The organism is Nocardia sp. NPDC041819, assembly GCF_055590505.1.
On the sequence record NZ_JBVJAP010000003.1, the window covers coordinates 115344 to 230686 of the forward strand.

Sequence of the window (115343 nt, forward strand, 5' to 3'; positions counted from 1 at the left end):
TCCTCGATCGGCGTAGTCGGAGCGCGGAATTCGCGCACCTCGAACACCGGGGCGGGCAGCGCCTTGCGGTCCAGTTTGCCGGAGGCGTTCAGCGGGAACGCCTCGAGCACCACGATCGCCGAGGGCACCATGTACGCGGGCAGGGTGCGGTGCAGGGCGTTCTTGATGCTGTCGATGTCGACCGGGCCACCCGTGCTGACCACATAGGCGACCAGCTGGTCGCCCGCGACGGTCTCCATCACCAGCACGACGGCCTGGTTGACGGCCGGGTGGTCCAGCAGCGCTGCCTCGATCTCGCCGAGCTCGATGCGCTGGCCGCGGAATTTCACCTGGAAGTCGGTGCGGCCGATGTACTCCAGCACGCCCGCACTGCCCACCTCGGGATCGCGCGGCTGCACCCAGCGCACCAGGTCGCCGGTGCGGTACAGGCGGGAGCCGGGCGCGCCGAACGGGTCGGCGACGAAGCGTTCGGCGGACAGGTCGGGGCGCCCGTGGTAGCCGCGGGCGGTCTGCACGCCGCCGAGATACAGCTCGCCGGGCACACCGACCGGAACGGGCGCGAGGCCCTCGTCCAGCACATAGGTCTGCGCGTTCCACACCGGGCGGCCGATCGGCACCGACGTGGGCGCGACCTCGTTGAGGTGCCAGGCGGTGGCGTGCACGGTGAACTCGGTGGGGCCGTACAGGTTGTGCACCGCGGCGGTGGAGAACTGCCGGAACGCGGTGACGGTCGCGGGCGGCAGCGCCTCACCGGCGACGAGAACCGCTCGCAGCGAAGCGCATTCGGCCGTGGACGCGGCACCGGCGAACACCGAGAGCATGGACGGCACGAACGAGGTCATGGTGACCCGGTGCCGTCCGATGATCTCCGAGAGGTAGATCGGATCGCGGTGGCCGTCGGGCGCGGCGATCAGCATGCGGGCGCCGACGGCCAGCGTGCCGAACAGCTCCCACACCGACACGTCGAAGGTGACCGGTGTCTTCTGCAGGATCACATCGGCGGGGCCGATCCGGTACTCGGCGGTGATCCAGGCGATCTGGTTGACCACCGACGCGTGACTGACCGCGACGCCCTTGGGGCGGCCGGTGGAGCCGGAGGTGTACAGCACGTACGCGGTGTTGGTGGCGCGCAGCGGCGCTCGGCGCTCGGCGTCGGTGACGGGTCCGTCGCCGAATTCGCTCAGGTCCAGCGTGTCCAGCGTCAGCACCGGGATGCCCGCGGCGGTGACGTTGTCGGCGGTGGTGGTGAGCACGCACACCGGAGAAGAGCTGTCGAGCACGTATTCGGTGCGCTCGGCGGGGTGGTCGGGATCGATCGGCACGTAGCCGCCGCCGGCGGTCAGCGTGGCGTAGATCGCCACCAGCATGTCCACCGACCGGCGGATACCGACGGCGACCAGCGTTTCCGGGCCCACGCCCGCGTCGATCAGCTTGCGCGCCAGGCGATTGACCCGGGTGGCGAACTCGGCGTAGGTGAGCTCGACCGGCAGGCCGAATTCGTCCGCGCCGCGCGAGCCGCCGTCGAACACGACGGCGGGGTCGTCGGGCCTGCCCCGCACCTGCTCCTCGAACAGCTCGAGCACGGTGCTGGCGGGCACGTCGTGACCGGTGTGGTTCCACTCGGTCAGCACCCGGGCGCGCTCGGCGTCGTCGAGGATCTCGATGTCGCGCACGGCGGTTCCCGGCGCGGCGACGGCCGCTTCCAGCACGCGCTGGTAGCGGCGGCCGAACTCGGCGACGGTCGGCGCGTCGAACAGGTCCGTGGCGAAGGAGATGACCGCGCCCATGCCCGCGGGCTCGCCGTCGGCGCCGCGCTCCTCGGTGACCGTCCACTGTAGGTCGAACTTGGCGATGTCGACCTCGAGCTCGTCGGCGGTGACCGAGAGGCCGGGCAGTTCCAGGGTCGCGTGCGACATCTCCTGGAACGACAGCATCACCTGGAACAGCGGGTGGCGCGCCTGCGAGCGGGTCGGGTTGAGCACCTCGACCAGGCGCTCGAAGGGCACGTCCGCGAACGCGAACGCGGCGAGGTCGGTTTCCCTGGTGCGGCCGAGGAATTCGGCGAACGGCTCGCTGCCGTCCACCTCCGAACGCAGCACGAGGGTGTTGACGAACATGCCGATCAGGTCGTCGAGGGCCTGCTCGCCACGTCCGGCGACCGGCGTGCCGATCGCGATGTCGCTGGTGCCGGACAACCGGGCCAGCAGCACGGCCAGCGAGGCGTGCATGACCATGAACAGGCTGACGCCTTGGGCGCGGGCCAGCGCGACCAGACGCCGGTGCAACTCGACGTCGATCTCGAAGCTCACCCGGCTGCCGTGGAAGCTCTGCACCGGCGGGCGCGGGCGGTCCGCGGGCAGGTCGAGCTGGTCCGGCAGGCCCGCGAGAGCCCTGCGCCAGTAGGCGATCTCGCGCGCCGCCATGGACGCGGGGTCGGACTCCGCGCCGAGCAACTCGCGCTGCCAGACGCTGAAGTCCTGGTACTGCACCGGCAGCGGCGCCCAGCTGGGGGCCTCGCCCGCGGTGCGGGACAGATAGGCGGCGGCCACGTCGCGGGCCAGCGGGCCGAACGAGAAGCCGTCGGCGGCGATGTGGTGCACGACGAACGCCACCGCGTAGTCGGCGACGCCGTTGCCGCGCCCGCCGGTGACCGCGAACACCCGCACCCGGATCGGCAGTTCCCGCGAGACATCGAAGCCGCGCGCGGCGAATTCGGCCAGCGCGCCGTGCAATTCGGTCTCGTCGATCGGCTGCACCTCGATGCCGAGATCGACCTGGTCGACCGGAAGCACCTGCTGGTAGCCGCCGTCGCCGGACTCGGGGAAGATCGTGCGCAGCGACTGCTGCCGCTCGACGACGTCCAGCAGCGCCGACTGCAACGCCGCCAGGTCCACCTGGCCGCGCAACCGCACCACGAACGGCAGGTTGTAGGTCGGCACGGTGGGGTCGAACTGGTTGATGAACCACATGCGCTGCTGCGCCAGCGACAGCGGCACCCGCTCGGGGAGCTGCTGGGCCACCAGCGGCGGACGCGATTCGCCTACGGGAGCGGCGTTCTCCGCACGCGCCGCGATACCGGCGACGGTCGGGGTCTCGAACAGCGCGCGCACCCCGATCTGGGTGCCGAACGCGGCGCCGATGCGCGCCACCACCTGGGTGGCGACCAGCGAGTTGCCGCCCAGCTCGAAGAAGTTGTCGTCGATGCCGACGCGCTCCTGGCTGAGCACGTCGGCGAAGATGCCCGCCACGATCTGCTCGGCCTGGGTGCGCGGAGCACGGAACTCACCGGCGTCGGCGCTGAACACCGGCTCCGGCAGGGCCTTGCGGTCCAGTTTGCCGCTGGTGTTGAGCGGGAAGGCGTCCAGCACCATGATCGACGCGGGCACCATGTAGCTGGGCAGCTTCTCGGCGGCGAACCTGGTCAGCTCCACCGGTTCCACGGTGTGGCCGGGAGCGGGAACCACGTAGGCCACCAGTTGCTGACCGGTGGCGGTGTCCACCACCAGCACCACGGCCTGGCTGACCGCGGGGTGGGCGAGCAGATCGGTCTCGATCTCACCCAGCTCGATGCGCTGACCGCGGAACTTCACCTGAAAGTCGGTGCGGCCGATGTATTCCAGCGTGCCCGCGTCGTTCCAGCGCACCAGGTCGCCGGTGCGGTACATCCGCGCTCCGGCTTCGACCCCGGACCCGCCCCCCGCCAGCGGGTTGGCGACGAAACGGTCCGACGTCAGGTCGGGACGGCCGCGGTAGCCGCGGGCGAGCTGACGCCCGCCGAGGTACAGCTCACCCGGCGCGCCGATCGCGGCCGGGCGCAGCCGCGAATCCAGCACGTACACCTGGACGTTCCACTCCGGGATACCGATCGGCACGGTCACCGTGTCGGCGGCCGTCGCCTCCCAGTAGGTCACCGAGACCGCGGCCTCGGTGGGGCCGTAGAGGTTGTGCAGCCCCGCGTCGGTGATCGCGCGGAAACCGGCCGCGGTCTCCGGGGGCAGCGCCTCGCCGATCACGAAAACCGCGCGCAGCGTCGCGCATTGGGCCGGGGTGGCGTGCGCGACGAACACGGTGAGCATGGACGGGACGAAGTCGGTCACGGTGACTCCGTGCCGGGAGATCATCTCCGCCACGTACAGCGGGTCGCGGTGCCCGTCCGGCGACGCGATGACCAGCTTCGCGCCCACCAGCAGCGGCAGGAAGTAGCCCCACAGCGACACGTCGAACGTGGTCGCGGTCTTCTGCAGATACACGTCTTCCGCGGTCAGCCGGTACTCGTCGAGCATCCACAGCTGCTGGTTGACGATCGCGTGATGGGTGACCGCCACGCCCTTGGGGCGCCCGGTCGAACCCGAGGTGTAGATGACGTAGGCGGTGTTGTCCGGCCGCAGCGGCGCGAGACGGTCGGCGTCGGTGACCGGGTCCGGCGCGTACGCCGAGGTGTCCAGGATGTCGATCTCCACCCGGCGCACCGCCTGCGGCAGTTCCAGCTCGTCGGCCGAGTGCGTCAGCACGCACACCGGCGCGGCGCTGTCGAGGATGTAGGCGGTGCGCTCGGCCGGGTGATCCGGATCGATCGGCACGTACGCGCCACCGGCCTTCAGCACCGCGTGCATGCCGATCACCAGCTCCAGCGAGCGGCGCATGCCCAGCGCGACCAGCGACTCCGGGCCGACGCCGTCGGCGATCAGGAAGCGGGCCAGACGGTTCACCCGGGCGTCGAACTCCGCGTACGTCAGCGTCGCGCCCTCGAAGTCGAGCGCGATGTTGTCCGGGGTCAGCGGGATCTGCGCGTCCAGTAGCGCCGCGAGCGTGGTCTCCGGGACGTCCTGCTCGGAGTCGTTCCACTCCAGCAGCGTCCGCTCGCGTTCGCCCGCGGTGGCGACCGGCAGGCTCCACACCCGCTCGTCCACGCCCGCCGTGAGGAAGCGGTCGAAGAACTCGAGGAAGCGGCCGTGGTGACGGCGCGCCTCGTCCTCGGTGTAGAGGTTGGGATTGGTCTCGAAGTCGATGTGCGAGCGGGTGCCCGCGACCGACTGGTAGAAGTTGACGCCCAGATCCTCGATGCTGCCGGTGGACAGCACGTGCATCTGACCGACGACCGACCCGAGCGCGATCTCGTCGTGGAACAGCATGATGTTGACCCACGGCCCGAAGAACTCGGTGGTCACCACGCCGTCACCGGCCGCGTCGCGACGGATGTCCTCGTGCCGGTAGCGCTGGTGGCGCAACGCGCCGGAGACCTCGACCTGGACCTGCTTGAGCAGCTCGGACACCGTGGTGTCGTGGCCGACGTGCAGCCGCAGCGGCACGATGTTCGACGACACACCGCCGGAGCGGCGCATCGCGGCGGTGGTGCGCGCGGTCACCGGCAGGCTGAGGATGACGTCCTCGACGCCGTTCCACTGCGCCAGGTACGCGGCGAAACCGGCCAGCAGCAGACCGGCGGGCGACGAATCGTGCCGCGCGACCGCCGCATCCAGCTGGACGTTCTGCTCGTCCGACAGCGCGGCGCTGGCGATCCCGTTGATCGCGGCCGGCGGCGCGGAACGGCCGGTCAGGCTGGTGCCTTCCTCCAGCCCGGCCACCCGCTGGGCCCAATACTCCTTGTCGGAGGCGAAGCGGGTGCTGTCCCGGTAGGCGATCTCCTGCTCGTAGAGCGTGGGCAGATCGGTCGCCTTGGACGGCGCGGGTTCGGCGCCGGTGGCGTAAGCGGTGTACAGCTCGGCGATCCGGTTGACGTTCGTCATGGCGCCGAAGCCGTCGAGCGCGATGTGGTGCGAGCGGGAGTACCAGTACCAGTGATCGTCGGCCAGGCGCAGCGCGGCGGCCTTGATCAGGCGGTCGGTGGTCAGGTCCAGCGGGCGGCTGTACTCGGCGCGCATCCACGCCAGCGCGGCGGCTTCCGGGTCGTCCTCGTCGCGCAGGTCGACGTACTCGACCCGGTCGTAGTCGCCGATCGAGTGGTCGACGAACTGCAACGGCTCACCGTCGCGTTCGACGATGCGCAGGAAGCCGGAACCGAGCTCATGCGAGGCATCGATGCTGGCCCGGTTGAGCAGCTCGACGTCCAGCTCGCCGCGCAGGTCGACGTACTGCGCGATGTTGACCGGCACCTGCGGGTCCACGTGCTGCGCGTACCAGATGCCCAGCTGAGCAGGTGACAACGGGAAGGCGCCGGACAGGCCGGGTTCCACCCCGGAGCCAGCGTGTGCCCGTTCGCCACCAGTTTCGCCGTTTCCGCCGAAATCCAGCCGGTCCAACCGTAACCTCGCTTCCGGAACACCACGCAAGCGCTCCCCGACCACACCCGGAGGGGACGCGCACCTTTCCGAGCGTGGCGCCTGCGTCTCCAGGTTGAGTTCTCACATCAAATCAGGCAAAAAATGTTCATTTGAACTATCTGTCCAACGGGCCGGGCTCGTTACATGGGCTCGACCGTGCCCAGAACCCACCGACCGGCTCCGCCGAGACCTTCTTTGCGAATCACCGGATCAATCTACCGTCGCCTCCGGCACCCGACCAACCATCGCTGATAGCCGTTGGACATCACCGCAGGCAAACGCGCCGCAAGGGGTTTGCCGGAAGGATGTTGTGGTTCTCACAGAGGTCACCGATGCGCCAGTCCGGCACTTTCGCGCCGGGGCGGCGGAGCATCCGCAGCCACCGAAAGGAGCGCCGGAGACCAAGATCATCGCGGCGATCACGACTGCGGACGGCGTGCTGCGAGTCGGACCCGGTGGTCAGACGGCGGTGACTGCACTGGACCCGGCTGGTCCCATCCACGCACGCAGATCCACGACGGCATCACAATAGTCATCGGAGTCGTCGAGGACCGGTTGGCGCCCGAGATCGCCATTGCGGGCCAACGGCGCCAGCTCCTGGGCGAGGTACGCATAGCCGGTCGGACGCCCGTCGGTGCCGCTGACGGCCAAATCTATGCCGTAGGTGTGGTCCGTGCGAGTGACACGTACATAGATCCGACAGGTGTCTGCCTCCACGAACATGAATCCGGCGAAGCTGTAATCATCGGCGAACCACGGCAGACCGCCACCGACCAGCAGGCTGAACAGACTGAACAGGCGCTGGTCACCGGAATCGACCGAGCCGGTGTAGTCGAACCCGGAATCGACCGCGGCGAGGACCGTATTGCCGTGACTGTCACGCGGCCGGTCCGAGTGGACTGCCAGCAACTGTGTGACAGCGGGCCCGACGGTGAACCGCGCGTGGTCGACCGCGCCGGTGACATCGAGCAGGCCGCCCACCTCCGGGGTCAGTTCGTAATCGACCGCGACACCGGAGCTCATCGCAGCGTCTGATGACAGCACGATCCGCGCGTGCCCGGAGCCAGCGCGTACTACTCCCCGCACCCGGGGACCGGCAGCGTTACCTGCCGGGGCGAGAACCAGCGGAATCGCTCGGCACAGCAGCAAATCGAACCGGCCGTCGGCGTCTGCGTCGGGCACCGAATCACCTCCCTTGATCAGCGAATCGCGTTCACCCAACCGGGACACACGTTCGTGCCTTCACAATATGCGGTGATCACCCCGATGTTCTTGCCGTCCGTAACCTTGTACACCCGATCGTCCGTGGAACTGGCGGCTTGCACGATCACCCGTACCGTCAGCCGGACACCACCTTTTCTGTCCACCGCCAAACTCGTGTACTCCACTCGCGCACCGGACTGCTTGTCCGGACGGTGAGTTTGGAAGGCAGCATGGATCGGGACACTGGAGGTCAAGTTGTGTTCGGTCGCGTAATGGGCATAGCCGAGAAAATTGTTGCCTTCCCGGACCGGGGTGCTGACTCCGCGCAGGTCTCTATCGTCCCACTTGATAGTCGCCCACCCGTCACCCTGCTGCCGGCGCATCGGGCTGCGTACCACCCTCACAGATCCTGGCATCGCCTCAGCCACGGCTTTGGCGTCGGTCGGCGCGGGCCGCCCCCAATGCGTCTGGTACTGCTCCGGCGACAGAAACATCCATTCAGGAACGGGCTGCGCCGCGGCGGCGACGCCTGCTGCAGCGACCATCAAGACCCCGGCACCGAACAGGCCCCGCAGTCCTTTGACCATCGTCCCGCAAAAACCTCTGCGCCGAAGGTCCCCCCACAGCAACGAATCTGTCACCGATGCCCCCCCTGAATTTTCAAGTATGCGCCCCGTTCGAGGCCCCCGGCGCAGATGCGCTAACGCCACTGTACGACATGCCACTACCCGGTCTGGCACCGAATTTTCTTCGCCTCGAGTTGATGCCCGCGCTCGAACGTCAACGAGCCCCGGGTCCGGAGACGTCACCCAGCAGGTCGGCGTCCGTCCCGTCGGCGCTGGATACCGCCCAGTTCCTGATTGCTCTCGCTGCGGTCGGCTGTCCGCGCCGCGGACCCACGGACCCGCGCCGGGTCGTAGAGGTGGGATCCGGCGCACGAGACCGTTGGCGTGAGCGCGCGGCCCACCAGGATCACCGCGGCCTGCCGCAGTCCGGCGGCCTCGACCTGGTCGGCGATGTCGGCCAGCGTGCCGCGTAATACCAATTGCTCGGGTTGGCTGGCGCGGTAGACGACGGCGGCCGGGCAGTCCGGTCCGTAGTCGGCGGCCAGTTCGGCGGCCAGGGCGCGCACGCGGGTGATGGCCAAGTGCAGCGCGAGCGTGGCGCCGGTCGCGGCGAAGTTCGCCAGCGCTTCGGACTCGGGCATCGCGGTGGAGCGGGCCTGGGTGCGGGTCAGCACCACGGACTGCACCAGTTCCGGCACCGTCAGCTCCGCGCCGAGCACCGCCGCCGCGGCGGCATAGGCGGGCACGCCCGGCGTGACATCCCACGGCACCCCGTGCGCGTCGAGCCTGCGGGTCTGCTCGGTCAGCGCCGAGTACAGCGACGGGTCGCCCGAGCACAAGCGGGCCACGTCCTGACCCGCGCGGTCCGCGCGCACCAAGCGCTCGACGATCTGATCGAGGTCCAGGTGCTGGGTGTCGACCAACTCCGCGTCCGGCGCGCAGTACGCCAGCACGCCGGGATCCAGATAGGTCCCCGCGTACAGGCACACCGGCGACGCGCGCAGCAACTCGACCGCGCGCACCGTCAGCAGATCGGCCGCGCCCGGCCCGGCCCCGATGAAGTGCACGGTCATGCGCGCGAGTGTATTGACCGCCGCACACCGCCCACCCGGCGACCGAGCACCCAGCACCCAGCACCCAGCACCCAGCACCCAGCACCCAGCACCCAGCACCCAGCACCCAGCACCCAGCACCCAGCACCCAGCACCCAGCACCGAAGCCTGCGGCCCGACAGCGGCAGCGTCCACAGCGAATCGGCTCGAGCACCGGGTGCGCTGGGACCGGCACGGTCGGCGAGCGGCAGCCCGCAGCCCGATCGTCATCGGGCGCACTCGGCGAAGTGGCCGCTATCCGTACTCGGAATCCGGTGTGGCGGAGGATGCAGCGGGGCGCCGGCAAGAACTGGGGTTCATCGAGACACGGGGATGTTCACTCGATACCCCTGCCCGCCGGACAGTTGTGCGAGACGTTCGGAACGGCGACGCCCGACCGGCCGCTCAGGCGGTGGCATCGAAGTGGGCGATCACCTTGTCGGGCCGGAGGCGGACGACGAGTTCGCCGGGGACGCCGTTGCGCTTGCCGAACTCCTCGGCGCGGTCCGCCCCCATATAGCGGCCGCCGATCTCGGTGGCGGTGCGCAGGAGTTCGTCCGGGTCTTCCGAGAGCATGACCGTTCCCCGCAACTGAACCGACGCGTAGGGCGGCTCCTCCAGGTCCACGCACACCGAGACGCGCCCGTCCCTGGCGAACGCCTTGCCTTTCGCGGTGGACTTGCCGGTGTTGAAGACCAGCTCGTCCCCGTCGATGACGAACCACACCGGCGTCACCATCGGACTACCGTCGGCGGCCACGAACGCCACCTTGCCGGTACGGGTGCCATGGGACAGGAAATCGCGCACTGCGGGATCGGAGAGAGAGGCCATCCGCTCACCCTAGGGCGCGACCGGGCGGCGTCACAGCATGCCGCGCTCGCGTGCCCGCGCCACGGCGGAGGTGCGCGAGCGCACGCCGAGTTTGCCGTAGATGTGCACCAGATGGGATTTGACGGTGGTCTCGCTGAGGAACAGCTGCTTGGCGATCTCGCGGTTGGACCGGCCGTCGGAGACCAGCCGCAACACCTCGATCTCGCGCCGGCTCAGCGTGGTGTCGGCGCGACGCACCCTGGTCATCAGCTTGGAAGCCACCGCGGGCGAGAGCACGCTGTCGCCCGCCGCGGCCGACCGGACGGCGGAGAGCAGTTCGGCGGGCGGCGTGTCCTTGAGGATGTAGCCGCAGGCGCCCGCTTCGATGGCGCCGAGGATGTCGGCGTCGGTGTCGTAGTTGGTGACCACGAGGACGTTCGGCGGGGTCGCCAGCTCGCGCAGCCGAGCGGTCGCGTCGGCCCCCGACCGGCCGGACCCGAAGCTGAGGTCCATCAGCACCAGGTCGACCGGAGTAGTCGCGCAGAACGCGACAGCCGCCTCCGCGGTGGCCGCCTCGCCCACAACGGTGATGTCGTCGGCGACGTCCAGCAGCGCGCGCAATCCGGCGCGGACGATCGCGTGGTCGTCGGCGAGCAACAGTCGGATCACTCGCGCCCCTCCGTACCCCTGTCCCGCCGCCCCGCGCCTCGCACGCGCGCCTCCCGGCCCTGCGGGTCGGCGGAATCCGAAGTGCCAGGGTCGAGCGGAAACGACACGGTGACCGCCGTGTGCCCGGGTTCGGACTCGACAGCCAGGACGCCGCCCTGCTCGTGTACCCGCGACCGCATCGCGGCGAGCCCGAACGATCCCGACGGGCTTCGCTCGAGCAGGTCGGGTGCGATGCCCACCCCGTCGTCGACTACGTCGAGATGGATCGAGTCGTCCGCGTAGGTGAGCGTCACGCGCATCCGGCTCGCCCCGGCGTGGCGGATCACATTCGAGACCGCGCCTTGCGCGATCCGGAGCAGCGCGGCCTCGATCGGCATCGGCAGCCGCTCCGGCGGCCCCTCCACCACGAACCGGGTATCCAGGCCGGGAGCTTCGGCGCGCACAGTGATCCGCTCCAGTGCCTGGGCCAAGGATTGTCCCTCCAGCGCGGCAGGGGCCAGCTCGGCGATGAGTTTCCTGGTTTCGGCGAGGTTCTCCGCCGCCGCTTCCCTGGCCAGCCGAACCCGATGCACCGCTGGGTGATCCGGCGCTTCCTGCTCGACGGCGTGCAGCAGCAGTTGAATGGAACTCAATCCCTGCGCCACCGTGTCGTGGATCTCGGCGGCCAGCCGCTCCCGTTCGGCGAGCTTGCCCGCCGTGCGCTCCCGGTCGGCCAATATCGCTCTGGCGCCGAGTAATTCGTCGATCAGCCGCTGCCGCTCGGCCGCCTCACGGAACAGCGCCTGATAGCCGAGCCCGATGCCGACCGCGACGGCCGCTCCGATCACCGGCCCGACGACACCGGCCACCGACCAGCCACGATGCACGCCGAAACCCACTACCGCCACGGTGGTCGCGGCGGCGACGGCGCAGAGATTCCACGGGCGCGCCAGCAGATGCAGATAGAGGAAGAACAGGCCGAACGCGAGGTAACCGGCGTCCGGCGCGAGCGCGACGAGCCCGAGCCAGAGCGCGGTCAACGCGCCGAGCCACATCCAGATCGCGTGCCGCCCTCCGGCCGCCACCGCGCCCGCGAAGTAGGTCGCCAGGAATGCGGCGGTGAGGCTCGTGATCGCGGCCGGATGCGCGGCGCCGGGTAGCAGCGCGCGCACCGCGACCACCCCCGCCAATCCCGCCATCAGCACGTGCAGACCGAGCCGCAGCGTGGTGAAAACGGGGGTGAGCGGGGACGGGTGCACGCAGCCAGCTTATGTACGGCTATTGCCGTGGCATCCATCGAAAGGTGGAAAACGACCACCGACTTTCGCCCACCCGCGTTTCCTTCCCGGGCGCGATGGACGCGGGCTCCTGCCGCGTGAGGGTGGAGACATGTTCCTCGCACTCCGAGACCTTCGCGCCGCGCGAGGCCGTTTCGTCCTGATCGCGCTCGTGGTCACGCTGGTGGCACTGCTGGTGAGCTTCCTCGGCGGACTCACCGCCGGGCTCGCGCACCGGAACGTCTCGGCCGTCGAGTCCCTGCCGGGAGACACCCTGGTCTTCGCCGACACGGGCGGTGACCCCTCGTTCGACGGATCGGTGCTGACCGAGGACCAGATCGCGACGTGGCGGTCCGCCGCGAGCGCAGTGACGCCGATCGGCATAGCCCGGAGCAAGGCCGGACGTGACGGCCGCGCTCCCGCGCAGATCGCAGTCTTCGGCACGGAAGGGGGATTCGGCAATCGTTCAGCGACCGAAGTGGGGACGGTGGGGCTCAGTACCGGCGCCGCCCACGAGCTCGATGCCGGAGCGGGCGATTCCGTGGTCATCGGCGGGCGCGCCTTCACCGTGTCGGTCGTACGCGGCGACGACTGGTACAGCCACGCGCCGGTGGTCTGGACGACGCTCGCCGATTGGCAGGCGCTCAACCCTCGTTCCGGCGCGGCCACCGTGCTCGCCGTGTCGGGGGCGACGGATCGGGCGGCGGTGAACGCCTCCGCGCACACCAGGGCCACCGACCTGTCCGGGGCGCGGTCGGCGATCGGTTCGTACCGGGCCGAGAACGGCTCGCTCACCCTGATGACCGTCCTGCTGTTCGCCATCTCGGCGTTGGTGATCGGCTCCTTCTTCACCGTCTGGACGATCCAGCGGATGCCCGACATCGCCACGCTGAAGGCATTGGGGGCGACCTCGGGTTCACTCGTCCGCGATGCCCTCGTCCAGGCCGCGATCGTGCTCGCCGCCGGTGTCGCGACCGGCCTGGGGATCACCGTCGCCGTGGCGGCACTGCTCGGCGACGCGGTGCCGTTCGTGTCGAGCCCGGCCACGACGCTGCTCCCCGCGGCCGCCCTGATCCTCCTCGGCCTGCTCGGCGCGGCGTTCGCCCTGCGCTTCCTGTTCACCGCGGACCCGCTCACCGCACTCGGGGCGGCCCGTTGAATCACCGCGCCGCCCTTCCCCTTCCGGCGGCACACGGCCTCCAGCACCGCGGATGGATCACCCGCCGACAGACCACTCGAACGCCCCCGCCGGTGCGGCTCACCCGCTAGCGGAACACCAGAACGGCCCGCTGGTCCGTCCCACCGCCCACAGCCCCGGAGATCCGAGATGACACCCACCACCACGCTCACCCTTTCGGACGTGACGCTCACCTACCCCGACGGCACCGGCCGCCTCACCGCGCTGGATCGGGTGAGCCTGCGGGTCAACGGCGGCGAGATCGTCGCCATCACCGGCCCGTCCGGCTCCGGCAAATCCAGCCTGCTGGCCGTGACCGCTACCCTGATCCGCCCGGACTTCGGGCGGATCGCACTCGAAACGCCCGAGGGCACGGTCGATCTCGCCATGGTGAGCCGTCGCGAAGCGGCAGCGCTGCGCCGTTCGTCGATCGGCATCGTCTTTCAACAGCCGAACCTCATCCCTGCGCTCACCGCCGTCGAGCAACTCGAGGCCATGGCGCATCTCGGGCAGCGAATCGTCACGTCGCGCCGCCACCGCCGCACGACCCGCGACCGGGCACTCGCGCTACTGGACTCCGTCGGACTGGCCGACCAGCGACACAAGCGCCCCGCACAGCTGTCCGGCGGGCAACGGCAGCGGGTGAACATCGCCCGCGCCTTGATGAACGCCCCATCCGTCCTGGTGATCGACGAACCCACCGGCGCACTGGACTCCGAACGCGGCGCGGCCGTGATCGACCTGATCGTCGCGGTCGCGGGCGAACACGCGGCCGCCGCCCTCCTGGTCACCCACGACCCCATCCACCTGCACCGGATGAGCGCCGTCTACCGCATGGCCGACGGACGGCTCACCGCCGAATCCGCTCCGACCGGCACGCGCCACTCGCACCCCGACCGAGCGACCCGCACCTGACATTCCCGCCGCGGATGCCCCCTGGGCCCCCATTGGCAATTTCGTACGCAAACGCATATCATCTGCAAATGCTTACTAACTCTTCCGATCATCAAACCGGCGAACAGCCGTTTTCCGCGGGGACCGTGCTGATGCCCTGGCAAGCCGGACCGCGACACGACACTCCGGGTCCGGTGTTCGTCAGCGTGACCGACTTCCTCGCCTCCACCGAGGAGGACGTTCAGGAGATCTACAAGACAGGGATGCGGCTGGGCCGGACCTGGCCCGTGATGCACGGCGCGGTCGGCCTGTGGCTGTGGGGTAGGCCGTCGGAGGCGCGCGGCGGCTCGATCTCGGTGTGGGAAACCGAGCAGGACATGCGGCGATTCGTGCGCTGGCCGGTGCACACCGACATCATGCGGAAATGGCGCGGACGGGTCCGCGTCGCCACCGACTCGTGGCAGGCCCCCGAATTCGAAGTGCGGGAGGTGTGGGCGCGGGCGCGCAACACGATCGACTTACGCCCGCACCCACAGGCAGGATGACCAGCTCCGAATGAGCGAGGAGGCAGAGCGCTCCGGAGAAATACTCCGCCGCTGGGCGCGGATCAGGGCGGCAGCACCCTGGCATCGGCCGGGATCATGCCGAGTTCTCGTATCTTCTCCAGCCGTGCCACCGCGCCATCGATGGCGTTGTCGTGGAGACCGGCGTCGCCGAGCGCCGCCCGGAAGCGGTCCATATCGACACCCTGAACCCCGCGCAGCACATCGTGCTCGAGTCGCACGCCCTTCTGCGCCATGGCGAAGTCGGAGTCGATATTCACTTCCAGCGGTCGAGTCGACAGGGGGAATGATCGACCGTGATCGATGGCGACCACTTCGAGCTGCCCGTCGCGTTCGACGGTGCGATAGTTGCCCGGATGACGATCGAGCGCACCGATCACGTAGTCGAGTACCGCGACCTGCTGTTGCTGGACTTTCGGGTAGTCGCCGACCGCCCGCGCGGGCTTGGACTCGACGAACTGCTGGATCATGCCCGGCCCGGAAGCCCTGCCGTCGGGTCCGATCACACCGTCCGTCCGAGCGGTCGGCGGCACCCTGCCGAAACCGAGTAGTTCGTCGACTCGATAGGCCGCGATCTCACGACTCGTCAACGCACCGGGCGCATGAATGAAAGGCAATCCCGCGTCGTACTGCTCACCATGGATCGGTTTGTAGATGTTCAATTCGCCGTCGTCCGAACGCATCCTCCGTACCGTGGTGGAGCTTTTCGCTACGACTGCACTCATCTCGTCGTCGAACCCGACATCAGTGGTCAGCCTGCGGGCACGCATAGCGGATTCGGCCGCACCGGGCTGGTAATCCCACGTTCGCTGCCGAGCCGCCTGCGCCGGATGCACCTGTGTCCGGGTGCGCGCTTCTTCCAGCAAGTGCGACGATCGCTCGTCGGCATCCCGGAACTCGCGAGCACCGAGGTCCAGCGTGCCACTGGTGCGCCGATAGGTGCCCGCGGCCCTCCTCGCCCCCAGATCGAGGGTTCGGGTCAGGCGTTGGGTGATGTTGCGAAGTAGAGGGGTGACACTGTTTCTCACCGCGAGGACGGCGCCGACGCGCCATCCGAACCCGATGCCGGGTTCGCGGACCACGGGGTACGACGGCCCGGCCGCGCCGCTTCCTCCGGGCTTTCGTCGACGACGCGGTAGTAACTCGTCGGCGGCGCCTCGAGCAACGCACGCAGGAAACGCGGACCTTCGGTCGGCATCACCCGCGCGGGCGGGTCGAAGATCTTGACACCGCGCTCATGCAACCTTTCGGCGAACAAGCATCCGTCGCGGTCGGTCACGGTGAGCGTCACACCGCCACCGGTGTCCAACCGGAATTCGGCTACGCGGCGTGGTCGCGCGTAACCGACGTCATAGATCGCCACCGAACTCGGCGTGTACTCGGCCATGAACCCTCATCTTCACCTGCGACGAGACGCCCGACAGCGGCACGACCTCCGACCCGAGCGGCATCTCGGGAGCGGACTTGACGTCTCATGGAAGCAACCTACTACCGGAGCGGGAGGAAGTCATTGCGAGTGGATCGCTCCGGTTCCAGATGCACCCCGGTTCCACCCGGGCGTGATGAGCGACTCCGGCGAGGGCGCCATGCGTCGAGTGCGACATGAGCGAGCTACAGCACGGCGATATCAAAGCTACTGACCCGCTATCGCCCGCCGGTCATTCGATCTTCGGTGCGTCAACGCTGCCGAGGAAGGCGGCGCGCAGCCGGGTCGCCGGGCCGGAGGAGATGTTCGTGCCTATGGCGTCGGTCCCTCCGGCCACATGTGGCCCGGGAATCCACGGTGTGGCGGCGCGGCCGGACGCCGACCGAGACCTTGCGCCGGGAGGTGCCGGGATTCGAGAATGACCAGCGCGCACACCGCCATGATCTCGTCCGCACGGAATTCCACATGGTTCAGCGCCGGAGTGAGCACCGCGACCGCGCCGACGCGACGCACCACGGTGAGCAGCGCCGCGAGCGACGCGGGCGCGGTCGGGCCGGCGACCAGCGTGCGCGCCAGATCGAAACCCGACGCCTTCGCCAGCGCCCGGATTTCCATCTCGTGCCTGCGCGCGCGCCGCCCGGAGATGTCGCGGCGCAGATACCCGACCACTTTCGGCTTCATGTTCACCTCTCGTTCGATGGAAGCGCCCGCCGCCGGGGGCTTTCGCCCCCGTTCGCGGCTCACCGCGTCCGGAGTGCCGTGCCGACACGACATCGCCCCGACGGCGCGCGCCCCTAGAGCCTCGAGGAACGCAGCACGCACCGCGACGCTGTCAAGCGCGCGAGGCCAGGTGTGCGATATCTGCCGTTGCCCCTCCCCACCTGGGAACTTGTGCTTAAAGTTCGCTCATCACAGCGGATTTCGGGAAACAGGGGGCGGGAAAGTGATCGACCACGAGATGGACGGCGTATGGACGACGCCGCGATTCCGCAAGTTGCTCGCAGAAGGGCAGCCCGGACCAGCCCTCGCCCTCGTCCGCAAAGAAATGGGACTCTCCCAAGCCGACTTCGGCGCCCTCCTGCACTGGGACCGCACCCACGCGGGGCGAGTGGAACGCGGAGAAGTGGGGACCATCTTCGACATTCGCGAATTGGTCCGCGCCGCCGACGCACTGGGGGTGCCGCGTAAGGCGTTGCTTCCAATCTTGCTGGGACCGGTTGATCCGAGGACCATCGAAGACGGGGGTAAAGGAGCCGACGACATGGACCGCAGACAATTCGGCCTGGCAGCGACGATCACTGGGATGGCCGCCAGCGCCCCGGCACCTTCCGTGTCACTCCAAGTCGGGTCGGGCCATGTGAATTACTTCCAGACGCTGACTCGACGCATGTGGAATCACGACAATCACTTCGGTGGCGGGGACATCGCCGAGTTCGCCCTCCGTCAATATGGTTTGGCTCGTCGCCTGCTCGACCACGGCGTGTATGGCCGACACACCGGCCTCCGCCTGTTGACCGAGACGAGCCGCCTTGCGCGCTGCGCTGGTTGGCTCTGCCTGGACGCTGGGCGAACCACTGTCGCGCGGCGGTGCTACATCGAAGCGGTGTTGATGGCCGAGCAGGCCGACAACGACGAACTGCTCGCCAACGCGCTGGCCAGCTTGACGTTTCTGACCACGGAGAGACCGGCCAGCCGAGAACCGGTGCGCCTGGCGCAGCGTGCCAGCCATCTGGCTCGTCGCATTCCGTCGGCTCGGCTGAACGCGGTGCGCTCCGCCCGTGAAGCCGTGGCGCACGCGGCAATCGGGGAACGACAGGATTTCGAGCAGGCGATGACTCGTGCCTGGCGTGAGGTCGATCGTGGACTCGACGATGCCGACGAGCCGGTCTGGCTGCATCACGTCACACCGACCGAAATCAGATCGATCGAGGCACGCGGCCGCGTCTATTTGGGGCAGCACGACCGGGCAGTCGGCACCTACCGCGACACGATCGGTGACGGCGGCACCCAGCGTCCGCGTGACGAAGCGTCGTACCGCACCTATTACGCCGCCGCCCTCGCCGGCCTCGGCGACACCACCTCCGCGATCACCGAAGCCCACACCGCCCTCACCCTGCTGGAAGGCCCGGTCAACTCACCACGCCTCCTGACCGAACTACGCCCCGTCCGCACAGCCGCCAACCACACACACAGCGACGACGCCGAACACTTCCGCCTTCGATTCGACACCCTCGCCCGCACCGCATGACCCGAACGCCGCGCCCCGCGCGTTCAAGCCGAAGCCATCACACCGTTCCACCCAACGGCTTCGGACGCGACAAGGTGCCGATGCGCGTGAAGGTCGGTGGCCTCAATCGACCGCCACCGTGCCCGGCCGACTCCACGGCTGCGCACGCTGCACCGACGGCAGCCGGGTCGGCTTGGTCGAGCTCCTGGCCGCACGGTCACGCCGACCTCCACGGCAGAAGCCGACGAACCGCCTTTCGTCCCGCAGTGATGTGCGGGGGTCGCGACATCAGGGAATCCTTGCCCCGAATACGCCACCCGAACGCCACCCACCGGTCGTCGTCATCGGTGATCACATACTCTTCGGCGCCCCCGAGAATGATCGCCTCGACCGCCGAGGCCGCCTGGGACGGCTTGTCCTCGAATTGGATTTCGTAGTCGGCGATGGCGCGGACACACCAGCCCGTTTCGATGCGCACCGCGGCGTCGCCCATATCCACCAGTTTGATGTGTGGATTGGCCCCGCGCACTTCGGCTTCCGTGGACGAGGATCCGCTGGAGAGCACCAGGGTGCCGGGATTCGAAAACGTCTGGATGGCGTAACGCTCGGCGATGGCAAACACCTCCGAGCAGAACATCTCCCATTCCGTCCCACTCACCCCGGCCTCCCAGCCCACTCGCGATCTTGCCCCGCCTCGGCACTGTCGTTTCACGCCGTGAGTGGCGTTGGTTTGAGCCGTTGCGACCCAGTTCCTGGGTCACGTTGTCGCGCAAGATGATCCAGACGCCTGCATTTCCCCTATGCGGGAAGATAAGGGCGTGGATCAGGAGATTTCAAGAGCCGGCGCCGACCTGCTGGCGGCCGACATCGAGTCGGCTCTCGGCTTCGAGGTACACATCGATGAAACGATCCCCGAGCATCGGCGCCGGATGTCTTTTGCACCGGCCTGGTGGATCGAGTTCAGCGTCCCGGCGCTGAACGTCTTCGTCGGCACCAGCCCCGGTGAGTTCACGCCCAGCGGTGTGGCATGCGAGCTTGCCTGGCATATACACGACGACGTCCTGTCCCGCAGCGGGAAGATCTGGCCCGCCGACCCTGCGGGTGGGGACCAGCCGTTGCTGCCCACCCTTGACGGATGGTGCGGACAGGGCGGCTTGATACCGTTCGGGCAGGTCGAGGCAGCGAAGGATCCCGATCCGGACCTCGACGGTGTGGTCCGGTGGTGGCTGCCCCGCCATTCCGACGGCCTCATTGCCAGCCACTCCGGCGACGTGTGGTTCTGCCTATGGGAGTACAAAGGCGACGAACAACTCATCACCCCGGGCATGCCGGTGACATGGTCCATCGGCGAAGGCGGACACGGAAAGTACCGCAAGGCAAGCGAAGTCCGGCCAGCTCAGCCGTAGTTTCTTCTTGCAAAGCCGCGCGGCCGAGGGTGTCTCGTGAACGTACCCGCCGCAGCCGGTCTGTGTGCGCCTTCTGCTCATCAAGGCTTGACACAGAGAAGAGCCCTTAGATCCACAGGGCCCTCGCCGCGGGCCGGGTTCAGGCCGGTCGTCGTCGCTCGGCGTCGGAGATGACCGCTGCGACGAACTTTTCGACTGCCGATGTAGTCGGTGGGCCGGGGTCGCGGTCGGTGAACAACAGGTGGGCGCCACCGACCAGGGAGAGGGTTAGCGAGTCGATGTCCGCGTCGGCTGCGATGCGGCCCTGTTCGCGCTCGTCGGTCAGGTAAGTGGAGATCGCGGTCGTCGCCTCGGCGAGGATCGCCATGCCGCCGCCGGGCCTGGCTTGCCGCAGTCGGGCGCGCAGTTCGTCACGGAAGGTGATGAGCGGGATGATCGCCAGCGGCACGGGTCCGAACAGGATGGTCAGAGCGCTGGTCAGATTTGCGGCCACCGTGCCGGAGCCCGCGGCGGCGCGGAGCGCACCGGCCTGCGCTTCGAGCCGCGCGGCCCGATCGAGCACGAGATCGGTGAGGAAGGTGTCGAAGTCGGTGAAGTGCCGGTGCAGAACGCCTTTGGCGCAGCCCGCCTCGTCGGTGACAGCCCGGCTGGTCAGCCCGTTCGGCCCGTCGCGCAGCAGCACACGCTCGGCAGCGTCGAACAGTTGCTGCCGCGCGTCGCGAAGGTGCATCCCAGTCGGCACTCACAAATCCTTTCGCGCGTCGATACAGCGGCATTATTGCCCAGTGGGCATGCGCCCACTAAGGTGGGCACATGCCCACAATGCCACAGAAACAACCAGCACCGTCCCCGGCGCAGCCGGGACAGTTCCAGCAGATGGCCGTGTCGTTCGGCGTGGACACACAGCGCTACGACCAGGCGCGGCCCGCCTACCCGGACGCATTGGTGGCGCGAATCCTCGCCGAGACTCCGGGAACGGACGTGCTCGACGTGGGCTGTGGTACCGGCATCGCCGGTCGCCAGTTCCAGGCGGCAGGGTGCGCGGTGCTCGGCGTGGAACCCGATGCGCGGATGGCCGACTTCGCGCGAGCCCGCGGGCTGCGGGTCGAGGTGGCGACCTTCGAGGCGTGGCAGCCGGGCGACCGGATGTTCGACGCGGTGGTCGCCGCTCAGTCGTGGCATTGGGTGGACCCGGTCACCGGCGCCGCGAAGGCGGCGAGCGTGCTGCGTCCAGGGGGACGGCTGTCGATCTTCGGTCACGTGTACGAGCCACCCGCCGAGGTGGCGGAACCGTTCGCCGCCGCCTACCGGCGGGTCGCGCCGGACTCCCCGCTCAGCGGCCAACCGGCTCGGCGTCCCCTCGAGCTCTACCAAGCGGGATACGCGAAATTCGCCGACCAGATCCGCGAGACCGAACAATTCGGAGATCCCGAACAGTGGCGATTCGACTGGCAGCAGTCCTATACGCGCGACCAATGGCTGGAGCTGCTCCCCACCACAGGCGGCCTCACCCGACTGCGGGCTGATCAGCTGGCCGAGATACTGGACGCGGTCGGCGCCGCCATCGACTCTCTGGGCGGATCCTTCACGATGGACTACACCACCCTGGCCGCGACCGCCGCACGCGCAGACACTCCCTGACGGCCGCGCTCGGCACCGCGCGAAGCTACTTCGCGGCTCGGGCCGCTCCAGGATTGCGGGGCCGCCACGGTGCACGGCCCCGTCCGCGAAGCCGCCAACCGCGCACGCGGGCGACGACACCGAGCACTTCCGATGACCAGCGAGTCTCAGCGCGGGCGGCCGAGCAGCGTGTCGCGCCGGTCGGCCACCATGGCGCGGATCGCCGTGACGACGGCGGCCACTTCCGGGCGGCGGAGGGTTTCGGTGCGGGCGACGAGCCAGTAGCCGAGCGTGACGGTCACCGAATCGGCGAGGACGCGAACGAGATCCGCGTGACGGTCGGCCATGAAGCAGGGCAGCAGGCCCAGACCGGCGGAGGCGCGGGTGGCTTCCACGTGCACGAAAACGTTGGTGGAGGTGACCGATTCGCGCATCGCGGGTACGAAGCTGGAGGCCAGGTCGAGATCGTCGACTTGCAGCATGGAATCGATGAAGTACACCAGCGGATACCGCGCCAGATCGTCGATGGTGGCGGGCGCGCCGTGTTCGCGCAGGTATTCGTGGGAGCCGTACAGGCCGAGGCAGTAGTCGGCCAGATGCGTGGCGGTGGCGCGGTGCACCTGCGGCTCCCCCACGACAATCTCGAGGTCCAGGCCCGAACGCTGTTGCGACGCGCGCCTTGTCGTCGCCACGATCTCGACCGAGATCTTCGGATGCCGCCGCTGCACCTCCGCGGCGGCGGGCGCGGCGATGTAGGCGCTGAAGCCGTCGGTCGCCGAGACCCGGACCACGCCCTCCAGCACCCGGTTGCCGCCGGCGTCCGCGGCCAGCGATTTCACCGCCGACTCCACCGCCTCGGCCGCGGCAAGGGCCGCCCTGCCGAGATCGGTGAGTTCCCAGCCACCGGCGACCCTGGTGAGCACTCGGCCGCCGAGCGTCTGCTCCAGCGCGGCGATGCGCCGGGAGATGGTGGTGTGGTTGATGCCGAGTTCTTCGGCGGCCGTGACGAATCGGCCCGACCGCCCCACAGCCAGGAGTACGAGGAGGTCGTCGGCACTGGGACGACCAGGCGACGCCGGGCGCATATCTGCATCTTTGCAGAGAGGCACTGCACAAATGGTCATTGCGGCGCGATTCGTCTGCACTAATACTCGGTGCAGCCAAGCATTGTGGGGGCCGTCACATCGAGAACGAAGTGTGGCCCCTGGCACGAAGGAGAAGTGCGATGAGGGAGCACAGCGCCGCGGCGACAGCGGCGGCGGATTCGGGCGCGACGACCAGCGGCTTGCGCCGCGTGGTGGCCGCGTCGATGGCGGGCACGATCGTGGAGTGGTACGAGTTCTTCCTCTACGGCACCGCCGCCACGCTGGTGTTCAGCAAGGTGTTCTTCGCCAAGGACACCAGCGACCTGGACGCCATCCTGGCCGCGTTCGTGACCTACGCGGTCGGCTTCGCGGCGCGTCCGCTCGGCGGCGTGGTCTTCGGGCACTTCGGCGACAAATACGGCCGTAAGAAGCTGCTGCAATTCAGCCTGGTGCTGGTGGGCAGCGCGACCTTCCTGATGGGCTGCCTGCCGACCTTCGGACAGATCGGCTACTGGGCGCCCGCGCTGCTGGTCACCCTGCGCTTCATTCAGGGTTTCGCGGTCGGCGGTGAGTGGGGCGGCGCGGTGCTGCTGGTCGCCGAACACAGCCCGAGCCGCAGCCGCGGATTCTGGGCGAGCTGGCCGCAGGCGGGCGTGCCCGCGGGCAACCTGCTGGCGACGGTGGTGCTGCTGGTGCTGACCTCCACGCTGTCGGACGAGGCGTTCCTCGGCTGGGGCTGGCGGGTGGCGTTCTGGCTGTCCGCGGTGGTGGTGCTGATCGGCTACTACATCCGCACGAAGATCACCGACGCGCCCATCTTCGTCGCGGCGCAGCGGGAGGCCGAGCAGATCGAGGCGACCTCGCTGAGCGTGGTCGAGGTGCTGCGCCGCTACCCGCGCGGTGTGCTCACCGCGATGGGGCTGCGGTTCGGCGAGAACGTCATGTACTACCTGGTGGTCACGTTCACGATCACCTATCTCAAGGTCGAGGTGCACGCCGACACCCAAGTGATCCTGTGGTGGCTGCTCGCCGCGCACGCCGTGCACTTCGTGACGATCCCGCTGGTGGGCAACCTGTCCGACCGCTTCGGCAGGCGACCGGTCTACCTGGTCGGCGCGCTGGCCGCGGGCACCTGGGGCTTCTTCGCCTTCCCGATGATGGACAGCGGCCACAACGCGGTCATCATGTCCGCCATCATCATCGGCCTGATCTTCCACGCCTTCATGTACGCCGGGCAGCCCGCGATCATGGCCGAGATGTTCCCCACCCGGATGCGCTATTCCGGCGTGTCCCTCGGCTATCAGGTGACCTCGATCGTGGCCGGTTCGCTCGCGCCGATCATCGCCGTCCGGCTGCTGAACACCTATCACTCCGCGGTGCCGATCGCCTGGTACCTGGCGGGCGCCGCGGCCGTGAGCGCGATCGCCGTGCTCGCCGCACGAGAGACGAAGGGGCTGACCTTGGAAAGCATCGATCACGCCGACGCCGAGACCCTCGGCGCGCGGACCGAAGTGACCGTGCGATGAGCGATTTGGCGGGGCGCAGCGCCCTGGTCACCGGCGGCGCGAGCGGCATCGGCGCGGCCTGCGCCCGCGTGCTCGCGGCGCGCGGCGCGGCGGTGACAGTGGCCGACGTCGACGATGTCGGCGCGAAGACGGTGGCCAGGGAACTGGGCGGCAAGTCGTGGGCGGTGGATCTGCTCGACGTCGCGTCGCTGGAAGAGCTGGAACTCGACACCGACATCCTGGTGAACAACGCCGGGGTGCAGCACGTCAGCCCGATCGAGGACTTCGCGCCGCAGCGATTCCGCGATCTGCTCACGCTGATGGTCGAGGCGCCGTTCCTACTGGTGCGCGCGGCGCTGCCGCACATGTACCGGCAGGGCTGGGGACGGATCGTCAACATCTCCTCGGTGCACGGCCTGCGCGCCTCCGAGTACAAGGTGGCCTACGTGACGGCCAAGCACGGCCTGGAGGGGCTGTCGAAGGTCACCGCCCTCGAGGGCGGCCCGCACGGCGTGACCAGCAACTGCGTCAACCCTGGCTATGTGCGGACACCGCTGGTGGACAAGCAGATCGCCGACCAGGCCAAGGCGCACGGCGTGCCCGAGCAGGAGGTGGTGGAGAAGATCCTGCTCACCGAGAGCGCGATCAAACGCCTCGTCGAGCCGGAGGAGGTCGCGTCGCTGGTGGGCTGGCTCGCCTCACCGGAGGCGAGCATGGTCACCGGCGCGGCCTACACGATGGACGGCGGGTGGAGCGCGCGATGAGGGCGCGCTCAGCCCAGCGCGGTCAGCGCCATCCCGCGCAGCACCGGCCGGGCGCGGGCGGCGGTCGCCTCGCCCGCGCTGTGCGGGGTGGAGTTGATCAGGCCGAAGACGGCGTGGGCCTGCACGCGCGCCGTCTCCTCGGGTAGCTCCGGATGCAATTCGCGCAGCACGCCCACCCAGATCTCCACGTACTGGCGCTGGGTGCGGCGGATCTCCCTGCGGGCCGGGGCGGGCACGTTGTCCAGGTCGCGATCCTGGATGCGGATCAGCTCCGGTTCGCCGAGCGCGAAGTCCAGGTGGTGATCGACCAGTCCGGCGAGCGCCAGCTCGGCGGAGTTCGTGCCCGCCACCACCGCCTTGCCGCCGTCGAGCAGGCGCTGACTCACCCCGACCAGCAGCTCCACCAGCAGCGCCTCTTTGTTCGGGAAGTGGCGGTAGACCGCGGGACCGCTGATGCCCACGGCGGCGCCCAGGTCGTCCAGGCGCATGCCGAGGAAGCCGCGATCGGCGATCAACCGCGCTCCGGCTTCCAGCAATTGCGCCCTGCGTTGCGCCTTCAGTTGCTCGCGACGGGTGGGCGCGACGGGTTCGGCACTGGTCACACGCGTTCCTCTCCACCGACCTGGACATCTCGGTTAATCAACACTAACCTGAATTCCAGTTATCGTCGACTAACTGGACGACAGGATGGCGTGATGACCGTTACCGAAGAGGCCGTCGGAAACCGGGCCGCGCACGCGGCGCTGGTCGACGACCTGCGCGCACGGCTGGATGCCGCGGCGCTGGGCGGGCCCGCGAAGGCGCGCGAGCGCCATATCGCGCGGGGCAAACTGCTGCCCAGGCAGCGGGTGGACCAGCTGCTGGACCCGGGAAGCCCGTTCCTCGAGCTTTCCCCGCTGGCCGCGACCGGGATGTACGGCGACGACTCCCCCGGCGCCGGGATCATCACCGGGATCGGACGGGTGTCCGGCCGGGAATGCGTGATCGTGGCCAACGACGCGACGGTCAAGGGCGGCACCTACTACCCCATGACGGTGAAGAAGCATCTGCGCGCGCAAGAGATCGCGTTGCAGAACCACTTGCCGTGTGTGTACCTGGTCGATTCCGGCGGCGCGTACCTGCCGCACCAGGACGAAGTGTTCCCCGACCGGGAGCATTTCGGGCGCATCTTCTACAACCAGGCGACCATGAGCGCCAAGGGAATTCCGCAGATCGCCGCGGTACTCGGCTCGTGCACCGCCGGTGGCGCCTACGTGCCCGCGATGAGCGACGAAGCCGTGATCGTGCGCAACCAGGGCACCATCTTCCTCGGCGGGCCGCCGCTGGTGAAGGCCGCGACCGGCGAGGTGGTCACGGCCGAGGAACTCGGCGGCGGTGAGCTGCACTCGCGCACCTCAGGCGTCACCGACCACCTGGCCGAGGACGATCAGGACGCGCTGCGCATCGTGCGCCGCATCGTGGCCACCCTCGGGCCGCGCACGCCGGTCCCGTGGAACGTCCGGCCCGTCATAGCGCCCGCCGCGCCGGAATCCGAGCTCTACGACGTGGTGCCGGTCGATCTGCGCACCCCCTACGACGTGCGCGAAGTGATCCACCGCCTGGTCGACGGGACATCCGAGGGCGAGAGCGGCTTCCACGAGTTCAAGACCGAATACGGCAAGACCCTGGTCACCGGGTTCGCGCACATCCACGGGCATCCGGTGGGCATCGTCGCCAACAACGGCGTGCTGTTCAGCGAATCCGCCATGAAGGGCGCGCATTTCATCGAGCTGTGCGACAAGCGCAGCATCCCGCTGTTGTTCTTGCAGAACATCACCGGCTTCATGGTCGGCCGCGACTACGAGGCGGGCGGCATCGCCAAGCACGGCGCGAAGATGGTCACCGCGGTGGCCTGCGCGCGCGTGCCGAAGCTCACCGTCGTCATCGGCGGTTCCTACGGCGCGGGCAACTACTCGATGTGCGGGCGCGCGTATTCGCCGCGGTTCCTGTGGATGTGGCCGAACGCCCGCATCTCGGTAATGGGCGGCGAGCAGGCCGCGGCGGTGTTGTCGACGGTGCGCGGTGACCAGCTCGACAGCAGCGGGCAGCCTCGGTCACGCCCGGGCGGGAGTAGGGAGGGATCAGACGCGGCCGAGGAGGCGTTCAAGGCCTCGATCCGGGAGCAGTACGAAAGCCAGGGCAACCCCTACTACTCGACCGCCCGGTTGTGGGACGACGGCGTCATCGATCCCGCCGACACCAGGACCGTGCTCGGGCTCGCTCTCTCGGTGTGCGCGCAAGCCCCCCTCGAACCCGTTTCCTACGGCGTATTCCGGATGTGATGGCGATGCTGAACAAATCCGTTCCCGTCGGGTTCGACACCGTGCTCGTCGCCAATCGCGGCGAGATCGCGGTCCGGGTGATCCGCACGCTGCGCGCGCTGGGCATCCGCTCGGTGGCCGTCTACAGCGACGCCGACGCCGACGCCCGCCACGTCCGCGAAGCCGACACGGCGGTGCGCCTCGGCCCGGCCCCCGCCCGGGAGAGCTACCTCGCCATCGATCGGGTGGTGGCCGCCGCCGTGCGCGCCGGCGCGCAAGCGGTTCATCCCGGCTACGGGTTCCTCTCGGAGAACGCCGCTTTCGCCGCGGCGCTGGCCGAGGCGGGCATCGTCTTCCTCGGCCCGCCCGCCCGTGCCATCGAGGTGATGGGCGACAAGATCACCGCGAAGAACACCGTGGCCGCGTTCGGCGTCCCGGTGGTGCCTGGCATCGCGACGCCCGGCCTGACCGACGACGACCTGATCGCCGCGGCCGCCGAAGTCGGCTATCCGGTCCTGGTCAAGCCGTCGGCGGGCGGTGGAGGCAAGGGCATGCGCCGGGTGGACGATCCGGCCCGGCTGCCGGAGGCGCTGCGCAGCGCCCGGCGCGAGGCGGCCGCCGCGTTCGGTGACGACACGCTGTTCCTGGAGCGTTTCGTCACCCGGCCGCGGCATATCGAGGTGCAGGTGCTCGCCGACCAGTTCGGCAACGTGCTGCACCTGGGCGAGCGCGAATGCAGCTTGCAGCGCCGCCACCAGAAGGTGATCGAGGAGGCGCCCTCGCCGCTGCTGGACGCGGCCACCAGGGCCAGGATCGGCACCGCCGCCTGCAACACCGCGCGCAGCGTGGACTACGTGGGTGCGGGCACCGTGGAGTTCATCGTCTCCGCCGACCGCCCCGACGAGTTCTTCTTCATGGAGATGAACACCCGCCTACAGGTGGAGCATCCGGTCACGGAACTGGTCACCGGCGTCGACCTGGTGGAATGCCAGGTCCGGGTGGCGGCCGGGCAGAAGCTGGCGGTGGCGCAGGACGACATCCGCATGGTCGGGCATGCGATCGAGGCCAGGGTGTACGCCGAGGATCCCGGACGCGGGTTCCTGCCGACCGGCGGCACGGTGCTCGACCTCCACGAGCCGGAGGGCCCCGGTGTCCGGGTCGATTCGGGTCTGCGGATCGGCACGCGCGTCGGCAGCGACTACGACCCGATGCTGTCGAAGGTCATCGCACATGCTGGTGATCGCACCGCCGCGCTCGCGAGACTCGATCGGGCGCTGGCCGACACCGTGCTGCTCGGGGTGACCAGCAATATCGAGTTCCTGCGCTTCCTGCTGGCCGATCCGGACGTGGCCGAGGGACGACTGGACACCGGCCTGCTGGACCGGCGGGTCGCCGACTTCCGTCCCGCTTCCGTCGGCGACGACGAGTTCGCCGCCGCCGCTGCCCGGCATTGGCTGCGTCGCTGGCCCGCCACCCCGCGCGATCCCTGGGAGGTCCCGTCCGGCTGGCGAATCGGAGCCGACGCGCCCACACCGATCCGGCTCGCGGGCGGGGAGCGGGTCGAGCACGTCCATCTCTCCGGTACACCCGGCGACGGCGCGGTTCGAGTCGGCGACAATGGTGAGACCCGCTCGCTGACAGCCGAATTCACCGGTGACCGATCCGCGGGCGTACTCACCCTCACGCTGGACGGCCTGCGCCGCACCTACCGGGTCGCCGAGCAGGACGGCCTGCTGTGGGTGGCCGGACCCTCCGGTATCGCGGCGCTGCGCGAGGTGGCCGAGGTCAACGTGCGCGGCGGCGACGAACACGTGGGCGACGCCGAGATCCGCTCCCCCATGCCGGGTTCGGTGATCGCGGCACCGGTCGCCTCGGGCGCCGCGGTCGCCGCGGGCGATCCGGTGGTCATCGTGGAGGCGATGAAGATGGAGCACTCGCTCACCGCGCCGGTCGCCGGAACCGTCGAACTACTGGTCGAGCCGGGCGCGCAGGTGCGCCTGGACCAGGTGCTCGCGCGCGTCGTCGCGCAGGCCGAAGCGAATCACGCCGAACGAGAAGGAATCCCCACATGACCGACTTCCTGTCCACCGGCACGCTGCCGGAGGAGTACCGGGATCTCGCGCTGACCGTGCGAGACTTCGCGCGGTCGGTGGTCGCTCCGGTGGCGGCCGAGCACGACGCGAACCACACCTTCCCGTACGAGGTGGTCGCGGGGATGGCCGAGATGGGCCTGTTCGGCCTGCCGTTCCCCGAGGAGTACGGCGGCATGGGCGGCGACTACTTCGCGCTGTGCCTGGCGCTGGAGGAACTCGGCAAGGTCGACCAGAGCGTGGCGATCACGCTGGAGGCGGGTGTCTCGCTCGGCGCGATGCCGATCTACCGCTTCGGCAACGACAAGCAGAAGCTGGAATGGCTGCCGCAGCTCACCAGCGGCCGCAACCTGGCCGCGTTCGGGCTCACCGAGCCGGGCGCGGGCAGCGACGCGGGCGGCACCAGGACCACCGCGGTCGCCGACGGCGGCGAGTGGATCATCAACGGCAGCAAGCAGTTCATCACCAACTCCGGCACCGACATCACCAAGCTCGTCACGGTGACCGCGGTGACCGGGCAGACCGGCGGGAAGAAGGAGATCTCCACCATCCTGGTGCCCACCGACACGCCCGGTTTCGTCGCCGAGCCGGCCTACAACAAGGTCGGCTGGAACGCCTCCGACACCCATCCGCTGAGCTTCACCGACGTGCGCGTGCCCGAGGAGAACCTGCTCGGCGAGCGCGGGCGCGGCTACGCGAACTTCCTGCGCATCCTCGACGAGGGGCGCATCGCCATCGCCGCGCTCTCGGTCGGGGCCGCGCAGGGTTGTGTGGACGAGAGTGTGCGCTACGCCAAGGAGCGCGAGGCGTTCGGCCAAGTGATCGGGCGCAACCAGGCCATCGCGTTCAAGATCGCCAGGATGGAAGCGCGGGCGCACGCCGCCCGGGCCGCCTATTACGACGCGGCGGCGCTGATGCTGGCGAACAAGCCGTTCAAGAAGCAGGCGTCCATCGCGAAGCTGGTGGCCAGCGAGGCCGCCATGGACAACGCCCGCGACGCGACGCAGATCTTCGGCGGCTACGGGTTCATGAACGAATACGCGGTGGCTCGGCACTATCGCGACAGCAAGATCCTGGAAATCGGCGAAGGGACGACGGAGGTGCAGCTGATGCTGATCGGACGGGAGCTGGGCCTGTGACCCGGCGCGCGGTCGTGCAGCGCGGCCTGTGGTTCGAGGAGTTCGACACCGAGGTGGTCTACGAGCACCGCCCCGGCCGCACCATCACCGAGGCGGACAACGTCCTGTTCACCACGCTGACCATGAATACCCAGGCGTTGCACCTGGACGCGGCGTTCAGCGACCGGCTGCCGCCGTTCAACCAGCGGCTGGTGAACTCGATGTTCACGCTGTCCACCTTGATCGGGCTGTCGGTGGCGCAGCTGACCCAGGGCACCATCGTGGCCAATCTCGGCTTCTCCGAGATCGCGTTCCCCAAGCCGGTGTTCCACGGCGACACCATGTACGCCGAGACCGTGGTCACCGACAAGCGCGAGTCCAAGAGCCGTCCGGGCGAGGGCATCGTGACCTTCGCGCACACCGGGCGCAACCAGCACGGCGACGTCATCGCCACGGCCGTCCGCAAGACGCTGGTCCGCAAAGCCCCGGTGGGCTCGGCGTGAGCGGTCAGGGCCGGAGACGGCAGCGCAGCGTGACCACGCAGGCCCCCGCTCACGCCGACAGCAGACACGGCGTGAGCGGTCAGGGCCGGAGGCGGCAGCAGGGCCTCGCGCAGGCCCGAAAGGACACGGTATGAGCTGGCAGATGGCGGGCCCGGCCTGGTTGTTCTGCCCGGCCGATCGCCCGGAACGCTTCGCGAAGGCGGCGGCCGCGGCGGATGTGGTGATCCTCGACCTCGAGGACGGCGTCGCCGCGCACGACAAGGCGGCGGCGCGCAAGGCGCTGGTGGATACCCCGCTGGATCCGGCGACCACCGTGGTGCGGATCAACGCGGCGGGCACCGAGGATCACGCGCTCGATCTCGCAGCCCTCGCAGGCACCGCCTACCGGCGGCTCATGCTGCCGAAATGCGAGTCGGCCGAACAGCTCGCGGGGCTGCCCGAGTACGAGGTGATCGCGCTGATCGAGTCTCCGCTCGGCGCGCTCACCGTCGGCCATGTGATGACGGCGCACAACGCGATCGGCGTCATGTGGGGCGCGGAGGACCTGGTGGCCGGGCTCGGCGGCACCGGGAGCAGGCACGCCGACGGCGGGTACCGCGACGTCGCCCGCCACGTGCGCTCCAGCACGCTGGTGGCCGCCAAGGCCTACGGCAAGTTCGCGCTGGACTCGGTGTATCTGAACATCCGGGATCTGGACGGGCTGCGCGCGGAGGCACAGGACGCGGTCGCGGTCGGGTTCGACGCCAAGGTCGCCATCCACCCGAGTCAGGTGGCGGTGCTGCGCGCCGCCTACGCACCTTCGGAGGACGAGGTCACCTGGGCCCGGCGGGTGCTGGAGGAAGCGCCGAAGCACCGCGGGGTCTTCGCCTTGGAGGGCAGGATGGTCGATGGCCCCGTGTTCCGGCACGCCGAGCAGATCGTGCGGCGCGCCGACCGCGCCTGAGCACCGAGTTTCCACAGTCAGGAGGACCGCGATGCAACCGCAATGGGTGCCGACCGAAGAAGACATCGCCGCCGCGAAGGTCACCGACTTCGCGCGATTCGTCGCCGAGCGCACCGGCGTGCGCACGGCCGACTATCACGCGCTGTGGCAGTGGTCGGTTCGGGATCTCGCCGGGTTCTGGCACGCGCTGTGGGACTACTTCCAACTCGGCGACGTCGCGGGCGAGGTATTGGCGAACGCCGAGATGCCCGGGGCGCAATGGTTTCCCGGCACCCGGCTGAACTACGTGGACCAGGTGATCCGGCAGCTGCGCACCGACCGGCCCGCGATCAAGGCGGTCAGCGAGGACGCGCCGATCCGGGAGGTGTCTTGGGCCGAATTGATCGATCACACCGCCGCTTTCGCGCAAACGCTGCGTTCGCTGGGTGTGCGGCCCGGTGACCGGGTGGCGGGGTATCTGCCGAACATCCCGGAGGCGGTGATCGCGTTCCTGGCCACCGCGAGCATCGGCGCGGTCTGGAGCGCCTGCGGGCAGGACTATTCCCCGAAAGCCGCGCTGGACCGGCTCGGGCAGCTCGAACCCACTGTGCTGGTCACCGCCGACGGCTACCGTTTCGGCGGCAAGGCGCACGACAAGCGCGAGGACGTCGCCGCCTTACGCGCGGGCCTGGACAGCTTGAAGGGCACGGTCGTGGTCCCCCGGCTCGGGCTAGAGGTACCGGACACGACCGCGTGGGACGACGCGATCACCAGCACCGAGTCGCTGCCGCCGGTGATCACCACCGAATCGGTGGATTTCGACCATCCGCTGTGGATCGTGTTCTCCTCCGGCACCACCGGCCTGCCCAAGGGCATCGTGCACGGCCACGGCGGCGTGCTGCTCGAACATCTCAAAGCCGTTGCCCTGCAATCCGACATCGGCCCCGAGGACACCTTCTTCTGGTACACCAGCCCGAGCTGGATGATGTGGAACTTCCAGATCGCGGGCCTGCTGGCGGGGGCCACCATCGTCACCTACGACGGCAGCCCGACCGCTCCTGCCCCCGACGCGCTGTGGCGCATCGCCGCCGAGGTCGGCGCCACCGTGCTGGGCGCCAGCCCCGGCTACGTGCTGGCGTGCATCAAGGCGGGCTCGGTACCGCGCACCGATCATGACCTGTCCGCACTGCGTGCCGTCGGCATCACGGGTTCCTCGCTGCCCACCTCCTCGGCGCTGTGGCTGGGCGAGAACGTCGGCGAGCACGTCCAGGTCTCCTCGATCAGCGGCGGCACCGACGTGGTGTCCGCGTTCATCGGCGGCGTGCCCACCGTGCCCGTGTGGCCGGGCGAGCTGTCGGCGCCCTATCTCGGCGTCGCGCTGGACGCCTTCGACCCGGCGGGGCAGCCGGTGCGCGGCGAGGTGGGCGAACTGGTCGTCACCGCGCCGATGCCGTCCATGCCGGTCGCCTTCTGGCGCGACGAGGACGGAAAGCGCTACCACGACGCGTATTTCGACATGTTCCCCGGCGTGTGGCGGCACGGCGACTGGATCACCATCACCGACCACCACAGCGTGATCGTGCACGGGCGGTCGGACTCCACGCTCAACCGGCACGGCATCCGGATGGGCAGCGCCGACATCTACCAGTCCGTCGAACGGCTCCCGGAGATCGCGGAGGCACTGGTGATCGGCGCCGAGCAACCCGACGGCGGCTACTGGATGCCCCTGTTCGTGACGCTGGCCCCCGGCGCCGAACTCACCGACGAGCTGAAAGCCCGCATCAACAGCACCATCCGCACCGAGGTCTCCCCCCGCCACGTCCCCGACGAGATCATCCTCGCCCCCGGCATCCCGCACACCCGCACCGGCAAGAAACTCGAGGTGCCGATCAAGAAACTGTTCCAAGGCGCCGACCCGGCCCGCGTCGTCGAACGCAGCGCGGTGGACAACCCGGACCTGCTCGACTGGTACGCCGCCGTGCGGCCCGGCACGCAGGGCTGAGGTCGCTCCCGAGAGCGGCCGCAGTGCCCGGATTTTCGCTTATCCACGCGAGACGGAATATCTAGTCGATGCTGCCCTGTGGCACGACCCAGACCTGGGGCTGCCTCGTCACCGCCGCGATGTGCTCGAAATCCGCGTCGTAATGGACCAGCACGGCCCCGTGGAATTCGGCAACGGCGGCAGTGAGCAGATCCACGATGCCCGCGGCCCGGTGGTGACCTTTGCGTGCCATCAACTGCTGGACTTCTCGTGCACGATCGGCGATCGTCTCATTGATCGGCAGGTTGACGTACAGAGCGCGACGGCGCTGTGAAATGTTCTGCAGATCGGCAAGATTGCGTCCCGAATAACCCGCTTCCAGATCTACCGTGACGCAGGTCGCGGCCGCACGGTCGGCGATAAGCCCTGCGATCACCGCGCGCACCGGCTCGTGCCCCAGCCTGGCGCTTGCGGAGGTGTCCACGAGGTGCAGTCGAAGAGGAGTGGTCTCGCTCAACGGCGAGCCTCGCGCATTATCTCGGCATCACCGATGTCGGGACCGACCCCGAAGCCGTACGGATCGGTCAAGACTTGCTCGATTCGGCGGCGCCGTTCAGCAACGAATTCCAGCGCCGCGTTCACCGTGTCCTTCTTGGTGGTGGTCCCCAGCTCTTTGGCAGCCAGGGCTAGGGCTTCGTCGTTCAGGTCGATCATCGTCTTCATATATACAAGAGTATATCCGTCGAAACCTTCAGAGCAATACACCAACGCCCGATGCATACCTCCGATCCAGCGCAGGGCGCGTATACGTACCCGCGAGTTCTCTCCAGCATCCCGCACTGAAAGAAAATGCCGGTCGCGAAGTTGTCCCGGCCCCTGCTCGACCGGTACGCCACCATCCGGCCCGGCGGAACTCGCCGCGAGGTCACCGCGGCGCAGTCGGCGCTATCCGCGGTAGGCGCGGCCGCCGATCGACGCAGTGAAGACCGCCGGCCGTGCGCCGCGGGCGGCGGCAGACGCAGCGGTACAGTCGAATTCGGCCGAAACGTGGTCGCGACGTATCCGGTTCCCCGAAGGTCCGCGCTCCCGGATGACCGCGGGCTCCGGGCAGCGACTCCGCCCGGGCGGTGGCCGTCGGGCATGGACCAGCGTCCGGGTTTCTCCTAGCGTGGAAGCGACAGCCAGTCCGATACCCGCGTGGAGGTGGCATCGTGGCCGCACAGGACGTCCGAGAGCGAACCGAGCACGAGGGGTTCCCGCCCGGGCCGCCGCTGCCGCCGCTCGTGCAGAGCGTGTTGTTCCAGCGGGACCGGGCCCGCTTCCTCACCGCGATGGCGCGCCGCTACGGCGACGTCTTCGCCCTGCGGGTCCCGCCGTTCGCCGACCGCGTGGTGGTGTACTCCCGCCCCGAACACATCAAGGAGATCTTCGCTGGCGACCCGCACGATCTGCACGCGGGCGAGGGCAATCAGATCCTGGGCGCGATCATGGGTCCGCATTCGCTGCTGCTGACCGATGAGGCCGAGCACGCGCGGGCGCGCAGGTTGCTCATGCCCGCCTTCAACGGTTCCGCACTGCGCGGCTACCGGGCACTGATCACCGAGATCGCGGCGGCGGAAGCGGCGAGCTGGGCGGCCGGGTCCACGGTGCGCATGCTGGACCAAATGAACGCGCTCACCCTCGAGGTGATCACGCGGGTGGTCTTCGGCGTCACCGACGAGCGGACCAAAGCCGAACTGAGCCCGCGACTGAACCGGATCGTCCACCTGAACCCGCTGATCTTCCTGGGCTTCAAGAACGACCGAATGCGCCGGATCGGGCCGTGGCGGAAGTTCGCCGAGAACCTGACGGCGGTGGACGACCTGCTCTACGCCGAGATCGCCGAACGGCGGCGCGCGACCGATCTGGCCGAGCGCGCCGATGTGCTGTCGCGCCTGCTCCAGGTCGGCGCGGGCGACGACGACGCGCCGCTCACCGATGCCGAGCTGCGCGACCAGCTCATCACCCTGCTGCTGGCCGGGCACGAGACCACCGCCTCGGCGCTGTCCTGGGCGCTCTACGAACTCGCCGCCGACCCCGAGATCCAGCGGTCGGCGGCGGAGGCCGCGCGCACGGGCGACGAGAAGTACCTCGACGCGGTGCTCAAGGAGGCCATGCGGTTGCACACCATCATCTCCGGCACCAATCGAAAACTGACCAGGGACATGACGATCGGAGGGCGGCGGCTCCCCGCGGGCACCGTTGTCGCCACTTCCATCGTCCTCGCACACCGGCGTACGGACGCCTACCCCGACGTCGCCGTGTTCCGTCCGGCCCGCTTCCTCGACGCGGTGGCGCCGAACACCTGGCTGCCGTTCGGCGGAGGCGTGCGGCGATGCATCGGCGCGGGGTTCTCGCTATTGGAAGGCGTCACCGTGCTGCGGGAAATCCTCCTCCGCCACGCCCTTTCGCTGCCGGCGGACGGCAAGCCGGAGCGCGGCAGGGTCCGCAACATCACCACCGTGCCGGGCGGCCGGGCGCGGGTGCTGATCAGCCCGCGCGGCTGACCAAATATGTGAACAATGATTCTTTGCATGATCTGCTGTTGTACTGGCTCTATCGTGGTGTAAGTTTATCTGTGTTCGACAATCTGTCCGGCCTGGCGCGCATGGTGCCCCTGCGCTCGGCCGATTCCGGTTGTCGGCTTCCGGACGCACCGGCGCGCACATCCCGCCTTATCGCATGCCGGCGCGCACCGGAGAACAGGTACAGCTCCCGGGGGCCGCTCATCCCCGGGAGCCGTATCCCGTGACGCGGCGACCCCGGCCATACGGCCAGGTCGTTACGATGTTCCTCATGAGTGTCGACAATCGCCGTACGGCGCGGAAGGCGAGCAGCGGCGACTCGGCACCTCGGGAGATCCGGCGCAGGCCGAAGAATCGCCGTGCCCAGATCGCCGCAGCGTCGGCGGCCGCGTTCGGCGCGCTCGGCTACCACGGCGTGAGCATGGACGACATCGCCTCCGGGCTCGGCATCAGCTCCGCGGCGCTGTACCGCCACTATCCGAGCAAGTACGCGCTGTTCCGGGAGGAACTGCTGCGCGTCGGCCGGGCGATGACCGAATCGGTCGAGCTGCCCGAGGAGGCGGCGGACTGGCCCGCCGAACAGCGGCTCCAGCATGTACTCGACGCGCTGATCGCGGTCACCATCGACAATCGCCCCACCGTCACGCTGGTGCGCTGGGAGGTCAGGTACCTCGAGCCGGACGACCAGATCACGCTCAACGACCAGCAGGCCACGGTGCTCGGCGCGCTGGGCAGCCAACTCGCCGCGCTGCGCCCCGAACTCGCCGAGCAGGACGTGCGCGTGCTGCGCGCCGCCCTGCTCAGCACGATCACCAGTATCGCCGACCACCACGCCGCCCTGCCGGTGAAACCCCTTGCCCGCCTTTTGCATTCGGCCTGCTGGTCGGTCGCGCACGCGAAACTGCCCGCCACGCGGCCGGTCGAGCCGGTCGCGGTGGTGGAGATCCCGGATTCCTTCAAACACGAACTGCTGCTGCGCAAGGCAGTCGAGCTGTTCCACGAGCGCGGCTACCCCAACGTCAGTGTCGAGGACATCGCCACGGCCGCAGGGCTTTCGGCCGCCTCGGCGGTGTACCGGTTCTACCGCGGCAAGAGCGATATCCTGGCCGCCGCGTTCCGGCGGGCCGCCGAACGTGTTTCCGGCGCCGTCGGCCCCGCCGTGGCCGCGGCCACCGGCTCCGAGGACGCGCTCACGGCGCTGATCACGCAGTATGTGGCCGGATCGTTCGCCGAACGCGCGCTCACCTTCGTGTACTACACAGAGTTCCAGCACGTTCCGGTCGAGGAGCGCACGGTGCTGCGCAATATCCAGCGGCTCAGCGTCGAGGAGTGGGCCCGGTTGCTGCGCGAGGTGCGCCCGGAACTCGCTCCGGCGGAGGCACGCATTCTGGTGCACGCCGCCTTCGCGGTGGTGGTCGATCTGGGCCGCGCCTTCGGCGACGAGCCGCTGGCCGCCCAGGATCGGGTGCGGCTGCTGATGCAGTTGGTGCTGTTCGGGCGGCCCGCGCGCTAGCCCGGTATGTTATCGATAATTCTCGATCAACCGGCTCCATAGTGCGACATGAAGGCCGGTTCACAGCTTCTTTGTGATCTACCATTCACTTGTTCCCCAGGTAGGGCAGCATCGGTGTACCAAACGTTGGCTTGGGCTACCATCGCGGCATGGGTGCCCAGGACCGCCACGCTGCGGACAAGGCGGCCGACGGGACACCGGCACGGGTGATCCGGCGCCGCCCACGCGACCGCCGCGCGCAGATCGCGGCCGCGTCGGCCGAGGCGTTCGGTGCGCTGGGCTACCACGGCGTCAGCATGGACGACATCGCCTCCCGGCTCGACATCAGCTCCGCGGCGCTGTATCGCCACTATCCGAGCAAGTACGCCCTGTTCCGCGAGGAAGTGCTGCGGTTGGGCACGGTCAGTCAGGAAGCGGCCCAGCTGCCGGATGCCACCGGCCTGCCCCCAGCGCAACGGCTCGAACGCGTGCTCGACGCCCTGATCGACGCGGCGATCGCCAACCGGCGCAGCGCCGCGTTGCTGCGTTGGCAGCGGCGCTACCTGGAGGACGCCGACGCGGCCACCCTGGCCGATCAACTCGCGGGGGTGAACGCGGCGCTCACCTCGCTGCTCGCGGAGACCAGGCCCGCGCTGCCCAAGGCCGACCGCTCCGTGCTCGCCGCCGCGGAGCTGAGTGTGCTCAGCAGCATCGGCGATCACCACGTGTCGATTCCGGTGCGGGCGCTCACCGCGCGGCTGACCGCGGCCTGCCGCGCACTCGCCGCGTGCGAGCTGCCGCCTGCCGGTAACGCCGAAGCCGAGAGCTTCGCCGCGACCGAGATCCCGCTGACCTTCAAACACGAATTGCTGCTGATGCGCGCGGTCGAGCTGTTCCACCAGCGTGGATACCCGAACGTCAGCGTGGAGGACATCGCGACCGCCGCCGGGCTGCCCGCCTCATCGGCGGTGTACCGGTTCTACCGTGGCAAGGGCGACATCCTCACGGCGGCGTTCCGCCGGGCGGCCGATCGAGTGTCGGCCGCCATCGGCCCGGCCGTCGCCGCCGCCGAGACGCCGGAGCAAGCGCTCGACACCCTGATCGAGTTGTACGTGGCGGGCTCGTTCGCCGAGCGCGAGCTCACCTTCGTCTACTACGCCGAGATCAGCAACGTGCCGCCGGAGGAGCGCACCGTGCTGCGCAACATCCAGCGCCTCAATGTCGAGGAGTGGGCCAAACTGCTGGTCGGCGTGCGGCCCGAGCTATCGGCCGCCGAGACGCGCCTGCTGGTGCACGCCGCGTTCGCACTGGTCGTCGACCTGGGTGAGCGTTTCGGCTCCACCGACCCGGCGTGCTCGCCGCGACGCGTGATCCGCCTGATGCAGGCGATCCTCTTCGACCGGCCTGCGGTCCCCACGCCGTAGCCCGCCGATTCGCGGACGAAACGCCCCACCAGTGGCACATGGCTGCGCCATTTCTCGAGTAGGTCCCTCGGTGGTGTGCCACTCGCTGCGGGTGGGCCGAGTACGGTGGGGCCCGTGCCATCCACCGGGGGGATGCCGGTGCGCCGGACGTGAGGCGCAGGTGTCGACGTCGGGTCGGCCGGGGACCCGGTGGGTGTTTACGCCACCGGCGAACACCGCGGTGGGAATCGACCTCGCGACAGCGCTGTTGCGGCAGGAGAGCGCGCGCCCGGACCGGCGCGACGCTCGCAGAGCATTCGCGCAGTTTCCGACTTCGGAAGGAACATCAACATGAGCACAGATCTCGACGCGCAGACCGCGGCGGCGTCCGGAACCTTCGCCGTCGGCGGCGATCTTCCGGTGCATCGACTCGGGTACGGCGCGATGCAGTTGACCGGCCCAGGGGTGTGGGGCGACCCCGAAGACCCGGACGAGGCGGTGCGCGTTCTGCGCCGCGCGGTCGAGCTCGGCGTCAACTTCATCGACACCGCCGACTCCTACGGCCCGTTCGTCAGCGAGAAGCTCATCCGTAAGGCCCTGCGTCCTTACCCGGAGGACTTGGTGATCGCCACCAAAGCCGGTCTCACGCGTCAGGGGCCCAACGAATGGCGTCCGGTCGCCCGGCCCGAATACCTGCGCCAGCAAGCCGAACTCAGCCTGCGCCACTTGGGCGTCGACCGCATCGACCTGTACCAGCTGCACCGCATCGACCCGCAGGTGCCGCTGGCCGACCAGCTCGGTGAACTCGTCGCGCTCCAGCAGGAGGGCAAGATCCGGCACATCGGCCTCTCCCAGGTCACCGTCGAACAGCTGCGCCAGGCACGCGAACTCGCCCCCATCGTCTCGGTGCAGAACCTGTACAACTTGGCCAACCGCGCCGACGAGGACGTGCTGAACTACGCCGAGCAGGAGAACATCGGCTTCATTCCGTGGTTCCCGATCGCCACGGGCCAACTCGCCGCCCCCGGCGGACCGCTCGCGGCCATCTCCGCCGACCACGGCGCGTCCCCCGCCCAACTCGCCCTGGCCTGGTTGCTGCGCCGCTCCCCCGTGATGCTGCCGATCCCCGGTACCTCCAGCGTCGCGCACGTCGAGGAGAACATCGCCGCCGCGCGAATCACGCTGACAGACGAAGAATTCGAAGCCCTCTCGGCAGCCACCGAATAGACGGGAACCGACCGCCCGCCCATCCCGGGTTCCCCACGAGTGGCATATCGGCGAGAGGCCTACTCGCGATTCGCCGCAGCCGTGTGTCACTCACGACCGGCGGCGCCGAGGTGGGTGTGGGTCGATGTTCCCCTCCGACATCGACTCGGGAGCGGGAACTCGGGGAGAGGGTGGGGGACGGTGGTACCGGTCGGGACTCCCTCGCCGAGTCCCGACCGGTGGGTGAACTGCGCTGCCGGGCGGATCACGCTGGGCGGCAACGAGTTCGGTGCGCCGACGGTCGGTCAGCGCGAGTATCCGTCGGCCCGGCTGTCGGGGATGACGCGGCCGGAGGCGACCAGGGTGCGGAAGGCCGCCCGCTTGTGGGGGCAGGCGTCGGCGCGGCAAGGGCGGTGGCCCTGCATCACCCGGTGCGCCTGTTCGATGGTCATCGGATGCTCGGGCGGGCGGTGCGCGTCCTCGGCGCTGCCGTGCGGCAGACACGATCCGACACCGATGATGGCGGCCACCAGCAGCGTGCACGCGCCGAGCATGCTCAGCAGCGGTTCCACGGCGGGTTACTGGTCGGCGTCCTGCCGGAAACAGAACGCCGACGCGGTTAGGTACTGACGGCAGCTCGCGCCGTGACCGGCGTGGACGGCGCGGAGAAACCGTGCGCGGTCGTAGGTCAGGCCGAGCGGTTCCTGCGTGCAGTCGCGGCTTTGCACCAGCCACAATTCTCTGACGTCCGAGTGCAACACGTCCATCTTTCACCTCCACTTGGGCAGTGCACCCGGCACCGAGAAGGCGCCGCCGGATCGCGCTCGACACGGATGGATCGGGCCGTGTCGGGACCGTGCGCCGGGTTCCGGACAACGGGCGCCCTCGACAGGGTTTGGGCGGACCCCCGATGCCGGGTGCGGTTCAACAGTGCGCGTTGCGATTCGGTAGATAACAGACCCGAATGCGGTAATTGCGAGTACTTTCCGTTTGTAGCGGCCTGGAGCGAGGAAGAGAGACCTATGGTGGAGGTCGACTGGACGGGCGAAGCTGTACATGCGCTTCGCACGGCGATGAAGCGAAGCCGTTACGAATTCGCGCGTCTGGTGGGCGTCACACCGCGCACCGTGGTCCTGTGGGAGAACGGCCGGACAACCCGGATGCACGCCGCTAGCCAGCGTCTCCTCGACAGAGTCCTGTCGCAGGTCGATTCCGTCGTCGCAGAACGATTCGAGCGTGCGATCGTCACGGGCCGGGCGACCGCCCCCGACTACGAAAGCGCCGATTCGGCGCCCGAAAGGCACACCAAGCTCGGTAGGGAAATCGGGCTCGACAAGGAAGTCGAGGAAGACGACGTGAGAAGGCGAGAACTGCTGGCCTGCATCGGCGCGGGCCTGGCAGGCCAGGCGGCGGACCTGGTGGCGAGCGAACCGGAACGGATGCTGGCAACCCTCGACGCGGGGTCGATCAGCGAACGGCGACTGGCGTTCCTGGAGCAGTCGGCCGAGGTCCTCGGCACGCGGGTGGTGCAGGTGCCGCCGCACGAACTGCTGCAGACCGGGCTCGAGCAATTCCGGATGGTCCGAAGCTGTCTCGGCGAACGGCAGCCCACGCATCATCAGGTCCGGCTGGTGCGCACGGCGGGCAGGCTGGCGAACGTGGTCGGCGAGATCCTGTTCAACGAGGGGCATTTCGGCCAGGCGCGGATGTGGTATGCCACCGCGATCCATGCCGCGCAGGACATCGGCGACCGCTATTCGGAGGACATCGCCCTGGCCGGGCTCGCGTATTTGCCCACCTATAGCGATAAGCCGAAGGAAGTTTTGCAGTTACTCGACGGCCGATTGCAAGAAAATCCGTCCTACGGCGCGGCCGCCGCGTGGTTGTGGGGAATGGCGGCGCGCGCGCACGCCAGTCTCGGGCACGCCGACGAATTCGCGCGCTGTATCGCGCGTTCGGCATCGGCTTTGGAAGACGTCGGCCCGGAAGACCTTTCGGTCGGTATTTTTTCTTTCCGCCCCGAGAAACTCGCCTTTTATCAGGCGATCGGATATTCCCGCCTCGGCCGCGCCGACGAGACCGCCGTGGCGGCCGCCCGCGCGATGGCGCTGTACGACCCGTCGGAGACCATGGAGCCCGCCCTGGTCCGCTTCGAGCACGCCACGGCGCTGCTGGCCTCCGGCGAGATCGAGGAAGCCTGCGCGGTGGCGACCAGCGCCATCACGAACGCGCACACCTACGTCGGTCTCACCGTCACCCAGCGCGCCAAGCAGTTCGACTCGGCGCTCGGCGGCCTGCGCACCAGAGCCGTCGGTGAATGGCGCCAGCACGCGCACGCGGTGATCGACGCGGCGCAGGTCAAGGCCTGAGGCGGAGCGCGCCGGTCGGCAGGGGGGATGGGGACCGGCGCGCCCGCGCATTCAGGTGGTCAGTTCGCCTCGGTGGACATGGCCTCGATGAGCGACTTGGGGCGCATGTCCACCCAGTGCGTCTCCACGTACTCCAGGCAGGACTTGCGATTGGCCGCGCCGTAGGCGATGGTCCAGCCACCGGGGACGGCGGCGAAGACCGGCCACAAGGAGTGTTCGCCCTCTTTGTTGATCAGGACGTAGAACTTGGCGTCGTCGTTTTCGAACGGGTTGGTCATTTCGGATTTTCCTTCTTCCTGGTCGGGTCAGGGGGATCTAGGGGCGCTCGGTGTCCGCCAGTGCCGCGGTGAGAACGTGGCCGATCCGCGCCAGCGCGGACTCCGAGGTCATCCGCCAGTGCGAGGCGTGCACCGCGTGGTTGTGCACGGTGCCGTCCACGGCGTCGGCCCAGCTCGCGGCGCCCGCGGCACCGGTGGGATCGTCCAGCGCGGCGGTGAAGTACAGCAGGTTGCCCTTGTACGGGCGGGGGCGGTAGCGCCGGATCAACTCCAGTGACCCGGCCCCCGTGCTCAGCACTCGGTCGAGTCGGTCGGCGCCGAACGAGGCGAACGGCTCGGGCAGTCGCGCGAGCCGGCGCGCGAGCCGGGGCAGGTCCACTTCGGCGTCCCCGTCATCGGCCGCTTCGCCGAGCAACCCGCCGAGCAGATCGGCGACCGGCAGGGCGGTGGCCTCCTCCGCCTCGACCCGCAGCGAGCTGTCCATCATGGCCAGGACCGCGACCCGCTGGCCCTGCTCCTGCAACTGCGTCGCCACCGCGTGCGCCAGGACGCCGCCGAGCGACCAGCCGAGCAAGTGGTACGGCCCCTCGGGCTGCACGGCGCGGATCTCCCGCACGTACCGGCGCGCCCAGTCGTCGATGGACTCCGGAAGGGTCTGGCCCGGGTTCAGCATCGGCGACTGGATGCCGTACACGTCCCGCTCCGGGTCCAGGTGCGCCGCGAGACCCGCGAAGGACCATGCCACACCACCGGCGGGATGGATGCAGAACAGCGGCTCCCGAGCGCCGCCGGTGCGCAGCGCGAGCACGACGTCGAACGCGGCGGCCGCGTCGACCCGGCCGCGACCGCAGCGGTGCTGCTCCAGCTGGGCGATCAGGCGCGCCGGCGTCGGCGCGGCGAACAGCCAGAGCACCGGGATCTGCTCGCCCAGCGACGCGCTCAGGCGGGCGGCCAAACGGGTGGCCAGCAGCGAGTTGCCGCCGCGTTCGAAGAAGTTGTCGTCCAGGCCGACCCGCTCGGCGGCGAGCACCTCGGCGAAGTCCGCGCACACGGCACGTTCCAGATCGGTGCCGGGGACGCGGGATTCCCGCGCGTGCGACTCAGGACGCGGCAAGGCCGCGCGATCGACCTTGCCATTCGCGGTGAGCGGCAAGGTCTCCAGTTGCCGCAGCTGCGTGGGCACCATGTAGCTCGGCAGGACATCGGCCAGCGCGGCGCGCAACGCGCCCGGGTCGAGCCGCTCGGCGGCGGTGAAGTAACCGGCCAGCACGGCGTTCGCGCCGTCGGTGTCGTAGGCGAGGACGATCGCCGCGCCGATCTCGGGCCGCGAGCGCAGGGCGTGCTCGATCTCGGCGAGTTCGATGCGGTAGCCGCGGATCTTCACCTGGAAATCACGCCGCTCGACGTACTCGAGGTTGCCGTCGGCGGCCCAGCGCACCATGTCGCCGGTGCGGTACAGGCGGGCGCCCGCCGGCCCGAACGGGTCGGCCACGAACCGTTCCGCGGTGAGTTCGGCTCGGCCGTGATAGCCGCGGGCCAGCTGCGCGCCGCCGAGGTACAGCTCGCCGGTCACCCCGGCGGGCACCGGGTGCAGCCGGTCGTCGAGCACGTAGACCCGATTACCGGATTGGGGCGTGCCGATGGGCACCAGCGCCTGCCGGATAGCGGTTTCCGTGCGGAACCGGGTGACCGACACCGCGGCTTCGGTGGGCCCGTAGAGGTTGTCGATTTCGGCCGCGGTGAGCGCCTCGACCCGCCGCACCGTCGCGGCGGGCAACGCCTCGCCGATGACGAGCAACCGGCGCAGCGAACGCGGCAGCCCGCGCTCGCCGGAGGCTTCGGCCAGCATCGCCAGCAGCGAGGGCACCAGGGTCAGCGTTGTCACCGAAGCGCGGCGAACCAGGTCGAGCAGGCCCGCCGGGTCGCGCTGCGCGTCCTGCGGGGCGAGCACCAGCCGGGCTCCGGTTCGCAACGCCCACCAGTACTCCCACACCGACAGGTCGAAGGCGGCCGAGGTCAGCACCAGCGCCGCGTCGTCCGAGCCGAGCGCGTATTCCGACTGCATCCAGTCCAGCTGATGCGCGACCGCCGCGTGCGGCACCGCCACACCCTTCGGCACACCGGTGGAACCGGAGGTGAAGATGACATACGCGGTGTTCGCGGGCGAGAGCGCGGCGATCCGTTCGTCGTCGCGCACCGGGTGGTCGGCGACGGTGTCGGCGACGGTCGAGATATCGAGCACCACACCGTGTTCCGATGCCGCCACGGGCAGCATCGGCTCGCGCGCCGAGGTGAGCACCAGGTGCGGTTCCGCGGCGGCGAGCACGCTCGCGGTGCGTTCCAGCGGATGCGCCGGGTCCAGCGGCACGTACGAGCCACCGGCCGTCACCACCGCGTACATCGCGACGAGCAGGTCGACGCTGCGCGGAATGGCCAGCGCCACCGGCTTCTCCGGGCCGATCCCCCGTGCGATGAGCACCCGGGCCAGGCGGTTGACCCGCGCGGCGAACTCCGCGTAGGTGAGGGTGGTGGCGTCGTCGACGATGGCGATCGCTTGTGGCGTCCTGGCCGCCTGCGCCTCGAACGCGGCGATCAGCGTCGTCGGGGCGAATGCCTGCCCGGCTCGGTTCCAGGTCACCAGCACGCGCTCGGTCTCGGCCGGGTCCAGCAGCGCGAGATCACCGACGGGCAGCCGCGGGTCCGCGCACACCGCGCTCAGCAGCCGTTGCAGGCGGGTGGCGAAACCGGCCACCGTGGACTCGTCGAACAGGGCGGTGGCGTAGGTGAGCGAAGCCGCCATGCCCGCCGGGGCTCCGCCGGGCCCGTAGCGGTCGGTGACGACCAGGTGCAGGTCGAACTGGGCGACCTCGGAGTCGAAATCAGCGGCGGTGGCGGTCAATCCGTCCAGCGAGAATTCGGCTTCCGCCTGGTTGTGGAAGGAGAAGCCGACCTGGAACAGCGGATGGCGGGCGGTGGACCGCTCCGGGTTGAGCACTTCGACCAGACGCTCGAACGGCACGTCGGCGTGCGCGAAGGCCGCGACATCGGTGGCGCGGACGCGGGCGAGCAGACCCGCGAAACCCTCGCCCGCGTCGACCTGGGCCCGCAGGACCAGCGTGTTGACGAACATGCCGACCACGTCGTCGAGTTCGGCCGCTCCGCGCCCGGCCACCGGCGTGCCCACCGCGATGTCCGCGGTGCCCGACAGGCGGGCCAGCAGCACCGCGAACGCCGCGTGCAGCACCATGAACAGCGTCGCGCCGGATTCGCGGCCGAGTTCGGTCAGCCGGGCGTGCACGTCCGGGTCGATCGCGAAATCGACGTGCCTGCCGCGCGTCGCGACGACGGCGGGGCGCGGGCGATCGGCGGGCAGGTTCAGCTGCGCGGGCAGATCGGCCAGCGTCTCGGTCCAGAACCGGATCTGACGCGCCAGCAGCGAAGTGGGATCGTCCTCCGCGCCGAGCAGTTCGCGCTGCCACACGCTGAAATCGGTGTATTGCACCGGAAGCGGCGACCAGTCCGGCGCGGCTGCGCGTCTGCGTGCCGCGTAGGCGACCATGACGTCGCGGGCCAACGGCGCCAGCGACGAGCCGTCGGCGGCGATGTGGTGCACCACGACGACGAGCACGTGCTCGGTCACCGGATCCGCCGCGGCGCCGTCGACCGGGGCGAACAGCCGGGCGCGGACGGGGACGGTGTCGGTGACGTCGAACCCGCCGCCGACGAAGTCGGCCACCGCCGCGGCGAGATCGTCGGCCGCGACGGCGATGGGCGCCAGCACCGGTGTGCCGTCGGCGACCGGCAAGACGACCTGCACCGGCCCGGACGCGTGCAGCGGGTAGACCGTGCGCAGCACGTCGTGGCGGGCGACGACGTCGCCGATCGCGGCGTTCAGCGCCGCCACGTCCAGCTCACCGGTCAGGCGCACCGCGAGCGGGATGTTGTAGGCGGTGGACTGCCGATCGAGGCGGTTGAGGAACCACATGCGCTGCTGCGCGAGCGAAAGGGCCACGGGGCCGGTCAGCGCGCGCCGGGTGAGCGCGGGGCGGGGGGCCGCACCGGAGGCGATCTCCAGCGCACGGGCCAGCGCGGCGACCGTCGGGTGCTCGAACACCGCGCGGACGCCGACGGCGACCGCCAGCCGGTCCCCGAGCCGCGCGGCCAGCCGGGTCGCGGAAAGCGAGTTGCCGCCGCGAGCGAAGAAGTCGTCGTCCGCGCCGACGCGCTCGAGTCCGAGGACCTCCGCGACCGTTCGCGCCACCGCTCGCTCGACCTCGGTGCCGGGCGCGCGGAACGGCGCCGCGCGAAGCTCGGGCCTCGGCAGCGCGGCGCGGTCCAGCTTGCCGACCGGAGTCAAAGGCAGTTCGTCGAGCACCAGCAGGCTGCTCGGCACCATGTACCCGGCGAGCGAGCGAGCGGCGTGCGCCAGCAGGTCGGCGACGACGATCGTGTGGCCGGGCGCGGCGACGACGTAGGCGACCAGCGACACCGCGCCCGAGGTGTCGGTGTGGCCCACGGTGACGGCAGTGCGCACCGTCTCGTGTGCCGCGAGCACGGCGTCGATCTCGCCGAGTTCGATGCGCAGGCCGCGCACCTTCACCTGCTGATCCGAACGGCCGACATAGCGCAGCGCGCCCGATCGGGTCCAGCGCACCAGGTCACCGGTCCGGTACAGCCGTCCGCCCGCCGGGCCGTAGGGGTCGGCGACGAACCGGGACGCCGAAAGACCGGGCCGCGCATGATATCCCCGGGCCAGGCCGGGACCGCGCAGGTACAGCTCGCCGGTGACGCCGACCGGCACGGGCCGCAGCCTGCCGTCCAGCACCAGCGCGGACATGCCGTGGATCGGCGTGCCCAGATCGAGGGGATCGCCGGGCCGCAACGCCGCGCTGATCGTCGCGATGACGGTGGTCTCGGTCGGACCGTAGGTGTTGTGGAACGACCGGCCGGGCGCCCAGTGCCGCACCGTGTCCGGGCCGTAGGCCTCGCCTCCGACGGTGAGTTGCCGCAGGCAGCTCAGCTCGGCCGGGTCGAGCGTCGGCAGCACCGCCGGGGTGAGGAACGCGTGCGTCACCCGCCGGTCGCGGATGAGCGCGGTGAGTTCCGCGCCGCCGTAGACGCCCGGGGGCGCGATCACCAGCGCCGCCCCGGCGGACAGGGCCAGCAGCAGTTCGAGCATGGACGCGTCGAAGCTGGGCGAGGCCACGTGCAGGACGCGCGCGTCGGCGGTGACCGCGTACCGGTCCCGCTGCGCGAGGGCGACTCCGGCGAGACCGCCGTGGGTGGCGACCACGCCCTTGGGCGTGCCGGTGGAGCCGGAGGTGTAGATCATCCAGGCCGGGTTCTCCACCCGCACGGGGCGGATCAGCTCGGCGGCATCGATCGGTGCTCCGCTGTTGCGGCGCATCCGCGCCGCCGTGGACGGCGCGTCCAGCACCAGCCAGTCGACGGCGCCGGGCAGTGCCGCGCGGCAGGTGGCGATCGTCAGGCCCAGCGCAGCACCGGAATCGGTGAGCATGTGCGCGATCCGCTCGGCCGGATAGGTCGGGTCGACCGGAACGAACACCGCGCCGGTCTTGGCCACCGCCCACACCGCGAGAACGGAGCTGATCGAGCGCGGCACCGCCACGGCCACCACGTCCTCGGCGCCGATTCCGTGTCCGATGAGCATGCGCGCCAAACGCGACGACTGCTCGTCCAACGTCCGGTAGGTCAGCTGCCGGTCGCTCGCGACCAGCGCGACCGCGTCCGGGTCGAACGCGACCGCGACGGCCATGAGTTCGGCCAGCGTGTGCGGCGGCACCGGCGCGTCGCCCCGGCGGCCGAGCAGGTCGGCGCGCTCGGCGGGCGCCAGCAGGTCGACCGTGCCGATCGGCGCGTCCGGTCGAGCGGTGAGCGCGCCGAGCAGCCTGCCGAAGCGGCGCAGCACGGCGCGGGCGGTGGCGCCGTCGAACAGATCGGTGGCGTAATCCAGTTCGACCGCGAGATGACCGTCGGCGTCCGGCTCGGCGGACACGGTGAACTGCCAGTCGAATCGGGCCACCGGCTCGTCGAACTCGACGGCGGTCAGCTCGAGGCCCGGCACGGTGAAGGGGCCGGTTCCGGCGTTCAGGTAACTCAGCGCCACGGTGAACAGCGGATGCCGGGCCTGGGAGCGCTCGACGCCGAGTTCGTCGACCACCCGGTCGAACGGCACGCCCGCGTGCTCGAAGGCGGCGAGATCGACGGCTCTGGTCCGGGCGAGCAGATCGGTGAAGGAGCGCTCCTGGTCCGGGCGGGTGCGCAGCACCACGGTGTTGACGAACATGCCGACCAGGTCGTCCAGGGCCGCCGCGCCGCGGCCTGCCACCGGAGTGCCGATCGGGATGTCGTCGGAGCCCGACAGGCGAGCCAGCAGGACGGCGAGGGCGGCGTGGACCACCATGAACGGCGTCGCGTCGTGTCGTGCGGCCAGGTCGGCGACGCGCGCGGCGACACCGCCGCCGATTCTGGCCCGCACGTTCGCGCCGCGCCCGGTCGCGATGGCCGGACGTGGACGGTCGGCGGGCAATTCGAGTTCGTCGGGCAGGTCGCGCAACGTCTCGGACCAATACGGAAGGTGTTGCGCGGAGGCTTTTTCCAGCTGGGCGTCCTGCCAGAGGGCGTAATCGGCGTATTGCGCGGCGAGAGCGGGCCAGACGGGGCGCGTGCCGAGGACCCGGGCGAGATAGGCCGTCAGCAGGTCGCGCAGCAGTGGGCTCATCGAGTAGCCGTCGGCCGCGATGTGGTGCACCACCGCGACCAGTACGTGACTCGTGGCGTGCTCGCGCAGCAGTGTGGCACGCACCGGGACCTCGGCGGTGACATCGAAACCGGCGGTCCGGATTTCGGCGATCCGGTCGTCGACGGCGCGGCCGTCCGGCGCTTCGACGGTCAATCGCACGGCGGCGCTGTCCGGCGGCAGGATCACCTGGTAACCCGCGCCGGTCGCGTCGGCCGGGTAGAGCGTGCGCAAGCTCTCGTGCCGCGCCACGACGTCGGCGAACGCGCCCACCAGGGCGTCGACGTTCAGTTCGCCCTCGATGCGCAGCGCGACCGGGATGTTGTGGGCGGGCGAAGCCGGGTCGAGCCGGTTGAGGAACCACATGCCGCGCTGGACGGGCGCGAGCGGAATTCGTTCCGGCCGTGGCCCGGCCACCAGCGGCACCACCCGCTCGGTCGCGGCGGCGTCCGCGGTGAGCAGTTCGGCCAGCGCGCCTACGGTCGGCGCCTCGAACAGCAGCCGCACCGGGACGCGGCGACCGAGCCGGTCGCCGATCCTGGCCAGTACCCGGGTGGCGCTGAGCGAGTTGCCGCCCAGGGCGAAGAAGTGGTCGTCGAGGCCGATCGGGCCGGAGCCAAGCACCGATTCGACGGCGTCGGCCACCACGCGTTCGGCGGGCGTCACCGGGGCGCGGTAGGCGACGCGGTCGAACACCGGTTCCGGCAGCGCCTTACGGTCCAGCTTGCCGGAGGCGTTGAGCGGGAAGGCGTCCAGCGTGACCAGCGCCGAGGGGAGCATGTACGACGGCAGCGCGGCAGCGGCGGCGCGCAGCACCTCGGCATCCGACAGCACCGTGCCCGGCTCGGTGGTGAGGTAGCCGACCAGGTGGTCGTCGCCGGTGACGGTGGTGACCACCCGGGCCGCCGCCTGCGCCACTGCGGGCGCGGCCGCGAGGGCGGCCTCGATCTCGCCGAGTTCGACGCGCTGGCCGCGGAACTTCACCTGGAAGTCGGTGCGGCCCAGATACACCAGTTCGGCGGTGTCGCCGCCGGTGTCCCAGCGCACCAGGTCGCCGGTGCGGTACATCCGCTGCCCCGGCGCGCCGAACGGGTTGGCCACGAAGCGGTCCGCGGTGAGATCCGGCCTGCCGTGGTAGCCGCGCGCGAGCTGGACGCCCGCGAGATACAGCTCGCCCGCGACGCCGGGCAGCGTCGGGCGCAGCCGCGAATCCAGCACGTAGACCCGGCTGTTCCATTCCGGGTTGCCGATCGGCAGGACGGTGCGGTCGCTCTCGCCCGTCACGTCGCGGTGGGTGATGCTCACCGCCGCTTCGGTCGGGCCGTACAGGTTGTGCACCCGTGCGGCGCTCACCGCGCCGAACGCCCGCACGGTCTCGGCGGGCAGCGCCTCGCCGATGACGAACACCGTGTGCAGCGACTCTAGTGCGGCGCTGTGTCCGGCGGCCGCGACGTGCCCGGCGAAGACGCTGAGCATCGACGGCACGAAATCGGTGATGGTGACTCGTCGTTCGGCGATCACCTGGGTGAGGTAGCCCGGGTCGCGGTGGCCGTCCGGTGCGGCCAGCACCAGTGTGGCGCCGACGCGCAGGGGCAGGAAATAGCCCCACAGCGACACGTCGAACGTGGTCGCGGTCTTTTGCAGGTACACGTCGTCGGCGGTGAGGCCGTATCGCGATTGCATCCAGGTCATCTGGTTGACGATCGCCGCGTGTGACACGCTGACGCCCTTGGGTTTTCCGGTGGAGCCGCTGGTGAAGATCACATAGGCCGGGCTGCCGGGGCGGATCGGCGCGGAACGTTCGTCCGCCGCGATGGGGTCGTCGGAGTAGCCGTCCAGCGCGATGGCGTCGACCAGGACGGTGGCGACGGACTCGCCCGCGTCGATCCGATCGGCCGTCGTGGTGAGCACGGCCACGGGCCGCGCGGTCCCGAGAATGTGCGCGATGCGCCGCGCGGGGTGGTCGGGGTCGATCGGCACGTACGCGCCGCCCGCTTTGACCACGGCGTACATCGCGATCACCAGCTCGGGTGAGCGCCGGATCGCCAGCGCCACCAGCGATTCGGGGCCGACGCCCGCCGCGATCAGGTGGCGGGCCAGCCGGTTGGCGCGCCGGTCCAGATCACCGTAGGTCACGGTGGACGCGGTCGTCGCGCTGTCGGGCACGAACACCAGCGCCGGGTCATCGGGCGTCGCGGCGGCCTGCGCCTCGAATTCGTCGAGCAGCAGTTCGTCGGCCAAGGCGGTGTGCGCGGAGTCGTTCCACTCGGTGACCACGCGGTGCAGTTCGCCCGTGCCGAACAGATCGATGTCGCCGACCACCTGTTCCGGGTCGGCGGTGACCTCGGCGAGCAGGCGGGCGAAGCGCGTGCCGAAGGTCTCGACGGTGGCGGCGTCGAACAGATCGGTGGCGTAGGTGAAGCGCAGCGCGTCGCCGGTGACGGTGAGCTGGAGGTCGAACGGCGTTGTCTCGTAGTCGAATTCGTGCTCGGCCACGGCGACGCCCGCCATGTCCAGGGTGACCGGCGCGAGGTTCTGGAAGAACAGCGCGATCTGGAACAGGGGGTGCCGGGCCTGCGAGCGCGGCGGGTCGAGCGCCTCGACCAGGCGCTCGAACGGCACGTCGGCGTGGGCGAAGGCGTCCAGGTCGTGCTCGCGCACCCGGCGCAGCACGGCGGCGAAGGTGTCCGAGCCGGGGACCCGCGCGCGCAACACCACGGTGTTGACGAACATGCCGACCAGATCGTCCAGCGCCGCGTCACCGCGGCCCGCGACGGGCGCGCCGATCGCGATGTCGTCCGTGCCGGACAGCCTGGCCAGCAGGGTGGCCAGCGCGGCGTGCACGACCATGAACGGTGTGGCCTCGTAGCGGGCGGCCACGGCGGCGACGCCGTCGCCCACCTCGCCGGGCAGCGTCGTGGTCGTGCTCGCCGCGGCGTGCGAGGCGATCGGGGGGCGCGGGCGGTCGGCGGGCAGGTCGAGCTGAGCGGGCAGCGCGCGCAGCGTCTCGCGCCAGTACGCCAGCTGCCGCGCGGCCACCGAGTGCGGGTCGTCCTCGGCGCCGAGCACCTCGCGCTGCCAGAGCGCGTAGTCGGCGTATTGCAGGCCGAGTTCGGGCCAGACCGGGGCGGTGCGCGTCGCGCGGGCCGCGTAGGCGGCGGCCAGATCGCGGGCCAGCGGCCCCATCGAGAAGCCGTCGGCCGCGATGTGGTGCACCACCAGGGCCAGCAGGTGATCGCGATCGGACCGGGTCACCAAGCCGATGCGCAGCGGCACCTCGGCGGTCAGGTCGAACGGGGCGGCGACTAAGTCCCGCAGCGCGCCCGCCGCCTCCGGCACCTGGATCGACGGAACGTGGGTGGCGTCGAGAATGCGCTGGTAGCCGATGCCTTCGTGGTCGGGGTACACGGTGCGCAGGGTTTCGTGCCTGCCGACCAGGTCGCCGACGGCGGCGGCGAGGGTGTCCGGGTCCAGATAGCCCGTGAGGCGGACCACCACCGCGATGTTGTGCACGGTCTCGGCGGGATCGAAGCGGTTGAGGAACCACATGCGCTGCTGCGCGGGCGAGAGCGGTACGCGTTCCGGACGCGGCCGCGGCGTGAGCGCGGGCTCGGCGCCCGTGCCCGCGAGCCGTTCGGCCCGTGCGGCCAGCGCGGTCACGGTCGGCGCCTCGAACAGCAGGCGCACCGGGATCTCGGCGTCCAGCTCGGCGCCCAGCCGGGCGGCGACCTGGGTGGCGATCAGCGAGTTGCCGCCGAGAGCGAAGAAGTCGTCGTCCGCGCCGACGCGTTCGACGCCGAGCAGCGCCGCGACGATCCGCGCGACGGTCGCCTCGACGCGGGTGGCCGGAGCCCGGTAGCCCGCGGTCGCGAACTCCGGCGCGGGCAGCGCGGCCCGGTCCAGCTTGCCCGAAGCGTTGAGCGGGAACCGCTCGAGGACGACGAACGCCGTGGGCACCGCATACGCGGGCAGTTCGGCGCTCAGCGCGGCACGCACAAGCTCGGTGTCGATCGTGTGGCTGCCCGAGGCGACCAGGTAGGCGACCAGTTGATCGCCCAACCGCTCGTCCGAACGGACCAGCACCACCGCCTGCGCCACCGCGTCCAGCGCCAGCAGCGCCGATTCGACCTCGCCCGGCTCGATGCGCAGACCGCGCAGTTTCACCTGGAAGTCCGTCCGACCCAGGTACTCCAGTTCACCGTCCGGCCGCCAGGCCACGAGGTCGCCAGTGCGGTACATCCGCGCCCCGGCGGGCCCGAACGGACCGGCCACGAACCGATCGGCGGTCAGTTCGGGGCGCGCCACGTAACCCTGCGCCAGCTGCGCGCCTGCCAGGTACAGTTCCCCCGGCACGCCGACGGGCACCGGCCGCAGCCGGGCGTCCAGCACCAGCAAGCGGGTGTTGGCCACCGGCCTCCCGATCGGCACGGACACCAGGTCCTCGTCGGTCACCTCGTGATAGGTGACGTCGACAGCGGCCTCGGTGGGGCCGTACAGGTTGTGCACCCGCGCTCCGATCAGCTCTCGCGCCCGCTGCGCGGTAACCGCGGGCAATGCCTCGCCCGATGCGAAGACGCTGCGAAGCGTAATGCACTCACCTGTGCGTGGCTCCGCCAGGAAAACCCCCAGCATGGAGGGTACGAAGTGCGCCGTCGTGACGCGCTGCTCGACGATCACGCGAGCCAGCTGGGCCGGGTCGCGATGACCATCTGGACGAGTGACCACCAGCCGGGCGCCGAAAGCCAAGGGCCAGAAAAACTCCCAGACGGAAACATCGAAGGTGGCCGGGGTCTTCTGCAGCACCACGTCGTCGGCGGCCAGCGGATAGGCCGACTGCATCCATGTGAGGCGATTCACGATCGCCGCGTGGGTGACCGCGACGCCCTTCGGGCGTCCGGTCGATCCCGAGGTGAAAATCACATAGGCGGTGTGCCCGGGCGCGGGTGACCCGAGCCGGTCGAAGGCGGTCAGCGCAGCGGTGGAGTAGCCGGTCAGGTCGAGCCGGTCGATCCGGACCTGTCGTGCCGCGCCCGCGTCCAGATCGAGGCCAGAGGTGAGCACGCACACCGGTCGTGCGGTCGACAGCACGTATTCCAGCCGCTCGGCCGGATGGTCGGGGTCGAGCGGGACGTACGCGCCGCCGGCGAGGGTGACCGCGTAGATGCCGAGCACCAGGTCCAGCGACCGGCGCATGCCGAGCGCGACCGGGGTGCCGGGGCCGACGCCCTGCCCGGCCAGCCAGCGCGCCAGCTGTCGCGCCCGTCCGGCGAACTCGGAGTACGTGAGCGTCGCGTAGCTACTCATGTGGGGGTGGTGGTTGGGCGACGAGTGGGCCGTGATGTGCCCCTCGACCGTGACCGCGGGCGCGTCCGGAGTCCTGGCCACCTGCGCCTCGAACAGCGAGACCAGCGTGGCCGCCGGGTCGACGGCGGCGGCGGTGTCGTTCCATCGGTCGAGCACCAGCGCCCGCTCGGCGTCGTCCAAGAGTTCGATGTCGCCGACCCGCACCGAAGGATCGGCCACCGCGGCCCGCAGCACCCGCGCGAAGCGAGCTCCGAACGTCTCGACGGTGGCCCGATCGAACAGGTCCGTGGCGTAGCGCAGCACACCGCGCAGCGCGTAACCGGTCGCCGCGCGGTGCTCGGTCAATTCCACGGCCAAGTCGAACTGGGCGACGCGATTGTCCAGCGGATAGGCCGACACGGTGAGACCGGGCAGGCGCAGCACGGTGTCGTCGTGCTGCTCGAAGGTGAGCAGCGTCTGCACGATCGGCGAATGCGCCTGCGAGCGGACCGGGTTCAGCTCCTCGACCAGGCGCTCGAAGGGAAGGTCGGCGTGGGCGAAGGCCCGCACATCGGCCTCGCGCACGCGAGCGAGCAGTTCGGCGAAGGACGCGTCCGCCGCGATCGGCGTGCGCAGCACGAGGGTGTTGACGAACATGCCGACCAGGTCGTCCAGCGCTTGTTCGCCGCGTCCCGCGACCGGGGTGCCGATGGCGACGTCGTCCACTCCGGCCAGCCGCGCGAGCAGCGCGGCGTAGGCGGCGTGCAGCACCATGAACATCGAGACCCCGCGCCGGCGAGCGAGTTCGGCGATCGAGCCGGTGAGGTCGGCGGGGATCGCGAACTCGACGGTGGCGCCGCGACCGGAGGCCACCGCCGGGCGGGGGCGGTCGGCGGGCAGCTCCAGCACCGGCGCGAGTCCGTCGAGTTCGGCCCGCCAGTAGGCGATCTGGGTCGACAGCGCCGAGTCCGGATCGTCCGCGGACCCCAGCGCGGCGCGCTGCCAGAGGGTGAAGTCGGCGTATTGCACGGGCAGCGGACGCCACGACGGCGTCTCCCCGGCGGCGCGCGCGGTGTAGGCCGTCATGAGGTCGCGGGCCAGCGGGGCGGTGGAGACGCCGTCGGCGGCGATGTGGTGGACCACGACGGCGAGCAGGTGATCGTCCGGCGCGACGCGGAACAGGCTCGCCCGCACCGGGATACGTGTGCACAGGTCGAAACCCTCGGCGGCCACCGCGAGTACCGCGCCACGCAGGTCCGGTTCGGTCACCTCGATCGGGTGCAGCGGCAGCTCGGGCACATCCGCGCCGCTGAGCACCACTTGGGTCGGGCCGTCGGCATCCGCCGGGAAGACGGTGCGCAGCGATTCGTGCCGATCGATCACGTCGCGCACGGCGGACCGCAACGCCGCCTCGTCCAGTGCACCGGTGAGCCGGATGGTGATGGGGATGTGGTAGATCGCCGAATCCGGATCGAGCCGGTGCAGCAGCCACATGCGGGTCTGTGCCAGCGACAACGGGATTCGCGCTGGACGCTCGGCGGGGGCGAGAGCGGGCCTTGCGGTGGCCGAGCGCTCCGACCGGGCGACCCGCGACGCCAGCCCCGCCACGGTCGGCGTCTCGAACACCTCGCGCACGGTCAGCGCGCACCCGAAGGCGGCGTCGACCCTGGCGACCAGCCGCATGGCCAGCAGCGAATTGCCGCCGCGGGCGAAGAAGTCGTCGTCCGCGCCGATCCGCGCCGCACCGGTCAGGTCGGCGACCAGCGTGGCGAGCACCGCCTCGGTCCCCTCCCGCGGCGCACGGAACTCCCCCGCGGAGGTGAGTTCGACGGCGGGCAGCGCCGACCGGTCGAGCTTGCCCACGGTGGTCAACGGCATCTCGTCGAGCACGACGATATGCGTGGGCACCATGTACGCGGGCAGCTGGGCGCGCGCCTCGTCGAGCACCGCCTCCGGCGTCAGGTCCGCCCCGGTGACGTAACCGATCAGGCATTCCTGTCCCGCGCTGTCGCGGGCCACGAGCACCGCCGCGTTCGTCACGCCGGTCGCGGCGGCGAGCACCGCCTCGATCTCGCCCAGCTCGATCCGCTGGCCGCGCAACTTGACCTGGAAGTCGTTGCGGCCCAGGTACACCAGATCACCGTCGCGGTTCCAGCGCACCAGGTCACCGGTCCGGTACATCGTGCGGCCGGGCACCCCGAACGGGTCGGCGACGAATCGTTCGGCGGTCAGCCCCGGGCGGGCGTGATACCCGCGCGCCAGTTGGTCGCCCGCGAGATACAGCTCTCCGGTGACGCCGATCGGCACCGGGCGCAACCGGGCGTCCAGCACGTAGGCCCTGGTGTTCCAGCACGGGCGGCCGATGGCCACGTCCCGGCCGGCTCCGGCGTCGGCGTCGGTGAACTCGTGGTAGATCGCCGAGATCGCCGCCTCGGTGGGGCCGTAGGCGTTGTGCACCGCGCCGTCGAAGCTGCCGCGCAGCGCGGCGAGCAGGTCCGGGGTGAGCGCTTCGCCGCCGCAGTGCAGGTGCCGGAACGACCGCAGCGCGTCGCCCATGCCCTCACCGAGCAGCGCGGCCAGCACCGAGGGCACGTACTCGGCGATGGTGATGCGGTGTTCGCGTAACAGGTCCGCGAAGTAGGTCAGGTCCAGGTGCCCGCCGGGGCGGGCGATCACCAGCGGCGCGCCGACGGCGATCGGCAGGAAGCATTCCCACACCGACACGTCGAAGGTCAGCGGCGCGCGTTGCAGGATGCGGTCGGAGGCGGTGACGCGGTAGCGGAATTCCAGCCACCGCAGCTGGTTCATGATCGCGCGGTGCGTGACGGCCACGCCCTTCGGCCGCCCGGTGGAGCCGGAGGTGAACAGCACGTAGGCGGTGTTGTCCGGTCGCAGCGCGGCGACGCGCTCGGCATCCGCGACCGGGCCGTCGGCGACGCCGTCGAGGTCGAGATCGGCGAGATCGAGGACGGCCATACCGTCCAGTGCGGGCAGCGTCGCGCCGCCCGCGATCAGCACCAGCCGCGGCGCGGCGCTTCCGACGATCTGCGCCAGGCGTTCGGCCGGGTGCGCCGGATCGATCGGCAGGTACGCCGCGCCCGCGCGCACGATCGCGTACATCGCCACGAGCATGTCGATCGAGCGTTCGGCGGCCAGGCCGACGATGTCCTCCGGACCCACACCCGACTCGATCAGTTTGCGAGCCAGCCGGTTCACCCGGGAGGCGAACTCGGCGTAGGTCACCGCCGCGTCCTCGAAGCGCACGCCGACGCGCTCGGGCGTGGCGACGACGCGGGCGGTGAGCAGGTCGTCCAGCGTCTCGGCGGGCAGCGCGTGCGCGGTGGCGTTGCGGTCCGACAGCAGCATGCCGCGTTCGGCCGGCGACATCAGCTCGACCGCGCCGACCGGGATGCGGGCGTCGCGCACCATCGCTCGCAGCACGCGTTCGAAGGCGGCGAGGAACCCGGCGACGGTCGGTTCGTCGAACAGGTCGAGCGCGTAGTGCAGGTGCGCGTCGATACCGTCCGGCGCGCCGTCGGCGGTGTAGCGGTCGGTGAACGTCCAGTCCAGGTCGAGCTGGATCGGCGCCGCGCCCACCTCGAGCGCGGCGATGGCCAGCCGGTGCAGCCGGAACTCCGGCGCGGCCTGGTTCTGCAAGGTCAGCGCGACCTGGTACAGCGGGGCGTGCGCCTGCGAGCGAACCGGGTTCAGCACCTCGACCAACTGCTCGAACGGCACCGCCGCGTGGTCGAAGGCGGCCAGGTCGGCCGCGCGCACGGACGCCAGCAGTTCGCCAAGGGTCGCGTCCGGGCGGACCTCGGTGCGCAGCACCAGCGTGTTGACGAACATGCCGACCAGCTCGTCCAGCGCCTCCTCGCCGCGCCCAGCGACCGGCGCGCCGATCACCACATCCGCGCCTGCGCCGTAGCGGCTCAGCAGCACGGCCAGCGCGGTGTGCAGCACCATGAACGGCGTCACCCGGTGCGCGGCGGCCAGGTCGTGGATCCGCTCGTGCAGGGCGGCGTCCAGCCGGCCGGTCAGCGCGCCGCCCCGGTTGGTGGCCACCGCCGGACGCGGCCGGTCGGACGGGAGCGTCAGCACCTCGGGCAGCCCGGCCAGCCGATCGGTCCAGTAGGCCAGCTGGCGCGACAGCACCGAGGCCGGGTCGTCGGCCGAGCCGAGCGCGGCGCGCTGCCAGATCGCGAAGTCGGCGTACTGCACCGGCAGGGAATTCGGCGCGGGCGCCATGCCCGCGCACCGTGCGACGTAAGCGTTGGCCAGGTCCCTGGTCAGTGGCGCGAAAGACCAACCGTCCGCGGCGATGTGATGCACGACGAACAGCAGGATGTGGACCTGCTGCGCGCCCGGCCGGTCGTCCTCGACGCGCAGCAGGCGGACGCGCAGCGGCACCTCGGCGGTCACATCGAAGCCGGTGCGCGCGGCGGCGGTGACGAGTTCGGGCACCTGCTGCGCGGGAACGGGCCGTGTGACCAGTTCGACCAGTCTCGTCCCGGCGGGAAGCACCAATTGGGTAGCGCCGTCGTCGTGTTCGGGATAGATCGTGCGCAGCGTCTCGTGCCGGGCGATCACGTCGGCGATCGCCGCCTCCAACGCGGGCACGTTCAGCGCACCGGTGAGGCGCAGCGCGAACGGGATGTTGTACGCGCCGCTGGCGGTGTCGAACCGATTCAGGAACCACATGCGCTGCTGGGCGATCGACAACGGGATCGGGCCGCCGCGCTCCTGCGGCGTGAGCGGCGGCAGCGCGACCGCGGCGGTCTCGACGGGACCGTCGATGGTGATCCGCCGCGCCAGCGCCCGCACCGTGGGCGCGTCGAAGATCGTGCGCACCGCCACCTCGGCGCCGGTGGCATTGCCCAGCCGCGCGGCCAGCTGGGTGGCGCTGAGGGAGTTGCCGCCGAGGGCGAAGAAGTCGTCCTCTGCACCCACCTCGGTCACCCCGAGCAGGGCTTCGAAGGTCTCGGCGACAAGCGTTTCCGCCGCGCCGGCCGGGGGCAGGAAGGTCGCGGGCGTGAGCACGGGCGCGGGCAGCGCGGATCGGTCCAGCTTCCCGGAGGCGTTCACCGGCAACCGGTCCAGCACCACGAACGCCTGCGGCACCATATAGCCGGGAAGCCGCTGGGCCACCGCGTCGCGCACCGTCGTGATCTCGACCGGTGCGTCCGTCACGAGGTAGGCGACCAGCTGCTCACCCGTGCCGCGATCGTCGCGTACCACAACGGCGGCTTGGGTCACGGCGGGCATCGCGAGCAGCGCCGACTCGATCTCCCCGAGTTCGATGCGCAGGCCGCGGAGCTTGACCTGGGAGTCGGTGCGGCCGAGGAATTCCAGCTCGCCCGCGCGGGTCCACCGCACCAGATCGCCGGTGCGGTACATCCGTTCGCCGGGCTGACCGAACGGGTCGGCGACGAACCGGTCACCGGTGCGGCCGGGACGGCCCAGATAGCCGCGCGCCAGCTGGACGCCCGCGAGATACAGTTCGCCGGGCACACCCTCCGGCACCGGCCGCAGCCGCGCGTCGAGTACGTACGTCCGGGTGTTCCAGATCGGCTTGCCCATCGGCACGGACTCGAAGTCGGTGTCGCACACCGCGTGGAAGGTCACCTCCACCGCGGCCTCGGTGGGCCCGTAGCCGTTGTGCACCCGCGCACCGGTGAGTTCGCGCATCCGGTGGGCGACACCGACCGGCAGCGCCTCACCGGAGCAGAACACCTCGCGCAGCGAAGGCGCGTCGAACTCGCCCGCGACGAAGACGGCCAGCATGGACGGCACGAAGTGCGCCGCGGTGACGCCCTCTGCACGGATGAGGCGCGCCAGGTACGCCGGGTCGCGATGCCCGTCCGGCCGCGCCAGCACCATGCGCGCGCCGACCTGCAACGGCCAGAAGAACTCCGGCACCGACACGTCGAAGGTGGCGGGCGTCTTCTGCAACAGGACATCCCCCGGCCCGAGCGCGACGTACGCCGACTGCATCCAGCGCAGCCGGTTGACGATGCCGCGATGGCTCATGGCCACGCCCTTCGGCGTTCCGGTGGAGCCGGAGGTGAACAGCACGTAGGCGGTGTTGTCCGGGCGCAGCGCAGCGCGGCGGTCGGCGTCGGTGAGCGGGGTGTCCGGGTAGCCCGACAGGTCCAGCCGATCGATCCGCGTCTCGGGCATGCCGCATTTCAGGTCCGCGTCCGCGGTCAGCACGCACACCGGCGCGGCCGTTTCGAGGATGTGCGCGGTGCGCTCGGCCGGATGGTCGGGGTCGATCGGCAGGTAGCCGCCGCCCGCCGCCACCACCGCGTACATGCCGACCACCAGGTCGACGGAACGGCGCATGCCCAGCGCCACCAGTGTTTCCGGGCCGACGCCCCGGCTGACGAGCCACCGCGCCAAGCGGTTGACCCGCCCGGCGAACTCGGCATACGTCAGTGTCGAGGAGTGGTGGTCCGACGACGAGTCGGCCGGTGTCGTCACGTCGAAGGTGATCGCCGCGGCGTCCGGTGTGCGTTCGGCTTGCGCGGCGAACAGTGCGGCGAGCGTGTCGGATTCGGGCAGCGGATGCGCGGTGGCGTTCCATTCCCGCAGCACCCGCGCTCGTTCGGCGTCCGACAACAGTTCGATGTCACCGATGCGCGCCCCTGGATCGGCCGTGGCGGCGGCGAGCATGCGCCGGAACCGATCGGCATAGGACTCGGCCGTCACGGCGTCGAACAGGTCGGTGGCGTAGCGCAGCGTGGCGGACAGGCCCGCCGATTCCGCCCGCTCCGCCACCACCAGGTGCAGATCGAACTTCGCACCGTTGTCGGGAATCTCGACCGGGCGCACCGACAGCCACGGCACCTCCATGGCCTGTCCGTCGAAGGCGGGCGCCGCGGCCTCGAAGCTGAACATCACCTGGAACAGCGGGTGCGCACCGGCGGAGCGATCCACGGCCATGGCGTCCACCAACCGCTCGAACGGCAGATCGGCATTGGCGAACGCGGCCAGGTCGGCGTCGCGAACCTCGGAGAGCAGCCCGGCGAACGACGCGTCGGCGGCGACCCGCGTGCGCAGTGCGAGGGTGTTGACGAACATGCCGACGAGGGCGTCCAGGGCCCGCTCGCCGCGCCCGCCGACGGGCGAGCCGATCACGATGTCGGCGCTGCCGCTCATCCTGGCCAAGGTGGCGGCGAAGGCCGCGTGCAGTGTCATGAACAGTGTCGCGCCGCTGCGCCGGGCGAGCGCGCGCAGGCCCGCGGCCACCTCGGGCTCGATCACGAAATCGACGGCCGCTCCCTCGTGCGACGCGACCGCGGGGCGTGGCCGATCGGCGGGGAGCGGCAGTTGCGCCGGGGCGCCGTCCAGCACGTCGCGCCAGAAGCGCAACTGCTGGTAGGCCAGGTCGCCGGGGACGTCCTCGGCGCCGAGGAGTTCCCGGTGCCAGAGGCTGTAGTCGGCGTACTGCACCGTCAGCTCGTCCCAGTCCGGCCGCAAGCCGGTCAGGCACGCGAGGTAGGCCCGGACCAGATCGGTGACCAGCGGCGCCATCGACAGGGCGTCGGCGGCGATGTGATGGACGACGAACACCAGCACGTATTCGTCGCCGGTGACGCCGCGCGCCTCGTCCACCCGGTCGACGGCCAGCAGCGCGACCCGGCACGGCAGCTCGGCGGTGACGTCGAACCCGGCGCGGACGATGCCGATCACGGCGTCGCGCACCGCGGAGCGGTCGATCGGCACCGGATGCAGGCTCAAGCCGATGTCGGCCGCGTCGAGGACAGATTGGTAGGGACCGCCGTCGGTTTCGGGGTAGGTGGTGCGCAGCGTCTCGTGCCTGGTGAGCACGTCGAGCACGGCGCGCTCCAGCGCGGCCACGTCCAGGCGGCCGGTCAGCCGCAGCACGATCGGCAGGTTGTAGACGCTGTCGACGCCGTCCTGGCTCTCGACCCGGTTGAGGAACCACAGTCGCTGCTGCGCGGGCGAGAGCGGCACCCGTTCGGGCCGCTCCCGGCGGACCAGCGCGAGCCGCTGGGCTCCCTCCGCGCCGAGCCGTCCGACGGCGGCGGCGAACCCCTCCACCGTGGGCGCGTCGAACAGCGCGCGCACCGGCACGCGCACACCCGCGGCCTCGCCCGTGCGGGCGGTGACCTGGGTGGCGTCCAGTGAGCTGCCGCCGAGGGCGAAGAAATCGTCGTCCAGCCCGACTCGCTCGACTCCCAGCACCTCCGCGAACACCGCGGCGACCAGCCGCTGCGCGGCGTCGACGGGCGGGCGGAAGCGCTCGGCGGTGAGCACCGGGGCCTGCAGTGCCGCGCGATCGAGCTTGCCGCTGGCATTCACGGGGAATTCGTCCAGCTCGACCAGGGTGGTCGGCACCATGTAAGCGGGAAGCCGCTGAGCGACAGCGGCTTTCACCGCGATGAGGTCGGCTGTCGCGCCGGGCGCCGCGATCACGTAACCCGCCAGGAAGTCACCCGCCGGTCCGGTGACCAGCCGTGCCGCGGCCTGCCCGACCTCGGGTACCGCCAGCAACGCGGTCTCGATCTCGGCGAGTTCGATGCGCTGACCGCGGAATTTCACCTGGAAGTCGGTGCGGCCCAGATAGATCAGTTCACCGTCGCCGCTCCAGCGCACCAGGTCTCCGGTGCGGTACATGCGCGCGCCCGGCACGCCGAACGGGTTCGCGACGAAACGATCGGCGGTGAGGTCGACGCGGCCGTGATAGCCGCGCGCCAGCTGCGCACCCGCCAGGTACAGCTCGCCCGGCACGCCGATCGGCGCGGGCCGCAACCGTCCGTCCAGCACGTAGACCTGCGCGTTCCACTCCGGCTCGCCGATCGGCACGTACGGTGTGTCCGCGTCGGTGACCGCGCGGTTGGTGATGGACACCGCCGCCTCGGTCGGGCCGTAGAGGTTGTGCAGGCCCGCGTCGCACACCTGCCGGAACGCCGCGACGGTGTGCGGAGGCAGCGCCTCGCCGATGACGAACACCTCGCGCAGCGAGTCCAGTTCGCCCGGTTGCGCGTGCGCGGCGAACACCGCGAGCATCGACGGCACGAAGTCGGTGAGCGTCACCTGGTGGTGGGCGATGGTTTCGGCGAGGTAGCGCGGATCGCGGTGCCCGTCCGCCGCCGCGAGCAACAAAGTGGCGCCCGCCCGCAGCGGCAGGAAGTACCCCCACAGCGAGACGTCGAAGGTGATGGCGGTCTTCTGCAAGTAGACATCGCCGGCCCGCGGACGGTACTCCGCGTGCATCCAGGCCAGCTGGTTGGCGATGGCCTGATGGCTGACCGCCACGCCTTTCGGCTTGCCGGTGGACCCGGAGGTGAAGATCACGTAGGCCGGGTGCTGCGGGTGCAGCACCGCGCGGCGTTCACGGTCGCCGATCTTGCCGGAGGGGTAGGCGGAGAGATCGAGTTCGTCCAGGTGATACACCGGCGCGGACGCGGTCTCCGCATCGAATCCGGCCGCCCGGCTGGTCAGGATCGCGTGCGGGCGCGCGGTGTCGAGGATGTGACCGATGCGTTCGGCCGGATGCGCCGGATCCACCGGGACGTACGCACCGCCCGCCCGCGCCACCGCGTACATGGCCACGACGAGCTCGATCGAGCGCGGCAGGGCCAGCACGACCAGCGCCTCCGGGCCGACGCCGATCCCGATGAGCATCCTGGCCAGCCGGTCGGCCCGGTCCGACAGCTCGGTGTAGCTCAGCCGCTCGGTACCGGCGACCAGCGCGACGGCATCCGGCGTGCGGCGTACCTGCGCGTCGAAGCCCTCGTGCAGGAAACGGTCCGGCACTCTGTGCCCGCTGGCGTTCCAGCTCGCGGTGACGTAGTCCAGTTCGCCCGCGTCGAGCAGCGGGAGATCCCCGACCGGGGCGTCCGGGTCGTCCACCGCCGCCCGCAGCAGCCGGACGAATTTCGCCGCGAACTCCCGAACGGTCGTCGCGTCGAACAAGTCGGTGGCGTAGGTGAATTCGGCGCGATATCCGTCGGCGGCGTCGGAGACCGTGAGCTGCAAATCGAATTTCGCGAAACCGGGATCGAAGTCGACCGGCTCGACGTCCAGACCGGGCATGGCCAATGCGATCGGCCCGACGTTCTGCATGAACAAGGCGACCTGGAACAGCGGGTGACGCGCGGCCGACCGCGCCGGGTTCAGCGCGTCCACCAATTGCTCGAACGGGATGTCGGCGTGCGCGAAGGCGCGCAGGTCGCGATCGGCGGTATACGCGAGGAACTCGCCGAAGCTGCGTGCGCCGTCCACTTCGGTGCGCAGCACGAGCGTGTTGACGAACATGCCGACCAGATCGTCCAGCGCGGCGTCGCCCCGGCCCGCGACCGGCGTGCCGATCGCGATGTCGGCGGTGCCCGACAGCCGGGCCAGCAGGGCCGCCAGCGCGGCGTGCAGCACCATGAACGGCGTGGCGCGAACGCGCGCCGCGACCGTCTCGACGTCGGCGCGCAGGGCGGCGTCGAGGGCGAACTCGTAGGTCGCGCCCTGATAGGAGGCCGCGGGCGGGCGCGGCCGATCCGCGGGCAGCTCCAATTGCGCGGGGAGATCTGCCAATTCGGCGCGCCAGAAGGCGAGCTGGCGCGCGGCCACGGAGTCCGGGTCGGTCTCCGCGCCGAGCACCCGCTGCTGCCAGAGCGCGTAATCGGCGTACTGCACCGGCAGGGGAGCCCATTCCGGCGCCCGACCCTCGCGCCGCGCGCCGTAGGCGGTGGTCAGGTCGCGCATCAGCGGACCGAGCGAGAAACCGTCGGCCGCGATGTGGTGGACGACGAGCACCAGCGTGTGGTCCTCGGGCCCGCAGCGCAGCAGGCGCACCCGCACCGGGATCTCCTCGGCGACGTCGAAGCCCTGCCCCGCCGCCCGGCGGATCGCCGCGACCAGCCGGTCCTCCGGCACGTCGGCGGGCGTCAGGTCGAACACCGCGTGCACCCGCCGCACCGATTGCGCCGGCCCGTCAGCGGTCTGCGGATAGACGGTGCGCAGCACTTCGTGCCTGGCCACCAGATCGGTGATCGCCGCCGACAGCGCCGAGACCTCCAGCGGGCCGCGCAGGCGCAACGCGACCGGGATGTTGTCCACGGCGGCGGCGCCCAGGTCGCGGGCCTGCTCGATGTCGGCGTCGAACCGGTTGAGGAACCACATGCGCCGCTGCGCGGGCGAGAGCGGAACGTGCTCCGGGCGCGGTCCCGCCACCAGCGGCGGGCGCGCCGGGCCGGGACGCGACAGCGCGGCCACCGCGGCCACGGTAGGGCGGTCGAAGAAGTCGCGCACGTCGACGGTGGCGCCGAGGGCCGCGGCGATCCGGGCGATGGCGCGGGTGGCGAGCAGCGAATTGCCGCCGAGCGCGAAGAAATCGTCGTCGGCGCCTACCCGTGGCAGGCCGAGCAGCTCGGCGAAGACCGCGGCCACCGCCACCTGCGCCTCGGTCTCCGGCGCCCGATAGGCCGCTGCGCCGGAACCGAATTCCGGCTCCGGCAACGCCCGGCGGTCCAGCTTCCCGTTGGCGTTCAGCGGCATAGCGTCCAGCGGGATCAACAGGGTGGGCACCATGTACTCGGGCAGCTCGCGCCGGACGTGCTCGAGCACATCGGCGGCGTCGATCGAGTCACCGACGACATAACCGACCAGATGATCACCGCTGGCCTGGCGGTGCAGCGTCACCGCCGCCTGGGCCACCGCCGGATGACGCGACAGCGCCGCCTCGACCTCGCCGAGTTCGATCCGCAGCCCGCGCAACTTCACCTGGAAGTCGCTGCGGCCCAGGTACTCCAGTTCGTCCGGGCCGCCCTCCGCGCCGGGCGCCCAGCGCACCAGGTCGCCGGTGCGGTACATCCGCTCCCCCGCCGGGCCCTCCGGGTTGGCGACGAATCGCTCGGCGGTCAGGCCCGGGCGGGCCACATAGCCGCGGGCCAGTTGCACGCCCGCCAGGTACAGCTCGCCGACGACGCCGCGTGCCACCGGGCGCAGGCTGTCGTCGAGCACCAGCAACTCCGTGTCGTCGGCCGCGACGCCGATCGGCACTCCGACCACGTCCGCGCCGGTCACCTCGTGCGCGGTCACGTCGACGGCGGCCTCGGTGGGCCCGTACAGGTTGTGCAGGGTCGCGCCGCAGATGTCGCGGAACGCCGCTGCGGTGGCGGCCGGGAGCGCCTCGCCCGAGGCGAAGACCAGCCGCAGCGAGTCCGCCGCGGCCGCGCCCGGCTCGGCGACGAAGACCGCGAGCATGGACGGCACGAAATGCGCCACCGTGACCGCGCGCTCGCCGATCACGCGCGCCAAGTAGGCCGGGTCGCGATGACCGTCCGGCTCCGCGACGACCAGCCGGGCACCGACCTGCAACGGCCAGAAGAACTCCCACACCGACACGTCGAAGGTGAACGGCGTCTTCTGCAACACCGCGTCGTCGGCGCGCAGCCGGTACATCCGCTGCCGCCAGCGCAGATTCGCCACGATCGACCGATGCGACACGGCTACGCCCTTCGGCCTGCCGGTCGAACCGGAGGTGAAGATCACGTAGGCGGTGTCGTCGGCCGACCGGGCGACCACGGGGGCGGCAGGTGCGGGCGGGCCCGCGAACTCATCGATCCGCAGCGTCTCGACCGGACGCCCGAACTCGGGTTCGTCGTGCGTAGTGGTCAGCACGAGCACCGGATCGGCGACCGCGAGCACGTAGGCGATGCGGTCGGCCGGATGATCCGGGTCGATCGGCAGGTACGCACCGCCCGCCTTCAGGATCGCGTACATGCCGACCATCAGGTCGATCGAGCGCCGGACCGCCAAGCCCACCAGCGTGTCCGGCCGGACGCCGCGTCCGATCAAGTGCTGGGCCAGCGCGTTGACCCAGCCGTCGAATTCGGCGTACGTCAGGGTGACGCCCGCGTAGTCGAGCGCGATCGCGTCCGGGGTGCGGCGTACCTGCTCCTCGAACAGGCTCACCAGCGTCTCGACCGGCGCGGCGGCGGTGGTCGTGGCATCGGGCGCGGCGGCGAGCGCGTCCTCGAGCAGTGCGTCCAGTACCGCGCCGAGCGCGCCGTCACCGGACTCCAGCAGCGCGGGCAGCCGGCCGGAGACCACCACGGGGACAAGTGCGTCCGCGCTCATGATCTCCGACAGCGCCGCGAGTTCCGCGGCCAGCGCCGCGTAGGTGACGGTGACCTCGCCGTGGCGCAGCGCCACCCGGTGCGGCTCCCGTCCGGCGACGGTCGCGATGAGGCCGGGCAGGTCGTCGATGCCGTAGGCGCGGCGGACGGCGTCTGCGTGGGTCATCAGCGGTTTCCTTCCGAATCGAGAGCCCGCGCCGAGTCGGCGAGCAGCGCCTCGGCGGTGGCGGCCAGGGTTCGCAGCAAGGCCGTCAGGCCACTGCCACCGAGTTCGGCGAGCAGGCCGGGCACCAGCCCGGCGAGCGAGACATGAATGAGGGCTTCGGGTTTGGCCGCCGCGCCCATGGCCCTGGCGACGATCGCGAGCTTCGCGTCGAGTTCGCCGAAGCGGATCCACCGATCGCCGTGCTCGAACGCTGGTGCGCCGGGCGCGGCCTGCGCCGCCCGCGCGATCAGAGCGGGCAGGTCCGTCGCGGTCGGCCTCGGCCGCCGTTCGTGCGCGGACCGGATGTCTATCGCGCGAACGGTCACCGCCGGATCCGCGGCCACCGTCTCCAGCACGCGCAGCAACCGGTCGCCGAACTCCCGCGCGGTCGGCTCGTCGAAGATGTCCGTCGCGTATCCGACGCGCAGCTCCAGACCGGCGCCGGACCGCTCCAGCACGGTGACCTGTAGATCGAATTTCGCCTCCGTCGAGGCGAGATCGACCGCCTCCACCGCGAGTCCGGGCAGCTCCACAGCGGCCTGCGGCATGTTCTGGAAGGTGAGCAGCACTTGGCACAGCGGCGCGTGCGAGCCGGAACGGGTGACGCCCAGCGCATCGACCACCTGATCGAACGGAACGTCGGCATGCGAGAGCGCCGCCAGATCGCGCCGGGTGGCCTGCCGCAGCAGTTCGCCGAAGCTCGTGCGCGGGTCGACCTCGGTGCGCAGCGCCACGGTGTTGACGAACATGCCGACCAGCTCGTCCAGTTCGCGGACGCCGCGCCCCGCCACCGGGACGCCCACCGTGAGGTCCCCCGCTCCGGACAGCTTCGCCAGCAGCACCGCGAGCGCGCTGTGCACAAGGGTGAACAGCGTGCCGCCGTGTTCGCGGGCCAATCGCTCCAGCCGGGCGGTGCGCTCGGCGTCGATCGCGCGGACGACGGTAGCGCCCCGCATGTCCCGGCGCGCCGGGCGCGGGCGGTCGGTGGGCAGGGACAGCGATTCCGGTGCCGCGGCCAATTCGGTTCGCCAGAAGGCGAGTTGGCGGGCCACCAGGCTGTCCGGATCCGCGGGATCGCCGAGCAACTCGTGCTGCCAGGCGCTGTAGTCGCGGTACCGGATCGCCGGTGGGGCCCACTCCGGCGCGTGACCATCGGATCTGGCCAGGTAGGCGCGCACCAGGTCGGCGGTCAACGGCGCGATCGAATACCCGTCCGCGCCGATGTGGTGCAGCACGACGACCAGGAGGTGTTCGTCGGCAGCGGTGGCGAACAGGGCGGCACGCACGGGCGGCGCGGCGGCGAGATCGAATCCGAGGGAGACGAATTCCGCTATGCGCGTGGTCAGTTCCGCTCGCGGCACCGGGATCGGTGTCAGGTCGACCGGCGACGCGGCCACGACCTCTTGGACCGGTCCCGCTTCGGTATCGGGGTACCTGGTGCGCAGCGTCTCGTGCCGGTCGAGCACATCGCCGACGGCCGCCGACAGCGCCGCCACGTCCAGGCCGCCGCGCAACCGCAGCGCCGCGGGGATGTGATAGGCCGAGGAGTCCGGCGTGAGCCGGTCGAGCACCCACATGCGTCGCTGCGCGGGCGCGAGCGGCACCGGCCCGGTATCGGCGCGGCGGATCAGGGCGGGCCGGGCCGCGCCGCGCTCGGTGTGCGCGAGGCGCTCGGCGAGCGCGGCCGGCGTCGGCGCGTCGAACACCGCGGCCACCGGGACGTGGCCGCCCAGTGCCGCGCCGAGCCGGGCCGCGAGCCGGGTGGCCATCAGGGAGTTGCCGCCCCTGGCGAAGAAGTCGTCGTCCACGCTCACCGTCCGCACGCCGATGACCTCGGCGAACGCGTCGGCGACCAGCCGCTCCAGCGCACCGGCCGGTGCGCGGGAAGCCGCCTCGGCGAATACCGGCTCGGGCAGCGCGGTGCGATCGATCTTGCCGTTGGCGGTGAGCGGCAGCGCCGCCAGCACGACGACGGCGGCGGGCACCATGTACCCGGGCAGCTGCGCGGCCACGGCCGTGCGCAGCGAAACGGCCGAGTCGGCGTACGACTCCGGATGCGCTTCGGGCACAGCGGCATACGCGATGAGCCGCGTACCGGCGCGTTCGTCGGCCCGCGCCACCGCGACCGCCGCGCTCACCCCGGGCTGCCGCCGCAGAGCGGCCTCCACCTCGCCGAGTTCGATGCGGAAGCCGCCGATCTGCACCTGGAAGTCGGCGCGCTCCAGGTACTCCAGCGTGCCGTCGGGACGCCTGCGCACCATGTCGCCGGTGCGGTACATCCGCTCGCCCGCCGCGGCGCCGAGTTCCACCGCGAACGGATCGGCCACGAAGCGGTCCGCGGTCAGTGCCGGACGCCGCTGGTAGCCCCGCGCCAGCTGCGCGCCCGCGAGATACAACTCGCCGGGCACGCCGATCGGCGTGGGCCGCAATCGCGCGTCCAGCACGTAGACCCGGCTGTTCCAGACGGGCGACCCGATCGGGACGGTGTGCTCCGGCGGTGTGCGCACCGGGAACGCGGTGATCGACACCGCCGCCTCGGTGGGACCGTAGAGGTTGTCCAGCGCGGTCCCGGCGCGGTGGCGGCGCAGGAAGTCCGCGGCCGTGGCGGGCGGCAGCGCCTCGCCGATGGCGAGCACACGGCGCAGGGTTTCCGGCAGCGCGGCTCCCGGCTCCACCGCCAGCAGGATGCCGATCAAGGCGGGAACGGCGTACAGCACGGTCACGCCGTGGCGACGCAGCAGCGCGCGCAGCTGGTCCGGATCGCGTTCCGCGCCGGGTGCGGTGATGATCAGGCGTCCTCCGGTGACCAGCGGAGACCAGAACTCCCACACGGACAGGTCGAAGGTCGCGGGCGTCTTCAGCAGCACGCGATCGTTTGCCCCGAGGCCGAATTCCCTGGTCATCCAGGCCAGCTGATTCACGATGGCGGCGTGCGGGATCGTCACACCTTTGGGTAGGCCCGTCGAACCGGAGGTGAAGATGACGTAGGCCGGATGCTCCGGACGCAGCGCCCGCACCCGCTCCGCGTCCATGATCGGGGTCGCGGCGAACTCGGCGAGGTCGAGCCGGTCGACTTCCATCGCCGTGCGGTTCGTTCCGGCCGGTAAGCCGTCGCGCGAGGTGGTCAGTACTACGGCGGGCGTGGCGGTGGACATGATGTGGGCGATCCGCTCGGCGGGATGGTCCGGATCGATGGGCACATACGCGGCCCCCGCGCACACCACCGCGTACATGGCGACGACCAGTTCCGGCGAACGGCGCATCGCCAGCACGACCGTCGACTCCGGACCGACACCGTGCGCGATGAGCTTGCGCGCCAATCGGTTCACCTGTTCGCCGAACTCGGCGTAGCGCAGCTCGGCTCCGGTCGTCGCGTCCACCAGCGCGACCGCCCCGGGGCTGCGCGCGATCTGCGCGGCGATCAGATCCGCCGGCGTGGCGTGCGGGACCGGCTGCCGGGTCCGGTTCCATTCGGCCAGCACCAGCGATCGGTCGGTCCCGAGCAGATCGATGTCGCCGACCGGCAGGTCCGGGCGGGCCGCGACCGTTTCCAGCACCCGGCGCAGCTGTGCGGCGAACCGGAAAGCGGTCGGCCGCTCGAACAGATCGGTGGCGTAACGGAGGGCCAGCTCGATGCCGTCGGGCGCGCCGTCGGTGTCGTAGGCGTCCACCGCGAACAGGTGCAGGTCGAATTGCGCCACGCCGCTGTCGAAGTCGAGTTCGTCGACCTCGAGGCCGGGCAGCCGCAGCTGTCCACGCTCGTGGTTCTGGAACGAGTAGCCGACCTGGAACAGCGGGTGCCGGGCGGTCGAGCGCACCGGGTTGAGCACTTCCACCAGACGCTCGAACGGCACGGTGGCGTGTTCGAGCGCCGCGAGGTCGGCGGACCGCGCCCGCGCCAGGAGTCCGGCGAACGGCTCGCCGCCGTCGACGCCGACGCGCAGCACGAGGGTGTTGACGAACATCCCGATGACGTCGTCGAGTTCGGCCGCGCCGCGTCCGGCCACCGGCGTGCCGATGGCGATGTCACCGGCACCGGACCAGCGCGCGAGCAGCACCGCGAACGCGGTGTGCACCACCATGAACAGCGTCGCGCCGTGCCGCCTGCCCAGCGCGACGAGATCCGCGTGCAGCCGCGCCCCGATCGTCAGCGGCACCTTGTCCCCGCGCAGGCTCTGCTTCGCCGGACGGGGGCGGTCGGTGGGCAGCGCCAGCTGGTCGGGCAGCCCGGCGAGGGTCTCGCTCCAGAACGCGATCTCGCGGGCCGCCACCGAATCGGGGTCGTCCTCGGCGCCGAGCAGGGCGCGTTGCCACAGCGCGTAATCGGCGTACTGCACGGCGAGTGGCGTCCACTCCGGCGCCGTGCCGTCGCGGCGCGCGGTATAGGCGAGCATCAGGTCCCGCACGAACGGCGCGATGGACGAGCCGTCGGCGGCGATGTGGTGCAGCACTCCGGCCAGCACGAATTCGCCGTGCCCAGCCGCGGGGGGCGCACCCGCCCTGACCACCCGCAGCAGCCGCATCCGCAGCGGGACCTCGGCGGTGACGTCGAAGGTCGTCTCGGCCAGCTCCCGAATGCGCAGCGGTACCGCGTCTTCCGCGACGTCGATCGGCCGTAGCACCGGGGTGGCGTCGGCGGCGTCGGCGATGAACTGCACCGGTTCGCCGTCGACCTGCGGATACCGGGTGCGCAGCGCCTCGTGCCGGGCGACCACGTCACCGAGCGCGGCCTGTAACGCGGCCACGTCCAGCCGCCCGGACAGCCGCAGGGCCACCGGAATGTTGTAGGCGGTGGAGGACGGGTCGAACCGGTTCAGGAACCACATCCGCTGCTGCGCGGGCGACAACGGCATCCGCTCCGGGCGCGGCGCCGCCAGCGGCGCGGGCCGAGTGCCGTCCATGGCCACCGTGCTCGCCACGGCGGCCAGGTCCGCGACCCGGGGAGCTTCGAACAGCGCCCGGACCCCGATCGTCCGGCCCAGCGCCGCGCCGATTCGGCTGACCGCCTTGGCGGCCAGCAGGGAGCTGCCGCCGAGCGCGAAGAAGTCGTCGTCGGCGCCCACGGGGCGTGCCGAGCCGAGCACTTCGGCGAACACCTCCGCCACGACGCGTTCGCTCGGTGTGGACGGCGGCCGGTAGACGGTCGATTCGAACCGTGGCGCGGGAAGGGCCGCGCGGTCGAGCTTCCCGTTGACGGTCAACGGGATTCGCCGCACCGGCACGATCGCGGCGGGCACCATGTGCTCCGGCAGGCGGTAGGCCACGGCTTGCCGCAGCGCGGCGGCATCGATCGAGTCGTCCGAGTCGTGCACGGCCACCACGTACGCCACGATGCGCGGTTCGTCCACCAGGTCGGCGCGCACCACCACGGCCACCTCCCGCACCGCGTCGCACGCGTCGAGCAGCGCGGCCTCGATCTCCCCCAGCTCGATACGGAAGCCGCGCAGATTCACCTGCTGGTCGGCGCGCCCGAGGTACTCCAGCTCACCGTCGGAGGTCCAGCGGGCCAGATCGCCGGAGCGGTAGGTGAGCGAGCCGTCGCCCGCGTACGGGTCCGCGACGAAACGGGCGGCGGTCAGGGCGGGACGGTGCAGGTAGCCGCGCGCCAACTGGCCGCCGGACACGTAGATCTCCCCCGGCACACCCACCGGCACGGGCCGCAACCGGTCGTCGAGCAGGCGAACGGTCAATCCGGGCAGCGCCGTACCGATCACGCTCGACGACCCGGTGTGCCGGTCGATCTCGCGATAGGACACGTGCACCGTGGTCTCGGTGATGCCGTACATGTTCACCAGGCGGGGCGCGTCCGGATAGCGGGCGAACCAACCGGCCAGGCGCTGCGGCTCCAGCGCTTCGCCGCCGAAGATCACGGTGCGCAGGGCGAATCCGGCTTCCGGTCCGGCCGCATCGGCGGCGACGAGCTGGTAGAACGCCGACGGCGTCTGGTTGAGCACGGTGACCCGCTCGGCGATCAGCAGATCCCGGAACTGCTGCGGCGAGCGCGAGGTGTAGTAGTCGACCACCACCACCGTGGCGCCGGTCGACAGCGGTCCCCACAGTTCCCACACGGAGAAGTCGAAGGCGTAGGAGTGGAACAGGGTCCACACGTCCGCGGGCCCGAAACCGAAGCGCCGCCGCGTGTTGTCCAGCAGCCGAAGCACGTTGCGGTGCGGCACCACAACACCTTTGGGCCTGCCGGTGGAGCCGGAGGTGTAGATGACGTAGGCCACGTGCGCGCGATGCAGCGGGGCGCGCCGGTCCGCGTCGGTGACCGGTGCGCCGCTGAACTCCGTGAGGTTCGGCGCGTCGACGTCGATCACCGGTCCGCCGAACCAGCCGCGCGGCAACTCGGTGGCGGCTCCGGTGATCGCGCAGATCGGGCGGGCGTCGTCGAGGACGTATTCGATCCGGTCGTCCGGGTAGGCCGGGTCGATCGGCAGGTACCCGCCGCCCGCCTTGAGCACGGCGAGCAGGGCGACCACCAGTTCCGCCGAGCGGGGCAGCGCGACGGCCACCAGCGTTTCCGGCCCGACGCCCGCGGCCGCCAGCCGCCGCGCCAACCGATTGGACCACTCGTCGAGTTCGGCGTAGGACAGCGACCGCGCACCGTCACGCACCGCGACGGCGTGCGGGTCCAGCGCGGCGGCCCACGCGAAACGCTCGGCCAGGTTGCCTGCCACATCGGCGACGTCGTCCCCGCCGACCGGCCATTCGTACAGCGCGCGGTGCTGTTCCTCGGCGCTGAGCAACTGGATGTCGCCGACGACCACCGTGGGATCGGCGGCGATGGCGGCGAGCACCTGGGTGAACCGCCTGCCGAGCACGGCGATCGCCGACGAGTCGAAAAGGTCCGTGGCGTAGCGGATCTCGACCTGCATGCCGTCGGCGCGGCCGTCCCGGTCGTTGGACTCCAGCACGGTGAACTGGAGGTCGAATTCGGCGACCGGCGCGTCGAACTCCTGCGCGCTCACCCGCAGGCCGGGCAGCTCGAACTCGGGCAGGGTGAAGTTCTGGAAGCTCAGCGCCACCTGGAACAGCGGATGACGGTTGCGCGAGCGGGTGGGCGCGAGCACTTCGACGAGGCGTTCGAACGGCACGTCGGCATGCGAGAGCGCGTCGATGTCCTGGTCGCGCACCGCGTCCAGCACGGTCTCGAAGCGGGCTCTGGAGTCGACGGCGGTCCGCAGCACCAGCGTGTTGACGAACATGCCGACGAGCCGGTCCAGCGCCGCGTCGCCGCGTCCGGCGACCGGGGTGCCGATCGCGATGTCCGAGCCGCCGGACAGGCGGGCCAGCAGCACCGCCAGCGCCGCGTGCACCGTGCTGAACAGCGTGGTCTCCCGCTTGCGCGCCAGCTCGCCCAGTTCGCTGTGCAGATCGGAGTCGATACGCAGGCGGTGTGTCGCGCCGCGATGCGACGAGACCGGCGGGCGCGGACGGTCGGTGGGCAGCTCGAGCTGTTCCGGCAAGCCGTCCAAGGCGCTGCGCCAGTAGTCGAGCTGCCGCTCGGCGTCGGCGGAATCGGCCTGCCAGAGCGTGTAGTCGGCGTACTGCACCGGCAGGGCGTCCCATGCGGGCGCGGCGGCGGCGCGACGCGCCAGGTAGGCGGTCATCAGATCCTCGGCCAGCGGTCCGAGGGAGAATCCGTCCGCGGCGATGTGGTGCAGCACCAAGGCGAGCACATACTCCCGCGCCGCGTCATCGATCGCGAACAACACTGCGCGCAAGGGTGTCTCGGTGGCCAGATCGAAAGGCGCGGCAGCCAGCTGCCGAAGCCGTTCCGGCAGTGCCGTTTCGGTCACCCACACTACCGGGACGTCAGGCGCCGCCGAAGGCAGCACCCGTTGCTCGGGCCCATCGGGGCCCTCCGGGTAGACGGTGCGCAAGGTCTCGTGCCGGGCCACCAGGTCGGCCAACGCCGTGGTCATCGCCGCGAGGTCGAGATCACCCGAGAGCCGCAGCGCGACCGGGATGTTGTCGATCGCGCCTGCTTGCCCGTCGGCGTGGAAGCGGTTGACGAACCAGATGCGCTGCTGGGCCGGGGACAGCGGAATCCGGTCCGGCCGCGGGAGCGGGCGCAGCGGTGCCCGACCGCCATCACCGCGGTGCGATTCGGCCCGCGCGGCCAGCGCGGCGACCGTCGGCGCGTCGAACAGCGCCCGCACCGGCAGTCGGGTGTCGAGCGCGGCGCCGAGCCGGGCCACCAGCCGGGCGGCGGTGAGCGAGTTGCCGCCGAGGGCGAAGAAATCGTCGTCCAGCCCTACCCGGTCGACGCCGAGCAGCTCACCGACCGTGGCGGCGACGAGTCTCTGTACCGGTGTCGCGGGCGCACGGAACCGCGCGGACTCGACCGCCGGTGCGGGCAGCGCCTTGCGGTCCAGCTTGCCGGAGGCGTTGAGCGGGAACTCGGTCAGCACGACGTATGCCGAGGGCATCATGTACGCCGGTAACCGCCGGGTGAGCGTCGCTTCGACCGCGCCGAGGTCGACTCGCGCGCAGGGCGCTTCGATCAGGTAGGCGACGAGGCGCTCACCGGTTCCGGCGTCATCGCGCACGACCACGACCGCCTGGGCGACCTCTTCCAGGCCGGTCAGCGCCTGCTCGATCTCACCCAACTCGATACGCAGACCACGCACCTTCACCTGGAAATCGGTACGACCCAGATACTCGAGTTCACCGTGCTCGGTCCACGCCACCAAGTCACCCGTGCGATACATCCGCGCACCAGGCTCCCCATACGGGTTCGCCACGAACCGATCACTCGTCAGGTCCGGTCGCGCGACATAACCGCGCGCGAGTTGAACACCCGCCAGATACAGCTCACCCGCGACACCCACCGGCACCGGACGCAACCGCGCATCCAACACGAACACCTGGGTGTTGAACACCGGCGCACCGATCGGCACCGTCTCGATGTCGGTATCGACGACCGCATGGAAAGTGACGTCGACAGCCGCTTCCGTAGGACCATACAAATTGTGCAACGCCGCACCGGTCAACTCACGCAACCGATGCGCCGGTTTCGGCGGCAACGCCTCACCCGAAGCGAACACCAACCGCAACGAATCACACCGCGCCGCAGCCACATCAGCCACGAACACCGCCAACATCGACGGCACGAAGTGAGTAACCGTCACCTTCTCGCCGCTGATGACCTCCGCGAGGTAGGCCGGATCACGGTGCCCGTCGGGCTTGGCGACGACCAAGCGCGCACCGACCTGCAACGGCCAGAAGAACTCCCACACCGACACATCGAACGTCGCAGGCGTCTTCTGCAACACCACATCAGCAGCAGTCAACCCGTACGCGGACTGCATCCACACCAAGCGGTTCACGATCGCCGCATGCGAGACCGCCACACCCTTCGGACGACCCGTCGAACCCGACGTGAAGATCACATACGCCGTATTCGACGCGGTGACCGCCCCGAGCAGGTCCGCATCGGTCAGCGGTTCATCGGCGTAGTCCTCGGTGTCGAACAGGTCGACATCAAGCACCGCCCACAGCCCACCGCCGGTGGCCGGATCGGGCAGCTCGAGCCCGTCCTCGGAGCGGGTCAGCACGCAGACCGGACGCACCGTCCGCAAGACGTCGGCGACCCGCTCGGCCGGATGCTCCGGATCGATCGGGACATAGGCTCCGCCCGCCGCGAGCACCGCGTACAGCGCCACCACGAGATCGGCCGACCGACGCATGCCCACCGCTACGGGCTTCTCCGGGCGCACGCCGACCGACACCAGCAACCTGGCCATTCGGTGCACCCGGCGCGCGAACTCGGCGTAGCTGAGCGATTCGCCATCGAACCTCAGCGCGATCGCCTCGGGCGTCCGGGCCGCCTGCGCCTCGAACAGCGACACCAGCGTCGCGGCCGGATCCACCGGGTGCCCGGTGGCGTTCCACGCGTCCAGGACGAGGGCGCGTTCGCCGGGAGTCAGCACATCGATCGTGCCGAGGCACACCCGCGGATCGGCGACCACCGCGTCGAGCACCCGGTGCAGGCGCGACGCGAACGCCTCGACGGTGGCGGAGTCGAACAGATCGGTCGCGTATTCGAACACCGCGGCGAGCCCGGAACCGTCCGCCGCTTCCGCCACGGACAGGTGCAGATCGAATTTGGCGGTGCCCGTGTCGATATCGAGTCCGGTCGCGGTTAGACCGGGCAGCTCGAGTTCGGTCCGGGCGGTGTTCTGCAAGTCGAGCATCACCTGGAACAGCGGATGCCTGGCCGCCGACCGCTCCGGCGCGAGCACCTCGACCAAGCGCTCGAACGGCGCGTCGGCGTGGGCGAAGGCGGCCAGGTCGCGATCGCGCACCGCCGCGACCAATTCGGTGAACGTCAGATCGGCCCGGACGTCGGCGCGCAGCACGACGGTGTTGACGAACATGCCGACCAGGTCGTCGAGCGCGCGGTCGCCGCGCCCGGCCACCGGGGTGCCGATCACGATGTCCCGCTGCCCGGACAGCGTGGCCAGCAGCGTGGCGAACGCGGCGTGCAGCACCATGAACAGCGAGGCGTTCGCCCCGTCCGCGATCTCGCGCAACCGGCGCTGGGTCGCGGCATCGATGGTGCAGGCGTGGCGCGCGCCACGACCCGACGCGGCGGCCGGGCGCGGTCGGTCGGTCGGCAGCGCCGACACGTCCGGCAGACCGGCCAGTTCCCGCTGCCAGAACCGGATCTGTTCGGCCAGTACCGAATCCGGGTCGTCCTCGGAGCCGAGGCTCGCCCGCTGCCACAGCGCGTAGTCGGCGTAATGGACGGGCAGTGGCGTCCAGTCGGGTGCGCCGCCCGCGCGGCGCGCATGGTAAGCGCGCATGAGATCACGGGTGAGCGGTGCGAGCGACCAGCCGTCGGCGCCGATGTGGTGCAGCGTGACGACGAGCACGTGCTCGTCGTGGCCGAGGCGCAGCAGTACCAGGCGCACCGGCGGTTCGCGATCCACCCGGAAGGGCATGGCAACCACTTCGCGAACCCGCTGCATCAGCGCCTGCTCGCCGATCGTTTCCACGACCAGCTCGACCCGCGCCTCGTCGACCGGCAGCACCAGTTGATACGGGATGCCCTCCGCCGCGGGGAAAATGGTGCGAAGCGACTCGTGCCTGGCGAGCACGTCGGCGACCGCTTCGGCCAGCGCCGTCTGCTCGAGCGCGCCGCGCAGCCGGATGGCGGCCACCAGATTGTCGGCCACCGACGCCGCGTCGAACTGGTTCAGGAACCACATGCGCTGCTGCGCGTAGGACAGTGGGACCAGCGTGGGGCGCGGCCCGGCGCCCAGCGCCCCCCGGTTACGTGCCCGGCGGCCGCCGGACAGGTGCGCGGCCAGCGCCGCGACGGTCGGATACTCGAACAGCGCGCGCACCGGCACCTCGGTGTCCAGCGCGTCCGCCAGGCGGGCCGCGATCTGCGTTGCGACCAGCGAATTCCCGCCCAGTGCGAAGAAGTCGTCGTCCGCGCCGACCGGATCGACGCTCAGCACCTGCCCGAACACCGCGGCGACGGTCCGCTCCTTCGGCGTGCCGGGCGCGCGGAAGGTCTTGGTGACCGGCGCGGGATCCGGCAGCGCCCGGCGGTCGAGCTTGCCGGAGGCGGTCAGTGGCATGGCGTCGAGCGGGACGTACGCGGTGGGCACCATGTACGAGGGCAGCACCCGGCGCAGCCGTTGCGCCAACTCCGCGGCGAGCCGTTCGGGCGCGACGGCGCCGACCACGTAGGCGGCCAGCGTCTCGCCGGACGGCTGCGCGACGATCCGCACCGCCGCGGCGCGCACGTCGTCCATGGCGAGCAGGGCGGCCTCGATCTCGCCGAGTTCGATCCGCTGGCCGCGCAGCTTCACCTGGAAGTCGCCGCGGCCCAGATACTCCAGCGCGCCGTCGCGGCGGCGACGCACCAGGTCGCCGGTCCGGTACATCCGGCTGCCCGCGGGCCCGTACGGGTCGGCGACGAAACGCTCCGCGCTCAGGTCGGCGCGGCCGTGGTAGCCGCGCGCCAGCTGTGCGCCGGACAGGTACAGCTCGCCGACCACGGCGTCCGGAACCGGTCGCAGCCGCGCGTCGAGGACCACGGCCCGGCTGCCCGGCACCGGACGCCCGATCGGCGCGGGACCGCTCGCGGCCGGGTCGACGGGGGCGTGCGTGGCGTGCACGGTGAATTCGGTGGGCCCGTAGAGGTTGTGCAGCCGCGCGGGGCTCACCGCCGCGAACGCGGCGGCGGCCTCACCGGTCATCGCCTCGCCCGCCACCAGCACGGTGCGCAGGGACGCGATCGTCTCCGGCGCCGCGGCGGCGGCGAACACCGTGAGCATGGACGGAACGAACGAGGTCATCGTGACCAGGTGCGCGGCGATGGTCGCGGCGAGGTACCGGGGGTCGCGGTGCCCGTCGTGGGCGGCGACGACCGTCCGCGCGCCACGGGTGAGCGGGGCGAACAGCTCCCACACCGAGACGTCGAAGGTGGCCGGGGTCTTGAACAGCACCACGTCGTTCGCGTCGATCCGATATTCGCCCGCGATCCACTCGATCTGGTTCACCGCCGAGTCGTGTTGCACCGCGACGCCTTTGGGACGGCCGGTCGAACCCGAGGTGAAGATGACGTACGCGACGCCGGCCGGGTGTAAGGGGGCCAGGCGGTGCGCGTCGGTGACCGGGGCGTCGGAGTAGTCCGCGAGATCCGGGGAGTCGGCGGTGATGATCGGTGTCGCCGGGCGCTCCGCGAGCGCGCACCGATCGGCGAGTTCCGCCCCCAGGCCGTCACCGGAACGCGCGAGCACGCAGACCGGGCGAGCCTCCGCGATCACCTGCGCGATCCGGGCCGCGGGCTGGTCGGGGTCCACCGGCACATACCCGCCGCCCGCGGTCAGCACCGCGTACGCGGCCACCGCGAGGTCGGCCGAACGCCGCATGCCCAGTACGACCGTCCGCTCCGGGCCGACGCCCGCGACGATCAGCCTGCGCGCCAATCGGTTGACCTCGCCCGCGAACTCCGCGTAGGTCAGCCGCCGTTCATCGTCCAGTACCGCGACCGCCTCCGGGGTGCGCCGAACCTGCGCCTCGAAGGCGGTGAGCAAGGTCGCCGCCGGATCTCGGGCGCCCGCCTCGGCCTGCCCCGCCGCGAGGGCGCGCGCTTGCTCCGCGTGGTCGAGAAGGGGCAGATCGCCTACCGCGATCCCGGGATCGGCGGTGGCCGCCCACAGGAAGCGGATCAGCGCGCGGGCGTAGCCGGCGATGGTGGCTTCGTCGAACAGATCCGTGGCGTAGCAGAATTCCGCGGGAACCCCCGCCGGTGCCGAACCTTCCCCGAGTCCGGCGCCGGCGGAGTTCTCGGTGACCGTGAGCTGGAGATCCAGCTTGGTCACTCCGGTGTCCAGGGTACTGGTGGCGACCGACAGTTCGGGCAGTTCGAAGGCGATTGGCTCGGCATTGTCGAAGGCGAGCAGCACTTGGAACAGCGGGTGGCGCGCCTGCGAGCGCGGCGGATCCAGCGCGGCGACCACCTGCTCGAACGGCAGCTCGGCATGCCCGAAGGCGGCAAGGTCCTGTTCCCTGACCCGCGCCAGCAGGGCGGAGAACGGCTCGGCGGCGTCGATCCGGGTGCGCAGTGCCAGGGTGTTGACGAACATGCCGATCAGGTCGTCGAGGGCGCGCTCGCCACGACCGGCGACCGGGGTGCCGATCACGATGTCGCCGCTGCCGGACAGTCGCGACAGCAGCGCGGCCAGCGCCGCGTGCGTCAGCATGAAGGTCGAGATGCCTTGTGCGCGAGCGAGTTCGCTCATCCGAGCGGCCAGTTCGCCGGGTAGCTCGAAGCCGAACACCGCGCCCCGGCCGGAGGCGACCGCCGGGCGGGGGCGATCGGCGGGCAGGTCGAGCTGGTCGGGCGCGCCCGTCAGCGTCCCGGTCCAGAACGACAGCTGGGTGGCCGCGAACGGATCGTCCGGAGAGCCGAGCAGTTCGTGCTGCCAGAGGCTGTAGTCGGCGTACTGGACCGGTAGCGGGGCCCAGGCGGGCGCGACGCCGCCGCGGCGCGCCGCGTACGCGCTCATCACGTCGCGGGCGAGCACGCGCAGCGACAGACCGTCGGCGGCGATGTGGTGCAGGACCAGCGCGAGCGCGTAACCGCCGTCGTCCACCGCGAAGATCCGGGCGCGGAGCGAAATCTCGCGTTCCAGGTCGAAGCCCCGCGCGGCGAACGCGCTCAGGCGCCCGTCGAGCTCGGCGGCGCCGATCGCCTCCGGCGCGCCGGCCACCTCCGCCACCGACAACACGATCTGCCGTGCGGCCGGGCCGTCGCTGTCGCCGGGCGGCAGCGCGGGGAAGATCGTGCGCAGCACCTCGTGCCGGATGACCACGTCCTCGAGCGCCTGCCGCAGGGCGGTGACGTCCACCGCGCCGCGCAAGCGCACCACGAACGGCATGTTGTAGCTCGCGCCGGATCGCTCGAACCGGTTGAGGAACCAGATGCGCTGCTGCGCCGGAGAGAGCGGAACCAGCGGCGGCCGTGGCCGTGCCCGCAGCTGCGCGACCAAGGACGCGCCGCCGGATCCACCGGCCCGCTCGACGAGTGCGGCGAGTTCGGCCACCGTGCAGGCGGCGAACACGTCGCGGACTCCGAGCGGGCAGTTCAGGTCGGCGGACAGCCGGGCGGCGACCTGTGTGGCCACCAGACTGTTTCCGCCGAGTGCGAAGAAGTCGTCGTCGCGACCGACCAGCTTGTTACCGAGCACTTCGGCGAACACCCGCGCGACCGCGAGTTCCACGGCGGTGGCGGGCGCGGTGTAGCCGGCCGAAGCCCTGCTGGGAGCGGGTAGCGCGCGGCGATCCAGCTTCCCCGAGGCGTTCACCGGCAGTGTGTCGAGCACCACGTAGGCGGCGGGCACCATATATCCGGGCAGCGCCTCGGCCGCCGCGGCGCGCAGCCGGTCCGTGCGCACCGCACCCGGCTCCGCTTCCACGACGTAGGCCACCAGCTGCTCGCCCACACCCGCGTCGTCGCGCAGTACCACCACCGCGCGGTCCACCGCGTCCACCCGGCCGAGCACGGCCTCGATCTCGCCGAGCTCGATGCGCAGGCCGCGCAGCTTCACCTGGAAGTCGGCGCGTCCGAGGTACTCCAGTTCGCCGTGGGGAGTCCACCGCACCAGGTCACCGGTGCGATACATCCGCCCGCCCGCCCGCGCGGGCCGGCCGCCGAACGGGTCGGCCACGAACCGCGCCGCGGTCAGCTCCGGTCGCGCGACGTAGCCCCGGGCGAGCTGTACCCCCGACAGATACAGCTCACCCGGCGCCCCGACCGGTACCGGCCGCAGCCGCGAATCGAGGACGTAGAGCCTGGTGTTGAACACCGGCGCGCCGATCGGCACCGAGAGGGTATCGGTGTCGGTGACTTCATGGAAGGTGACGTCTACCGCCGCTTCCGTGGGACCATACAGATTGTGCAGGCGCGCGCCGGTCAGGGCGCGCAGCCGCTGGGCGAGCGCGGCGGGCAGCGCCTCCCCGGAGGCGAACACCGTGCGCAGCGACGTTCGGTACGCGTCATGCCGGTCCGCGAGGAAGGCCGCCAGCATGGACGGCACGAAATGTGCTGTGGTGACGCCGAATTCGTCGATCGCCCGACGCAGATAAGCGGGATCGCGGTGCCCGTCCGGCTGGGCGAGCACCAGCGTCGCGCCGATCTGCAGCGGCCAGAAGAATTCCCACACCGACACGTCGAACGTTGCCGGAGTCTTCTGCAGCACAACGTCTTTCGCGGATAGTCGATAGGTCTGCTGCATCCACACCAACCGGTTCACGATCGCCCGGTGGGTGATCGCGACGCCCTTGGGCAGACCGGTCGATCCCGAGGTGAAGATCACATACGCCGGATGCTCGGGTCGCAGGGCAGCGACGCGTTCCCGGTCCCATACCGGCGCGGCGGCGACGGCTTCATCGACCCGGTCCACCCGCAGCACCGGCAGGCCGGTCGGTACGGGCGGTACGGGCGGATGAGCGTCCCCCACGGTCAACACGCAGGCCGGACGGGCCGTCGCCAGGATGTGCGCGGTGCGCTCCGGCGGGTGATCCGGGTCCAGCGGCAGGTAGGCGCCGCCCGCCGCGAGCACCGCGTACATCGCGATCACCAGTTCCGGCGAGCGCGGCAGGTGCAGCGCCACCACCGTTTCGGGTCCCACACCCAGCGCGATCAGCGCGCGCGCGAGCCGGTGGCTGCGCTCCGCGAGTTCACGGTAGGTCAGGTCCGGCGCACCGGCGGACCGCAGCGCCACCGCGCTCGGCGTGCGGGCCGCCTGCGCCTCGAACATCGACACCAGCGTCGCCACGGGAGCCGAGCCCGCCGAGCGGCCCGGCAGTCGCGCTTCCACGTCGAAACCCGTCTCGTTCCAGATCCGGGTGCTGACCTCGAGTTCCAGCTCGGTCGCGACGTCGACGGCGGCGAGCGCGACATCCGGCTCGGTGGCGACCAGGCGCTCCAGGTAGCGGAGGAACCGGGCGTGCTGCCGTGCGGTGTCGTCGGCGGTGTAGAGATGCGGGTTGGCCTCGAAGTCGACGTGCACCCGGTCCCGGTCGCCGTAGTAGACGTTCAGGCCGAGATCTTCCACCGGACCGGTGGACAGCACGTGATAGCGCCCCACGGTCGCGCCGAGGGTGAGATCGCTGCGGAACAGCATGATGTTGGCCAGCGGCCCGAACAATCCGCGGTGCGCGAGACCGGCGATGTGCTCGGCGTCGCGCTGGATGTCCTCGTGCCGGTAGCGCTGATGGCGCAGCGCGCCCGCGACCTCGACGCGGGTGGCGCGCAGCAGTTCGCCCCAGCTTCCGCCGACGGGCAACCGCAGCGGCACGATGTTCGACAGCATGCCAGCCGAGCGCCGCAGCGCCGCGGTGGTGCGCGCGGTCACCGGCAGGCTCAGCACCGCCTCGTCCCGGTCGGTCAGCCGTCCGAGGTAGGCGGCGAACGCCGCGAGCAGCACCACCGCGATCGTCGAATCCTGACTCGCGGCGAGGGAGCCGATCCGCTCGACCAGCTCAGGGGCGAGCGCTCGCCCGGCGATCCGGTTGGTCGCGCAGCGCGGCGCGCAGCGACCGGCGAGGTTGGTCGCGCCGTCCAGCCCGGCCACCCGCCCCGCCCAGTGCGCGCGATCGGACTCGAAACGGGGGCTTTCCCGGTAGGCGAGTTCGGCCTGGGTCAGCGAGGCGAGCGTCCCGGGCCGCACGGCCTCGGGTTCGGCGCCGAGCACACGGGCGGTGTACAGCTCGGCCGCGCGCATGGTGTTGGTCAGGGCGCCGTAGCCGTCCAGCACGATGTGATGGACCCGCAGATACCAGAAGTACCGGCGCTCGGCGACGCGCAGCACGGCGCCCGTGAACAGCCGGTCGGCGCGCAGGTCGACCGGCGCGCTCGCGTCCGCGCGCATCCAGTCGTGCGCCGCGGCCACCGGGTCGGCCTGGTCGCGCAGGTCGATCAACGGAATATCGACCGAGAGCCCGAAGTCGACGTACTGGTGCGGGACGCCGCCGGATTCGCCGAGCCGCACCAGCACCGACTCGTACTCGCGCGCCGCCTCGGCCGAGACCTCCTGCAACAGAGCGGCATCCAGCTCGCCGCGCACGTCCACGTACTGGGCGACGTTGATCGGCACGTCGGGCTCGAGCAGCTGCGCGTACCAGACGCCGAGCTGGGCGGGCGCCAGGGCGAACGGCTCTGCTGCGGCCTGGGACGGCTTCGGCTCGACGGAACGCTGCGGCAACGCGCTGTACCCACCCAACTCCGTATCGTGCACCAGAGCCTCCTACTCGGCGAAAGAACGGCTGTCCGAACGCTTTTGGGCAGCACGAACAAGCCGCTACACCCGGCTGCCCAGTCCGGGCGCATGGCGTGAACACCACGTGCGATTCGATGAGAAGCGCGAGCGATGCGAAGGGCATCGCGCGGAATTCGGCAGATTTACGCGAGATCGGCGACCGGGTGGTCACCGCCGCGGCGAGCGTCGCGTCCGCCGACGTGCTCGCCTAGCGTTCGATCGATCCTCCAACGTCATCGCCGTGGAGCGGACGCCACGGTTATGTCAGCTACGTCACACGGTCGTCATCCGTGCAGTGCGAACATTAGGCGCTTCTGTAATAAAAAGGAACTATTTGCACTAAAAACTTCTGGACAGGCGTCCAATGCGGCTACCAGCGGCGGAAGTCCAGGACAGACCTGGGCGCGCGACCGCGTTCGATCACGGCGAAGCGTTCACACACCGATGGCTGTGCAGATTATGAGCCGAAACGTTGCATTCGCGTTGCATCGGCGCCGAGGCGGCGATCCAGCACCCGGATCTTGGCCTCGATCTGCGCATACAGCGGCGAGTCACGATCCACCGTGGCCCGGTAGGCCGCCCATGCCGCGGCGTCGTCGCGCCCCTCCGGGCAAGCGGTCCACCGGCGCAGCGCCGCGGCGTCTCCCGATCCCAGCACCGCGGTGCGCAATCGCACCCGCAGTTCGTCGCGAATGTCGATGATTCCCGGCGCGGTCGAACGCGGCAGCACCGGCCCGGCATAGAGCCGTAATGCCGAATCGACATCACCGGAGTCGAGCGCGGCGCGCAACGCCTCCACATCGGTTGCGAGGGGAACGCAGAGACGGTACGGCCGGGAGCCGAACACGGTCGGGCCGACCACCGCCCGCAATCGGGACACGGCGGCGCGAATGGTGCCGGTGTCCAGATCGGTGTCGTCGAGCAGCAGCGCGAGATGATCGGCGCCGAGCCCCTCCGGATGTTCGGCCAGCAGCAAGAGGATCTCGGCATGCCGCTGCGACAAGGGCACCCGATCATCCGCGACGCTCAATTGCGGCTGCCCGAGGCCGAGCACGTCGAGCGCGAGCCGGCCCGCCGGATGCGGCGGCGCCGGGTCGCGTCGGCCGCGACCCGTTCCGCGCTCCCCGGACCGCATCGCGGTGAGCAGCAAGTCCATTTCCGCGGCGGTGGCGGTGGCCTTGACCAGCGCGAGGATCTCCGGTTTGGCCACGCGGACGCCGCCGGCGATCATCAGCACGCCGACCAGCCTTCCGTCCGGATCGTGCACCGGCGCCGCCGCGCCGGTGAGCTGGTGCATCCGGTGCAGGAAATGTTCCGGGCCGTGGATCCAGGCGGCGCGCCCGGTGCGCACCACCAGGCCGACCGCGTTCGTGCCGATCCGGCGCTCGCTCAGATCGTCGCCTGCGCGCAGGCCGATCTCCGCGGCGGCCGCGACCTGCTCGGCGCCGCCGTGCACCGAGAGCACCCGGCCGAACTGATCGGCGACCACGACGATCAAACCCGTTCTGGCCGTGTCCTGTACGAGCAATTTGTCGATCAGCGGCATCAGGGCGGCAATCGGATGGGCCTGGAGATAGCGCTGCAAATCGGCCCCGCGCAAGCCGCGACCGTCGACCGCGTCCATCGGATCGATCCCGCCGCGCACGCTGCGCAGCCAGGACTCCAGCACGGCAGGGCGCAACAAACCGGCGAGCCGGGCAAGTTGATCGCCGCCCGCGCTGAGATATCCGTGCGCCTGCGCGGCGTAGACTTCGAGCGCACCGAGTTGGGCGCCCGGCTCGACGCCCGGCCGTGGGGGTCGCCCACCTGCGATGTTGCTGACCATTTGCCTTTCTTTCCGCCCCAAACTGTACCGGCGCATACCGGGCGGCACCGACCGATGTTCGGGTTTGTCCGCCAGGTCACACCCGAGGCCGACCCCGGCAAATTGTGACCTAAACGTCTTTCACTTATGAGACCAGATGCGCGGCCGCCTTTTCCGCGATCATCATGGTTGTGGCCTGCGGCCCACGACCCAGTGGCACCGGCACGACGGACAGATCCACTATCGACAACCCGGTTACTCCGTGCACCCGGCACAGCTCGTCCACCACGGCCGCCGCGTCGTTTTCCCGGCCCATTCGGCAGGTGCCGGATAAATGTTGCGAAGTGGCGAGATTCGCGCGTAACCAAGCGTCGAGATCCCCGGTCCGCGGAATCGGATCGACCGGACGGGCGTTCATCCGGCGCAGCAGCTCGCCCGCGGTCGCCACCGCTTCGCACAGCCGAGCACGATCCGTCTCCGCGGCGAGGTATCGGTAATCGATGAGCGGCGCGACGCCCGGTTCGGCCGATCGCAAGCGGAGCGTGCCGGAGGACCGCGGGCGCATCAGCGTGACGCCGAGCCTGCGCACCCCGGGGGTGAAGGACACGGCGTAGGGGCGGATTTCGACGTCGCCGACCTCGAGCACGGTCTCCAGCGGGACGGTCGGCGGTTCGGCCAGGTCGAGCAGGTAGGAGATCCCCACTTCCGGATGGTCGCCGAGCCGGGCGCCGACCGGTGCGGCGTGCACGACCGGGATGCCGAGCGGTCGAAGCTGCCGCGGGTCGCCGATGCCCGAACGCAGCAGCAGCGCGGCCGACTCGATCGCCCCCGCGCAGAGCACGATGCGGTCGGCCCATTCGACGCCGCTCTCACCGTCGCGGAGCCACTCGACGCCGACCGCCCGCGTCCCGTCGAAACGGATGCGCGTGACCAACGTTTCTCCGCGCACCGTCAAATTCGGGCGGCCCAGAGCGGGCAGCAGATAGCCGATGGCCGGGCCGATCCGCCTGCCGTGGTCGCGATTGCACGGCACGACGCCGACACCCTCGCCGCTGTCGGGGGCATTGAGATCGGGCACCTCGGCGAACCCGGCGGCGAGGCAGGCGTCCGTGAACACCACGCTGACCGGGGCGGGATCCGCGGTGCGCACCACCGGAATCGGGCCCTCATCACCGTGCCAAGGCCGATCGCCGAAGTCCAGGTCGCGCTCCGTCCGGCAGTAGAACGGCAGCACCGCGTCCGACGACCAGGTGTCCGAGCCGCCGAGCACCCGGCTCCAGTCCTCGAAGTCCGCCGCCGTGGCGCGGACGAAGTAGCCGCCGTTGACCGCGCCCGACCCGCCGATCACCTTGCCGCGCACGATGGTTCCCGGCAGGGGCGGGTCCTCGGCGAGAACGACCTCGTAGCGCCACAGCCACCCCACCTCCGGACCGATCGGCAACGCCGCCGCGTCCAGCAACTCGGCGGGCATCGCGTCGAGGCCCGTCCACAGCGCACCGGCCTCGAGCAGCCGCACCGCGTGCGCCGGATCGGCGCTCAACCGCTCCGCGAGGACACACCCGGCGGTACCGCCCCCCACGATGAGTGTGTCGGCCATTCGGACTCCCGTTCAGTAGCCAAGATCCAGGGTCGTCGCGGGTCGTACGAGTCGATCAGCGCGAGGGCGTGGTGGGTTTCAGCGCTTCCACGCTGCGCGCGCGGAACGCGCCGAGCCACAGGCCGGTGCCGTAGGCGATGTCGTCGAGACGCTTGTAGGCCACGTAGCGCACGGGATCGAGGCCGCCCGCGTCCCGGTGGGTGAACCAGTCGGCCAGGCCGTCGGCGAGGGCCATGGTGATCGCGATGCGCCGGACGCGCCGCGACAGCACCATCGCCACCAGCGTGATCGGCCAGTAGTGCCTGCACATCGCCGACGCCATCCGCCAGAGCCCGGCGAAGAAGCCGCGCGCCAGATAGATCGCGGCGATCCGGGTGGGGTTGTCCAGTTCGGCGAAGACGCGCCGCAATCGGGCCAGCGCGGTGATCAGGGTGCCGATGCCGCCGAGCAGCCCCCACTTGGTCAGCGTGGCGAACAGGAACGCGGCCAGCAACGTCCAGGACGGCACCGACAGCGGTGACACCGTGCCCGCGTGCCGATCACCCAGCGGTGCGGCGCCGGTGCCGTAGAACAGCTTCCGGCCGAACCAGGCGCGGAAGCGCACCCGGTGGTCGTGCGCCACGTGCGCCGCGGGCTCATAGCGCAGCCGCCAGCCCGCCCGCTCCAGCCGCCAGCACAGGTCGACGTCCTCGGCGACGTGCATGGACTCGTCGAAACCGCCCTGTTCCAGCAGCGCCCTGCGCCGCGCCAGCAGCGCCGCGCTCGGCACGTAGGACACCAGTCCGCCCGAGTGCACGGCCGCCTCGCGCCTGCCCAGGTCGAGCGAGGAGCGGGTGTGCTCGTAGCGCGCCAGCGCGTTGGACTCGGGGTCCAGCGCGACGATCCGAGGGGCCACCAGCGCCACCCCCGGGTCGCTGAAGTGGCCGAGCATCACCTCCAGCCATCCGCTGCGCGGCACCACGTCGGAGTCCAGGAACGCGACGAAGTCGGTTGTCGCCGCGCGCAAGCCGGCGTTGCGCGCGGCCGCGGGCCCCTGCTTGCGGTCGTGCCGCAGCACGGTCACCCGGCAGCGGGTACCCCGGTTGCGCGGAATCCGGACCGGCTGGTCGGACCCGTCGTCGACCACGATGACGTTGTGCCCGCGCAACGCCGCGAGCAGGCGGGCCAGACCCTCGGCGTTGTTGTGCAGCGGCACGATGACGGTGACGTCCTCCGGCGACGGCAGCAGCCGGGGGCGGGGATTGGCCACACCGGAGTCGAGCAGCCGTCTGGCAACGACAGCGGACTTCGGGCCGGTCACCTCGAGGTACCCGTCGCCGATCATCTCGGCGGCCTCCGGGGCAAGTCGCAGCAACCTGGCCGGCGAACCGCCGATCAGTACCCGCCCGCCGGAGTATGCGCGTACCCGGGGATCGATCCGCACCCCGAATCCATCGGGCAGGCGATCATGGCGCATTCCTGGCATGCTAGGCGGAGTTTCGCGGCCAGACATCAACAGTCCGGAAAAAACGGCAGATTTCCGGGCGAAACCGGCCCGCCACCGGAAGCGGCCTGCGCCGCACCCGATGCCGAGAGTTCGCCGACAGCCGTTTCCCAGCATCCGGCAACGCGACGGCTATCGCCCGGTCGTGGACCGGACGATGGCCATGGCCGCACTGCTAGCACACTTTTGGCAAACTTCATTGCCTCAGGCCAGCGGACTCTCGTCACAAGCCCGCGACGGGCGGCGTTCCGGCGCGAAGACGACCGGGCGCGTCGCGCTCAACGTCAAGGGGACCGGTGTACTCTTGCGCCCGCCCGCGCGGGGGGTGACCCGGCGGGAATGGTCGACCGACGAACGCGGGATCATCCGCGCGGTGTCGGCCAGCGCCGCCTCGCCGTAGCCCTGGACGCACTCCGGATCCGGCCCGTCGGCGGGCAACCCGGTGAAGAACTTCGCCGCCATGCAGCCGCCCCGGCAGGCGTCGTAGTGGCTGCACGACGCGCACGCGCCGCCCCCGCTGGGCTCGCGCAGCTCCCCGAACAGGTCCGAGGACCGCCACACGGCGCCGAAACCGCCGTCGGCCACGACGTTTCCGGCACGGAATCGGTCGTGGATGGCGAACGGGCAGGCATAGACGTCACCGACCGGATCGACCAGGCAGACCACCCGGCCCGCGCCGCACATGTTCAAGCCCGGCAGCGTCTGACCGAACGCCGAGAGATGGAAGAACGAGTCGCCGGTGAGGACACCCTCCCCGTTGCGCAGCAGCCAGTCGTAGAGCACCCGCTGCTGATCGGGCGTCGGGTGCAGCTCGTCCCATACGTCCGCACCCCGCCCCGACGGCCGCAGCCTGGTCAGTCGCAGGGTGGCGCCGTACCTTTCGGCGATGGCGCGGAACTCGTCGAGCTGTCCGATGTTGTGCCTGGTCGCCACCACCGACAGTTTCGCGTCCCGGAAACCCGCCGCGGCGAGGTTCTCCAGCGCGCGAATGGCCATGGCGTAGGAGCCGGGCCCGCGCACGGCGTCGTTGACCGCGGCGTCGGCGCCGTCCAGCGACACCTGCACGTCGACGTAGTCGCTGGCCGCCAGCCGGGCCGCGACCTCGGGCGTGATCCGCACCCCGTTGGTGGAGAACTTCACGCCCACGTGGTGCGCGGTCGCGTAGTCGACCAGCTCCCAGAAGTCCGGGCGCACCGTGGGCTCGCCGCCGCCGATGTTCACGTAGAACACCTGCATGCGCTCGAACTCGTCGATCAGCGCCTTGCACTGCTCGGTGCTCAGCTCGCGCGGGTCCCGGCGGCCCGAGGAGGACAGGCAGTGCACGCAGGAGAGGTTGCAGGCGTAGGTGAGTTCCCAGGTCAGGCAGATCGGCGCGGCCAAGCCGGACTCGAAGCGATCGACCAGGCGCACCGCCCCGCCGGACGCGACGGCCCCCGCCACGGGAGCGGCGTTCGCGATCGCCGCCGGCACCGGCGCGCCTTCCGGCGCACCGATGATCATGTCCGAGTCGGCGAGCTGGGTCAGCGCGTCGACATAGACGCCCGCGCCCGCCTCCGGCACGCCTGCCGCGCGCAAGGCGGTGCGGGCCGACGCGTGCTCCGGCAGCGAGCGGACGATCTCGACGATCCGCGGACTCTTCAGGAAGGACAGCTTGCGCGTGCCGAAGTGGTACAGCAGCGCGCCGAACGGCTCCGGGCGCAGCGCCACACGCGGGTGCAGCAGCCAGCGGGTATCGAGATCGAGCATCGTGGTCCGCCGCCCGTCAGTAGACGCCGCACATGCCGTCGATGGACACCTCTTCGATGAGGCTCTCCTCCACCAGCGGCGCCTCTTCGGCCGACCGCGCGGCGGCGGTCTCCATCCGTCCGGTGTTGTCGGTGTCGGCGTGTCCGTTGGACCCGTATTCCGGCATGGCTACCTCCGCGAGGACGATCCGTGTGCGAACTGCTCGGTGCAGCTCGTGCTCACACAATAACGTCATCAACTGACAAAAGAACAGGTTTCAGTCACCGAATCCGTGCAGCCCGGGATTCCGGCTGCCGCTCGACCCGCGCGACCGGCCCGTTCGCCGCCCGCCGAGGGCAACAGGCGGCGACGGGAGCGATACCCGGCGCTCTAGACTGCGGATGGCAAGCAGCTGAACAGAATGTGACGGGCAGCACAAGCCCGCGGCGGTAGAGGTGGCATGGGAGTCGGACGAATGCAGGCGAACGGGGGCGGCGGCACACAGTGGTGTGAGCATCGGGCCTGGAGGCGGAAGCTTGCGTAACCACGGAGGGCCCGCGAGCACCACGAGTCGAACGCTGTCGGAGTCCGAGATCGTCGAGGCCGCGCTGCGGGTGGTGCGCGAAGACGGCGTGGAGAAATTGTCGATGCGGCGACTATCCCGCGAACTCGGCGTCTCCCCGATGGCGCCCTACTACTACGTCGCCGACAAACGCGAACTGCTGGACCTCGTCGCCAGCGCGGCGCTGACCGGAGTGCGCACGCCACCGGCCGAATCCGGGTCGTGGCAGCATCGGCTGCGCGACCTGGTCGACCAGATCGACGAGAAGCTGCGCAAGCATCCCGGTCTCGGCGACATCCTCATCGAGCAGATGCTCGGCAAACAGCTGGACCTGATCGCCGCGATCATGGACATCCTGGACGACGCGGGCTTCGGCGACCGCAACATCCTGGCCGCCTACGCGACCATCCACACCTATTTGTTCGGCCGCAGCCGGGTGAACCCGCGCGACCGCTCCGCCCCCGCCGACGTCACACTGCCTCCCGTGGTCGAGCGGGCCACGCGGCACATCGGCGACCTGCGCGGACGCTACTCCTACGACTTCGGCATGGAGGTGCTGATCGCCGGGCTGGAGGCCCAGCTTGTCCGCCAGGCGACGCCCGACGTACGATGAAACTGAAACACGTTCTAGTTTTTGCGTCGCGGGTAGCCCGTGCCAGGTTCGAGAGGACGACATGACGACTGTCGAGGTTCCACACGGCTCGCGCTCGGTCGTGCTGCGGGTGTCCGCGGTCATCACCGAGACGGCCGACACCCGCTCGCTGGTCTTCGACGTTCCCGACGAGCTGGCCGAGAAGTTCCGCTACCAGCCGGGGCAGTTCCTCACCCTGCGCATCCCCAGCGACCGGACCGGCTCGGTGGCGCGGTGCTACTCGCTGGCCAGCTCGCCGCATACCGACGACCGCCCGAAGGTGACCGTCAAGCGGACCGACGGCGGCTACGGGTCGAACTGGGTGTGCGACAACGTGAAAGAGGGCGACCGGATCGAGGTGCTGCCGCCCTCGGGCGTCTTCACCCCGAAGGACCTGGACGACGATCTGCTGCTGTTCGGCGCCGGCAGCGGCATCACGCCGGTGATGTCCATCCTGAAGTCGGCACTGGCCCGCGGCACCGGCCGCATCGTGCTGGTCTACGCCAACCGCGACCACGAGTCGGTGATCTTCGCCGGTGAGCTGCGCGATCTGGCGGACAAGCACCCGCAGCGGCTCACCGTGATCCACTGGCTGGAGTATCTCCAGGGCTTGCCGACGGCCGACGCGCTGGCCACCCTGGTGGCCCCCTATCGCGGCTATGACGCGTTCATGTGCGGCCCGAAGCCGTTCATGGACCGGGTACACGACGCGCTCGCGCAACTGGGCGTGCCGCGCGCCCGCACGCACGCCGAGGTGTTCAACTCGCTGGCCGGCGACCCGTTCGCCGACCAGGCGCCGGTCGAGGTCTCCGACGAGGAGGCGGCCGACGCGGCGACGGTCGAGGTCGAGTTGGACGGCGAAGTCCACCAGCTGAAATGGCCGCGCAAGCAGACGCTGGTGGACATCATGCTGGCCAAGGGATTGGACGTGCCCTATTCCTGCCAGGAAGGCGAATGCGGTTCGTGCGCGTGCACGGTGCTGGAGGGCAAGGTCGAAATGGACAACGCCGAAATCCTCGACCCGGAGGATATCGAGAACGGCTACATTCTCGGCTGCCAGGCGCATCCGGTGACCGACCACCTGAAGATCCAGTTCTGAACGATCCGCCATTTCGAACGCAATTTCGCGTTCGCCCGAAATGGCGCCGTTAGCCGATCGATTGCGCCAACTATCGCGCGCGGTAGTCGGCGCGCACTTCGGGCGGTAGATGTTCGGTCGCGTAGCTCAACGCGGTGCGTCCCATCGCCGGGGCGTGCCGGTCGAGGAATCCGGTCAGCAGGCTCCGGTCGACGCGCTTGCCGACTTCGCGCAGCATCCAGCCCACCGCCTTCTGGATCAGATCGCGCCGATCGCCGAGTAGCAGCTCGCTCAGCGCGAAGGTGGTCGAGGCGTCACCCGCCTTGATGAAGGCGAAGGTGGACAGCAGCGCCACCCGCCGCTCCCAGAGCGAGTCGGACCGCGCCAGCTGGAACAGCAGGTCACGCGGTTTGTCCAGCAGCCACGGGCCGACGATGTTCTCCGCGGACACGTCCACGAGATCCCAGTTGTTCACCCGGCCGCGCCGCACGGCCGCCAGATACAGCTCCACCATGGCGGCGCGCGCGGCGTCGTCGAAGGAGCGCGGCCGGGACGCCGCGGCGAAGCGCGCGTTCAGGATGACCAGCGCGACGAACCGATCCTCGTGCACGTCGCTGTCGAGCAGCTTGTCGATCTCGTCCAACGGAAGCGCCGCGAAGCGTTTCGCGACACCACGGCTCACCGGGACCCGCACGCCGAGGAACACGTCACCCTCGCCGTACTCACCGGGCCCGGATTTGAAGAACCGCCGCAAGTGCGTCGCGTCGTCCGGATTCGCCAGTTCCCGCAAAGCCGTCCGCACGTCGGCCGCGGTCACCGAGTCGCTCATCGAACCACGCTCCTGTTCCGAATACTCTGTGCGCTCAACGCGGCCCCGGCCATCGGCGCGTGCCCGGTCGCCGAAGCCGCCCCAGTCGCCAACCCTCCCCAGTCGTCAGCGCGGCCCGGTCCCTCGGCGCGGGCCCAGTCGTCAATGCCGCCCCGATCGCCAACGCTGCCCCGTCCGTCGGTGCGCCCCAGTCGCCAACCCGCCCCAGTCGTCAATGCCGCCCCGTCCCTCGACGCGACCCAAGTCGCCAAGGCCGCCCCCATCGCCAACGCGGCGCCGTCCGTCGGCGCGACCCCAGCCGCCAATGACGCCACAATCCTCAATGCTGCCCCGTCCCTTGACGCGGGCCTGGTCTCCGACGCCGCCCCAGCCATCAACGCGGCGCCAATCGTCAACGCGGCGAGCGCGATGCCGGACCGCGGTTCATCCCTGCGCGCCCAGCACACGCCCCGACTCGAAGGCGGCCGCGCTGGCGGGCAGCGCACCGGGGCGGCCGCTGTTCAGCACCCGGACCTCGCCGTTGCCGGTGCTCGGCCGGCCCAGCGCCTCGATACGCCGGATCGTCTGTGCCGCAACGGCTTGCGCACTGTCGAACAGACGGACCCCGTTCGGCAGCGCGGCGACGATCGCGTCGGTCACCAGGGGGTAGTGCGTGCAACCGAGCACCACGCCTTCGACGTCCGGCGGAGTCCGCGCGGCGGCCCCCGCGATCGCGTCGTGCGCGGCGGCCAGATCGCCGCGGTCGATCGCGTCCGCCAACCCGTGGCATGCCACGCCCACCACGTCGGCCTCCCCGCCGAATTTCGCGATCAGATCGGCCTGATACCGGCTCGCCGTGGTCGCCGCGGTGGCCCAGACCGCCACCGATCGGCACACGGCCGCCGCGGGCTTGATCGCGGGCACGGTGCCGATCACCGGCACGTCGGGCCCGACGTCGGCGCGCACGTGCTCCAGCGCCGTGACGCTGGCGGTGTTGCACGGCAGGACGATCACCTCGGCCCCGGAACGAAGCGAGGTCCGCGCGGCGTTCACCACCCGCTCGACCACCCAGTCCTCCGGCTTCGGCCCCCACGGCGCGCCGTCCGGGTCCAGTTGCAGCAGCAGATCCACATCCGGCCGCAACTTGCGCAACCAAGCGGAGGTGGGCAGCAACCCCAGACCCGAGTCGATGAGCGCGACGATCACCGCACCACCGTATTACAGCCTCATGACAGCGCCGCAGGCCGTTCGTGGCCCGGCGAACGTCTCCCACGACGGCGGCGGGCCCACCGCCGACTACGCGGTGCCGCCGGATGCTGCACGGATTCGCCCGCGCACGCCACGCGAAGTCCGGTCCGCGACAGAGTGTGTGCTCGCCCGGGCGCGAGGGCCGACGGCGCGACTGGTTCGTCCGGCCCTGGCGCTCATGTGCCGCCGCCGGCCTGGCTTTGGCCCATGGATCCGGCCGAGGGGCATGGCATCACCGAGGGTTCCGGGGCCATGATGCGGGCAGGCCGGTGCCGAACTCGCCGGAGGTCTGCCGTGGTCGAGTCACGCGCGGCAGGCGTGTTTCGCCAGAGCCCGGCATCGCGCCCGAGCCCGGCGCGAGGTCAGCTGGGCGCGAGCAGTTCGGTCACCGGAGCGCCCGCGGCGATCTTGGCGCGCGCCTTCATCACCTGGGCGGTCATGCCCGCGCCGACGACGCCGGTGAGGTTGCCGCCCTGGGAGTAGTAGGCGAGGAACTTGCGGCCGTCGTCGGAGACGATGTGCACCTCGTCGGTCGCACCGGGGGTGCCGAGGGCCTGGATCTTGACGTCGTACTGGTCGCTCCAGAAATACGGGACGCGGGCGGCCGTGGGCGGTTGCGCCCCCAGCAGCGCGCAGGCGACCAATTTGGCCTGCTCGCCCGCGTTGGTCCAGTGTTCGACGCGTTTGCGCGAGCCGGTGTCGTGCAGCCAGGCCGCCACGTCGCCCACCGCCCACACGCCTTCGGCCGAGGTGCGCCCCACCTCGTCGGCGAGCACGCCGCCACCGGCCGACGGCTCCGCCAGCGCGATCCCCGAATCGCTCAGCCACTCGGTCGCCGGCCGCGAGCCGACCCCGATCACGACGAGGTCGGCGGCGATCTCACCACCGTCGGACAGCCGGGCGCCGCGCACCCGCCCCGCGTCGTCGCCGAGCAGCGTGTCCACGCCGATGCCGCAGCGCAGATCGACCCCTTCCGCGCGATGCATCCGCGCCACCAGTTCGCCCACTTCGCCGCCCAGCACCGAGGCCAATGGCGTCGCCTGCGGTTCGACCAGCACGACATCCACCCCCTGCGCCCGGAAACTCGCCGCGAGTTCGCAGCCGATGAATCCGGCGCCGACGACGAGCGCTGTCCGCGCGCCGCTGAGGTCGGCGCGCAGGGCGACAGCGTCGGAATGACCGCGCAGCACGTGCACGCCGGCGAGATCGGGCAGGCCGGGAAGGCGGCGCGGGCGCAGGCCGGTGGCGATGATCAGCTGGTCGTAGTCCAGCGTCGTCCCGTCGGCGAGGCGGACGCGGCGCGCGCCGGTGTCGACGCCGACGGCTTCGGTGCTCGCACGCAGATCGATCTGCTTCTCCGCGAAGAACTCGCTCGGCCGCAATGTGGTGTCGTCGGTCTCGCCGCGCACGAACTGCTTGGACAGCGGCGGCCGGTCGTAGGGCAACCGCGGCTCGTCACCGATGAGCACGAGCTCACCGGCGTAGCCCGCGCGGCGCAGTTCCTCCGCGGTGCGCAGGCCGGCGAGGCCTGCTCCGACGATCACGATCGGCGCGGTCATGCGGCCATCCCTTCCTTGGAACCCGGCAGCCGATCCCACGGAACCGGCGGTGCGACGAAGCCCACCCTAACCTCCGCTTGGTGCATTGGCCTGTGACGACCATCACGCGTCAATGGTCGGGCAACAGCCGCGCAATCGTGTTCGTTCCGATATTGATCGGGCGGTCAATCAGAGCTATACCGAGGAGAGCACACACTCACAGCCTCAGGAGGTACCCATGTTCACCGAGAGCCGCGCGCAAGATTTCCTGGCTGTCGTGCTCGGAGCCTTCGCCGCGCTGTCCCCCCTCTGGGTGGACACCAACGACAACGCCATGTGGTCGCTGATCGTGCTCGGCGTGCTCATCGCTCTCACCGGTCTGGCACAGATGGCCCGCCCCGATATGGCGGCGGCAGACTACGTGATGGGCCTGTGCGGCGCACTGCTGTTCCTCTCCCCGTGGGTCATGGACTTCACGGAGTACCGCAGCGCATCCTGGACCGCATGGGTAGTCGGCGTGGTGACGGCGGTGGTCGCGGTAGCGGCGCTGCCGACGGTGTCGGGACGTCTGCACGACATGGCTCCGCATCACTGACGCAGATGCCAGGAACCCGGCGGGCCGGGCGTCGCCGCAGCGCGAAAGCCGACGGCGACGCGCGGCAACTCATCCTCGACGCCGCGGAGAAACTCTTCGCGGCACAGGGATACGACGCCACCGCGACGGCGGCCATCGCCGCCGCGGCAGGCGTCCCCAAAGGACTCGTCTTCTACTACTTCCCGACCAAGGACTCGATCCTGTCCGCCTTGATGTCCGAACGGGTGCCCGCCCAGCCGATCGATGACATCGGCACGGTGGTGGCCCCGGGAGATCCGGCCACCAGCCTGGTCAACCTCGATGCCGCCCTGAACCTGCGCGACCACCACTCATCGGTGCTGCGGGTGATCCTGTGGCGGGAAGCCGACACCCATCCCGACGTGCGACGGCAACTGCGCCGCCTGCGCGATCAACTGCTGGAGGTCACCACGAAGGTGCTGCAGGCGAGCGCCCCCGCCCCGGTGCGCCCGGGCACCCTGCGCGCGTGCGCGGCGGCCTGGGTCTCGGCGATGTTCGCCATGGCCAGCACCGACCGGCTGCACGCGCTCGACGGCCTGCCACTGCCCACCGCCGAGGAAGTGCTGAACGTCGCGCAGGTGGTCGCGGCCGGGATGACTCAGATGGGGTGATCCCGGAGTTGTCCACACCTGGTGTGTTATCCACATTCACCGCCGCGGCGGGTATTCCGGAGGCGCCGGACGATCACGATCGTCGGTATGGAAGCACCGCAACTGATCTCACGTCGGCAAGCACTGGCCTCCGGGCTGTCCGACAAGGCGCTGCATCGGCTGTGCCGAACCGGCCAATGGCAGCGCCTGCGCGCCGGGCACTATCTGAACTCGCCGGGCTCCGGCCTCGGCGAGACCGGCAGGCATCTGCTGATGACGCTGGCGACCGCGGAGTCCACGTCCGACTCCGCCATCACGAGCCACTGTTCGGCGGCGGTTCTGCACGGCCTGGCGATCTGGGGCATCGCGCTCGACCGCGTCCACCTGACCAGGAATCGGATCAACGGCGGCAGGCTGAGCAGACGGGTCGTGGTCCATTCGGCGCAGGTCGAACCCGATGAGATCACCCTGGTCGACGACATACGAGTGACCACCCCGGCGCGGACGGTCCTCGATATCGCTCGCTCGGAAGGGTTCGAACAGTCGGTCGCGCTCGGGGATTCCGCGCTGCGCCGAGGGCTGACGACCACGACGGAATTGCGCGAACACCTTCGCCGCGCCCGGCACCGCCCCGGCTGCCGCCGAGCCGCCCTCGTCCTCGATTTCCTGGACGGCCGCAGCGAGGACGTCGGCGAATCCCGCAGCCGGATCCTGCTGCACCAGGCCGGTCTCCCCGCTCCCCAGGTGCAGGCCCGGGTCTTCTCCGACGACGAGATCTGCGTCGGCCGCGTGGATTTCCTGTTCCCGGATCTCGGTGTGATCGGCGAGTTCGACGGAACGATCGACCGCCGAGCCACACCCCGCGGCCCGGTGCCCGCCGCACAGATCCGCACAGCGGCGCAGGAGCGCGAAGCCCGGCTCCGTGCCCTCGGCTGGGTGGTGGTCCGCTGGCGCTGGGACGACCTTTCGGCTCCCACCCGCCTGGCCGAACGCTTCCGCGCTGCCATCCGCGCAGCCGCCGACAAGCGTCGCACCGGCTACTGGACCCCTACCCCCAAGCCATGAGCAGCCCGCCCACCAGACCGACGGTGCCGACCGAACGTCCAGAAGCCACCGCCCGGCCGGAGCCCGGGCCGCTGTGGGAACCGGCGGCGTACCGACCACGCCAGGGGGCGGGCTGCGATGTCTCGGTCTGCTGCGACGATATGGCGGGACTCCGCACCGCTACCGCACAACCCGGACATGAACTTCTGGAGGGCCGCCGACCTCTGACACGTCCTCATGACCGAGACGCTCGGCCAGCCCTGGTCACCGGCCAGCCACATCCGCTCCCGCCAGAAACCCACCCTTTTCGACGGCGACCGGGGCTGGGACATCAGTGGCGGCAGACCCATCCCGGAGGGCATGCCAACACCCGTGCACGACCGGATCACCGCACCGCGCTCGGGCGGCAGTTCCGGGTGTCACCGAGATGTGCCTGCCGGCAGCGCGGAGCCGAAGACGGCGCGGTGAGTATGTGAACTGCCCCAAGGAAAGCCGGCGCGCCGGATTCGACCCGTAAGGTACCGATCATGGTGCCCACCGAGAGGTCCGAGTTGGTGCGATCGGTCGTCGAGTCCTACCTGCTCGACGGACCGCGCCGGTACAACCGCACCGAGGTCGCCGAGCAGTCGGGGACCACGACGGCGCTCACCAAGAGATTGTGGATCGCGCTCGGTTTTCCGTCGAGCATCGGCGACGAAGCGGTCGACTACGCCGACGCCGACGTCGCGGCGGTGCGCGACTTCGAGCAACTGAACGTGTTGTCCTCGGCCGACACCAAGCAACAGTCGGCGACCGTGCGCACGCTCGGCCAGGGCATGGCGCGCCTGGCGGAATGGCAGGTCGACCTGGTGCTCGCGGAGATCGAGGAGCGGATCGCCCGAGCCGAGCCCGATACCGACCCCGAGCAGGCGGTGCGCACCGCCACCGAGGGCGCCATCGCCACGCTGGAGCAGTTGAACATCTACGCCTGGCGGCGCCATCTCGCCGCGGCGCTGTCGCGCTCACTCGACCCGGGTACCAGCGCCGGTGAGACGGTGCGTGAACTGGCCGTCGGTTTCGCCGACATGGTCGGCTACACCAGGCTGACCAGGCATCTGCATCCCGACGAGCTGTCCATGCTGCTGGAGGCGTTCGAATCCACCACCACCGCCGCCATCACCGAGAACGGCGGATGGGTGATCAAGAACGTGGGCGACGAAGTCATGTTCGCCACGGAAACCGCCACCGAGGCCGCCCGCATCGCCCTGGCCATCCAGGAGTCCACCATGATGGTCGGCGGCACCCCGGACCTGCGGGTCGCTGTCGCCTACGGCCCGGTCCTGCAACGCTTCGGGGACCTGTACGGCTCGGTCGTGAACATCGCCTCCAGGCTCACCGGCGTCGCCCGGCCGGGCACCGTCCTGATCGATGACCACGCCGCCGCCGCGCTGGAGGGCGACCCGGCATTCGCCATCAAGCACCTGCGCAGCGTCCGGGTGCGCGGCTTCAACCGCCTGCGCCCGCACCTGCTGCGCCGCAACGGCAAGAACGGCAGGTAGCCGAGACCGCGTGCCGCCCGCCGCGGACGGCCGCCCTAGGCTCGTCCGGTGGACAAGGACTGGTCACAGCTGCGCGCCCGTTGCCTCGTCGAGGAGGACGCGGCGATCCTGGCCCTGCACAAACCTGCCGGGATCTCCGTCACCGGCGAGCGCCACGACACCGACCTCGTCGAACTGGCCGCCGAAGCGGGGGAAACGCTGTATCCGGTGCACCGGATCGACAAGGTGACCTCCGGCCTGATCCTGTTCGCGAAGGAACTGCGCGCGCACGGCGAGCTGACCAGGCAGTTCAACAAGCAGACGGCCGAGAAGGCGTACCTGGCCGTCGTGGCCGCCACCGGACTGCCCGATACCGGCGTATTCGATCTGCCGCTCAGTGTGGGCCGCAAGAACCGGGTGCGGATCGCGGCGCCCCGCGAAAGCATCCGCCACGAGGCGGGCCGCTGGTTCGTCGACGACGCCGACCTGCTGCCCGCCAAGAACTACCCCTCGCTCACCCGGTTCGCGACGGTGCTGCGCGGCGCGGCGCACACCGTTCTCGCGCTGCGCCCGGTCACCGGCCGCCGCCACCAGATCCGCGTCCACCTGGCCTGGACCGGACACCCGATAGTCGGCGACCCGTTGTTCGACCGCTCCGGCGCCCATGCCCGGACCTACCTGCACTCTTGGCATCTCGGCCTCGCCGCCTCGTGGCGGACCCCGCCGGAACTGACGTTGACCGCCGAGCCGGACCCCGATTTCTGGCGCCCGCTGGACGAACCCGCCGAACCGGCTGCCCTCGAACGCGCTGCCCACTCGCTGCGGACACTCGGCTAGCGCCACCTTCCCTCCGCACCGACCACGGCCTCCTCGCCTGAGCGTCGAACCGCCGAACCGCTTCCTCGTGCCTGCCTTCTCCGTGCCTGGCCTCGGGCTGTGCCTGGCTGAGGAACATCGGCTCGCGATTCGTCCACAGTCGTCCCCAGGCAATCGCCCGGAGGCACCCAGCCGGGACGGGCTGCCGCGCGGCGGTCCGCGGCAGCAGGTCAGTTCGGCCAGTTCGGGGAGCGGCCGAGGAGCAGGAGGATCTGGTCGAGGGTCGGGGTTTCCTCCGGAACGGACAGTGCCGGGGCGAAGGCTGCGCCGGGGGCGGTGCGTTCGGGACCGTCGGGGACTGCGAGGGCGATGCGCAGCGCCGCTTCGGCCACGTCGGGATCGAGGGTGATGGTTTCGCCGATCGACCGCGCTACATCCCAGGCGTGGACGACGCTGTCCACGAGGTGGAAGCCGATCGCGAAGTGCGCCGGGATGCCGCGATCGGGCAGGACTTCCGGCAGCAGCAGTGCGCGCTCGAAGACGTCCTCCGCGGCGAAGCCCGCGAGCACGTCGTCGGCCGAGACGCGATAGTCGGCGACCGGATCGTCGGACGCGCGAACGGCCCAGACATCGGGATCGCCGCTGCCCCGCGCGGCGGCGGCGAAGCCGTGATTCTGCGCGATCATGTGTTCCAGCAGGTCACGAAGGCGCCAACCGGCGCAGGGTGTTCCGGAATCCAGTTGATCGGGACGCACGCGGGCCACGGCCTCCACGCTCGCTCGAACCGACCGAGCGTGCTGGTCGCGCAATTCTTTCAGGGAATCAGTAAGCATGCGCCTATCGTATGCTTAAGCTTACGATTTTCCAAGCAGTATCGTCGGTCCATGTCCAACGCTCGTCCCGATCTGGCCGCGATGATCGTGCCGCTCGTGCGGGCGCTCATCGCCGCGGAAACGCCCATCCTGGAACGCCACGAACTATCCATGTGGGGCTACTCCGTCCTGCTCGGCCTGGACGCGGAACCGGTCTACACCCAGGCGGCACTGGCCAAGGCGATCGGCGCGGACAAGACCCGCATCATCGGCGTGCTGGACGAGTTGCAGCGCCGAGGCCTGATCACGCGCGAACCGGACCCGTCCGACCGGCGGGTCAACCTGGTGTCGCTGACCGACGAGGGCCGCGCCCTCCGCGACCGCGTCCAGCGCGACATCCAGACCGGCGAGGACAAACTGCTGGAGCAACTCCCCGCCCAGGACCGCCGCGTGTTCGTGCGCGCCCTGCGCACCCTCTCCGCCGCGGTATCCGAGCAGTCCAAATCCTGACCGCGAACCTCACGCATTGTGTCCTGGGACACACATCCCCGAGCACCATTCGCATGGTGGCGAGCGTCATGACGACTCGTAATGCGCAGGTCAACTAGCCTGATGACGTGCGGCAGCCGCAGCGCGCGCACACTCTGACGCAATGCAGCGAACCCCTAGCGAAAGCGAATGCCGATGATCCTGGTGGCTCAGGTCAGCGACACCCATTTCGATCTCGGCGCCCGCAACGCCCAGCGTGTTCAGCGGGTGATGGAGTTCTTCGCCGGGTTGCGCCACAAGCCCGACGCCATCCTCGTGACCGGCGACATCACCGATTCCGGCAAAGCCGAGCAGTACGCGGAGGCCAAGCTCGCGTTCGACACCGAGATCCCGGTGTACGCCATCCCCGGCAACCACGACGACCGCGCGGGCTTCCGTACCGCCTTACTCGGCGAGCCCGCCTCCGACGCCCCCATCAACCGCTTGCACCGAATCGGTGATCTCACCCTCGCGCTCTTGGATTCGAGCGTTCCCGGGGAGCCCGGCGGACGACTCGCCGAGGAGACCTACCGTTGGCTGAGCGGCGTACTCGACGCCGCGCCCCCGGCCAAACCGATCCTGCTCGCCCTGCACCACCCGCCCGCGCACCTGTACAGCCCGATCGTCGACGGGATCTCCCTCGCCGATCCCCAGCGGCTCGCCGACCTGGTGGCCGGTGACGACCGGATCGTCGCCGTACTCACCGGGCACGCGCATTCCGCCGCCACGACCACGTTCGGCGGACGCCCACTGCTGGTCGGCCCGAGCACCGCGTCGGTGCTCAGCGGCGAGTGGGAACTCGACCTGCCCGACCACGTCATGGACTACGCGCCGGACCCGACGATCTCGCTGCACGTCATCGGCGACGATCACCGGCTCACCACCCATTTCCGGACCGTTCCGATGGGCGGCCGGATCGGCGTGCAACCGGCTTGAGCACGGTTTACCCGGCACCAGCCGGGGCAATCGGGAGGCACGAGACGCCTACCCGGGAGGATGCACCATGGTCGACCTGCCAGCCGCAGTGGTGAAGAGCGCGTTCGCGACCGGAGCGCGGATCCGGCATGCGCGGGTGTTCCACCCGAACGGGTTGCACCTGGCCGGTCGTCTGCACGCCGAACCCGAGTTCGAGCCGCTGTTCGGCAGCGGCGAACGCGCGGTGATCGCGCGGCTGTCCAAGGGCGTCGGACTACCGAACGGCCTGCCCGACGTGCTCGGCCTGGCGTTCCGAGTACTCGACCGGGACGACGAGCCCTGGGACTTCGCGCTGGCCACCACGGGGCAGGGATCGCTGGGCCGGCTGGTGATCACCCCGGCGCGCGGCTGGGCCAGCGCGCGCTACGGCTGCCTGATGCCCTATCGGATCAGCAACTCCGCGCCGACCTGGTTCTTCGCCGAGCCGGACGGTGTGCAGCCCGCTTCGGCGTCGCTCGAGGCGATGCGAGCCCATCTGAACGAGGATCTGGTGAGCTTCACCCTCAGCGCCGGCCGTCTCGGCGGACCCACCCGGCGGGTCGCCGAAATCACGCTGCGGCCCGCCGAATCCGCCGAGCACCGCACGGATTACTTCGATCCGATGCTCAACCACCCGGCAGAGGTGGAATTGTTCCCCAAAGCCATCGGCAAGATCCGCGAACTGGCCTACACGGGCAGCCGCAGCGGCCGCGGCGAAGGGGCTTAGCGCCGGACGACGCGTTCGCGGCGATAGGCGGCCGGGGTGTTACCGGTCCACCGCTTGAAGGCGAAGATGAATGTCGAGGCTTCGGCGTAACCGAGGCGGATCGCGACATCGCTCACCGACAGCGGTGTGGCGGTGAGCATTTCCTCGGCCAGAGCACGCCGCACCTCGTCCAGCAACGCCCGATAGCTGGTGCCCGCCGCGTCGAGATGCCTGCGCAGCGTGCGCGTGCTCATGTTGAGATCGTTCGCCACGGCGTCGATGCCGGGCGGCGCGGCGAACCCGTCCGCGCCGCCGCGCGGGACCAAGCGCTCGCGCACCTCGGCCGCGATGCCGGTGCGGGCCCTGCGGCGGTGCACCAACTCCCGGCACTGCGCCAGGCACATCGCCCAGGTGTGCTCGTTGGCCTGCGGCAACGGCTGCTCCAGCAGCATGGGTTCGATGGCGAACAGGTTGCGCGGCATGTCGAACCGCGGGGCCACCAGGGTGACCTCCGCGATCCGATCGACGTAGCCCGGTGCGGGAAAACGGAATTCGGCCCTGGTCAGCGGCAGGCGCGTGCCGAGCAGATCGCTCATCACCTGATGCATCGCGGTGACGTCGCGTTCGACGAGGAACTGGCGCACATCCGTCGGCACCGACTCGTCGTGCACCACCGCGACGAACTCGTTCTCGCCCCACTCGGCCACCGGTAGGCAGAAGGTGAAGCTGAGGTCCAGGTAGCGCAGCGCGAAGCTGATCGCCTCCCCCAGCGTCGGGCTGCTGACGCAGGCGAAGCCGAAGATGCCGAAGGTGGTGATCCGGTAGCGGCGGCCCACCTCGACGCCCAGCGCGGGACGGCCGGCGAGTTCGCGAACGAGGTTGCGGATGACCGCCAGTTCGGTGTGCGCATCGATCTGCGCGTCCGGATCGCGCAGTTGCTGCTCGGTCAGGGCGGTGCCGTGCAGCATGCGCGCCGCGGGCACGCCGTGTTCGGCCGCGTAGCCGACCATCAGCGCCACGCTGGCCACGCCGCGCGGAAAGTTCCAATCGCGGATATCCGGATCCTGCACCCGCTCCACGCGGACATTATGGCCGAATTTCTCTATGCGACGGCACAGCGGCTCCTACAGTGGAGACACCTACGGTCGGAGTGAGGAGTGTCACATGACAACGCGCGGTCGGCCGTCGATCCTCATCATCGGCGCGGGCTTCGGCGGCATCGGCATGGCGATCGAGTTGCGCCGCAACGGCTTCGACGACATCACCGTGCTGGAACGGGCCGCCGACCTCGGCGGGGTGTGGCGGGAGAACACCTACCCCGGAGCGGCCTGCGACGTCCCCTCGCCGCTGTACTCGTATTCGTTCGAACCCAAGCCGGACTGGCCGCAGCGGTACTCGGGGCGTGCCGCCATCCACGCCTACCTGCGCGGCGTCGCCGAGCGGCACGGCGTGCTGTCGGCGATCCGCTTCGGCACCAGCGTCACCGACGCCGAATTCGATGACGCCACCGGCCGGTGGACCGTCCGCACCGCTGACGGGGACAGCCGCGTCGTGGACGTGCTGATCTCGGCGGTGGGTCAGCTGTCGCGTCCGTCCCTGCCCGCCATACCCGGCATCGACACCTTCGCGGGCCCGTCGTTCCATTCGGCCGAGTGGGACCACGATGTCGACCTCCGCGGCAAACGCGTCGCCTGCGTCGGCACCGGAGCGAGCGCTGTCCAGTACATTCCCGAGATCCAGCCCGAGGTCGCCCATCTCACGCTCTTCCAGCGCACACCGGCCTGGGTGATCCCCAAGTTCGACACCGACTACTCGCCGATCCAGCACAACCTGTTCGCGCGGATGCCCGGCGCGCTGCTGGCCGAACGATTCGGGTGGTGGTCGATCGCGGAGTTCGTCTCGCTCGGACTGGTCGAGGTCCCCGCCATCGCCCGGTGGGTGGCCCGCATCGCCTCCCGGCACCTGGCCGAGCAGGTCGAGGATGCACAGCTACGCGCGAAACTCACCCCGGACTACCCGATCGGGTGCAAACGCGCGCTGTTCTCCAACGACTACTACCCCGCGCTCACCCAGCCGAACGTGCGGGTGGAGACCACCGCGATCAGCGAGATCACTGCGCAGGGCGTGCGCACCGCCGACGGTGCGACGCACGAGGTGGACGTGATCATCTACGGCACCGGCTTCAAGGGCACGGAGTTCCTGTGGCCGATGGAGGTCTACGGTCGCGGGGGCCGCAGGCTGGCCGACGCCTGGGCCGACGGCGCGCACGCGTACTACGGCATCGCGGTGCCCGACTTCCCGAACCTCTTCCTGGTCTACGGGCCGAACACCAACCTCGGCGTCGGCTCGATCGTCTACATGATCGAGTCGCAGACCCGCTACATCCGTCAGGCGGTGCGGTGGCTCGCCGACCACCCCGGCCACTGTGTCGACGTCCGGGCGGACCTGGAGGAGGGCTACAACGCCGCGCTCCAGCAACGACTGGCCCGCACCCCGTGGAACTTCTGCGCGAGCTGGTACCGCAATTCCGCGGGCCGTATCACCAACAACTGGCCCGGCTCGCAGACCAGCTACCGCCGCCGCACCCGGCGCTTCGATCCCCGGCACTACACCCTCGACCCGGTCTCGTGACGAAGCGCACGGCTGCCGGCCCCGCTCGGATTCGACTCGACGCGGCACCGCCCGCCGGGCTGGCAGACTTGTGCTGTGAATGAACTGGCCTGTCCGGGCGCATCGGAGCAGCGCGGGCCGCTGCGTCCGATCGAGCTGGCCACCGGCGCCGTGCTCGGTGGAGCCACCGTCGGGCTGGTGACCATCGGATCGGTGATCCCGTTCGCCGGCGCGCTGCAGTTGGTCGCGGCGGTCCCGATCGGGCTGATCGCGCATCGCTTCCGGCCGCGCGCCCTGATCACCGCGACCATCGCCGCCACGCTGGTCACCTTCGTGGCGGCCGGTATGGCGGCGGCGACGGTGCTGGTCGCCTCGGCCACCATGGGCGGCATCATCGGCACCGTCAAGCGGCGTGGCGGCGGGCTCGTCGCGGTGCTGGGGCTCTCGCTGCTCACCGGGCTGGTGTGGGCCGCGCTCGCTGTCGGTTCGCTGCTCGTGCTGTCGAGCGCGCGCGGGCTGGTCTTCGACAACATCCGCAACGGCGCGCGCGGCTTGCAGGATCTCGCCGCCCAGGTGGGCGTGACTCCGCTCGGGCGGGTCGTGGCGGAACTGGCCGACGCCGTGCTGCGCTCGTGGTGGGTGTGGCTGGGCGGCGGCGTCGCGCTCGGCATGATGGCCACCGGGGTGTGCTCCTGGTATGTCCTGGGCTCGGTGCTGGACCGGCTCGACTGGCTGCCCGGGCGGGACCGGCTCGACGCACCGCTCGACGCCCGGCCCGTCGCGCCGCTGCCGGTCACGCTGCAACACGCCGGGTTCCGCTACCCCGGCGCCGGTCGCGACGCGCTCAGCGACGTCGACCTCACCGTCGAGGTCGGGGAATTCGTCGCCGTGGTGGGGCACAACGGCTCGGGCAAGTCCACGCTGACCCGGTTGCTGGCCGGCCTGCCGCCCACCTCTGGGTCGGTGCGGCGGCCCGGCTCGGCCGGACTGGGGCGGCTGGGCGGCACGGCGCTGGTGTTGCAGCGACCGGAGAGCCAGACCCTCGGCGTGCTCGTCGCCGACGACGTGGTGTGGGGATTGTCCGCGGACCTGGCCGCCGAGGTGGACGTGGAAGGACTGCTGAGCGAGGTCGGTCTCGCCGGGATGGGCGGCAAGGAGACCGCGACGCTCTCCGGCGGTCAGCAGCAGCGGCTGGCGGTCGCGGCGGCACTGGCCCGGCGGCCCGCCCTGCTGATCGCCGACGAAGCGACCTCCATGATCGATCCGGACGGACGCGGGGAACTGGTGGAACTGCTCGCGGGCCTGCCGAATCGCCACCCGATGGCGGTGGTCCTGGTGACCCACCACGAAGCCGATGCCGCGGCCGCGGACCGGGTCGTGCACCTGTCGGGTGGACGGACGGTCGCGCACCTGCCCGCGTGGCCCCGTCCGGCACGCGCCGCGCGCCGCAGGCCGATGGGTGAACCGGTCCTCGAACTGCGCGATGTCCGGCACACCTACAACCGCGCGACGCCGTGGGAGGCGCCCGCGCTGCACGGCGTCGACCTGTCCGTCCGGCAGGGCGAAGCGCTGCTCGTCGTCGGCGGGAACGGCTCGGGCAAGTCCACCCTGGCCTGGATCATGGCCGGCCTGATCGAACCGAGTTCCGGCCGATGCGAACTGCGCGGGAAGCCGGTCGGCAAGCAGATCGGCGGGGTCGGGCTCGCGTTTCAGCATTCCCGCCTGCAATTGCAGAAGCAGACCGTCGGCGCGGAGATCGCGGACTGGGGCGGACGCGCCACCGGCTCCGGCGCGGTCGGGCGCGCGCTGGACGCGGTCGGGCTGGACCGGTCGCTGGCCGCGCGATCGATCGAGGAACTCAGCGGCGGACAGGCCAAACGGGTGGTGCTCGCCGCGATCGTGGCCAGCCATCCCCAAGTGGTCGTGCTCGACGAACCGCTGGCCGGACTCGACCCCGAGGGCAGAGCCGACATCGTGGAACTGCTCGCCCGGCTCCGGGACGCCGGTTTGACGCTGATCGTCATCTCGCACGACGTGGCCGACATGGCGGCGGTGTGCGACCGCACGGTGCACCTGCGATCGGGACGCATCCTGAGCGCGGAATCCGCGTGGGCGGCCACGCCGGTGCCGAGCGAGGCGGCCGCGCGAGCCGACCCCGGAACGCTGCACGCGCCCGGTGAGTCGGCCTGGCGGTTCGAGCACGGAGGTCGATGATGAGCACCGTTCTGCTGCGTCAAGTGCCGGTCGCCAGTCCGGTGCACCGGCTGTGGGCGGGCACCAAGATCATCGGCGTCTTCCTGATCAGCCTGGTGTTGATGTTCCTGCCGTCCTGGCCGGTGCTCGCCGTGATGACGGGGTTCCTGGTGATCGTGGGCGTCGTCGCCCGGCTGCCGCTCGGCACGCTGCCGCGCCCGCCCTGGTGGTTCTGGGCGCTGTTCGTCGTCGGCGGCCTGCTCACCGTCCCCGTCGGCGGTGCGGCGGTGCTGCGCTACGCGCAGATCGCGATCTTCACCCTGATCCTGGTGACCGCTTCGTTCCTGATCGCGTGGACCACACCGATGGGTGACGTCGCGCCGGCCCTCGCCAAACTGGGCGCGCCGTTGCGCAGGCTCAGGATGCCGGTGGACGAGTGGGCTGTCGTCGTCGCGCTCACCCTCCGCGGTCTGCCGTTGCTCATGGAGGAGATCCGGGTGCTGCGCGCCGCCCGTCGCCTCCGCCCCAAGGACCGTATGCTCGCCCGCGCGGTCGACAACCCCCTCATCGACATCCTCACCGCGGCCATGGCGGTGGCCACCCGCCGGGCCGGTGAACTGGGTGAGGCGATCACCGCACGCGGTGGCACCGGGCAACTCACCGCCCATCCCAACGCTCCCGGCCTGCGCGACGCTCTCGCTCTCGTACTCGTCTTCGGCGTCTGCCTCGGCTCCGTCGCACTGCACTTGCTGCTCTGATACACGCGAGAGAAGTGATGGCTGCGAGCCGAATGGGTGAAGAACCGGGTCTCGGTTGGTCGCGGCCCCTAATGGTTCGCGGGGCGGAATTCCGGGCCCGGGATTCGCTGAATATTTGCAGACCGTCTGGCGTCACTCGAGGTAAGGCCCGGTCGATGCCACGGAAAGCACTGTCGGCGGTTCACGTACCGCGCTTCGGCGGGAACGGTAGCCGTCACCCCAGCCAGTGAGGCCCACCCGCCTGCCCACACCACGACTCGGCCGCCCGGATCACGGCCACGCCGCGCCCCTCCCCTCGCACGCGCCCCGAGCCTCGCGAAATACACTGCCGTGCCGGAGATTACACCTGGCGCACAACCGTGTACGCATGCTTCGGATGCAATGCTTCGATTCGAAGATCGCACCCCACCGCCCGAATGAAGCCCGCCCGGACCCATTCGAACGCCCGTATTGCTCGATCAATAAATAGCGGAAAGCTATAACATCACCACTGGGCAAAGCCGGAAGATTACCCTCTGAATTCGTGTCCCAAACCCCTTCGGCCACAGTACAGTTATCACTCGGAAGTAACTGTCTTTTGGATCACATCACGGATGTACACGCCGATGGGGGAAGGAAATTCGGCGTGCGCCGCGTTCTCTATTGCTCGAAGCCTGATGAAGATTGGAAACCGAGAAATGATTCTGCGGAAAGTCACTGCCGCTGTCGTGCCACTGGTCGCCGCGCTCACGGTGGGGTCCGGTGTCGCGCACGCGGAACCGGGCGCGACAGCGGTTCCGGACATCGGCTACCAAGCCGAGCTGATCGGGAACAAGGTCGTCACGACACTCACCGCGGGCACGTTCGAGGTGCGCGGCGACGCCGTCGACATCAAGGACGCGGCGGGTGCGGTCGCGGTCACGCTGCCGCTCGCCTTCCGGCAGGACGGGCTCGAATACCCCATGTCCCACGTGGTGCGGGACGCGGGCCGGGTGCTGGAGCTGACCGTCGTCAAGGACGCGGCGCAGGCGCGCCCCGCGGCCACGCCGGTCGCGTCACCGTTCGAGAACCAGCGCGCGATGGACGCCTTCCTGTCGCAGTTCGGCATCGCCACCGCGGTCGGCGGTTTCATCGGCACGGTGATCGGAGCGCTCGTCGGTCTGACGGGCATCATCGGCGGACCCGTCGGTATCGCCACTGTGCTCGCGGGCGCGGGTATCGGCGGCATCATCGGCACCATCGTCGTCGGCGGACCGGCCCTGATCATCGCCGGTATCGATCTGATCAGCACGCTGGCCGCCCCGCCCGGCAGCACCAAGTGGATGGACACCACCGGGCGTTCGCAGAACTGACCGGTGCCCCCTGGCGCTACGCGCACCGAATCGACCGCGATTCGGTGCGCTTTCGTCTGTGCGGCCAGTTGATGGTTCGCCGGAAGCGGCCGCCGCGCCCGACGTATCCGCGTCCGCCGACGGACATGGTGCCGCACCGTCAGCGGCTCCCCGACACGAATACCGCCCTCATACACCCCCACCCCTCGACGAAGACATACCGTCGACCACTCCCGAGACCAACGCCGCCCTTCCGCAACCACGCTGGTCGACGGATACGGTGCGCGCCGACCAACGTCCACGATCAGCCGGTCGTCCTTCACCGCTCCCGGCATCCGGCGGCCACCGGCAGACCCGCGAACCGATCGCCCAGAAAATTCATCGCGCCCGGCGCCTCACCGATCGCCGCCGGGTTGTGGGTGGGCAGCATCGAGTGCACCGAGGTGATCGCCGCTCCCTGCGCGCAGTACCGGCCGACCAGGTCGGTGAAGCCCGCCACGGGGATCACGTCGTCGGTGCGGCTGTGGTACAGGTACATCGGCGTCTCCGGCGCACTGCCGCCGAGTTCCTGGGCGCCGGTCGCGGCGCGGAAAGCCGGATGCGACAGCAGATCCGGGACGACGGCGAAGTCGTCGACCCGCGCCCCGACGTACTTCGGCACCAGGTCGGACCCGCACATGGTGGCATTCTCGGCCAGCGCCGCGCGCCCCCGATCGTTGAGCAACGCCAGCACGCCGTTGCCGGGATCGTTACGCGCGATGGCGAACAGGATCAGCAACGCCAGCCCGGCCTGCACGGTGCCGTCCGCCTCGCGCGCTATGGCGGGCCAGTCCGCCGGAACGCCACCCGAGGTGATGCCCGCGAACCGGACGTCCGGCGCGTACCACGGCTGCATCTGCGCCGCCCACAGCGTGGCGAACGCGCCGCCCGAATAGCCCCAGGCGCCGATGGGCGTCGCGGGCCCGAGCCCGGCCTGCGGAAGATCACGGGCCGCCCGGATGCCGTCCAGCACGCCGCGTCCGGAGTTCACCCCGTCCAGGAACCGGGATCGCGGACCCTCGTAGTCGCCGGCCACCACCGCCCACCCGCGCCGCAGTGCCTCCGCCATGAACGGCGTGTCGATGAGAGTGTTCACCGCGCCGCTGTCCCAGCCGCCGCGCAGCGCGAACGACGGCGCGCACCGCGTGCCGAGACTGTCCTCGGGCACCTGATACGACAGCAGGGGCCGGGCGCCCGGGCCGAACCACGGCAGCATCGGGACCATCACGGTCGCCACGTCGGCCACGGGATCATCGCTCGCGTCGGTGCTGCGATACTTCACCTGCCATGCCGAAACCGGCAGGGGTAGCCCGAACAACGCGATCGGGCGGGAATCCAGCACGGCGCCGTTGTGGTAGCGCTCGAGCTCCGCGGGGGCCGCGTAGAACGGGTCGTGGTCCGGCGGGGGTAGCTCGGCGTGTGCCGCCGGGACGGCGGCAAGAGCGATCAGCGTGGACAGCGCGATCCCCAGGATCGCGGTGCGCACCGGGCGGTTGCTCGCCTGCGCGGTGACAGGCGCTGCGTGCACATCCTTCATCAGGGCCTCCCCAGTCCCGGCGAGGCGGTGAGTGTCCCGGTGCGGTCGGCGCCGGTTCACCTGGCCTCCAGACCTCAACGGTACTGCCGGGCGGACGGACCCGGCAACGGGCGATCGCAGGTCACACCCACCGCCGCCGCTGTCCGCGGGGCTGGCTACAGTGTTGGCCAAAACATCCCTGGCGCAATCGAATAGCTGTTCGGCGGCACCCCGCCGACAGCGCGAGCGCAACGAAGAGGAGTAGCCGAGCATGCGGCATGGCAACGGACTGGACATCCCCGAGGGACTCGCCGACGTGTGCGCGCCCGACCGGATGGCGGTGATCGTCTACGACATGCAGGTCGGCGTGCTCAGTCAGTTGCCGGACGGCCCGGAGATCATCGAGCGGGTGGTTCGGGTGGTCGACGCGGCGCGCTCGGGTGGCTACCCGGTGATCTTCCTGCGCCATTTCTTCCTGCCGGAGCGGCTGAGCGGAGCATTCGCGCTGCGCATGGCCATGAGCTGGCAGCAGGTGGATTCGGTGGACGAGGTGCGCTTCATCCTCCAGCGCGACACCCCGGCCTTCGAGCTGGTTCCCGAGCTGCGGCCGCGCGCGGACGAGGTGGTGTTCGACAAGACGTCGATGTCGGCCTTCGAAGGGACTCCGCTGGCCTCGATGCTGCGCGATCTGCGCATCGGTGCCTACGCGATCGCGGGCGTCGCCCTGGAGATCGGCATCGCGCCCACGGTCACGCATTCCACCGATCTCGGATTCGTCCCGGTGGTGATCAGCGACGCGGTCGGCGGCCGGGACAAGGAGGCCATGGCTCGGGCCTACGCGGATTTCGAATTCCAGGGCCACGCGCTGGTGACCGACATCGCCACCATCACCCCGCTGCTCGCGGGCGGCAACTGACCCGGAACGGGACCCGGCCACGACCGGGTCCCGTTCGA

The 115343-nt window shown here is 70.4% G+C and carries 66 protein-coding genes (1 of these 66 only partly in view); 34 read left to right on the plus strand and 32 right to left on the minus strand.

The window, feature by feature from the left end:
* From ACZ6DL_RS12375 to ACZ6DL_RS12405, 7 genes are all read right to left on the minus strand, one after another.
* A protein-coding gene (locus ACZ6DL_RS12375) for a non-ribosomal peptide synthase/polyketide synthase (RefSeq protein ID WP_466050648.1) crosses the window boundary here: on the minus strand, positions 1-6260 show its 5' portion. Its footprint begins 37459 nt before the window's first position; 6260 of the gene's 43719 nt are visible here — the first part of the coding sequence; its start codon is at positions 6258-6260; its stop codon lies beyond the left edge, outside the window.
* Positions 6261-6740: 480 nt separating this feature from the next.
* Positions 6741-7463 (minus strand): hypothetical protein, encoded by a 723-nt coding sequence (locus ACZ6DL_RS12380; RefSeq protein ID WP_466050650.1) that lies wholly within the window; start codon positions 7461-7463, stop codon positions 6741-6743.
* 17 nt (positions 7464-7480) lie between these two features.
* Positions 7481-8071 (minus strand): hypothetical protein, encoded by a 591-nt coding sequence (locus tag ACZ6DL_RS12385; protein ID WP_466050652.1) that lies wholly within the window; start codon positions 8069-8071, stop codon positions 7481-7483.
* Positions 8072-8289: 218 nt separating this feature from the next.
* The gene (cobM, locus tag ACZ6DL_RS12390; RefSeq protein WP_466050654.1) at positions 8290-9123 is read right to left on the minus strand and encodes a precorrin-4 C(11)-methyltransferase; all 834 of its coding nucleotides are present in this window, start codon (positions 9121-9123) and stop codon (positions 8290-8292) included.
* Positions 9124-9546: 423 nt separating this feature from the next.
* Positions 9547-9972 carry a PPOX class F420-dependent oxidoreductase gene (locus tag ACZ6DL_RS12395; protein ID WP_466050656.1) on the minus strand — a complete coding sequence of 142 codons (426 nt, stop codon included), beginning with the start codon at positions 9970-9972 and terminating at the stop codon, positions 9547-9549.
* 30 nt (positions 9973-10002) lie between these two features.
* The gene (locus ACZ6DL_RS12400) at positions 10003-10620 is read right to left on the minus strand and encodes a response regulator (protein WP_466050658.1); all 618 of its coding nucleotides are present in this window, start codon (positions 10618-10620) and stop codon (positions 10003-10005) included.
* Positions 10617-11858, minus strand: a complete 1242-nt coding sequence (locus tag ACZ6DL_RS12405) for a sensor histidine kinase (RefSeq protein ID WP_466050660.1) — start codon at positions 11856-11858, stop codon at positions 10617-10619. The genes ACZ6DL_RS12400 and ACZ6DL_RS12405 overlap by 4 nt, the downstream gene beginning before the upstream one ends.
* A gap of 130 nt (positions 11859-11988) precedes the next feature.
* Between ACZ6DL_RS12405 and ACZ6DL_RS12410 the strand changes: the two genes are divergently transcribed.
* From ACZ6DL_RS12410 to ACZ6DL_RS12420, 3 genes are all read left to right on the plus strand, one after another.
* A complete protein-coding gene (locus ACZ6DL_RS12410) occupies positions 11989-13035 on the plus strand; it encodes an ABC transporter permease (protein WP_466050662.1) in 1047 nt (348 codons plus the stop codon).
* A gap of 168 nt (positions 13036-13203) precedes the next feature.
* Complete coding sequence (locus ACZ6DL_RS12415) at positions 13204-13968, plus strand: ABC transporter ATP-binding protein (RefSeq protein ID WP_466050664.1); 765 nt, start codon at positions 13204-13206, stop codon at positions 13966-13968.
* Positions 13969-14036: 68 nt separating this feature from the next.
* The gene (locus ACZ6DL_RS12420) at positions 14037-14492 is read left to right on the plus strand and encodes a hypothetical protein (RefSeq protein WP_466050666.1); all 456 of its coding nucleotides are present in this window, start codon (positions 14037-14039) and stop codon (positions 14490-14492) included.
* 62 nt (positions 14493-14554) lie between these two features.
* Here the strand turns inward: ACZ6DL_RS12420 and ACZ6DL_RS12425 are convergent, their stop codons facing one another.
* From ACZ6DL_RS12425 to ACZ6DL_RS12435, 3 genes are all read right to left on the minus strand, one after another.
* Positions 14555-15538 carry a protein kinase family protein gene (locus ACZ6DL_RS12425; RefSeq protein WP_466050668.1) on the minus strand — a complete coding sequence of 328 codons (984 nt, stop codon included), beginning with the start codon at positions 15536-15538 and terminating at the stop codon, positions 14555-14557.
* Positions 15535-15897, minus strand: coding sequence for a hypothetical protein (locus tag ACZ6DL_RS12430; protein ID WP_396981117.1), 363 nt, complete (start codon positions 15895-15897; stop codon positions 15535-15537). Before ACZ6DL_RS12430 ends, ACZ6DL_RS12425 begins: the two co-directional genes overlap by 4 nt.
* A 351-nt stretch (positions 15898-16248) precedes the next feature.
* Complete coding sequence (locus tag ACZ6DL_RS12435) at positions 16249-16617, minus strand: hypothetical protein (protein ID WP_466050670.1); 369 nt, start codon at positions 16615-16617, stop codon at positions 16249-16251.
* Here ACZ6DL_RS12435 and ACZ6DL_RS12440 point away from each other — a divergent pair.
* On the plus strand, positions 16616-18184 hold the full coding sequence (locus ACZ6DL_RS12440) for a helix-turn-helix domain-containing protein (RefSeq protein WP_466050672.1): 1569 nt from the start codon (positions 16616-16618) through the stop codon (positions 18182-18184). The two genes, ACZ6DL_RS12435 and ACZ6DL_RS12440, sit on opposite strands and share 2 nt — an antisense overlap.
* A 196-nt stretch (positions 18185-18380) precedes the next feature.
* Here the strand turns inward: ACZ6DL_RS12440 and ACZ6DL_RS12445 are convergent, their stop codons facing one another.
* A complete protein-coding gene (locus tag ACZ6DL_RS12445; protein ID WP_466050674.1) occupies positions 18381-18800 on the minus strand; it encodes a hypothetical protein in 420 nt (139 codons plus the stop codon).
* 163 nt (positions 18801-18963) lie between these two features.
* Here ACZ6DL_RS12445 and ACZ6DL_RS12450 point away from each other — a divergent pair, with 163 nt between their 5' ends.
* A complete protein-coding gene (locus ACZ6DL_RS12450; protein WP_466050676.1) occupies positions 18964-19569 on the plus strand; it encodes a hypothetical protein in 606 nt (201 codons plus the stop codon).
* Between the two features lie 139 nt (positions 19570-19708).
* Here ACZ6DL_RS12450 and ACZ6DL_RS12455 read toward each other — a convergent pair whose 3' ends face one another.
* A complete protein-coding gene (locus ACZ6DL_RS12455) occupies positions 19709-20311 on the minus strand; it encodes a TetR/AcrR family transcriptional regulator (RefSeq protein ID WP_466050678.1) in 603 nt (200 codons plus the stop codon).
* Between the two features lie 71 nt (positions 20312-20382).
* On the opposite strand from ACZ6DL_RS12455, the gene ACZ6DL_RS12460 reads away from it, so the two are divergent.
* Positions 20383-21210 carry a class I SAM-dependent methyltransferase gene (locus tag ACZ6DL_RS12460; protein WP_466050680.1) on the plus strand — a complete coding sequence of 276 codons (828 nt, stop codon included), beginning with the start codon at positions 20383-20385 and terminating at the stop codon, positions 21208-21210.
* A 146-nt stretch (positions 21211-21356) separates the two neighbouring features.
* Here ACZ6DL_RS12460 and ACZ6DL_RS12465 read toward each other — a convergent pair whose 3' ends face one another.
* On the minus strand, positions 21357-22313 hold the full coding sequence (locus ACZ6DL_RS12465) for a LysR family transcriptional regulator (RefSeq protein ID WP_466050682.1): 957 nt from the start codon (positions 22311-22313) through the stop codon (positions 21357-21359).
* 101 nt (positions 22314-22414) lie between these two features.
* On the opposite strand from ACZ6DL_RS12465, the gene ACZ6DL_RS12470 reads away from it, so the two are divergent.
* Complete coding sequence (locus ACZ6DL_RS12470) at positions 22415-23800, plus strand: MFS transporter (RefSeq protein ID WP_466050684.1); 1386 nt, start codon at positions 22415-22417, stop codon at positions 23798-23800.
* The gene (locus ACZ6DL_RS12475; protein WP_466050686.1) at positions 23797-24543 is read left to right on the plus strand and encodes a 3-hydroxybutyrate dehydrogenase; all 747 of its coding nucleotides are present in this window, start codon (positions 23797-23799) and stop codon (positions 24541-24543) included. Before ACZ6DL_RS12470 ends, ACZ6DL_RS12475 begins: the two co-directional genes overlap by 4 nt.
* Positions 24544-24551: 8 nt before the next feature.
* On the opposite strand, the gene ACZ6DL_RS12480 is transcribed toward ACZ6DL_RS12475, so the two are convergent.
* Positions 24552-25145 carry an SACE_7040 family transcriptional regulator gene (locus ACZ6DL_RS12480; protein WP_040870070.1) on the minus strand — a complete coding sequence of 198 codons (594 nt, stop codon included), beginning with the start codon at positions 25143-25145 and terminating at the stop codon, positions 24552-24554.
* Positions 25146-25238: 93 nt separating this feature from the next.
* Between ACZ6DL_RS12480 and ACZ6DL_RS12485 the strand changes: the two genes are divergently transcribed.
* The 6 genes from ACZ6DL_RS12485 (at position 25239) to ACZ6DL_RS12510 (ending at position 33478) form a co-directional block, all read left to right on the plus strand.
* The gene (locus ACZ6DL_RS12485; RefSeq protein WP_466050688.1) at positions 25239-26864 is read left to right on the plus strand and encodes a carboxyl transferase domain-containing protein; all 1626 of its coding nucleotides are present in this window, start codon (positions 25239-25241) and stop codon (positions 26862-26864) included.
* A gap of 5 nt (positions 26865-26869) precedes the next feature.
* Positions 26870-28915 carry an acetyl/propionyl/methylcrotonyl-CoA carboxylase subunit alpha gene (locus tag ACZ6DL_RS12490; RefSeq protein ID WP_466050690.1) on the plus strand — a complete coding sequence of 682 codons (2046 nt, stop codon included), beginning with the start codon at positions 26870-26872 and terminating at the stop codon, positions 28913-28915.
* The gene (locus ACZ6DL_RS12495; protein WP_393233406.1) at positions 28912-30072 is read left to right on the plus strand and encodes an acyl-CoA dehydrogenase family protein; all 1161 of its coding nucleotides are present in this window, start codon (positions 28912-28914) and stop codon (positions 30070-30072) included. The genes ACZ6DL_RS12490 and ACZ6DL_RS12495 overlap by 4 nt, the downstream gene beginning before the upstream one ends.
* The gene (locus ACZ6DL_RS12500; RefSeq protein WP_466050692.1) at positions 30069-30554 is read left to right on the plus strand and encodes a MaoC family dehydratase; all 486 of its coding nucleotides are present in this window, start codon (positions 30069-30071) and stop codon (positions 30552-30554) included. The genes ACZ6DL_RS12495 and ACZ6DL_RS12500 overlap by 4 nt, the downstream gene beginning before the upstream one ends.
* A 130-nt stretch (positions 30555-30684) precedes the next feature.
* Entirely contained in the window at positions 30685-31497 is an 813-nt protein-coding gene (locus ACZ6DL_RS12505) for an HpcH/HpaI aldolase/citrate lyase family protein (RefSeq protein ID WP_466050694.1), read from the plus strand.
* Positions 31498-31528: 31 nt separating this feature from the next.
* Positions 31529-33478 carry an acetoacetate--CoA ligase gene (locus tag ACZ6DL_RS12510; RefSeq protein ID WP_466050696.1) on the plus strand — a complete coding sequence of 650 codons (1950 nt, stop codon included), beginning with the start codon at positions 31529-31531 and terminating at the stop codon, positions 33476-33478.
* 61 nt (positions 33479-33539) lie between these two features.
* Here ACZ6DL_RS12510 and ACZ6DL_RS12515 read toward each other — a convergent pair whose 3' ends face one another.
* The gene (locus ACZ6DL_RS12515) at positions 33540-33941 is read right to left on the minus strand and encodes a PIN domain nuclease (RefSeq protein WP_391464875.1); all 402 of its coding nucleotides are present in this window, start codon (positions 33939-33941) and stop codon (positions 33540-33542) included.
* A 29-nt stretch (positions 33942-33970) separates the two neighbouring features.
* The gene (locus ACZ6DL_RS12520; protein ID WP_466050698.1) at positions 33971-34237 is read right to left on the minus strand and encodes a type II toxin-antitoxin system VapB family antitoxin; all 267 of its coding nucleotides are present in this window, start codon (positions 34235-34237) and stop codon (positions 33971-33973) included.
* A 431-nt stretch (positions 34238-34668) separates the two neighbouring features.
* Between ACZ6DL_RS12520 and ACZ6DL_RS12525 the strand changes: the two genes are divergently transcribed.
* The 4 genes from ACZ6DL_RS12525 (at position 34669) to ACZ6DL_RS12540 (ending at position 40143) form a co-directional block, all read left to right on the plus strand.
* Positions 34669-36003, plus strand: a complete 1335-nt coding sequence (locus ACZ6DL_RS12525) for a cytochrome P450 (protein ID WP_466050700.1) — start codon at positions 34669-34671, stop codon at positions 36001-36003.
* A 289-nt stretch (positions 36004-36292) separates the two neighbouring features.
* Positions 36293-37534, plus strand: coding sequence for a TetR/AcrR family transcriptional regulator (locus tag ACZ6DL_RS12530; RefSeq protein WP_466050702.1), 1242 nt, complete (start codon positions 36293-36295; stop codon positions 37532-37534).
* A gap of 149 nt (positions 37535-37683) precedes the next feature.
* Positions 37684-38937, plus strand: a complete 1254-nt coding sequence (locus ACZ6DL_RS12535; protein ID WP_466050704.1) for a TetR/AcrR family transcriptional regulator — start codon at positions 37684-37686, stop codon at positions 38935-38937.
* Positions 38938-39267: 330 nt separating this feature from the next.
* Entirely contained in the window at positions 39268-40143 is an 876-nt protein-coding gene (locus ACZ6DL_RS12540) for an aldo/keto reductase (protein WP_466050706.1), read from the plus strand.
* Between the two features lie 284 nt (positions 40144-40427).
* Here ACZ6DL_RS12540 and ACZ6DL_RS12545 read toward each other — a convergent pair whose 3' ends face one another.
* Together ACZ6DL_RS12545 and ACZ6DL_RS12550 are read right to left on the minus strand one after the other, a co-directional pair.
* The gene (locus tag ACZ6DL_RS12545) at positions 40428-40694 is read right to left on the minus strand and encodes a hypothetical protein (RefSeq protein ID WP_466050708.1); all 267 of its coding nucleotides are present in this window, start codon (positions 40692-40694) and stop codon (positions 40428-40430) included.
* A gap of 6 nt (positions 40695-40700) precedes the next feature.
* The gene (locus ACZ6DL_RS12550; protein ID WP_466050710.1) at positions 40701-40889 is read right to left on the minus strand and encodes a hypothetical protein; all 189 of its coding nucleotides are present in this window, start codon (positions 40887-40889) and stop codon (positions 40701-40703) included.
* Positions 40890-41039: 150 nt separating this feature from the next.
* Here ACZ6DL_RS12550 and ACZ6DL_RS12555 point away from each other — a divergent pair, with 150 nt between their 5' ends.
* Positions 41040-42491, plus strand: coding sequence for a helix-turn-helix domain-containing protein (locus ACZ6DL_RS12555; RefSeq protein ID WP_466050712.1), 1452 nt, complete (start codon positions 41040-41042; stop codon positions 42489-42491).
* Between the two features lie 59 nt (positions 42492-42550).
* Here ACZ6DL_RS12555 and ACZ6DL_RS12560 read toward each other — a convergent pair whose 3' ends face one another.
* The 8 genes from ACZ6DL_RS12560 to mftA all read right to left on the minus strand — a co-directional run bounded on the left by ACZ6DL_RS12560 (position 42551) and on the right by mftA (position 92654).
* Complete coding sequence (locus ACZ6DL_RS12560; RefSeq protein ID WP_466050714.1) at positions 42551-42769, minus strand: MbtH family protein; 219 nt, start codon at positions 42767-42769, stop codon at positions 42551-42553.
* Between the two features lie 37 nt (positions 42770-42806).
* Positions 42807-68081 carry a non-ribosomal peptide synthase/polyketide synthase gene (locus tag ACZ6DL_RS12565; protein ID WP_466050716.1) on the minus strand — a complete coding sequence of 8425 codons (25275 nt, stop codon included), beginning with the start codon at positions 68079-68081 and terminating at the stop codon, positions 42807-42809.
* Positions 68081-85888: a non-ribosomal peptide synthase/polyketide synthase gene (locus ACZ6DL_RS12570; RefSeq protein ID WP_466050718.1), complete on the minus strand. Its 17808-nt coding sequence runs from the start codon at positions 85886-85888 to the stop codon at positions 68081-68083. Before ACZ6DL_RS12570 ends, ACZ6DL_RS12565 begins: the two co-directional genes overlap by 1 nt.
* Positions 85889-86366: 478 nt before the next feature.
* Complete coding sequence (locus ACZ6DL_RS12575) at positions 86367-87734, minus strand: GAF domain-containing protein (protein WP_466050720.1); 1368 nt, start codon at positions 87732-87734, stop codon at positions 86367-86369.
* A gap of 124 nt (positions 87735-87858) precedes the next feature.
* Positions 87859-89310: a mycofactocin dehydrogenase MftG gene (gene mftG / locus ACZ6DL_RS12580; protein WP_466050722.1), complete on the minus strand. Its 1452-nt coding sequence runs from the start codon at positions 89308-89310 to the stop codon at positions 87859-87861.
* Positions 89311-89365: 55 nt separating this feature from the next.
* The gene (mftF, locus tag ACZ6DL_RS12585; protein ID WP_040870178.1) at positions 89366-90766 is read right to left on the minus strand and encodes a mycofactocin biosynthesis glycosyltransferase MftF; all 1401 of its coding nucleotides are present in this window, start codon (positions 90764-90766) and stop codon (positions 89366-89368) included.
* Positions 90767-90997: 231 nt separating this feature from the next.
* A complete protein-coding gene (gene mftC / locus ACZ6DL_RS12590; protein WP_466050724.1) occupies positions 90998-92539 on the minus strand; it encodes a mycofactocin radical SAM maturase in 1542 nt (513 codons plus the stop codon).
* Between the two features lie 16 nt (positions 92540-92555).
* The gene (mftA, locus tag ACZ6DL_RS12595) at positions 92556-92654 is read right to left on the minus strand and encodes a mycofactocin precursor MftA (RefSeq protein WP_157107015.1); all 99 of its coding nucleotides are present in this window, start codon (positions 92652-92654) and stop codon (positions 92556-92558) included.
* Positions 92655-93054: 400 nt separating this feature from the next.
* On the opposite strand from mftA, the gene mftR2 reads away from it, so the two are divergent.
* Both mftR2 and ACZ6DL_RS12605 read left to right on the plus strand, forming a co-directional pair.
* A complete protein-coding gene (gene mftR2 / locus ACZ6DL_RS12600; protein ID WP_357038874.1) occupies positions 93055-93693 on the plus strand; it encodes a mycofactocin system transcriptional regulator MftR2 in 639 nt (212 codons plus the stop codon).
* Between the two features lie 61 nt (positions 93694-93754).
* The gene (locus tag ACZ6DL_RS12605) at positions 93755-94810 is read left to right on the plus strand and encodes a 2Fe-2S iron-sulfur cluster-binding protein (protein ID WP_391464851.1); all 1056 of its coding nucleotides are present in this window, start codon (positions 93755-93757) and stop codon (positions 94808-94810) included.
* A 70-nt stretch (positions 94811-94880) separates the two neighbouring features.
* Here ACZ6DL_RS12605 and ACZ6DL_RS12610 read toward each other — a convergent pair whose 3' ends face one another.
* The 3 genes from ACZ6DL_RS12610 to ACZ6DL_RS12620 all read right to left on the minus strand — a co-directional run bounded on the left by ACZ6DL_RS12610 (position 94881) and on the right by ACZ6DL_RS12620 (position 98404).
* Positions 94881-95618: a DNA alkylation repair protein gene (locus ACZ6DL_RS12610; RefSeq protein WP_466050726.1), complete on the minus strand. Its 738-nt coding sequence runs from the start codon at positions 95616-95618 to the stop codon at positions 94881-94883.
* A 423-nt stretch (positions 95619-96041) separates the two neighbouring features.
* Positions 96042-96803: a glutamate racemase gene (locus ACZ6DL_RS12615; RefSeq protein WP_040870185.1), complete on the minus strand. Its 762-nt coding sequence runs from the start codon at positions 96801-96803 to the stop codon at positions 96042-96044.
* Positions 96804-97207: 404 nt separating this feature from the next.
* Positions 97208-98404 carry an NAD(P)/FAD-dependent oxidoreductase gene (locus ACZ6DL_RS12620; RefSeq protein WP_466050728.1) on the minus strand — a complete coding sequence of 399 codons (1197 nt, stop codon included), beginning with the start codon at positions 98402-98404 and terminating at the stop codon, positions 97208-97210.
* Between the two features lie 217 nt (positions 98405-98621).
* Here ACZ6DL_RS12620 and ACZ6DL_RS12625 point away from each other — a divergent pair, with 217 nt between their 5' ends.
* The 5 genes from ACZ6DL_RS12625 (at position 98622) to ACZ6DL_RS12645 (ending at position 102984) form a co-directional block, all read left to right on the plus strand.
* Positions 98622-98978: an SPW repeat domain-containing protein gene (locus ACZ6DL_RS12625; protein WP_040870186.1), complete on the plus strand. Its 357-nt coding sequence runs from the start codon at positions 98622-98624 to the stop codon at positions 98976-98978.
* Positions 98979-98983: 5 nt separating this feature from the next.
* On the plus strand, positions 98984-99607 hold the full coding sequence (locus ACZ6DL_RS12630) for a TetR/AcrR family transcriptional regulator (RefSeq protein ID WP_466050730.1): 624 nt from the start codon (positions 98984-98986) through the stop codon (positions 99605-99607).
* A gap of 87 nt (positions 99608-99694) precedes the next feature.
* On the plus strand, positions 99695-100651 hold the full coding sequence (locus tag ACZ6DL_RS12635; RefSeq protein WP_466050732.1) for a type IV toxin-antitoxin system AbiEi family antitoxin domain-containing protein: 957 nt from the start codon (positions 99695-99697) through the stop codon (positions 100649-100651).
* Between the two features lie 506 nt (positions 100652-101157).
* Positions 101158-102168 carry an adenylate/guanylate cyclase domain-containing protein gene (locus ACZ6DL_RS12640; protein WP_466050734.1) on the plus strand — a complete coding sequence of 337 codons (1011 nt, stop codon included), beginning with the start codon at positions 101158-101160 and terminating at the stop codon, positions 102166-102168.
* Positions 102169-102216: 48 nt separating this feature from the next.
* On the plus strand, positions 102217-102984 hold the full coding sequence (locus tag ACZ6DL_RS12645) for an RluA family pseudouridine synthase (RefSeq protein ID WP_466050736.1): 768 nt from the start codon (positions 102217-102219) through the stop codon (positions 102982-102984).
* Positions 102985-103193: 209 nt separating this feature from the next.
* Here the strand turns inward: ACZ6DL_RS12645 and ACZ6DL_RS12650 are convergent, their stop codons facing one another.
* Positions 103194-103796: a TIGR03086 family metal-binding protein gene (locus tag ACZ6DL_RS12650; RefSeq protein WP_466050738.1), complete on the minus strand. Its 603-nt coding sequence runs from the start codon at positions 103794-103796 to the stop codon at positions 103194-103196.
* Between the two features lie 51 nt (positions 103797-103847).
* Here ACZ6DL_RS12650 and ACZ6DL_RS12655 point away from each other — a divergent pair, with 51 nt between their 5' ends.
* From ACZ6DL_RS12655 to ACZ6DL_RS12665, 3 genes are all read left to right on the plus strand, one after another.
* The gene (locus ACZ6DL_RS12655; protein WP_466050740.1) at positions 103848-104285 is read left to right on the plus strand and encodes a MarR family winged helix-turn-helix transcriptional regulator; all 438 of its coding nucleotides are present in this window, start codon (positions 103848-103850) and stop codon (positions 104283-104285) included.
* A 168-nt stretch (positions 104286-104453) separates the two neighbouring features.
* Complete coding sequence (locus ACZ6DL_RS12660) at positions 104454-105239, plus strand: metallophosphoesterase (protein ID WP_466050742.1); 786 nt, start codon at positions 104454-104456, stop codon at positions 105237-105239.
* A gap of 67 nt (positions 105240-105306) precedes the next feature.
* Positions 105307-105984 carry a phosphodiesterase gene (locus ACZ6DL_RS12665; RefSeq protein ID WP_466050744.1) on the plus strand — a complete coding sequence of 226 codons (678 nt, stop codon included), beginning with the start codon at positions 105307-105309 and terminating at the stop codon, positions 105982-105984.
* On the opposite strand, the gene ACZ6DL_RS12670 is transcribed toward ACZ6DL_RS12665, so the two are convergent.
* Positions 105981-107042, minus strand: a complete 1062-nt coding sequence (locus ACZ6DL_RS12670; protein ID WP_466050746.1) for an AraC family transcriptional regulator — start codon at positions 107040-107042, stop codon at positions 105981-105983. The two genes, ACZ6DL_RS12665 and ACZ6DL_RS12670, sit on opposite strands and share 4 nt — an antisense overlap.
* 85 nt (positions 107043-107127) lie before the next feature.
* On the opposite strand from ACZ6DL_RS12670, the gene ACZ6DL_RS12675 reads away from it, so the two are divergent.
* The 4 genes from ACZ6DL_RS12675 to ACZ6DL_RS12690 all read left to right on the plus strand — a co-directional run bounded on the left by ACZ6DL_RS12675 (position 107128) and on the right by ACZ6DL_RS12690 (position 112855).
* Positions 107128-108594, plus strand: a complete 1467-nt coding sequence (locus ACZ6DL_RS12675) for a flavin-containing monooxygenase (RefSeq protein ID WP_466050748.1) — start codon at positions 107128-107130, stop codon at positions 108592-108594.
* Positions 108595-108669: 75 nt separating this feature from the next.
* Entirely contained in the window at positions 108670-110787 is a 2118-nt protein-coding gene (locus ACZ6DL_RS12680; protein ID WP_466050750.1) for an ATP-binding cassette domain-containing protein, read from the plus strand.
* Complete coding sequence (locus ACZ6DL_RS12685) at positions 110787-111524, plus strand: energy-coupling factor transporter transmembrane component T family protein (protein WP_466050752.1); 738 nt, start codon at positions 110787-110789, stop codon at positions 111522-111524. Before ACZ6DL_RS12680 ends, ACZ6DL_RS12685 begins: the two co-directional genes overlap by 1 nt.
* A 677-nt stretch (positions 111525-112201) precedes the next feature.
* Positions 112202-112855, plus strand: coding sequence for a DUF8020 domain-containing protein (locus ACZ6DL_RS12690; RefSeq protein WP_396981031.1), 654 nt, complete (start codon positions 112202-112204; stop codon positions 112853-112855).
* A gap of 298 nt (positions 112856-113153) precedes the next feature.
* Here the strand turns inward: ACZ6DL_RS12690 and ACZ6DL_RS12695 are convergent, their stop codons facing one another.
* Positions 113154-114410, minus strand: a complete 1257-nt coding sequence (locus tag ACZ6DL_RS12695) for a lipase family protein (RefSeq protein ID WP_466050754.1) — start codon at positions 114408-114410, stop codon at positions 113154-113156.
* A gap of 250 nt (positions 114411-114660) precedes the next feature.
* Here ACZ6DL_RS12695 and ACZ6DL_RS12700 point away from each other — a divergent pair, with 250 nt between their 5' ends.
* Entirely contained in the window at positions 114661-115305 is a 645-nt protein-coding gene (locus ACZ6DL_RS12700; protein ID WP_466050756.1) for a cysteine hydrolase family protein, read from the plus strand.
* The last annotated feature ends 38 nt before the right edge of the window (positions 115306-115343 follow it).

Coding starts and splice junctions, on each gene's coding strand:
- ACZ6DL_RS12535 (WP_466050704.1), top strand. CDS start 37,684: ATGGGTGCCCAGGACCGCCACGCTGCGGACAAGGCGGCCGACGGGACA.
- ACZ6DL_RS12495 (WP_393233406.1), top strand. CDS start 28,912: ATGACCGACTTCCTGTCCACCGGCACGCTGCCGGAGGAGTACCGGGAT.
- mftC (WP_466050724.1), bottom strand. CDS start 92,539: ATGCTCGATCTCGATACCCGCTGGCTGCTGCACCCGCGTGTGGCGCTG.
- ACZ6DL_RS12490 (WP_466050690.1), top strand. CDS start 26,870: ATGCTGAACAAATCCGTTCCCGTCGGGTTCGACACCGTGCTCGTCGCC.
- ACZ6DL_RS12530 (WP_466050702.1), top strand. CDS start 36,293: ATGAGTGTCGACAATCGCCGTACGGCGCGGAAGGCGAGCAGCGGCGAC.
- ACZ6DL_RS12510 (WP_466050696.1), top strand. CDS start 31,529: ATGCAACCGCAATGGGTGCCGACCGAAGAAGACATCGCCGCCGCGAAG.
- ACZ6DL_RS12660 (WP_466050742.1), top strand. CDS start 104,454: ATGCCGATGATCCTGGTGGCTCAGGTCAGCGACACCCATTTCGATCTC.
- ACZ6DL_RS12505 (WP_466050694.1), top strand. CDS start 30,685: ATGAGCTGGCAGATGGCGGGCCCGGCCTGGTTGTTCTGCCCGGCCGAT.
- ACZ6DL_RS12485 (WP_466050688.1), top strand. CDS start 25,239: ATGACCGTTACCGAAGAGGCCGTCGGAAACCGGGCCGCGCACGCGGCG.
- ACZ6DL_RS12635 (WP_466050732.1), top strand. CDS start 99,695: ATGGAAGCACCGCAACTGATCTCACGTCGGCAAGCACTGGCCTCCGGG.
- mftF (WP_040870178.1), bottom strand. CDS start 90,766: ATGCGCCATGATCGCCTGCCCGATGGATTCGGGGTGCGGATCGATCCC.
- ACZ6DL_RS12675 (WP_466050748.1), top strand. CDS start 107,128: ATGACAACGCGCGGTCGGCCGTCGATCCTCATCATCGGCGCGGGCTTC.
- ACZ6DL_RS12430 (WP_396981117.1), bottom strand. CDS start 15,897: ATGGCCGAGTACACGCCGAGTTCGGTGGCGATCTATGACGTCGGTTAC.
- ACZ6DL_RS12565 (WP_466050716.1), bottom strand. CDS start 68,081: ATGACCCACGCAGACGCCGTCCGCCGCGCCTACGGCATCGACGACCTG.
- ACZ6DL_RS12470 (WP_466050684.1), top strand. CDS start 22,415: ATGAGGGAGCACAGCGCCGCGGCGACAGCGGCGGCGGATTCGGGCGCG.
- ACZ6DL_RS12700 (WP_466050756.1), top strand. CDS start 114,661: ATGCGGCATGGCAACGGACTGGACATCCCCGAGGGACTCGCCGACGTG.
- mftG (WP_466050722.1), bottom strand. CDS start 89,310: ATGGCCGACACACTCATCGTGGGGGGCGGTACCGCCGGGTGTGTCCTC.
- ACZ6DL_RS12620 (WP_466050728.1), bottom strand. CDS start 98,404: ATGACCGCGCCGATCGTGATCGTCGGAGCAGGCCTCGCCGGCCTGCGC.
- ACZ6DL_RS12540 (WP_466050706.1), top strand. CDS start 39,268: ATGAGCACAGATCTCGACGCGCAGACCGCGGCGGCGTCCGGAACCTTC.
- ACZ6DL_RS12695 (WP_466050754.1), bottom strand. CDS start 114,410: ATGAAGGATGTGCACGCAGCGCCTGTCACCGCGCAGGCGAGCAACCGC.
- ACZ6DL_RS12395 (WP_466050656.1), bottom strand. CDS start 9,972: ATGGCCTCTCTCTCCGATCCCGCAGTGCGCGATTTCCTGTCCCATGGC.
- ACZ6DL_RS12665 (WP_466050744.1), top strand. CDS start 105,307: ATGGTCGACCTGCCAGCCGCAGTGGTGAAGAGCGCGTTCGCGACCGGA.
- ACZ6DL_RS12415 (WP_466050664.1), top strand. CDS start 13,204: ATGACACCCACCACCACGCTCACCCTTTCGGACGTGACGCTCACCTAC.
- ACZ6DL_RS12420 (WP_466050666.1), top strand. CDS start 14,037: ATGCTTACTAACTCTTCCGATCATCAAACCGGCGAACAGCCGTTTTCC.
- ACZ6DL_RS12450 (WP_466050676.1), top strand. CDS start 18,964: ATGCGGGAAGATAAGGGCGTGGATCAGGAGATTTCAAGAGCCGGCGCC.
- ACZ6DL_RS12465 (WP_466050682.1), bottom strand. CDS start 22,313: ATGACCATTTGTGCAGTGCCTCTCTGCAAAGATGCAGATATGCGCCCG.
- ACZ6DL_RS12685 (WP_466050752.1), top strand. CDS start 110,787: ATGAGCACCGTTCTGCTGCGTCAAGTGCCGGTCGCCAGTCCGGTGCAC.
- ACZ6DL_RS12655 (WP_466050740.1), top strand. CDS start 103,848: ATGTCCAACGCTCGTCCCGATCTGGCCGCGATGATCGTGCCGCTCGTG.
- ACZ6DL_RS12410 (WP_466050662.1), top strand. CDS start 11,989: ATGTTCCTCGCACTCCGAGACCTTCGCGCCGCGCGAGGCCGTTTCGTC.
- ACZ6DL_RS12650 (WP_466050738.1), bottom strand. CDS start 103,796: ATGCTTACTGATTCCCTGAAAGAATTGCGCGACCAGCACGCTCGGTCG.
- ACZ6DL_RS12630 (WP_466050730.1), top strand. CDS start 98,984: ATGCCAGGAACCCGGCGGGCCGGGCGTCGCCGCAGCGCGAAAGCCGAC.
- ACZ6DL_RS12460 (WP_466050680.1), top strand. CDS start 20,383: ATGCCCACAATGCCACAGAAACAACCAGCACCGTCCCCGGCGCAGCCG.
- ACZ6DL_RS12640 (WP_466050734.1), top strand. CDS start 101,158: ATGGTGCCCACCGAGAGGTCCGAGTTGGTGCGATCGGTCGTCGAGTCC.
- mftA (WP_157107015.1), bottom strand. CDS start 92,654: ATGGAGACCGCCGCCGCGCGGTCGGCCGAAGAGGCGCCGCTGGTGGAG.
- cobM (WP_466050654.1), bottom strand. CDS start 9,123: ATGACCGTGCACTTCATCGGGGCCGGGCCGGGCGCGGCCGATCTGCTG.
- ACZ6DL_RS12575 (WP_466050720.1), bottom strand. CDS start 87,734: ATGGTCAGCAACATCGCAGGTGGGCGACCCCCACGGCCGGGCGTCGAG.
- ACZ6DL_RS12435 (WP_466050670.1), bottom strand. CDS start 16,617: ATGAAGCCGAAAGTGGTCGGGTATCTGCGCCGCGACATCTCCGGGCGG.
- ACZ6DL_RS12475 (WP_466050686.1), top strand. CDS start 23,797: ATGAGCGATTTGGCGGGGCGCAGCGCCCTGGTCACCGGCGGCGCGAGC.
- ACZ6DL_RS12605 (WP_391464851.1), top strand. CDS start 93,755: ATGACGACTGTCGAGGTTCCACACGGCTCGCGCTCGGTCGTGCTGCGG.
- ACZ6DL_RS12625 (WP_040870186.1), top strand. CDS start 98,622: ATGTTCACCGAGAGCCGCGCGCAAGATTTCCTGGCTGTCGTGCTCGGA.
- ACZ6DL_RS12610 (WP_466050726.1), bottom strand. CDS start 95,618: ATGAGCGACTCGGTGACCGCGGCCGACGTGCGGACGGCTTTGCGGGAA.
- ACZ6DL_RS12690 (WP_396981031.1), top strand. CDS start 112,202: ATGATTCTGCGGAAAGTCACTGCCGCTGTCGTGCCACTGGTCGCCGCG.
- ACZ6DL_RS12560 (WP_466050714.1), bottom strand. CDS start 42,769: ATGACCAACCCGTTCGAAAACGACGACGCCAAGTTCTACGTCCTGATC.
- ACZ6DL_RS12385 (WP_466050652.1), bottom strand. CDS start 8,071: ATGGTCAAAGGACTGCGGGGCCTGTTCGGTGCCGGGGTCTTGATGGTC.
- ACZ6DL_RS12520 (WP_466050698.1), bottom strand. CDS start 34,237: ATGCATCGGGCGTTGGTGTATTGCTCTGAAGGTTTCGACGGATATACT.
- ACZ6DL_RS12445 (WP_466050674.1), bottom strand. CDS start 18,800: ATGTTCTGCTCGGAGGTGTTTGCCATCGCCGAGCGTTACGCCATCCAG.
- ACZ6DL_RS12440 (WP_466050672.1), top strand. CDS start 16,616: ATGTTCACCTCTCGTTCGATGGAAGCGCCCGCCGCCGGGGGCTTTCGC.
- ACZ6DL_RS12550 (WP_466050710.1), bottom strand. CDS start 40,889: ATGGACGTGTTGCACTCGGACGTCAGAGAATTGTGGCTGGTGCAAAGC.